Origin of the sequence: Embleya scabrispora DSM 41855, assembly GCF_000372745.1 — a bacterium.
Classification (GTDB): Bacteria; Actinomycetota; Actinomycetes; order Streptomycetales; family Streptomycetaceae; genus Embleya; species Embleya scabrispora.
This window is the reverse complement of sequence record NZ_KB889664.1, coordinates 171,282-285,941: the sequence shown is the minus strand read 5'-3', so window position 1 is coordinate 285,941 and position 114,660 is coordinate 171,282. Positions and strand designations below refer to the sequence as shown.

The following is a 114,660-nucleotide window of genomic DNA, read 5'->3' as shown; positions in this document are numbered from 1 at the left end:
CTGGCGCAGCTTCCGCATCGACCGCATGATCGACGTGGCCGCGCGCACCTGGCGCTACCACCCGCGCGCGGCCCCGGACGCGGCCGACTACGTCCAGGAGGGCGTGGCCTGCCGGGTCTACCCGCACCGGGCGCGCTTCCTCGTCCACGCCTCGGCGGACACGGTCCGCGCCCGGATCTCGGCCTCGGCGGCCGTGGTACGACCACGCGGGAGCGAGCTCTGCGAGGTGCTCAGCGGCGCCGGCTCGCTCGACGCCATCCTCATGCACGTACTCCTGCTCGGACACGACTTCGAGGTCCTCGACCCTCCCGAACTCGCGACGCGCGCTCACGCACTGGCGCAAAAACTGCTCTCGGTCGGCACCACGACCCCACCGGCACCACCGAACGCACAGGGGCCCTGAGCCGTGACCGCCCCCGGCACCCCGATGCGATCGCCACGCACACGACGCGCGGAGCGGCACCTCGTCGGCATCACGCGCACCCCGCCCGGTCGACGCGGACGCTCCCTCATTCAGCCCGATGCTACCGTTTCCCCAGGTCACGGCCATGTCGGTGGGCAGTGCTAGCGTCGATGCATGACCCCGGAAGAGCTCGCCAACCTCGCTCACCTGCGCCGCGCGCGGGATCTGATCGACCGCGAGTACGCACGGCCGCTCGACGTGCCGACGCTGGCCCGTCGCGCGCTCATGTCCCCGGGGCACTTCTCGCGCCGATTCCGCGCGGCCTACGGCGAGACGCCGTACACCTATCTCATGACCCGCCGTATCGAGCGGGCGATGGCCCTGCTGCGCGGAGGAATGAGCGTGACCGACGCCTGCATGGCGGTGGGTTGTACCTCACTCGGCTCGTTCAGCTCACGGTTCACCGAGATCACCGGAGAGACACCCAGCGCATACCGCAGTCGGGAGCACCGGGCCCAGACGGCGATGCCCGCATGCGTCGCAATGGTGCACACTCGCCCGATGCGAGATCCGAGCAGGATTCAAGAAGCAGGCCGCGGCAGCGCCGCCTAACGTGGGCGACATGAGCATCGCACTCCAGTACTGCCACATCACCGTCAACGACCCCGACGAGGCACTCCCCTTCTACCGCGACGGCCTCGGACTCGAAGTCCGCAACGACGTCGCCTCCGACGGATTCCGCTGGGTCACCCTCGGCAGCCCGACCCAGCCCGGCCTCGAAATCGTGCTTTCGGCACCCCATGCCGGCCGCTCCCAGGCCGACGGCGACACCTTGCAGGAACTCCTCACCAAGGGCGTGCTGCCGATGACGGTCTTCAGCACCGACGACGTCGACGCCACCTTCGAGCGGGTACGGGCGTCCGGCGCCGAAGTGCTGCAGGAACCCATCGACCAGGACTGGGGCCCGCGCGACTGCGCCTTCCGCGACCCCTCCGGCAACATGGTCCGGATCCAGCAAGGACCCAAGGCGTAGCACCCGGCACCCGCCGTTCGGTACCCCTCTGCGCGGAAGACCGTCGTGGGAGGGGCACGCGCCGCCGATCCACCCGACCCTGACCCAACCAGCGGGTCGGACGTTCACAGGTGGTCGGCGGCGCGCACGTGTACCCGGCCGACAGATGCGACAAGATCCCCGCATGTGCGAGACCGACGCCGAACCGACCCGGCCCCCGTCCGACCGCGCAACGCACCCGCAGGCATCCGTACGCGCGCAACTCCCCGCCCAGGAAAGGATTCAGGCCGATCGGAACCCGCCGGCCAGTTCGTCCCCGAGGGAGCTGCGTCGGTACAGGACCCGTCGCCCGTCGCGCGCCCGGGTGACGAGACCGGCGGCGTGCAGCACGCGCAGATGTTGCGACACCGCGCTCGGGGTGACCCTGAGGCGACGGGCCATCTCGACCGTGGGCAGCGGCTCTTCGAGGATGCCGAGCAGTTGCGCCTTGGGCGCACCCACCAAGGACACGAGGGCAGCCGTGTCGGCGACCGGCTCGCGCATCCACAAAGTCGCCACCCCACGGCTGGGATAGACCAGCATCGGCGGTTCCTCCGGGCTGACCGGCGGCGCGGGCTTGTGCGCGAACACCGAAGGCACCAACAGCAAGCCACGACCCGACGCGGCGACACGGTGCCGGCCGATCATCCGGTCGATCCGCAGAACGCCCTCGTGCCAGCGCACATTCGGATGCATGTCGGCGAACAGCAACCGCACGCCGCCCACGGCCAGTTGCCGCGCACGGTAGGTCATGTCCGCCTCCAGCAGCAGGCGCATCCGCGGCCATGCCGGCTTGATGGCCACCTCCCAATACCGCAACAGGAGCGCGCAGATGGCATCGCGGAGCGCGAGCACGCGGGCATCGTCGCCATCGGCGGCGTGCAGTAGCGCCGCGGGCAGCGGGTTCGGGGCGTGCGCCGCCGCCAGGTCACGACGGACCAGGTCGGGCGACGTGCGCCCGACGGCGGCTAGTTCCTCCTCGAAGGACGGAGCGAAACTCGCAGGCCGCGGGGTCAGAAAGTCGGGAAGCGTACGCCTTGCCGCGACCAATGACATCAGCAGCTCGGTATCGAGCGCCTCGATCCCCTCCAGGATGGACCTGCGCCACGGCAGGTGCAGCGCGCACAAGCCCGGCTCGCGCAGTACACGCAGGCTGACCACGGTCTCGTGCAGGGGCGAGAGGGCGAACCGCGTGTCCGCGAGGTCCTCGACACCGAGCTCGAAGCTGATCATTAAGCCATACGCTACATCCGTTGGCGGGACGGCGCGGGTGCCGTGAACTCCCACGTATGACACACGGCCGCACCCGGCACATACCAACCTCCCACAGCGGCAAGAACGCGGCGCACCGTCCCGCCCGCTCCCTCCGCGTCACCCGGACCACCCACACCGCCCACCTCACCCGTGATCCGGTGGCCTGACGTGAACCACCGCCTCGTCCTGATCCTGTCCCTCACCTGCGCCGTCGGCGTGGGCAACATCTACTTCCCCCAGGCGATCAGCCCGCTGATCGCCACCGGACTCCACCAATCACCCGACGCCGCGGCCTTCGTGGTCACAGCCACCCAACTCGGCTACACCGCCGGGATCTTCCTCCTGGTCCCCCTCGGCGACCGACTCCCCCACCGCCGCTACCTCGTCACGCTCCTCACCCTCACCGGCATCGCCCTACTGGCCGCAGGCTGCGCGCCGACCCTGCCAACGCTGGTCGCCGCGACCATCCTCGTCGGCCTCACCACGGTCGCCGCCCAGATCGTCGCCCCCATGGCCGCCGGACTGGTCGCCCCCGACCGCCGCGCGGCAGTGCTCGGCACCCTGCTCAGCGGCTCGATCGGCGGCATGCTGCTCGCCCGCACCTTCAGCGGCACACTCGGCGAATCCCTCGGGTGGCGCGCGCCCTACCTGGTGGCCGCACTCCTGGTCCTGCTCCTCGCCGCCACCCTGGCCCGCGTGCTGCCCACCACCGTCCCGCCCTCACGACGGCCCTACCCCGCGCTCCTGGCCGAGCCCCTACGCCTCCTGCGTACCGAACCCGACCTGCGCCGCTCCTGTCTCTACCAGGCCACGGTCTTCGCCGGGTTCTCCGCCGTCTGGACCTGCCTGACCCTCCTGATCACCGGCCCGACCTACGCGATGAGCGCCCACGCGGTGGGCATGCTCGCCCTGGTCGGCGCCGCGACCATGGTCTGCACCCCCCTCGCCGGACGCCTGGTCGACCGCCACGGACCCGACCTGGTCAACCTGGTGTGCATGCTCGGCGTCCTCGCCTCCGCCGCCGTCCTGGCCGCGGGCTCCCGGGGCGGCGCAGTCGGGACGGCCGCCCTGGTGCTCGGCACGCTGCTGCTCGACATCGCCATGCAGTCCGGCATGGTCGCCAACCAGGCCCGGGTCTTCGCCCTGCGCCCCGACGCCCGCAGCCGGCTCAACACCGCCTACATGACCTGTGCCTACCTGGGCGGCAGCGTCGGCTCCTGGATCGGGGTACACGTCTACGACCGAGCCGGCTGGCACGGCGTATGCGTCCTCGTGGCCGTCCTCGCCGCCGTCGCCCTGACCCGCCACCTCACCGCACCGCGCAGCCGAGGAGCCCGCCACGACGGGACGCCGGCCACCGCCCGGCACTGACCCCGACATTCGGCGCCCTCGCGGTGGCTGATCCCCTCGACCGAACCGCGCCTCCGAGCTCCCGGCCTCTTGGCCGGGCAAGCCGAACGCGCGTTCCGGACCGGGTCCTACGCCTGGTAGCCGCCGGCCTGGAGCGTGAACAGGTGAGCGTAGAGGCCCCCGCCGGCGACGAGTTCGTCGTGGGTGCCCTCCTCGCTGATCCGGCCGTCGGCCAGGACCACGATGCGGTCCGCGTCGCGAATCGTGCCGAGTCGGTGGGAGATCAGCAGGCTGGTGCGCTGCTCGCGGTGGCGCCGCAGCCTGACGTGGATGTCGTGCTCGGCCTCCGCGTCGAGACCGGAACTGGGTTCGTCCAGGATCAGCAGGTCGCGGTCGGTCCGAAGGAACGCCCGCGCCAGGGCCAGGCGTTGCCACTGCCCGCCGGAGAGCAGGGTGCCGGTGTCGGGGTCGTCCTCGTCGGACCTGTTCAGGAACGTGCGGCTGAGCAGGGTGTCGTAACCGCGCGGCAGCTTCGACAGAACCCGGTTCACACCGGCCTCCTCGGCGGCGGCCTCGATCCTGGGCCGGTCGCCGAGGGTGCGCAGATCACCCAGCGCGATGTTCTCGGCGGCCGTGAGGTCGTAGTGCATGTAGTCCTGAAAGACCGCTCCGAGCCGATCGCGCAACCTCTCGACGGGAACATCGCGGATGTCGACACCGTCCCACAGGATCGCCCCGCGGGTGGGGTCATAGAACCGGCAAAGGAGTTTGACCAGAGTGCTCTTGCCGGCGCCGTTGTGACCCACGAGCGCAACGGCCTCCCCAAAGGGGATGGTCAGGTTCACACCACGCAGTACCCAGGCGTGGTCTTCGGAGTAGCGAAACCACACGTCCCGGAACTCGATGGCGGTACGCAGCGCCGGCACGGCGGCGCGGGCGTCCTCGTCTTCCGACGGCGGCGGCCCCGGCAGGTCCGGACCTGCGCCGATCACCGCGAAATAGTGCTCGACCATGAGGAGTTCGTGGTGGGTGTCGGCCACGTTGCCGACCACGGCGGACAGCGCGCTCTGTACCCCGACCACACCGGCCACCAGCATCGACACGTCGCCCACGGACAGTTCCCCGCGTCTGGCCGTCAGCGCCGCCCAGACCAGGGCCGCGCCCGCGACGAGCGCGCTGAGCAGCGCGAGACCACCCTGGGTGAGCAGTTCGCGGCGGTCGAGGCTGCGGCGCTCGCGGTCCGCGTCGCGGCGTTCGGCGAGCATCCGGTTCTGCAGGAAGCCGCCGATTGCGAACAGCCTGATCTCCTTTGCCGCTTCCAGGCTGGAGAGCAGGATCTGATAGAAGATCTCGTGCCGTTGGGACGAACTGATCCGCCACGCGGCTTGGGCCCGGCGACGAGAGAGCAGCAGTTCGGCCAGGACCGCGGGAATCGCCGAGAGCGCGACGAGCACGGTCATCGTGGGACTGACCGCGCTCAACACGAGCACGAAGCCGATCGCGGTGACCGCGGCGCCCGCGATCCGCAGACCGCCCAGCACGATACGCCCGACCGACTGGGTACCCGCGCTCTGCGCCATGGGCAGTCGGTCGAGGAAGGCCGGGTTCTCGAACCGGGCGAGTCCCGCGATGGAGTTGACCGCGGTGAACAGGCGATCCACCGCTCGCATCCCGGTGATTCGGGTGAGTTCGTTGCCAAGGTACTGACTCAGATGCGGCAACAGCGCGGAACTCAGGCCGAGGCCGGCGAGACCCAGGGCCAAGCCGAGCAGTTCCGCGTCGCCCGCCGCCGCGAGGCGATCCAGGACCAGTCGGGTGAGCCAGGCCACCGCGATCGGCACCACAGCGGCGATCACCGCGATCACGGCGAGCGCGACCACGCACAGCGGGGCCGCTCGCCACGCCAGCGCGCAGGCACCACGAGCGGCGACATAGGCGGCTCGGGGCGGAAGCTTCCCTTCTGTTCGAGGTTTGGGGGCGATTCCGGCCTTGCGCATCCTTCGCTTCGCGGGCGCGCTCGATGTCCGGTTCGCGTTCGGGGCCTGGTTCTTGCCAGGTGTCTCGATCTCGTTCGGTCTCCGTGCGCTTCGGGCCCTGCGCGTGCTCACGCATCGACCTCGGCCGGGCGCGGGGTACGGGAGAGCACTATGTCGCTGTGCGCGACTCGCCCGTCCGGTCCGGTGACGACGTAGGCCGGCAGCCCCTTGATGCCGAAGGCGCGCGGGAGTTCGTCGTCGATACGAGTGACGACGACGCGTGCGGCCGGTGCCAGCGCGGCCACGAACGCGTCGGGGTCGGTGCCCTTGTCCTCGTCCAGGACGACGACCGCCAGGATCCGCCGGGGGCCCAGCTCCGCTGCTCGCGCGACCAGGCTGGGCAGGCTGTCCTCGCAGGTCGGACAGCCGGGGGAGACGAAGGCCACGAGGTGGTCCCGGGTCAGGTCCTGCCGGGTGACGGGCAGCCCGTCGACGTCGATCGCGGTGAAACGGGCCGCGACGGCTCCGGCCTCGATGTGCGACGGGTCGCTGGACGCTCGTCCCATGGCCGGTTCCGTACCCATTTCGCGCAACCGTCGGATGACACCGAAGGTGAGGACGAGGTCGAGTACGCAAAGCAGTCCGAAGAACACGACTGCGGCGGTCAGATACGCCATGGCGGAAGATCCCTTTCGGCGGTGGGCGTGGCGGTGCTCGTGGCGGTGGCCGGACGGCCGGAGCGCGGGTGCTGGTGGTAGGCGGTCCCGAGGGGTGCGGCGCCGGGCAGTCGGCCGACGACGACGCCGAGGATCTGGTCGTCACGGAAATAGCCGCAGTAGCGGGAATCCAGGCTCTGGGCCGGGTTGTCACCGAACAAGACGATTCGGTGCTCGGGGACCCGGTCGTCGGACAGATCGCGCAGCGCCGGCGCACCGCTGCGGGGTATCGCGTCCCCGGGCACCGCCGCCGCACGCTTGATCAGCCACGCGGGCAGCGCGAGCCGGGACCAGCGTCCGTCGTCGGGGGGCCGGGCCACCACGAGCCGGCCGACACCGATGGCGCGGAGGGGGGTTCGGCGCACGATCACCCGCTCGCCGTCGGTCAGGGTGGGCGTCATGCTGTGCCCCTGAACGGAGACGATCACGTAGCGACGACGAATCAGCGCCGCGGTGCCCAAGCCGGCCGCGACCGCGACCGTCACGGCGATCGACACGGGCACAACGACGGACGACACACGCTTGCTCACCGCGTTCGTTCCTCTCGCCGGGTGCTCGACAGGGCGAACAGGTCGGCGAGTTCGTCCAGTTTGACGGTCAGCAGAGCCAAAACCGCTCCGCATCCGACGGCCAGGAGCAGACTCGGCGAGTACGAGGTACCGGTGCCCGGCCCGGACACGGCGAGCGCGGTCCCCGCCACCACGAGCAGCAGCAGATTGCGGACGATGTGCCGCGGTGCGATCGGCGCGTCGCCGCCGAAGCACCGGCAGGTCGCCCGCAGTTTGCGGCGCAGCGCGGCGGCGAGGGCGGCGGTGAACGCGGTCAACAGCGCCGCAGCGAGCGCGAAGCCCGCGCTGGAGGTACCCGGCAGCGCGAGCAGCACGACCACCAGCGCCTCGGCGACGACGGTGGCGACGGCGACCCCGGTGAGCCCGACAAGCGGCCGGGCACGCCGGCGCAGCGACGGAACGAGTTGCCCCACCGACTCACGGAACGCGCGAAACGCGTCGCCGCCGCGCCCCTTTCCAGCCGCGGAGCACAGGAAGACCAGGCCGAGCAGTACTCGCCCGCCCATCGTCAGATGATTCACCGCATTCGCCTTTCCCACGGCCGGCCGCGGGCCGGCGCGCCGCCTGTTCGTCGGTGGGGCCGGACCCGACGCGAGGCCAACGCGTCGAATCCGGCCCCGGGTGGAGCGATCGATCAGATCCTGCAGCCGCAGCGAACGAACTGGTTGCCGCCGGTGCACGGATTGACCTTCATCAGACGACCCTTCTTGCCGTCGCAGATGTCGTTGGGCCAGCACTCGGGCTGCCAGCAACTGGCCGCCGATGCGGTCGCCTTCGGCGCCACCTTCTCCAACAGTCGGTCGGCGAGTGAATCGAATCGAGTACGCATGGTGTCTCTCCTTCTTCATGGGACGGACGCTCGATCTGCCCGATGGAGCAAAACGAGACTGCGTACGCACTCGGGCCGACGACAAGGGCGAACCGGCGTTCCGAACGGTTCCGTCGTGTCTTGGCTGGTCAACGGGCCGTCCGGGACACGTTCCGCCTGTGTTCCGGACGGCCCGACGGGGGTCGCCGGCGACGCGTTTCGCCGTGGCAGCAGCAAGGGTGGTGGTTCCACCTTCACTCCCCAGTCGGCGTCGGGGGTCTGCCCGACCGACCCGGTCGCCTACCTGCTGATCGCAAAGCACGACCCACGCGCCCGTACACGGAATCCGCACCGGTGCGGGCAACGACACGCTCCGACGGCGAGCGGGAGCAGGGGCGCCGGGCACAGCGCACACGAACCGTCCGGCCCTGGCGTCCCCTGCGCTGCCGTCGGAGCGCTTCCGCGGTCTCAGCCGGGAGAGGCGGCGATCCGCACCCGGTCGCTGTCGTGGTCGGAGAGGAACGAGGCCAGCTCCCGCCCCTGTTCGGCGACGGCGGCGCGGTCGGCTCGGGAGAGGCGGCCCAGTGGGGTGACGACCACGGTGTCGGTCTCGACGGTCCAGGTCGCGGCGACGCGGCCGTCGACCAGGACGACGCGCGCGCCGGCCACCGACAGGCCGCGGTGGGCGTCGTCGATGATCCGGGTGCGATCGTGGTAGCCGAGGATCGCGTTGTCGAACGCGGGTAGGAACCGTACCGGCGCGGGCGTGTCCGGGTCGGGGCGCGGCGCGTCGGGGAGGTCGAGCAGTTCGCGGCCCCGTTCGTCGCGGAAGGTGACCAGTTCCTCGCGCATGGCGCCGACCGCGGCCGGGAGACCGGAAAGGCCGCTCCAGGCGCGCAGGTCGGCCCCGGCGGCGGGGCCGAACGCGGCGAGGTAGCGCCGTACCAGCGCCTGGCCCACGGGGTCGGACCCGTCCGGGGAGGGCGGGTCGATCTCCCGGCCCAGCCAGGAGGAGAGTTGTGCGTTGCGTACGCCTGCCCTGGTGCGCCAGAGCCCGCGCGGTGGCAGCTGCACCATCGGCACGAGGGCGGCGATCAGCATCTCACCCAGTGCGCGCGGGTGTGCTGTGGGCCGGCCTTCGCTGAGGGCGCGGGCGAGTTCGGTCATCGTGCGGGGTTCGCCGTCGGCCATGATCGCCAGGCCCGCTGCGGCGAGTTCGTCGAGGTCGACGCCGTCGAAGTCGCTGCGGTAGGTGCCGAGGACGCGCTGACGCAGCATGGTGTCGTGGCGGGCGCGCCAGGCCAGGGCGTCGGCGGCGGTGACGAGGTGGACGGTGCGGCGCATGAGGTGGGTACGCACCACGCGCCGCCCGATGAGCAGGTCGGAGAGCGTCGCCGGGGCGAAGGCATGCAGCCGCGACCAGAGTCCGACGAACGGTTCCTGCGGTTCCTGGGCCTGCAGACCCGCGAGGTGGGCGACGGCGTCGAGGACGGGTAGGTCGGCGCGATCGAGAAGCAACTGCCGAGCGAGCGTGGCGCGGTTGAGCGCGCGGGTGTCGAGGACGGTCGTCGAAGTCATGTCGCGGCACGCTCGTCGGTCGCGGGGGTACGGGCGTCCGGGTGGTGGGTCCGACTGCGGTGGTCGTCAGTGCGGTACAGGTCGGTCCGGTGGGCGTCGTTCCACCGGTCGTCGGTCCGGGGCCGCGGCAGCCTCCCGGGCTGCCGCGGCTCGCGCTTGTTCACGATGGCGCCGCTTCCTTCGATGTCATGCGGGATTCGAGTCCCGATGTCGCGCGGCATCCAAGTGTCGTCGGCACATCGTGAGCCCGACGGTCCGCGGTCCGGCCGGCCTCCCCGACTGCATCGACGTCCGCCCGTCGAGCGTCTCGCGCAGGATGTCCGCGTGCCCGGCGTGCTGCGCGGTCTCGCGATGACGTGCATCAGCACCCGGCGCACGCTGCGTACCTCGCCCGGCTCGTGCCAGGGCGCCGCCGGCAGCGGGTGCGCGGCCGACAGGCCGGGTACGGCGGCGAGGACCTCCTCGGTCCGGGCCGCGACCTGTTCGTAGCGTGTGAGGATCCCGGCGAGCGTTTCACCGGGCAGCATCAGGAAGCCGTGGTGATGGTCGATCGCCCACTCCGGCACCTCGCGCGCGGTACCGGCCGCGAGGTCGGCCCAGGTGACACCGTCGGGCAGGTCGCACGGCATGGCCGACGGGCCCTCGAGCACGAAGCGCATCCATCCTTCCTCGACGGATGCGACGTGCTTGATCAGCCCGCCCAGGCACAGCGCGCTGACCGTCGGGTGTGCGCCGGCCTGTTCGTCGTCGAGCCCACGCGCCGGGGTGATCAGGTTCTGCCGCGCGGTCGCGAGCGCTGCGAGCAAGTCGACGCGCTCGCCGTCGAGGGTCGTGGGAGATGTGGTCGTGGGGGCAGTGAGCGCGGGGGACGTGGTCGTCGAGGTCACGGTGGTCGAGCCCTTCCGGTCGTTCTCGTTCTTCGGCACGGGACGACGATCCCACCGGAAGCGGCCAGGGAGTGTCCTCTACTCGGCAGAGGATGGACGCATGCCGAAGACCCGAAAGACCTCAGCACGGCTGCTCTCGCTGCTCTCGTTGCTCCAGGCACGCCGAGACTGGCCCGGCGCACTGCCGGCCGAGCGACTAGGAGGTCAGCCCGCGCACCGTGCGCCGTGACGTGGACCGCCTACGCGAACTCGGCTACCCCATCGTGGCCTTCAAGGGGCCCGACGGCGGATAATCGGCGGATTCGACACCGACGTCGAGGTCGTCGGCCCGCCCGAACTCAGGGATGCCTTCGCCCACTTGGCGCGCCGCTATGCCGACGCCGCCGCCGACCGACCGGCCGCGCCGCACCCGATCGTCCGGTGAACCGGGTCCGCGTCGACATCGACGTCGACCACGGACGGACGGCGGCACGACCGAAATGCACCGGTCCCGGCCGGGGCGCCCGTCCCGGGCGCCCAGCCCATGGTGATGACCACGTCCGATGCCCGGACCGCGTACGCGCCGAGGACCTCGGACGCCCGGTCGGCGACGTCGATGCCGACCTCCTGCATCGCCTCGACACCCGTCGCGACCGGCACGCCGCTCACGGATTCAGGTCGAGCACACCCGCGAGCGCGGCGACGACCGATGGCGCGACCTTGTAGTACACCCAGGTGCCGCGGCGCTCGGAGGTCACCAGGCCGGCGTCGCGAAGCTTCTTCAGGTGGTGGGAGACGGTCGGCTGGGAGACGCCGACGTCCGCGATGTCGCACACGCACGCCTCGCCGCCCTCGTGCGACGCGATCAGCGAGAACAGCCGCAGTCGCACCGGGTCCCCGAGCGCCTTGAACATCGCCGCGATCCGCTCGGAATCCTCGGCGCCGAGGGGTTGGCGCGACAGCGGCGCGCAGCACGGGACCGTCTCGGCACCGGTGTCGGCTTCCAGGATCGGCAGCATCTGCGGATTCGACATACGTCGATATTGACAGGTGTCGATATCGCCGGCAAGCTCTTCTGTATAGATGAACATCAATACAGAGTGGGAGATCGCCGCGCGAAGGTACCCACCCGCACAGCCACCGGCCACCGGCCACACAGGCTCACCACCACATCCCGTCCCGAATCCGCGAACCCTCGAATACCGGAACCTCGGGACCCCGAATCCACGGAGGCACCCACCATGTCCCGCATCCAGCTCGCCCTGCGCGTCGCCGACCTCGACGCCTCGATCGCCTTCTACACCAAGCTCTTCGGCACCCGACCCGCCAAGCTCCGCGCCGGCTACGCCAACTTCGCCATCGCCGAGCCGCCGCTCAAGCTCGTCCTCATCCAGGGCACCGACGGTGAACCGACCGTCATGGACCACCTCGGCGTCGAGGTCGAGACCACCGACCAGGTCACGGCCGCCACCACCCGCCTCGCCGACGCCGGCCTGGCGACCGTGGAGGAGAACGACACCTCGTGCTGCTACGCCGTCCAGGACAAGGTCTGGGTCCACGGCCCCGGCGCCGAGCCGTGGGAGGTCTACGTCGTCAAGGGCGATGCCGCCACGATGGCCAAGGACGCGGACTCGGCCTGCTGCCTGCCCTCCACCGACAGCGGCGTCCCCGTTTCCGCCCCGGCCCCCGTTTCCGTCTCCGACCCCGCCTCCGCGCGCGGCGAAGACCCCGTTCGTTCCGCCCCCGGCGGCTGCTGCGGCTGACGCGCCAGGAGTCCGAGTCGGCATCGGCGGCCCTGGTTCGGCCGGTGTCGATCCTTCGGGCCGCGACGGCCCCGGCGGGCCGGCCGCCCGTTCGACCTCCCTGCCGGGAGGCCGAACGGGCGGCCGGCCCACGCCTGTTCGCTACGCGGCGACGCCGCCGTCCTCCCACAGGGCGGCGTCATGAGCGTCCACGAGCGCGCGGACGCGGGTGAGGACCTCGCCGGCGGGTAGCGCGTCGAGGCGACGGCCGTCGCGCAGGCGTAGGGCGACGTGGTCGTTCGCGGCCTCCCTGGCGCCGATGACGGCCTGGTACGGGACAAGGCGCGCCTCGCGGATGCGGGCGCCCAGGGTGCCGCGCTCGGGCGCGGCGATGTCGGCTCGCAGTCCCAGGTCCGCGCATCGCGCCACGAGCCTTCGCGCGGTGGGCAGTTCGCTCGCCGAGATCGGCAGCACCACCACTTGTACGGGTGCGAGCCAGGCGGGGAAGGCGCCCCCGTGCTCTTCGATGAGGTGGGCCACGGCGCGCTCCACGCTGCCGATGATGCTGCGGTGGATCATCACCGGCCGGTGTTTCGCGCCGTCCGCGCCCATGTAGTGCAGGTCGAACCGCTCCGGCTGGTGGAAGTCGATCTGAACGGTGGACAGGGTGGACTCCCGGCCGGCCGCATCGACGACCTGGACGTCGATCTTGGGACCGTAGAAGGCCGCCTCGCCCTCGACCGCCTCGTAGACGAGACCGGAAGCGTCGAGCACCTCGGTCAGCAACGCGACCGACCGCCGCCACATCTCCGGAGCCGCCACATACTTGCCACCCGGACCCGGCAGCGAGAGCCGATGGCGCACCGCGGTGATGCCCATCGCCCGGTAGGCGCCGGCGATCATCCCCAGCGCGGCCCGCGCCTCCTCGGCAACCTGGTCCAGGGTGCAGAAGATGTGCGCGTCGTTGAGTTGGATGGCCCGCACACGGGTCAGCCCGCCGAGCACGCCCGAGAGCTCGGATCGGTACATCCCGCCCAACTCCGCCATGCGCAGCGGCAGATCCCGGTAACTGTGGGCGCGGGAACGGAAGATCACCGCGTGGTGGGGACACAGGCTCGGGCGCAGCACCACCTGCTCGCCGCCCAGGTCCATCGGCGGGAACATGTCGTCGCTGTAGTGCGACCAGTGGCCCGAGATCTCGTACAGTTCGCGCTTGCCGAGCACCGGCGAGTACACGTGGCGGTAGCCCGCCCGTCGCTCGGCGGCGCGGATGTACTCCTCCAGGGCGTGCCGTACGGTCGCGCCGTCGGGCAGCCAGTACGGCAGTCCGGCACCGATCAGCGGGTCGGTGTCGAACAGATCCAACTCGCGGCCCAGCCTGCGGTGGTCGTGCATGGCGGTCTCCTCGCGGTGTGTCGGTGTGACGGGCGAGTGACCACAAGACGAAGCCCCGGGGCACTCGCCCCGGGGCTTTGACCAGATCATCTGTCAGCGCGCCGGGACGTTCTCCGGCGTCGTCGTCATCGCAGCGCGCTTCATGGCGTCAACACTAGCGCACGGAGCGCGACATCCACGAATGCTTTTTCGGGAAGGAGTCGGGCCGACGCGGACTCGGGCGGCCGGCGACGAGGCAACCACTCCGGGTCTGCGGTACGAGGCCCCGCACCGTGGGGTCAGTCGCGCCACCAGTCGTCGAGCGGGGTGACCGGGACGGTGCGCTTGTGCCGGGTCGCGCGGTGGATGGACTCCAGCTTGTCCGCCACCTCCGGGGTGACGTCGAGACCTTCGAGGTAGTCGTCGATCTGGGTGTACGTCAGACCCAGTGCCACCTCGTCGGGCAGTGCGGGTCGGTCGTCCTCGAGGTCGGCGGTGGGCACCTTCTCCCAGACGCTCGGGGGTGCGCCCAACTCCTGCAGCAGCACCGCGCCCTGACGCTTGGTCAGCCCGGTCAACGGGGTGATGTCGACGCCGCCGTCGCCGTACTTGGTGAAGAAGCCGGTCACCGCCTCGGCCGCGTGGTCGGTGCCCACGACGAGCAGGCCCAGCTGGCCGGCGATCGAATACTGGATCACCATGCGTTCGCGGGCCTTGATGTTGCCGCGCACGAAGTCCCGCAGCCCGGGCGCGCCATCCGACGACTCCCTCAGGCCGAGTGCCACCTCGGCGGCGGCGGCGTCCACGCCGGGCTTGACGTTGACCGTGATCGCGCGATCGGGCCGGATGAACTCCAGCGCGATCTGCGCGTCGTGCTCGTCGGCCTGTACCCCGTAGGGCAGCCGCACCGCGACGAACGTGGCCTCGTGCCCCTCGGCGCGCAATTCCTCGGCCGCGAGTTGACACAACCTGCCGGCCAGTGTGCTGTCCTGGCCGCCGCTGATCCCGAGCACGTATCCCTTGGCCGGGGTCGACCTCAGGTATTGCTTGAGGAAGTCGACCCGTTGCCGAATCTCGACCTTGGGCACGATGGTCGCCTTGACGCCGAGCTCGGCAAGGATCTGCTCCCGTTGGTTCACCATCCACGTACTGTACTGGCCGCCCGGAATCAGCCTTCGGCGTGATCCGGCGGCGAAGACGTGGCCCTCCCGGGACGGTTCGCACGAGGGTTCGGACGGGGGGTTCGCACGGGATCTCGGGAGACGACCGGGGCCGGACCGGCGACGATCGCATGCGGGCGTCGTGGCCGCGGCGGCAGGGTTCGGGCGCACCGGCTCGGCTTCGCGGGTCGTGCGGGACCCGTCGCCGGTTCCCGCACGACCCGTCACGCCCGATGTGGTGGGCCTGCGATCAGCGCTGGGTGTTCGGCGTCGTCGCGATGCCGGCCACCTTCTGCGCGGGACCGTCCACGTTGTGACCCAGGCCGGAGGGGTCGAGGTGGGCGAGCCGGTCCAGGAGCGGCGGCTTGTGGGCATCGGCGTGGGCGACGGCCGATCCCAGCGTCAATACGGTCGCGGCCAACGCGGTCGCCGTACAGATTCGGCGCATGGGAATTCCTTCCAGGGAGCGGAACAAGCCTCATGACGCCAACGATCAACCGACCGCTGGGACACGCACCCGATGTCGCCGAGTCCTCACGGCCGTGTCGATGCCGGTCACGGCCCCCGCCCGGCCCCGGCATGCCGCTTCCCGACCCAACGCCCGGACCATGGGGCGATCGCCGCCGCACTGCGACTTCGCCGGCCGGGCCACGCCACGTGCGCGCACCACCAGAGAGGGAGCTTCATACCCATTACGGTATGTGATCCTTTGGTATTGGTATTTGATCGGCATGCCTTCATCGGCCAGGCTGCCTGAAGCTTGTCAGGCACTGCTGCGATCGGGAAGGAAGTACCGGACATGCCGACCGTGACCTGGGGCCCATGCGCGATCGACCACGACACCACCGCAGGACACGAGGGCTGTGGCCGAGCGCCGTGCCTGGCGCCGGACGGCGGTGGGTGTCGGCCGCCCGAGGCCGTCGTACGGCCGATGGCGGAGTTCGCGCGAGGTGCCTGCGCATGACGGACGCGGTGGTGGACGCGGAGCTCGATGTCGCGTTCGATGCGCGGGCGACGGTGGGGCCCGAGCGGTTCGCGCGGTTGATGGAGCGCTATCGCGCGGAGTCGGTCGCGGCGGTCGCCGATCTGCCGGGCGTGCCGGGTGTGGTCTACGACGTCGCGAGCGGAGAGCGGCTGGACGTATGGGGGCCCGGCTCGGCGGAGGCGCCGCGCCCGGTGTTCGTGTTCGTGCACGGCGGCTACTGGCGGGCGTTGTCGCGTGCGGATTCGGCGTTCGGGGCGCGGATGTCGGCCGAGCGCGGCGTGGCGACCGTCGTGCCGGACTACACGCTCGCTCCGGGCGCGACCCTGGAGGAGATAACCCGGCAGGTGCGCGCGGCGATCGCGTGGGTGTACCACGAGGGACCGCGGTATGGGCTGGATCGTTCGCGCGTGGTCGTGGGCGGCAGTTCCGCGGGGGGCCATCTCGCCGCGATGACGATGGTCGACGGTTGGCAGGCGGAGGTCGGCCTTCCCGAGGACGTGGTCGCGGCCGGATTTCCGATCAGCGGATTGTTCGACGTCCGGCCGCTGGTGCGTACGCGGGTGAACGACTGGTTGATGTTCGACGAGGAGCGTGCGGCCGCGCTGAGCCCGCTCGTGCTGGGGGCGCGGCCTCGGATGCCCGGCGTCACGGTGATGGCGCAGCACGAGGCGAGCGGTTTCACCGAGCAGTCGCGCGCGTTCGCGGCGCACTGGGGCACGGAGTTGCTGGTCGTGCCGGAGCGCAACCACTTCGACGTGGTCCTGGATCTCACGGACCCGGACACGGCGATATCGCGCGCGCTGCTGGGGCTCTTCGACCGGCTGTGACGGTGGGCCGGCCCGAGCGTCGGTGGTCGGCACCGCACGTCGCCGGCCCCGGCGGAGTCCGCGCCCGAGGATCCGAGCGGCGAGACGCACTCGACCGGTTCCCGGGCCGGGGGGCACCACCGGGCGGTTCGAGGTGTGTCGTTCATCCCCGCCCGGGCGGGGGAACGCGGACGGAGGCCATGCCCGCGGCGGTGGCGGCTTGGATCCCCAGGTCGGTGTCCTCGAAGACCAAACACTCCTGTGCCGGCACGCCCAGGTGCTCGGCGGCCTTCAGGAACCCCTCGGGGTCGGGCTTCGCCCTGGTGTAGTCGCCGGCGCACACCAGTACGTCGAACCTGTCGACCAGACCCAGTGCGGTCAGCGACGCGGTGACCGAATCGCGGGTGCTGCCGGAGACGACGGCCGTGGGTATGCGTCCGCACGCGTCGTCGATGTGCGGAAGCACCCCCGGCACCACCGTCACCTGCGGCAGCAGTTCGCGAAAAAGCACCTCTCTGCGCTGCGCGACGACCTCGACCGGCATGTCCAGCCCCTGGTCCTGGTTGAGCGAGGCGATGATGCCCGCCACCGTTCGGCCGCCCCAGGCGTAGAAGAGGTCCTCGGGAAAGGCACAACCCCACTCGTCCAGCGCTTGCTTCCAGGCCCGGTAGTGCAGCGGCATCGAGTCGGCGATGGTGCCGTCGCAGTCGAACAGGTACGCGCGGAAATCGCCGGGCGGCAGGGGGAGGATCATCGAATCACCGTATAGCGCGGCGACCGGGCAAGACCGCGTCGGGTCACCTTCGAGCCGCGACCGGGCGGGGACGATCACGGCCGCGGGTTCGGCGCCGGGGCGACCCGCCGCCCCGCCGACCCGGGAGAGGTGTCGGCGGCCACGGCGTCGGGACGTGGTCGGCTACCGCGCGGGTCGGGACGCGGAGCGTAGCGCGACGGCGTGGGTGTTGAAGGCACGGATGCGGGCGGTTTCGTGCGAGGCGCGCCAGACGAAGCCCCAGGCGATGGGTGGGGCATCGGAGAAGGGGATGTAGGTGACGTCGGGGCGGTTGTAGAAGCGGGTCACCTGACCGCCGACGGTGAAGGTGCCTTCGCCGGCGCCGACCATGGCCAGGGCCTCCTGGAACGAGGCCACGCGAGGGCCGTGCTCGATGGGCCTGCCCAGAGGAGTGACCGCCGGGATGCGGTCGGCGGCGATCGCGGCGGGTGCGTTGGCCGGCATGCGCAGCAGCGTGACGCGGGCCAGGTCCTCCAGGCTCACCCGGGATCGGGCGGCGAGTCGGTGGCGGGAGGAGACGGCCAGGTATCGCGGCTCGGTCCACAGGACGGGCCCGGCGACCGTGTCGGGTTCCTCGATGGGTCGGGTGTCGAGCACCATCTCGGTGCGGTGCTCGCGCAGTTCGGTGAAGGAGTTGTCCATCTGGCCTCGGGACCCGGCGCGTCCGGGCCCTCTGTCCGTCCCCGCCGGCGCTCTACCCGTCGTGGTCGCGGGTGCGGTTCATGACCAGGTCGCCGGCGCGGGCGAGGACCTCGGCGCGGGTACGGCCCCGGTGGTCGGCGGCGAGGCTGTGGTGTCCGATCGCCACGCAGAAGGCGATCAGGCTGCGGGCCTCGACCTCGTCGGGGTCGGAACAGAAGGTGCCGAACATTTCGCGGAGCAGGTCCATGCGTCGGTTGTCCACGCGTCGCAGGCGTTCGGCGACGGCCTCGTCGCGGCGGGCCCAGTCGCGGACCGCGAGGTCGATGGGGAGCAGTCGGTCGTCGGAGAAGGTGAGCCTGCCGGCGCGCTGGGCTTTGCTTCTGGGGTCTCCGCCTTCGCGTTCGACCTGTTCGATCACGTCGTCGGTGCTCTCGCGTTCCCAGGTGTCGAGCATGGCCTCCAGGAGCGAGTCGCGGTCGGCGAAGTAGCCGTAGAACCCGCCCTTGGTGACGCCGAGGCGCTTCGCCAGCGCCTCGATCCTGACGGCGTCCGGGCCACCGTCGGCCAGGGCCCGCAGACCTTCCTCCACCCATCTGTCGCGTGGTGTGCGAGCAGCGCCCACGGTGTCCCACCTCACTTTTCCACCCGGATATACGCAACCGAATATTCGATCTTGCCTTGTCTTATACGCAAGCGTATAACAGTTGGGGAGACACCATCCCAACCGCAGCAAAGGTGGCAGCAGCCATGAAGCTGGCTCGCACGGCGCACACCGATCGGCCTTGGCGGATCCACGAGTTCACCCGCGACTTCCGGGTCGAGGACGTGTGGTCCTACCGCACCCCCGGCGCCGGGCCGGGCGATTTCCCCGCCATGATCGCCGCGATACGCGACGGCGGCGGATTCGCCAAGCAGAACTCTCCGGTCCAATTCCTGTTCGCGGTGCGTTGGAAGCTCGGCGCCCTGCTCGGCTGGGACAAGTCCACGGCGAGCCTGGGCACACGGGTTCGGCCGCTGCGCGATCGCCTCCCGGACGACCTCGCCGAAACCGTGGACCCCTCGGAGACCGGCGGCACCCCGTTCACCCCGCTGTACGAACTGGCCGACGAATCCGCCCGCGAGTTGGCCAACTCGACTTGCCACGCCGTGATGCACCTGGGCTGGGTGCCCTCCGGCAATGGTGACCACGAACTGCGCATGGCCGTCCTGGTCAAGCCCAACGGCCGCTTCGGCCGCCTGTACATGGCCTTCATCGCGCCGTTCCGCTACCTGATCATCTACCCGGCGATGACCCGCCAGTGGGAACGCGCGTGGCGCGAGCGCACCGGCCCGCTCCCGAAGGCCGCCGACCCCCGGCCTTGACCGCCACGCGACCGCCGCACCCACAGCGGCACCGCCACCGCCTCGCCCGCGTGGCCGCAGGGGAGAATGCCACGCATGACGACTTGAAGAGCACCGGCCGGGCGACGAGGCTGGACCAAGGTCACGACCTGGGACACCGTCGAAGACGGGGATCGACGAGCCTGCGCCGCATGCGGAACGACCGTGCGCGCCTACCAGTTCCGGACTTACCCACCCGAGTCCACGATGTTCGAGCGGTGCATCGGCCTCGCGTGGTGTTCCGAGTGTCGGCTCTATGTCGGCGCGATGGTGTACATCCCCCGAACTCGCCCGCTCGTCGACGCCCTGGCATCGCTTCCCGCGGACGAACGCGCTCGGCTGCTCCGCAAGGAGATGGCACTGATCGACTACCTCGACCGTCAGGCCGGCGGGTGACCACCCGCCCGCCGGAACCGCCACCGCCGGTTCGTCGGGACCGGCCGCGGCCTCGACCCCATGGCTACTCGGCGGACAGTGCCTCGCGCATCGCCCTTGCGGTGGCGGCCGGGTCGTAGCCCTCGGGCACGCCGTCGATCAGAATGAGGTCGCCTTGGATGTGCCGCGAGCGCAGCGGTGCGATCTCCTGGTAGGCAGGTGAGTCCCACCAACTCCGCGCCTCGGCGATGCCGGGGAAGCCGATGATCACGACGCTCCCGGGCCAGGTGCCCTCCTTCACCTCGTGCTGCGTGACGTGCACGAGGAAGCGACCGCCGTACGGCTCGAAGGTGGCGGGAATCCGCTCGATGTAGTCGGCGATCTCCGGGTGCGGGGCGGCGTCCCGCAGCTTGGCAATGACGTAGGCGGTCATCGTTTTCTCCCCTGTTTCGTTCACTGTGGTCGCGCTCCGTCGTGACCACCAACCTACGCAGACGGGCACGACGGGGAATCAGTCATGCATAGGTACTTCCAATCGGTCGGCGGTGGAGGCGGACCGGGCGGCTGCGGTCGACGTGTCACCTGTCGCATCGCGCCGGCCGCTGGGCAGTAGCAGCGCCGGCAGCAGGGCGAGTGCGGCGAGTGCGGCCAGGGCCGGCAGGGCCGGGCCGATCGCCGAGGCGGGCATCGCGGTCGCGGCCCCGCTCCCGGACGACCCGGGCAGCATCAGGCCCGCGGCGACGGCGATCCCGAGGGTCGGACCGACGTTCATGGCGGTCTGCTTGAGCCCGCCGACGACCCCGGCGTATCCGGGCGGGGCGTCCCCGACGACCGTCCCGGTGGCGGTGACCATCACGGCGGCGAAGCCCGCGCCGAGTCCGACGAAGGCCGTCCCGGTGAGGACCCAGGTGCTGTTCGGATCGAGCCGGGACAGGGCGGCGATGCCGAGGACGACGAGCAGGATGCCGGCGATCGCGGTGCGGCGCGGTCCGTACCGGCGCAGCGCGGCGCTCGCGACGGGCGCGCCCAGAACCATGGGCGCGGTCAGCGGAAGCACCCGCAGTCCGGTGGCGAGCGGGCCGAGCCCGAGCACGTTCTGGAGGAAGAAGGAGGTCACGAACAGCGCACCGAACATGCCGCCGGTGGTGACCAGCAGGATCAGCATCGAGGCCGTCACGGGTACGGACCGGGCCACCGCCGGGGGCACGATCGGGTGCGTGGCGCGGCGTTCGTGGACGACGAGCACCAGCGCGATGCCGGCGGTCGCGGCGAGTCCGAGCCGCGTCGGCGCGGCGGTCCATCCGTGCGCCGGTACGTCGGCCAACGTGTGCACCAAGGCCGCGAGGGTGGCCGCGAGCAGGGCCGCGCCGACGAGGTCGAGCCGCTGCGATCCGGCGCGTGCGGGCGTCGGCCCCCGCAGGGCGAGGGTCGATACTGCGATTGCCAGTGCCACGGGGACGTTGATCCAGAACACCGCGCGCCAGCCGAAGTGGCCGACGAGGACGCCCCCGAGCAGGGGGCCGGCCGCCGCGGCGATCCCGATGGCGCTGGTACGAATGGCGACCGGCGTGCCGAGCCGGTCCGGCGCATAGGCCGAGCTCAGCAGCGCGAGGGTGGCGGGTTGGAGCAGTGCGCCGAACACCCCCTGTACGGCGCGCAGAACGATCACCCAACGGACGTCCGGGGCGAGTGCGATCCCGCCCGAGGCGGCTCCGAAGCCGAGGACGCCGACGCACATCAGCCGCGGGTGCCCGTAGCGGTCGCCGAGGCGCCCGGCGATGACGAGAAGCCCGGCCACCGCGAGCAGGTAGCTGGTACTGGTCCACTGCACCTGCGCCACACTCGCCCCGAGGCTGCGCTGCAGGCTGGGCTGCGCCACGAGCAGCACGGTGCCGTCCAGCGCGACGATCATCGCACCGGCCACGCTGACCGCCAGGGCGAGGTGCCGCCGGATGTTCTTCGTCATGCGCGCGCCGGGCCCAGGTGAGCGTCGAGGGCCGCGGTGACGAGCAGTTCGAGATGGTCGCCACCGGGTGCCGGGCCTGCCGACGGGGTGCCGAGGGCGAGTCGCAGGCTGTCCCAGGCCCACAACTGGGCGATGCCGTGCAGGTTCGACCAGAGCGCGGCGGCCGTCACCGCCGGCGGCGGCTCGGCACTGCTCCGCACGTCGTCCCGGCGCCGGCCCGCGGGCTCGGTCCGGCATTCGGCGATGAGCGCGACGATGGTCTCGAACAGCGGGAGGGTGGACTCCCGGAGCCGCGGCCCGTGCGCCGATGTGTGTGGTCCGCTGTCGAGCAGGTCGTGCCGGAACATCAACTCGAACATGCCGCGATGCTCGAGCGCGTACCGGACGTAGGTGTGCGCGAGGGCCGCCAGCCGGTCGCGTGGCGATGTGACGGCGGCGGTCGCGGCCTCGAACCGGGCTCTCAGGTCCGCGAACCCGCGCTGGGCGATCGCCGAGAGCAGCGCGTGATGGGTCGCGAAGTACCTGCGCGGAGCCCCGTGCGACACACCCGCCCGGCGGGCGATCTCACGCAGCCCCAGTGCGGCGATGCCGTCGGTCATCACGACGTCCACTCCGACGCCGATCAGTCGTTCCCGAAGAGAGTCTTCCTGTGCCATAGACACTGTCTACCACACCGGTAGACAGTGTCTACAGATCCGGCCGGCCGGGCTACCCCGCCGCTTCCTCCGCGCTCCGGCGGGGGACGCCCAGCGCCAGGATCGCGGCGTCGTCGTCCAGGCCCGCTCCGAAGGAGGCCAGGAGGTCGGTGACCGCGTCCACGGCGGCGCGGGCGCCCGCCGGAGCCAAGGCGGCGGCGAAGTCGAACAACGCCTCCTCGCCGAAGCGGTCGGCCATCGATCCCGGGACACGAGCCTCGGTGAGGCCGTCGGTGTACAGGAGCAGTGTCCCGCCGGGTTCCAGACGCACGGTCGAGGTCGTGAAGTGCGCGTCCGGGATGACTCCGACCAATTGCCCACCGGGCGTGGGCCGGAATTCGGCGCCGCCGTCGGCGCGCAGGAGCAGCGCGGGTGGGTGGCCGCCCGCGGCGAGCACGATGGTGCAGCCGAGGGCGTCGGGGGTGAGCGGACCGGAACCGGGACCGTCCGAACCGGGGTCGGGACTGATCAAGCCGAAGATCACCGTGCAGAAGCGCGGATCGTCGCCCTGGTACTCGTGGTTGAGCACGGTGTTGAGGTTGCGCAGCACCGCGACCGGGTCCGGGTCGTACACGGTCGCCGCCCGCAGGGTGTAGCGCACGAGCGAAGTCACGGCCGCGGCCGCGACGCCTTTGCCGCACACGTCGCCGAGGAAGAACGCCCATCGGCCGTCGGCGAGCGGGAACAGGTCGTAGAAGTCGCCACCGACCCGGTCGGCGGAGGCGATGTGGTAGTACGCGGCCACCTCCAGGCCCGGAACCCGGGACAACGTCGGGGGCAGCAGGGTGCGTTGCAGGGTGGTGGCCAGGCGTTGCAGACGTTCGCGTTCCGCGTCGACTTCGCGGTGTGCGCGCATCAGTTCGACCTCGTACGCGCGACGGTCGCGGGCGTCGGTGATCGTGGTGCGGATCAGCAGGGGTTGGCCGTCACCGCCCGTCTTGACCAGGGAGGTGACCAGGACCGGCAGACGGGTGCCGTCGGCGGCCTTCAGTTCGAGGGCGACGCCGCCGATCTCGCCCTGCATGGTCAGCAGGGGCGCGAAGTGGGTCTCGTGGTAGAGCCTGCCGCCGACGGTCAGCAGGTCGGCGAACCGGCGTCGGCCGACGAGTTCCTCGCGGCTGCGCCCGAGCCAGGTCGTCAATGTGGCATTGACCTTGACGATCGTGCCGTCCAAAAGCGTGGACAGGTAACCGCAGGGTGCGTTCTCGTACAGGTCCTCGGCGCTGTCCTCCAACAGGGCCGCGAAGACTGCGACGTCGCCGCCCGGGGGACCGTCCCCACCGCCCGTCCCGCCGCCGTCCGGATCCGCCCCGGACGCGCACATCATCGTCTGCTCGCGAAGTCGACGATGGCTTCGGCGGTCGCCTCGGGAGCGCTCAGCTGCGGGCAGTGGCCGGTGGCGTCCAGCGTGACCATGCGGCTGCCCGGGATCCGCTCGTGGACGAATCGGCCCACCTCCGGCGGCGCGATCGCGTCGTGCCGGCACTGGATCACCAGGGTGGGCGTGCCGACCTCGGCCAAGTCGGCGCGGTTGTCGGACAGGAACGTGGTGTGCGCGAAGACCCGGGCCATCTTCGGATCGGTACGGCAGAAGCTGTTCGTCAACTCCTCGCCGAGCTCGGGGCGTTCGGGGTTGCCCATGATGACCGGGGCCATCGCGGCCGACCAGCCCAGGTAGTTGCTGTCCAGCGAGTCCAGCAGTTCCTCGATGTCCGCCCGGCTGAACCCGCCTCGGTAGTCGCCGTCGTCGATGTAGCACGGTGAGGGGGTGAGCAGCACCAGACCGGCGAACCGCTCGGGCTCACGGATGGCCGCCAGGACGCCGATCATGGCGCTCACCGAGTGTCCGACGAACACCACGTCCCGCAGTTCCGCCTCCGCGCAGATGGCCAGGACGTCGTCCGCGTAGCCCGCCAGGGTCGCGTACCGCTCGGGGTCCCACGCGGCGGGATCCGACCGCCCGGCGCCGACGTGGTCGAATCGCACCACCTTGAATCGTTCCTCCAACACGGGCACCACAAGCCGCCACATGTTCAGGTCGCAACCGAACCCGTGCGCCAGCAACAGGACGGGGCCGTCCTCGCGACCGGACACCAGCACATGATTCCCACTCCGAACACGCATCCGACCATGGTCGCACTCCTCCCGCGACCAACCACGCCACCCGTGACCGGACACTCCGCGTGTGCTGCCCCGATCCGGCCGAAGGCATGCGCGTATCGCCCGGTCGGCGGCCGCATCGCGCAGCGCCGGTCCGTTCGTCGGCGACCGGATCGATCAGGATCCGAGAAGCGTCGGTCGCGGCCTCGCGCCTGGCGTGACGGGCATGGCAACCATCGCTTCCGTAACCCTCGACGTGGCCGATCCCTCGGCCGCTCACCGCTTCCACAGCGCCGCCTTCGGTCTGGACACACAGCTGCGCCTGCGGGCCTCGGACGCGCCCACGACCGGCTTCCGCGGGTTCGCCCTGGCACTCACCGTGTCCCAGCCCGCCGACGTCGACGTCCTGATCGGCGCGGCCCTCGACGCCGGCGCCACGTCGCTCAAGCCGGCGGCGAAGTCGCTCTGGGGCTACGGCGGCGTCGTGCGGGCACCGGACGGGACGATCTGGAAGGTCGCCAGACATCAGGCTGTCCGGATGGCGTGGCGCCTCCGCTCGTGAGCGACGGGGTGCTCGGTCCCGGCAGCCGGTTCGGGCGCGCAAGCGGGTGACACGGGATCGGCTCCGCGCGCCGGACCCGTCCCCGACCCGGGGCCGTCCTTGAATGACCCGAGGGCCCTGTGGCCACACCGGTGGTCGGCCCTCCAACAGGCGACAGGCGACAGGCAAGGAGCAAACTCATGCGCGGTGTCGTGATGCACGCCCCCGGCGAGGTGCGGGTGGAACAGCGTGAAGAGCCGACGATCGTCGCCCCGACGGATGCGGTGATCCGCCTGTCGGCGACGTGTGTGTGCGGGTCGGACCTGTGGCCGTACCGCGGGATCGAGGCCGTCGACGGCCCCTCCCCGATGGGGCACGAGTACGCGGGCGTCGTCGAAGAGGTCGGCGGCGCGGTCGGCTCGATCAAGCCGGGCCAGTTCGTGGTCGGGTCGTTCTTCGCCTCGGACAACACCTGCGAGATCTGCCGGGCCGGATATCAGTCCTCCTGCGTCCGGCGCGAACCGGTCGGCGCCCTCGGCGCGCAGGCGGAGCGGCTGCGCGTCCCGCTGGCCGACGGCACGCTGGTCGCCACCCCCGGCATGCCCGACGACGACCTGGTTCCCGGCCTGCTGGCCGCGTCCGACGTGCTGGGCACCGGCTGGTTCGGCGCGGTCGCGGCCCAGGCCGGACCGGGCAAGACCGTGGCGGTCGTCGGCGATGGCGCGGTCGGGCTGATGGCGGTGCTGGCCGCCGAGCGGCTCGGCGCGGAACGGATCATCGCGATGAGCCGCCACGAGCCGCGGCAGAAGCTCGCGATCGAGTACGGGGCGACCGACATCGTCACCGAACGCGGCGACGCGGGCGTGGCCAGGATCAAGGAGCTGACCGACGGACTGGGCGCGCACTCGGTGATCGAGGCGGTCGGCACCCAGGAGTCGATGATGCAGGCCGTCCGCTCCACCCGGCCGGGCGGTCACATCGGCTACGTCGGCGTCTCCCACGACGTCGCCCTCGACGGGCACGAGCTGTTCTTCTCGCACGTCCACCTGCACGGCGGGCCCGCGCCGGTACGCCAGTACCTGCCGAAGCTGATCGATCTGGTCTGGAACCGGACGATCGACCCGGGCCGGGTCTTCGACCTCGCCCTCCCCCTCGACCAGGCCGCCGACGCCTACCGAGCCATGGACGAACGCCGCGCCATCAAGGCCCTTCTCACCGTGTGACCCGTCCCCGGCCCGCCGTTGGCACTCGCACGCCCTCGGGCAGGTCCTGTACGTCACCGTCGGCGTCGGCCCGGTCGAAAGCCGTGACGGCACCGTCGTCCGCGGCCGCATCGTCGATTGTCGGTCGGGAGCGCTACCGTCCGGGCCGTCCCCCGGCGGATCCCGGCGGATCACCCACGGGTCACCGGCGGGACGAGGAGTCGAGAAGCGGGAGTTCGCGGTGTCGATGCACGAGATCGAGGATCTGGTGGAGGACTCGATCAGGATTCTGCACGCCCACCACGGGCCCGACGAGCCGCGCCTGCGCGAGTGGTTCGCCGTGCTGTACGGGTTCCAGGACCGGTTCGACTGCTCGTTCACGCATTTCCGGGTGATGGACATCCTGGTGCGCCGCCGCTTCACCTACGCGTTCCCGCTCGACCGGCACCCGGACTACGCGCAACGACGCGACCATTTCGACGCGTTGACCGAGTTCACCGCGCTGCGTACCTTCGACGACGACGCGGAGGAGGCCGACGACTTCGACGGCTACGCCTCCTGGCTCGAGGACGGCTACGTCGATCCGCCGTTGCTGTACTGCGACGCGGGCTCGCGATTGTGGCGGCGCATGGTCGACTCCGGCCGGCTCGGCGGCCCGGACGCGATCGCCCCGCAGCCCGTCCCGCTGATCGACGTGGTTCGCGAACTCGCGGTCGCCGCCGAGCAGCACGGCGACCGGGAACTGATCGCCACGTGGTACTCGCACGGCTGCCACACGCTCCTGGACGGCCCGGTCGGCTGCCCGTACGACATCGAGGAACTCGCCGAGATCCCCGCCGTCCGCGACCTGCGCGCCATCGTCCGCCGCACCCGGGCCCTCGCCGTCGACACACCCCCGGAACACCGCCCTCCGACCGAAGCCTCGGACGCCGACGACCTCGAAACCTGGTGGTGGACGAACGTATCCGCACCGGGAAGGCCATAGCCACCCGCCTTCGAGCCCCGACCTGCCGTGTCCGTCGGCCGGCCGGACACTCGGCCCCACGCCGGCACGCGGCGGGCTGCGGGCGGCGGTGTGCGACGCGGGCGCCGAAGCGGTCGCTGGGAGCCCGGCGACCTCGCGGCCGGGATCGGCCGCCTCGATCACCTGCCGGGCGGCGGCGTCCCTGCATCCGTGGGCCGGCGGTGTTTCCGGCCCACGCGTCCGGAACAATGGCTCAAAAGGTCGCGTGTCTTGGGGAGGGGTGGGACAAATGCCACGGACGCCTTCGGCCAACGAGGAGCTGCGTGAGCGCTCGCGCCGGTGCATCCTCGACGCCGCGCTCGTGGTCTTCGCCGAGCGGGGCTACGCCGGAGCGACCATCTCCCGGATCGCCTCCCGTGCCGAGGTCGCCAGGGGTCTGGTCACCTACTACTTCTCGACCAAGGACGAGCTGCTGGAGACGTTGCTGTCCGAGGCGTTGCAGGTCATGTACGGGGCGGTCGCACCCCTGGAGGGAGAGCGGACCGCCGACGAGCGACTGGCCGGGCTCATCGACCGGACGCTTCAGGGCGCGGCGGCGAGCGTCGATGTGCAGCGGCTCCTGTTGTCGCTCATGTTGCAGCCGACCACCCGGGCGACGTACGCCAAGGCCGAGCAAGCGAACCTGGCCGCGCTGGAGGCGGCCGAGGATGGCATCCGGGCGATCTTCGCCGAACGCGGCGCGGCCGACCCGGGCGCCGAGGAGGCCACGCTGCGCAGCGTCTTGGAAGGCGTGATCTTCAAGCTGGCCGTCTACCCCGACACGTACCCGCTGGCCGCGGTCCGCGCCCGCCTCTTCCGGATGTACGACCTCCCGGTGGCCGACCCGGCCCCGCCCCGCCCGGCGGAGCGCCTGCGCACGTCGAGTCCTTGAAGTCCTCGGCGTCGGAGACAGGGCCTCGGGGCCTTGGGACGCGGGCGGCCCCGGCGTCGTTTGGGCGCCCGGCCGTCGGGCACGCCGCAGGTGTACGGTCCGTCCGACCTTGGGAGGTGACCGGTATGGCCGCTGTGACGGAATCCGTCGATGTGGACGTCCCGCTGCACACGGCGTATCTCCAGTGGACCCGATTCGAGGACTTCCCGCAGTTCATGGACGGGGTCGAGGAGGTGGTTCGGCTCGACGCGCACCACCACTACTGGAGGACGTTCACCGGGGATATGACCCGCGAGTTCGGCACCGAGACCGTCGAGGAACTGCCGGACGAGCGGCTGTCGTGGCGCACGGTGTCGGACGAACCCCGGCAGCACGCCCTCGTGACCTTCCGGGCGGTCGACGCCGCGCACACCACGGTGAATGTCGTCACCGAAGTCGAACCCGAAGGACTCTGCGAAACCGACGCCGCACCGCCGTTCACCCAAGGGCGCGTCAAGGGCGACCTGCTGCGCTTCAAGGAGTTCGTCGAAACCCACGGCCGACACGACGACATCGAACGCAGCCGCATCGCCCCGGACTGACGCCGAACGTCAACGGTTCGCGGTCGGCGGCTCGGGCGACTCCGGGGGCTCCCCCGCGTCCCGGCGCAGGCCGGCCCGTCGGGACCCGGCGGTGGGCTCGGCCTCCCATTCGTGTTCCTGCGCGGCCTCGGGTCCGTGCGCGCCTTCGTGTTGATGCACAGCGGCGTATCGAGCCGCGCGCCCGCTCCTGTCGTACTCCGACACCTCGGATACGCGGGCCGAGGCATGGCGCCGCCGCGTCCGCATCCGCATTCCCATGGCAACCAGTGCCAGCGCCGCGCAGAACAGCAGGGCCAAGGCGAGGCCGGCCAGGAACGCCGACAACGTATCGAGGGTGACCATGTTCTGGTCGAACATGCTCACCGTGTACTCGGGGCCCCCGGAGGTGTTGTACGCGACGAGCAGGGCCGCGAATGCAACGCTCGCCGCCGCGATGAGGAGTCCGATGACGATCACGACACTCACATCCGTTCTGCCTCGTGCGACGCCCTCCCGGTCAACGCTACGCCCGTCCCCGGTGCGGGGCGGGCGGATCCGCGGTGTGCCGGCGGGGGCGCCGGACGCCGGCGCCCCCGGTCCTACACGGGCTGCGGCTCGGGCTCCGGCTCCGGATCGGGGTTGGGCGGTATCGGTGACGGGGGCGGCTCGGGCACCGGATCGGGCTCCAACGGTGACGGCCGCGGCGGGCGGGTGTCCGGGTCGACCGGCATGGGGATGGTCATCGGATTCTCTCCCTCGGGTCGCTCGCCCAACGGCCTACCCGGATCCGGCATCATGATTCATTCGCGTCGCGAAGTGGGACACCGACTGCGAGTGAGCCCGGCGCGTACCACCCGGCCCCGCCGACGGCCGTCGGAGCCGGCCCGCGCGTCAGCCTGTGCGTCCCGGCAGGCGGTCCAGGATGGGGGCCAGGTCCAGGCCGCCGGGCATGGTGCCGAAGGCCAGGCCGCGTTCGGGCGTCAGCCGGGAGGCGCAGAAGGCGTCGGCGACGGCGGTCGGCGCGTACCGCACGAGCAGGGAACCCTGGAGGACGAGGGCCATCCGTTCGACCAGACGGCGGGCCCGCAGTTCGATGTCCGGCGTCGGCACCAGTTCGTCCCGGAGCGCGCGCCAGGCGGTGTCGAGGCGGGCGTCGGCGCCGGACGCGGCGTCGATTTCGGCGGCGAACGCGTCCAGGGACTCGGGTTCGCGCCGGAGCGCGCGCAGGACGTCGAGCGCCTGCACGTTGCCGGAACCCTCCCAGATGCCGTTGAGCGGAGCATCGCGGTACAGCCGCGGCAGTCCCGAGGCTTCGTCGTATCCGTTCCCGCCCAGGCACTCCAGCGCCTCGGCGACGGCCACCGGCTGGCGCTTGCACACCCAGTACTTGGCCACCGCGGTGGCCAGCCGCAGGAAGGCTCGTTCGTGGGCGTCGCCACGCTGGGCCCGGTCGACGGCGCCGGCGACGCGCAGGGCGAGCGTGCTCGCGGCCTCCGATTCCACGCCGAGGTCGGCGATCACGTTGCGCATCAGCGGCTGGTCGATCAGCTTGCGGCCGAACACCGAGCGGTGCCGCACGTGGTGGGCGGCCTCCGCGAGGGCGGCGCGAATGCCGGACGCGGAGCCGAGGACGCAGTCGAGCCGGGTCATGGTGACCATGTCGATGATGGTGCGCACGCCGTGGCCCTCGGCGCCGACCAGCCAGGCGACGGTGTCGTCGAACTCGGGTTCGCTGCTGGCGTTGCTGCGGTTGCCGAGCTTGTCCTTGAGCCGCTGGATGCGGAAGGTGTTGCGGCTGCCGTCGGGGAGCACGCGGGGTACCAGGAAGCAGGACAGGCCGCCGGGTGTCTGGGCGAGGACCAGGAACAGGTCGTTCATCGGAGCGCTGGTGAACCACTTGTGGCCGCGCAACCGCCAGGTACCGTCGGCGTGTTCGGTGGCGCTGGTGGTGTTGGCGCGGACGTCGGTGCCGCCCTGCTTCTCGGTCATCCCCATGCCGGCGAGCAGGCCGCGCTTGGACGCGGGCACGCGCAGGCCGGGATCGTAGCTGCGGCTGGTGAGCAACGGCTCGTACACCGCGGCGAGTTCGGGGGCGACACGCAGCGCCGGGACGACGGCGTAGGTCATCGAGACGGGGCAACCGTGCCCGGCCTCGGCGGTGGTCCACACCATGAACCCGGCCGCGCGGGCCACGTGCGCACCCGGGCGGGGGTCGGCCCAGGGCGCCGCGGCCAGTCCCTCGCGTACCGCGACGTCCAGCAACTGGTGGTAGGCGGGGTGGAATTCGACCTCGTCGATGCGGTTGCCATAGCGGTCGTGGGTGTGCAGCACCGGCTCGCAGCGGTTGGCCTGCTCCGCCCGGAGCCGGACCTCCTCGCTGCCGGCGAGCCGCCCGAGGCGGTGCAGATCCGCCTCGTACCACTCGGCGCCCTCGCGCCGGATGCCCTCCAGCAGCACCGGGTCGTCGGCGACGTCGTGTCCGACGAGCGGTGGGGCCTGGTTGGTGACTTCGTGGGTGCGGGCGGTCGGGTTGCTGTGCTGCGGCGGAGTCGCCATCACGGTCATCGGGAACCTCCTCGGTGGACGGAAGGTGCGTTGACGCGGGTGCCCGCGCAGCGCAGGGACATCGCGATCAGTTCGGCGACGAGATCCTCGACGGCCTCTTGGGCCGGTGCGGCCGACGGGTCGACCAGGACCTCGCCGATCGCGCCGGTGAGGGCGGCGGCGGTGATCTCCGGGTCCTGGGCGGGCATGAGCCCGGCGGCCATGCCTTCGCGGACCACCCGCGCGAACAGCTCTCGGTAGCGGCGGCGGAACTCCAGCCGCTGCTCGCCCACGGCGGGTTCGGCGGGGGCGGCGAGCAGGGCGTACGCCAGGCCGCGCCGTTCCAGGGCGCGGCGGGCGAACACCGCGACGCCCTGCGCGAGCCGGTGCGCGGCATCGCCGTCCCCGCCGTCCAGGACCTGGCCCAGGACCTCCAGTTCGCGCCCGGATGCCCGGCGGAAGACCTCCACCGCCAGGGCGGCCTTGGACGGGAAGTGCTGGTAGACCGAGCCGGCCGACATGCCCGCCGCGGCCGCCACCGCCGTCACCGAGGCATTGGCCCAGCCCACGTCGGCGACCACCGTGGTGGCCTGCTCGATCAGGTGTTCGCGGGCCGCGTTCAGACGGTCGTGTTCGGCGGGAGTCTTGCGGTAGGCCATGTAAGCAGTGAACCACTATTCAGAGCTTCGGCTCAAGGTCGGCGCGGGCGTGTGGCGGTACGCGCCCTCGGGCTGTGGGAACGGCGTGCGGGTCGTCGTCCGTCGACCCGCACGACCGGCCGGTGATCGACCTCGCCTACCCGTTCACCCGGAGTGGGGTGATCGCCGACGGTCCGGATTCGCCGGTCACCGGCGAGGGCGAGCTCCACGTCGACAGCGAGAGCACCGCCCGGGGCCACCCCTTCGCCGTGATCAGGAGTGCCTGCCGGGTCGGCGAACTCCAGGGCCGCGAGTGGTGCGCCTGTCGTGGGTGGAGGACCGGGACGCGAGGTTCCTCGTCGACCGGATCCTCGGCCGGCATGCCCATGTGGCCGGCATCGGCGTCCCGCCGTCCCGAGGGCGGTCCCGCCGATCGGCGCGCTCGTCCGTTCACGCGCGGGGCGGGGGGTGGGACGGCGGGGGCGAAGTGCCACCGCACCGCAGGACCGCCGGGCGCCGGACGCCGAGCGCGGGGCCGGGCTTCGCGGCGCCGCCCGTCACGTTCCCGTGTTCGGCTCGCCCGAGGGTTGCCGCGCGCCGAGGCGGGCGCGGTAGGCGGCCACCGCGTTGCGATTGGCACACGCGGTGCTGCAGTAGCGACGCGAGCGGTTGCGGGTGAGGTCCAGGACGATGCCCTGGCAGCCCTGGTCCGCGCACACGGACAGGCGGGACAACTCGTCGACGCGCACGACGTCGGTCATGGCCATCGCGGCTTCCACGACGACGCGGGTGGCCAGGGGGGCGTCGGAGGACACGGCGTGCAGATGCCAGTCCTGGTCGTCGTGTCGGACGAGCTGTGGCAGGGCACGGGCGTCGGCGAGCATCGTGTTCACCAGGCTCGCGGCGCGCTCGCGGTCGGCGGTCAACAGATCGCGCAGCACGGGCCGCAACGCGCGAAGACTCGCGAGTTCGGCGGCATCGCCGTCCCGGCGCCCGGTGTAGCGATGCTCGGCGTACCACTCGTCCAACTCCCGGACGGTGGTGAGGGTGTCCGACCCCTCCGCACTGTTCGCCAGCGCCACCGCCGCCTGTAGGGCGGACTCGGTGTCATGACCAAAAATCATTTTGACATCTTACATCCCTACCTTTACCGTCATGGCCTATGACCCATGTTGCCAATGACGCGGCCGGTGACGCGCTGCGTGTACGCACCTCCTCCGGCGGCCTCGGCGGCGGCCTCTTCCTCGCCGTCGTCTCCGCGACGTCCTTCGGCATGTCCGGGTCGTTGGCGCGAGGGCTGCTCTCCTCCGGCTGGAGTCCGGGAGCGATCGTCCTGGCCCGGATCGGCATCGCCGCGCTCGTCGTCGCGCCGTTCGCCGCCGCGTCCCTGCGCGGCCGTTGGCATCGACTGCGCGCACAGGCCCGCACCGTGCTGGTGTACGGCGTACTGGGCCTGGCCGGCGCCCAGTTCTGCTTCTTCTCCGCGGTCACCACCATGGACGTCGCACCGGCGCTGCTCATCGAGTACACCGCTCCGGCGGCCGTCGTTGCGTGGTTGTGGGCGCGTCGGGGCCTGCGCCCGCGGCCCTATACCCTGGCCGGCGCCGGCATGGCGGCCGTGGGCCTGGTGCCGGCCGTCGACCTGATCTCCGGCGCCGACCTGGCCTGGTCGGGCGTGGCCTGGGCGCTCGCGGCGATGGTGGGCCTGACGGCGTACTTCCTCATCGCGGCGGACACCGACACCGGCCTGCCGCCGGTGGCCCTGACCGGTGCCGGTCTCATGATCGGCACGCTCACCCTCGCCGCCCTCGCGGCCGTCGGGCTGTTGCCGATGCACGCCACGGTCGAGCCGGCCTCCTACGCGACCGGTGCCGCGCCCTGGTGGTTGCCGGTGCTCCTGCTCGGCGTGGTCACCGCCGCCTTGGCCTACACGACGGGAACCGCGGCGAGCCGCCGACTCGGCGCACGCACGGCCTCGTTCGTCGCCTTGCTGGAAATCGTCGCCAGTGTGGGCTTCGCCTGGCTACTGATCGACGAGACACCAACCACCTCCCAGACGGCCGGCGGCCTCCTGATCATCGGCGGCGTAATCCTGGCTGAACTCGACGACCACCGACCCCGCCGCGAACGTCGCACAGGCGTCGATCGTGGCGATCATGTCGCCGGTGCCGTCCGGGACCCGGGCGCGCGAACGGGCGACGGACGTCGGGAGGGGCGACGCGCCGGAAGTGCGACCTTGGGGTAGGTCGGGAGCAGGGCCGAGCGGGGTCGCTATCGTTACTCCCCGTCCGCGCCGGTTCGAGTGCGCCCAGGGAAGGTCCGCCGTGTTCACGAGCGTCCTGATGGTCGAGCAACCGTTGTCCGTGACCGATGTCGACTTCGTCACCACCCTCCATGACGAGGAGATGTCGTTCGTCGTCCTGATGAACCCGCGGGGCTCGGAGGACCGACTGCTCCGTACCATCGACGATGTCGCCCTCGGCGAACTGGAAGAGGCGGTCCACGAAGGCGACGAGCCCGAGGGCGAGGAGGCCCGCCGACCCGCCGCTCTCGCGCTGGAGCACACACTCCGCCTGCTGCGCGAGGCCGGCTGCGAGGCCGTCGGCCAGATCGTCGAAGGCCACCCGCTGGACCTTCTGCGATCGGTCGTGGACGAGATCGGCGCCGACGAGGTGGTCGTATTGACCGCCCCGCACCTGGTCGAGGAGTTCTTCCACCGGGACTGGGCGAGCCGAGCCCGCCACAAGGTCGGCGTCCCGGTGCTCAAGCTCTACGCCCACAGCGAGGACGAGCAGGACGAGCACAACGAGTAGGAGTGGTCCCGGCCGGGACCGTCGGTACGAGCCGGCGACCCGTCGCCGCGCCGGCGCCGATCGGACGCGGCTGCCGAAGGCACCTGCGACGGACGGGCGTTCGACCCGTCCGTCGTGGCGCGTTCCGGACCGGGACCGTGTCCTACCCGGTCGCGGGACCGTTGACCCGACGTGGGGAGTTCGGGGCGAAACCGCATCGCGTCGCATCGCTTCACGCGGTGTACGGCATGTCGGGAGCCTGTTGTCGCCGTCGGTGAAGTCGACGTTTCGGTACGGATTCCGACCCCTACAGCCGCGGCGATCGATCGCCCGATCGAGGCTCGAACGGGGAGGGGCGGACATTGACCACGCGACGGAAGTTCCTCGGCGGCGTCACCACCACCGCCGCCGGTGCCATGACGTTCCTCGGCATCGGCGAGGCCGCGGGCGCGGCGGACGCGGGCCCGGCACCTGATCCCGCCCCGGACCCGGACCCGTTCGCGCAGCAGCTGCGGGCCCGCAACGCCGTCTTCGCGATCGACACCGACACCCGGACGCACTACGACGCGCTCCGAGCCGAACTGATCCGACACCTCAGCCCGGTCATCGTCGTCCAGAACGACTACCGGGGCGGCCGATACACCCTCATCCACAACGGAGCGCAGGAATCCCTGCACCCGGTGTCCGACATCTTCGAGTCGGCCAAGTCGATCGCCCATGCGCCCCTCGGCATCTACTCGATCATCGCGCCGTACCTGAGCCACCGGATCCCGGGCCCGCCCGGCTCGACGCGCCTCGACCGGCACGATGTGGACATGGTGGCCTTCAAAGGGCCCGGAACAACCGACTGGCTGGGTCCGCTTCAGTCGTTCGCCACCACCCTGAGCAACGCCCGCCGGCGGCTCGGCGACGCGCGCATGCCACAGGAACTCGAGGCGTCGAGCACGCGAATTCTCGACGCGTCGCTCGAATTCGTCGAGGCGTCCGTCGCGTCCGTCGCGTCCATGCGGCGGAGTTCCATCGACATCACGTCGTTCGAGAGCTACACGAGCGGGTTGACGGACGACATCGCCACCAACATCGAACATGCGGCGCGGGCTCAGATCGAAGGCGTGGAAGCCCTCATGACACGCTGGCGGGACAAGGTCGGCACGGTGGACTGGCCCGGGCTGTACATCGTCGTTCTGTCGATCTGGACGACGTCCGCCCTCAACCAGAACTCGATCATCGTCAAGCGTTTCCTGGACCCCGCCAAGGCCGACTCGCACCTGATCGACGTCCCGACGGCCGCACCACCCGCCGACCCCGTTTTCGTCGCCCTCGACAACCTGGCCCGAATCGTGCAGGACAACGTCGCGGCGGAGATGGTGTTCCCCCTCGACCGCGAACTGGCGGACGCGTTGAAGGGCCCCGAGGATTTGATGGCTCAGGCGATCCTGTCCCAACTCGCCTGCCCCTATCGAGGCAGGACCACGACAAAGCCGGCCGCAGACGCGGCCTCGTAGCGCCGCCCGCATCGCGGGCTCGGCGACCTCCGCGAGGGCGTACGGGGTACCAAAGCGCGCCTGCCGGATCGCCTCGCGTGTACGCGTGCACGCGAGGCGATCTCCTCCGCCGGCCGGCCGGCGCGGCGCGGCCCGGTCCCAATGGGCTATCACCTGGCGTTGACGAGGCGGCTGCCGCTCCAGTCCCTTCCTGCACTGACGGGCTTCGTCTGGGCCAAGCCGGCGGTGTGCGCGGCGTCGCTGACGTCGCCGGGTTCGACGTAGCCGTCCCGCCCCTCCTTCGGGGTGAGGATCCAGATCACGCCACCCTCGTCGAGCAGGCCGATCGCATCGATCAGTGCGTCCGTGAGGTCACCGTCCTCGCTGCGGAACCAGAGGAGTACGGCGTCGGCGACATCGTTGTAGTCCTCGTCGACAAGATCCTGACCGGTCAGCGACTCGATGCCCTCGCGGAGGTCCTGGTCGACGTCCTCGTCGTAGCCGACCTCCTGGACGATCTGACCGGGCACGAGATCCAGCCGCATCGCGGGGTTGGTGCGCTCTTCCGCCTGATTCGCCGTGGCGCTGCTCATCACTACCTGCCTCAGGTGTCGTGGACGCGCTCGCCGCGCCTCGATCGTAGCCAACCAGATACTCGGCGTGATGAGCGTGATTCACGTGGAGTGGACTCCCGAGTCGGGGCCGCCGAGGGAGCGGGGGCGGGGACGTTCGGCCGGCGGTGCGCCCGACCGGCGGGGGGCGCACACACTTGACGGGCCGTCAATAAACCGTCCGACGCGCTGCGCGCTGCCGGTGCACCGGCGCGCCTGGGACCACCCTCCGTGCGTGAACATCCTCACAACATCTCCTCGGACTGGCCGTCGGGCAAGGCCGTCGGCGCTCGGCACGCCGGGCATCATGCCGTCCGGCTCTCCTCCGACACGCCCGGGATTCGGCGGTCGTAATGGTCGCAATGCTCCGAATGACCCATGCATACAAGCCATTCCCCACCTCCGTCCGGCCGGGCTCCCGAATATCCACCCCCCACATCCGGCGCATCGAATTCGGTATCCATCGATCGATATAACGGACATATAACTCGATCCCGGGAATGGTCACCCGCGTGTAGTCGATGTGAAAGAAGAAGTGTCATGGCCTCCCGGAATGGGGAAGTCGACGCCACTACACTCGCAACGCCCCATCGACGAGAGAGCAGCGGAGAGTGACACGTGCAGCGGGCGGGTCGCGCCAACGGCGACGCGTCGGACGGAGACCGTGTCGCGTTCCTCGTGCACACGGTCGAGGCCGAAATCAACCCGCTGCGCGCGCCGTTGCCCGCCCGAATGCGCGACGAGGACCGTGGGAATGAATTTTGTACAGGACCCCGCACTCTGGTACGGGGTGGCCGGCACCTGCGCCGCGGCCGTTTACGTGGCCCGCAGCCGAACAACCGTCAGAAACCTGAGGGAGAGGAATCGCCTGCTGGCCGAGGACGTACGCATGCGCGACGACGAGATCGACAATGTCGTCCGGGTGCTGCTGCCGGCCCTGGTCGAGACCGGGGAACGACTCAAGGGATCGCTTCTCCTCCACGATGAGCTGCGCGCCACGCCGTACGCACAGAACATCGAGACGGTCGTGGAGATGTTCACCACCGCCGTCGAGGACGCCCGCGACCGGGCCGACCATTCGGCCAAGAACGCGTTGAAGGCCGCCATGCGCACCCTCCAGGCGCTGGCCGGCGAACAGCAGTTGGCGATCTCCGAAATGCAGAACAACTACGTCGACGCGCAACTGCTCCAGGATCTGCTGGCGATCGACCACATGAACTCGCAATTCGGCCGCCGCGCCCAGGTCATCGCCGCGCTCTGCGGCGGATGGACCGGACGCCAACGCGCGGCGGCGCCGCTGTACGACGTTATGCGCGGCGCGAAGGGCCGCATCCGCGACTACCTCCGCGTGGAGATCCGGATGCAATCCAACGTCGCCGTCATCGGCCGGGCGGTCGAGCCGGTCGCCCTGGCCGTCGCCGAACTGCTGGACAACGCCGCCAGTTACTCACCGCCGCACACCACCGTCGAGATCAACTTCCAGACCGTGCCCAACGGGGTGTGCGTCATGGTCGACGACGCGGGCGTGGGCATGCACGAGGAGGCGCGGCAAAGCGCGGCCCGCTACCTCGGCGCCACCGAGCCGGTCGGCATCACCCGCCTGGGCCACCCGCCCCAGTTCGGCTTCCCCGTCATCGGCATGCTCGCCGCCCAGTACGGCTTCACCGTCTCGGTGGACACCCGATCGCCCTACGGCGGCATGCGCGCGGTGCTGATGCTCCCCTCCGAACTGCTCACCACCGCAGTGGACACCGAGCCCGCCCCGGTCCCCGCACAACGCCGCGTCGCCCGCGTTCCCCGCGCCGCGGCCGGCGAGGTGCGGCCCGCCGCGCCCGCGACCACCACTCCCGTCGCCGACGAAGGAACCGCCGCCCTGGACGGAGAACTGCCGCAGCGCCGCCGCCGGGCCCCGCTGCCGGTCGACCGCACGCACCAACCCGCGCCGACGGACGCATCCGACCGATCGGATGCGGAGACGGCGGGGCTGATGGGCGCGTTCCTGCGCGGAACCCGCTCCGGCCGCGTTCCCGATACAGACGACAAAGGGCAAGAAAACCGATGAACAACGACCTGGCCTGGATTCTCAACGACGCCCTCAAGGTCCCGGAGGCGCGGCACGCCATCCTGTTGTCCGCGGACGGAATATTGCGCGCGCATTCCGACGGGATATCCCGGGACGAAGCCGACCGTCAGGCCGCGGCGCTGTCCGGGCTGCAATCGATCAGCCGGAGCACGGCGGAGTTCATCGGCGATTCCGAGACCCCGTGGCGTCAGACGCTCGTCGAGTTCGGCGACGGATTCATCTTCCTGGTGGCGGCCGGTCCCGGCGCCTATCTGGCTGTATCGGCCACGCAGAACGTGGACATGGAGATCATCACGTTCCGTATGCAACAGCTGGTACGCCAACTCGGAAAGGAAATGACCAGCCCGCCCCGACGGAATGCGGACCATTCGGTATGACCAACGATCCCACGGCGAAATCCGACGCCCCCGACTTAGTACGCCCCTACGTCATCACCCGCGGCCGCGGCCACCCGACCCGCGAGGGTCTGGATCTGGTCAGTCTGGTGATCGCGTTGCCCGGCGACGAGTCCCCGCACATCCTCGACCCCGAGAGCACGCGCCTGCTCGCCCTGTGTCGCGGCGGGATCCTCTCGGTCGCCGAGGTCGCCGCGCACCTGAAACTGCCCATCGGCGTGGTCAAGGTGCTGCTGTCCGACCTCATGGACACCGGCCTGGTGGCCACCCGCCGACCCATCCCCACCGCCGAGCTTCCCAAGACCCAACTGCTACAGGAGGTGCTGGATGGACTCGCCCGTCTCTAGCGGCGCCACCACCGACGTCTACCTGGCCGACTCCGTCAAGGTCGCGGCGAAGATCCTGGTGGTCGGGCACTTCGCCGTCGGCAAGACCACCTTCGTCGGCACCATGTCGGAAATTCGCCCCCTCAGTACCGAGGAGACGATGACGCAGGCCGGCGCACACGTCGACGACCTGACGGGCGCGGGCCGCAAGACCACCACCACGGTCGCCCTGGACTTCGGTCGACTCACCCTCAGCGACCGACTCGTGCTCTACCTCTTCGGCACGCCCGGGCAGCAGCGCTTCGCCCAGGTGTGGAAGGACATGACCCTGGGCGCACTCGGCGCCCTCGTCCTGATCGACCCCCAACGCTTCGACCAATCCTTCGACGTCATCGGCCTGTTGGAGGAGTACGACGTGCCGTACGCCGTCGCCATCAACCGGTTCGACGGCGCCGTCGAACATCCCCTGGAGAAGCTGCGCACCGCGCTCGACCTGCTGCCGGAGACGCCTCTGGTCACCTGCGACGCCCGCGACCGCGCCTCCTCGACCGAGGCCCTGATGGCCCTCGTCCGCTACCTCCAGCTCCGGGCATCCAAGGAACTCGCGTGAACACTGGCCCACTCGATCGTCCGGCACCCTCATCCGGCGATCACCCCACGCCGCCCCCGGGCTGCCCCGCACACCACGCCGGCGCAGCCGTCCCCCTGCACGACAAGGCGTTCTCCGCCGACCCCCGCGCCGTGTACGAACACCTACGCCGACAGGGCGTGGCCGGCCCGGTGGAACTGGCACCCGGGGTCGACGCGATGCTGGTCACCGACCACGCCGCCGCGCTGCGCGTGCTGCACTCCCCCGAGCTGTTCGCCAAGGACCCCCGACGCTGGCTCGCGCTGGCGGACGGCACGGTGCCCGCCGACAGCCCGGTCGTACCCATGATGATGTACCGGCCGAACTGCCTGTTCTCCGACGGCGCCGAGCACCTGCGGCTGCGCCAGGCCGTCACCGACAGCCTCGACCGGATCGACCCGTACCAGCTGCGTCGTTTCGTCGAGCGCAGCTCGGACTACCTGGTCGACCAGTGGGCGCAGACCGGCAGCGTCGACCTGCTGAACTCCTACGCCAAGACCCTGCCGCTTTTGGTGTTCAGCGAACTCTTCGGCAGCCCGCCCGAGTTGGGCGACCGCCTGGTCGCCGGCATCGCCGGCATCTTCGACGCGGTCGGGGACGCGGAGGCGGCCAACGCAATGCTGACCGGTGCCCTGGTCGAACTCGTCGCGCTCAAACGCGAACAACCCGGCTCCGACGTCACCTCGTGGCTGATGGCCCACCCCAACAGGCTCAACGACGAGGAGATGATCCATCAACTCGTCATGCTCATGAGCGCCGGCACCGAACCGCAACGCAACCTCATCGCCAACGGGTTGCGGTTGATCCTCTCCGACGAGCGGTTCTCGGTCAGCCTGTTCGGCGGTGGGGCGTCCGTCGAGGACGCGCTCGACGAAGTGTTGTGGACCGATCCGCCGATGGCCAACTACGCCGTGCACTATCCGGTGCGGGACGTCGACCTGGCGGGCGTCACGCTCCGCCGGGGCACCCCGGTGGTGATCAGCTTCGCCGCCACCAACAGCGACCCCGCCCTGTTCGCGAACGGCCGCAGACCGAGCAACCGCTCTCACCTGGCCTGGAGCGCGGGACCGCACGCCTGCCCGGCCAAGGACTCCGCCTGGCTGATCGCCACCGCCGCGATCGAAAAGCTGCTCAACCGGCTGCCCGACCTCGAACTCGCGGTGCCGGTCGCGGAGTTGGACTGGCGGCCCGGCCCCTTCAACCGGGCGCTCACCGCGCTGCCGGCCCGCTTCACGCCGAGCCTGCCGCGCACCGCGCCCCGGCCCGCGGATCAGGCGCCCGCACGCTCGGCCACCCCACCCGAGCGCCCGGATCCCGGCGCGCGCAAGGGCGGGGTGTGGAGCTCCTTCCTGAACTGGTGGCGAGGCCAATAGCCGAACCCTGACCGCCGCGCCAGGCGGGCCGCGACCACCACCGGTGCCGGCGCGGACCGCCCAGATGAGGCGGGCCGCGGCCCACCGAGGCCGGTGGCCCCGGCCCGGGGGAGTCGCTCTCTCCCGGGCCGGGCGTCGGCGCCCCCGAGCGGAGCGGGGATGACGCATGCCCCTAACACCCCGCGCGACGAACGCGGGGCAGCCGCGAACCAACCGCAGACACCCTTCACCGTCGGCCGCCCGCATCCGGGGCGGCCGGTCGATCAACGCTGTGCCGAGTCGTCAGCCGACCTCTTGTCGAGTCAGAAGGAGCCCGTCGTGCAGTCTCCAGCGCCCACCACCGTCATCGACAGCCGAAGTGTCGTCGCCCTGTTGTCCCGGCTGCGTTCCGTCGCCGGTCAGGCGGACCCCCTGCCGCTGTACGCGAGTCTACGGGAGATGGGCGACGTGGTGCCCGCGCCCTGGGGTGGGTTCCTGGTGACCGGCCACCACGCGTGCGACGAGGTCCTGCGCAGCCCTGATTGGCTCGCCCTGGACCGGGCGTGGCGCGCCCGACAGACCGACGGCTCGCGCTGGTCGACACCGTCGTCCCGCGAACTCGAACAGACCCTGGTGGCGCTCAATCCGCCGGAGCACACCCGGATCCGCAGGTCCGTGAACAACATCTTCGACCGCGGCACCCTCGAAGCGCTGCGCCCGACGGTGCAGCGGGTGGCGGACACACTGCTCGACACCCTGATCGAGCACGCCGGTGACGCGCACGCGGACTTCGCCGAACTCGTCGGCGAACAACTGCCGGTGGCCACCGTCGGGCACTGGCTGGGCCTGCCGCCCGAGGACTTCGACCTGCTCCGCGCACTCACCCACGCGCAGGCGTACGCCCAGGAGCTGCTCCCCACCAAACGGCAACTCCTGGCGGCGGACGACGCCATCCGGGGGTTGCGCGAGTACTTCACGGCCCTGGTCGCGCGGCGTCGGGCCGACCCCGGCGACGACGTGATCTCCGGGTGGCTGCGCGCGTGGGACGCGTTGGAGCCGGATCGGGAACTGGCCGACGAGAACGTCTACTCGCTCGCCATGTTCGTGGTCATCGCGTCCCTGGAGACCACCTCCACGCTGCTGTCCACGATGATCTGGACCTTCGACCGGCACCCGGCGCAGCGCGCGTGGCTGCGCGCGCACCCGGCGGCCCTGGCCAATGCCGTCGAGGAGGTCTTCCGCTACGACCCGCCGATCCACGTGACCACCCGATACGCGGGTAGGGACCTGCTCCTGGGCGGCATACCCATCACCCGCGGCGAGGTCGTGCACACGATGTTGGGCGCGGCCAATCACGACCCGACCCTGACGCCCGACGCGCACGCCTTCGATGTCACGCGTCGGGCCCGGCACATCTCCTTCGGCGGCGGCATCCACTACTGCATCGGGGCGGGCCTGGCCCGTCTGGAGGCCGGTGTGCTGCTGGAGGCGGTCCTGCGTCGCCTGCCCGCGCTGCGGGTGGTGGCACCGCCCACCTGGGAGCCTCGACTGGCCTTTCGCCGGATCACCCGGATGCCGGTGAGCGTGCGCTGAGCGTGCGCAAAGCGGGGTCCGGTCGCATCACACCGATGCGACCGGACCCCGCCGGCGTCAGCGCGCGATCCCGGCGCCCAGGAACGCGGACAGGAAGTGCCCGTCGAGCATGGAGAGATCACCGAGCCGGTCGCTCCGGCTGTAGGCGTTCATCAGCGTCTTGGACGCGTGCAGTGCCGCGACGGGCCTGCGTACGACGGGTTTGACCCAGCGGCTCACCGCCGCGTCGAGTTCGTCGGCCGGCACGACCTGGTGCAGGATCGACAGCCGGTGTGCGGTGTGGGCGTCGAACGCGTCCGCGGTCAACACGAGTTCGCGGATGCGGGCGGCGCCGACCTCGCCGATCAGTCGGGCCATCGCGCCGCCCCACGCGGTCGGCAGTCCCAGGGCCAACTCCGGCATCCGGAACCGTGTCTCGATGTCGCCCACCCGCAGGTCGCAAAAGACCGCCAGGGCCAGCCCCGCCCCGACCACCCGGCCGTGGACGCGCGCGATGGTGACCGGATCGGCCGCCGCCAACCCTTCGCATACCGACCGCGCCTTGTCGCCGATCCGGCGCACGGCCGGTCCGCCGGGATCCTCGGCCGCCAGGCGTAGGAACTCGCCGCGATCACCGCCGAGGCAGAAGGAATCTCCCTCCCCGGACAGGACGAGCACCCGCACGTCGGTTCGCGTACGCAGATGGGAGAGCACCGCCAAGAGGTCGTCCAACATCTGCTCGTCGAGCGCGTTGCCTGTCTCCGGGCGGGCCAGCCGCACGTGTAGAACCGCCTCTTCGAGGCTGGTGCGCACCGTCTTCAGATCCAGCGAGTCCACGAGGGTGATCCCTTTCGGTCGCGAGGGGAAACGCCGCCGCACCAGGCGGAAGCCTCCGTCGATCACCAGATCGTCGCATTGGTGATCACGCCTTGAGGAGCCGAATCCACGCCATTCGAGGGCTCGACCAGGGCATCCAAGCCACACCTCGACCGTCCGGCCGACGCGCGCCGGTGTGGACATCGAGCCGGGTGAGCGGATCACCCGGCCGCCGGCCGTCGGCTGCGAGCCGACGGCCGGCGGATCACATCCGGGTATCGGACTGTTGGATTCGACTACCGCAGGACGCCGCGCACGGCCTCGGGGTCGGTGGGTGAAAGGGGCGTGGCCGTACCGGCGGACTTGGCCGTCGGGTCCGGCGGCGGGCTCACGTAGACGGGCTCGGGGTCGGGCCCGGGGGCGCACGTCTTGGCGATGCGGCCGCCGCCCTTGGGGAGGCTGCCGTCGCGAAGGTACGCGGTGAACGTGTCGTCCAGGCAGGCGTTGCCGTGGAACAGGATCTCGTGGAAGCTGCCGCCGGTCTGCACGACCAACTTGGAACCGGGCAAGGCGTCACGCATGGCCAGGCCACCCTCGTACGGGGTGGCGGCGTCCTCGGTGGCCTGGAAGAGCAGGACGGGCGGCAGACCCTTGCCGGTGATCTTCAGGCGTCCGGCCGGATTGCCCTGTCCGGGCCAGAACATGCAGGCCGCGTTGTACCACATGTTGTTGTAGGTGTAGAAGGGCGCGGTGGCGTTGACCCTGGCCTGGTCCTTCTTCCAGAACTCCCAGTCGCGCGGCCACGCGTTCTCGTTGCACTGCGCCGCGTTGTACGCCGGGAAGGCGCCGTCGTCCGTGCCCGGCGCCGCGTAGCGGTTGTAGGCGATGTTCAGCGGCCGGGTGTCGTGACGGGTGACGTAGGCCGAGAGCACGGTGGCCATCCGGGGCCAGCGCAGGAAGTTGTAGCCGCCGCCGTAGAAGGTGTCCTCGAATTCCGCCGGGCCGATCCTGCCGGGGGCCGGGGCGGCGTCCACCGGGTCGGTCCGCAGGGCGGCCTCCACCTGGTCGTACGCCTTCCTCACCGCGGCGGCGTCCGTGCCCAGGTGGTAGACCGAGTCGGCCTTGGCCGTCCAGTCGGCGAACGCGTCGAAGCGGCGCTGGTGTTCCTGGTCCTGCAGGATGTTGTGGTCGTACCAGGGGATGGTCGGGCCGACGATGCTGTCCAGCACCATGCGCCGGACACGCGAGGGGAAGAGTTGGCCGTAGGTGGAGCCCAGCGAGGTGCCCCAGGAGCCGCCGTAGAAGTTGATCTTCGACGCGCCGAGCGCCCGCCGGATGCTGTCCATGTCGCGCGCGTTGTCGACGGTGGTCATGTGCGGCATCAGCCAGGACCAGTCGGCCGCGCAGTCGGCGGCGTACCCGGCCGCCTTCGTCAGCCACGCCTTCGAAGTGCCCTGGCTGATCTGGTAGTCGGGCCGCTCGCCGTGGAAGTATTCGGCGTCGCAGACGACATGGGGCTCGCTGCCGTTGGTGCCGCGCGGGTCGAAGCCGATCCAGTCGTAGGTCGAGGCGACGTCCTGGGGGATCTGCCCGGAGATGAACGCGGGCATCCAGAGCCCGGAACTCCCGGGGCCGCCGGGGTTGAGCAGAATCGGACCCTGTTGCCTGTTCCTGGGCGCGGTGGCGGGAAGCCGGTTCACCTTGATCTTGATCCTGGGGCCGTGCGGGGTCGCGTAGTCCACCGGCACGTCGAGCATCGCGCACTGCAGCGCGGGCGTGGTGGCGTCGTTACAGGAGCTCCAGACGAGTTTTCCCTGCCCGGTGTCCTCGACGCCGGTGGAGTCGGGTGCGGCGCCGACGGAGACTCCGCCGAGGGCCACGAGCGCCACGGCTGCGGAGAACAGGGCTATGACTTTTCTCATGCACGAATGATGTGACATGTGAAATTGCATAACCACCGAGATGACTGGACGTTACCAAGCTGTGACCGACGCGAAGTCGGCCAACCGCCGGGCGCAGCCGGGTCGGGCACGCGTAGAACCGGCGGGGCGGGCCGGTCGGGCGCGAGTGGTCCGCATGCTCGCGCATCGGTCCGCACCCGGGTCGCGATCTTCCCCACCGCAAGACTTTGCACTACTGTCATCTGGCAGTTGTGCCACTTCTCTGGGTCGATGCACGACCGCCGGATCCGCCGTCCGGCTCATCCACCACGAGGACTGATCCGCCATGCCCCGGACACTGCGCCACCACGACGGCACCCGCTTTCGCGACCTCAACCACAACGGGACCATGGAGCCCTACGAGGACCCCCGGCTCCCGATCGACGAACGCGTCACCGACCTGGTGGGCCGGATGACCCTGGAGGAGAAGGCCGGACTGATGTGCTGCGGCCGGATGATCCCCGGCGGCGGCGCCCGCGTACCCTCCGGCGCCGAACTGATCACCGAACGCGGCATCAACACCTTCGGCCTGACCGCCATGCCCTCACCGGTCGAGATGGCCCGGTGGAACAACCACGTTCAGGACCTGGCCGCCGCCACCCGGCTCGGCATCCCGGTCACCCTCGCCTCCGACCCCCGACACGGCTTCACCGAGAACCCGGCCACCGCGTTCACCGGCGGCGCCTTCAGCCGCGGCCCCGAACCGATCGGTCTCGCCGCCACCGACGACCCCGCACTCGTCGAGGCGTACGCCGCGGCCATGGCCGCCGAACTGCGCGCCGTCGGCGTCCGCGTCGCGATCCATCCGATGGCCGACCTGGCCACCGAACCCCGCAAACCGCGCACCAGCGGCACCTTCGGCGAGGACGCCGACCGCGCCGCACGCATCCTGGCCGCCTATATCCGGGGCATGCAGGGCGAGCGCCTGGGCACGGACAGCGTCGCCTGCATGACCAAGCACTTCCCCGGCGGCGGCCCCCAAGAGGGCGGCGAGGACCCGCACTTCGCCTACGGCACCCGCACCGTCTACCCCGGTGGGAACCTCGAATACCACCTGCGGCCCTTCGAGGCCGCTTTCGAGGTCGGCACCGCCCAGGTCATGACGTGCTACTCGATCCCCGTGGGCACCGCGCTCGCCGAGGTCGGCTCCTCGTTCAACCGCGACGTCCTCACCGGCCTGCTGCGCGACCGCTACGGCTTCGACGGCGTGGTGTGCAGCGACTTCAACGTGCTCACCGGCATGGAGATCCCCGGCGTCGTGACCCTGCCGCCACGCAACTGGGGCGTCGAACACCTCTCCCTCGCCGAGCAGGCGGCGATGATGGTGCACGCCGGCGTCGACCAGTTCGGCGGCGAGACCCGGGCCGACCTGATCGTCGACGCGGTACGCTCCGGCGCCGTCGAGGAGACCCGCATCGACGCGTCGGCACGACGCATCCTGCGCGACAAGTTCCGACTCGGCCTGTTCGACGACCCGTACGTCGACCCCGAGGTCGCCGAACAGGTCGTGGGGCACCCCACGCGCACCGGACTCGGCCGTCGCGTACAACAGCGCTCCCTGGTCCGCCTGACCGGAGAACCCTTCGCGGCGACCCCGCCGCGGTGCCGACTGTACGTGGAGAACATCGACCCCGAAGTCGCCGCCCGCTACGGCACGGTGGTCGAACGACCCGAGGACGCGGACCTTGCCGTGATCCGGATCGACGCCCCCTACGAACCCCGCGAAGGTCTCCTGGAACGCCACTTCCACGCCGGATCCCTCGACTTCCCCGCCGGCGAGGTCGAGCGACTGCGCAAGCTGTGCGCGACCGTACCCACGGCCGTCGACGTCTTCCTCGACCGTGCCGCGATCCTCACCGAACTCGCCGGCTGCGCCGCCACCCTCCTGGCCGACTTCGGCGCCGACGACGACCTGGTCCTGGACGCCGTCTTCGGCAACAACCCCACCCCCGGAACCCTGCCCTTCGACCTGCCCTCGTCCATGCGGGCCGTCGAGGACTCCCGCGAGGACGTGCCTTTCGACACCCGCGAACCGCTGTTTCGCTGCGGCCACCCACACGCGCCCCGGTAACGGAACCGTCGCGGGTGTGCCGGGCGCGGCCGCCTCGGTGTCCCCGGGCGTCGGCTTCCGGGTGGGGTGCGAACACCCACTCCGGGGGTCAGGAGGACGTTCGGGAGGCGTGGCGGAGAGGGTCGCGGGTCTCGGCCGCGGCGGGGGCGGCACGTGGGATCGCCGCCGCGGTGATCGCCGCGACGAGTGCCGCCGCGGCGGCGAGCGCGAAGACGAGGCGGTAGGCGTCGAGTGAGGCGTACGTGGCACCCCCCGCACCGGTCGGCAGCGTCGATGTCACGGTCGTCAACACGACGGTGACCACCGTGCTGCACAGTGCCTGGCCGATCGTGCGCATGAGCACGTTCAAGCCCGTCGCCGCCGCCGTCTGTTCCGCCGGCACGGCTTGGATCACCAGAGTCGGCAGCGCCGAATACACCAGCCCGGTCCCCACCGAACACAGCGTCGCCCCGGCCGCGATCGTCCACATCTGCTCACTGGTGAACACCCGCACCACGTACGCCCCCGCGATCACCGACGCCCCCGCCACAAGCGTCGAGCGCGCGCCGCGCGCGGCGGACAACCGTGCCGACACCGGCGACATCACCACCATCGTCAGCCCGCCGGGCAGCAGGCACAGGCTCGCCACCAACGCGGAGGCGCCCAGGCCGTATCCGGTCTCCTCGGGCGCCTGCACCAGTTGCACGGTCGCGAGCCAGTTGGCATAGAAGGCGAACCCGGTCACCAGGGCCGCCAGGTGCGGCAGCAGGACCGTGCGGCGGGCCGCCAGTCGCAGATCCACGAGGGGTTCGCGCACCCGCAACTGATGCCGACCCCAGATCACCGACACGAGCGCGCCGGCCGCGCCGACCGCCGGCACCACCGGGCTCGTCCACCCCCAGTCCCCGCCCTTGGACACCGCGAGCAGCACGCCCACCAGGCCGGTGGTGAGCAGCAGGGCACCCACGACGTCGAAACGACCCGGGGTACGCGTCGACGACCGCGGCACCACCCACCACGAGAGCACGACGCCGAACACACCCAGGCCGGTCGTCACCCGGAACAACACGTGCCAATCGGCGTGCTGCACCACGACCGACGCCAGCGGCAGCCCGGCCGCGGCCCCGATCCCCACCGTCGAACTCATCAGCGCGACCGCCGAGCCGACCCGGTGCGGCGGCAGCTCGTCCCGCAGGATGCCGGTGGCCAGCGGCACGACCGCGGCGGCCGTACCCTGCAAGGCGCGCGCGGCGATCAGGACGCCGATGTCGGACGTCATCGCGCACAGGGCCGATCCCACCGTCATCACCGCGAGCGCGCCGACGAGGATGCGACGCCTGCCGTACATGTCGCCGGCGCGCCCCAGCACCGGGTTGAGCACCGCACCGGACAACAGCGTCGCGGTCAGCATCCAGCTCACCGTTCCCGGCGACGACCCGGTATCGCCGGGCAGCGCGGGCAGCAGCGGCACGATCACCGTCTGCATGAGTGCCATGAGGGTGCCGCCGAAGGCCAGGGTCGGCACGATCAGACGGGAACGAAGACTGGACGAAGGTACGGCGGTTGCCACGAGACGGCTCCCGGATCCAGGGGCCGCCAACCGAACTGACGACCCGTCAGATCAGTTGTGTCACGATCTTCCGCAGAACGCCGGCACACGTGACGGACGTCGCACGCCCACGGTCCCGGCCCACGGTCCTGCGCCGTCACCGGCGGTCCGTCGCCCCGCGGCCCGGGACGCGGGTCACAGGCCGACGGCTCCGTCGATGCGTTCGCGCAGCAGGTCGGCGTGGCCGTTGTGGCGCGCGTACTCCTCGACCATGTGGATCAGCACCCAGCGCAGCGACACCGTTCCGCGCCACGCGTCCTCGCCCGCCACGTCGAGGTCGGGCGCCTCGATCGTGAAGCGCTCGGCGAAGGCGACCTCCGCGCGCCAGGCGTCCCATGCCTGCTCGACGGTCTCGGCGTCGGGCACCGCTCCGTCGAAGTCGCCGTCGGGGTCGGCGGGGGAGGAGAAGCGGGCCGGTGCGTCCTGTCCGGCCAGAACCTGCCGGAACCAGCGGCGCTCCACGTCGGCGAGGTGGCGCACGATACCGAGCAGCGAGAGTGTGGAGGGTTCCACGGATCGCCGGGCCAGCTCCGGGCCCAGCCCGGAGCACTTGAGTTCCAGCGTCGTGCGCTGGGCGGCCAGGACGTCGGCCAGGACGGCTCGCTCGTCCCCCGTGGTCGGGCCGTCGAAGCGGCGGTTGCCGGCGACGCCGACGAACAGGTCGCCCCTTCTGGTCGGATCGGTCGTGTCCGTCATGGTCGGTCCTCACGATCTGCCCGGTACGGGCTTGGGGATTGTCGGCGGGGTGTTCGGGCCGGCACCCGGGGTCTGTTCGCATCACATCGGGACGCGGGCCGTGGCCGTACCGGGGCCGCTGCGGGATCAGACCTTGACGGCGTGCAGAATCCGCGTCCCGCGCGGGCCCGTCGTGTCGTCGCGCTCCGGCGCGCGGCGCGCGGCGCGCCAGGGTCAGGGTCAGGGTCGGGTGCCGCGGACCCAGGCGGCCAGTTCGGCGAGGTGAACGTTCTCGCGGGCGGCGTGCAACTCCGCGCCGAGCGCGGCGCGGTAGGTGGCCGTCGCCTGCTCGTAGCGCAGGTGTCCGGCCGTACTGACGGTGGCTCGCACCCCTCGGCCGTCCTCCCCGCCGACGGAGGTTCGTTCGGCCATGCCCTGGGCCTCCAGTCGCCCGACGAGTCGGGTGACCGAACTGACCTTCAGGCCGATGCGCTCCGCCAACTCCCCCATGCGCAGGCTTCCCCCGCTGTCCTCCCGGCTCAGTGCGCACAGCGCGCGATACTCCGAGAGCTGCAACCCATGGGCCAATCGCAGAGCCTTGTCCAACCGCTGTTCGATCCGCCCCAACAGACGCACCGCCATGCACCAGCGGTCGTCCTCGTCATCACCGGCGGGCTCCGCCTCGGGCTCGCCGGTCGGTGTGAAGTCCGACATGACCTCAACCTACACACTGCTTGTACAAGCAAGCAATCTCTCGTGTGCGCGTGTTTAGGCCATTCGGGTTGTCACCGGTGAAAGCCCTCATCTTCGGCCATCGGGGATCGGATCGTGAAGCAGGGCGACCGGAGGGTCGTCCCGGGGCGGGAAGGAGTACGGATGTCTCCTGGAACGGTTGTGTTCGCGATATCCGAGGCGGCCGACGGCGCGGGAGTCGAGGCCGAACAACTGCGCCGAATCCGCACGGCACTGGAGGCCGACGGCTTCGACGTGCGGTGGGTGACCCGGGCACGCGACGCGGCGGGCGTGTTGCGGTCCGACCCGCGCGTGGTGGCGGCCGTGGTCGATTGGGAACTCGAAGCCGAGGACCGCGATTCGGACGCGGCCGCCGTGTTGCGCGGGGTGGGCGAGCGCTTTCGGGACCTGCCCGTGTTTCTGGTTCTCAGCCATCACGATCCGGCGGATCTGCCATTGTTCGTCGCGGAGACCGTGGTCGGCTACGTGTGGTTGTCGGAGGACACCCCCGGCTTCATCGCGGGCCGGATCGCCCACGCGGCACGCACCTATCTGGACGCTCTGCTGCCGCCGTTCTTCGCGGCGTTGCGCCGGTTCGACGACTCGTTCGAGTACTCGTGGCACACGCCGGCCCATGCGGGCGGGGTGGCGTTCCTGAAGTCCCCGGTCGGCAGCATGTTCCACGAGTACTTCGGGGAGCAGCTCTTTCGCAGCGATCTGTCGGTGTCGGTGGCCGAGTTGGGTTCGTTGTTCGAGCACACCGGGCCGATCGGCGCGGCGGAGCGCAACGCTGCGCGGGTGTTCGGCGCGGATCGCACCTACTTCATGCTCGGCGGCGACTCGACCGCCGACCGCCTCGTGGGGCACGCCTCGATCGGGCTCGACGAGATCGCGTTGATCGACCGCAACTGCCACAAGTCGGTCCTGCACGGCCTGGTGATGTCCGGGGCCCGGCCGGTGTATCTGGTACCCACCCGCAACGGATACGGACTCGCCGGCCCGGTCCCGGCGAGTGCCCTGGCCCCGGAGGCACTGCGGGCGCGGATCGCGGAGCACCCGCTGACGGCGGACGCGGTCTCGCCCGTGCCCGTGTACTCCGTGCTGACCAACTCGACGTACGACGGCCTGTGTTACGACGCGGTGCGCGCGGCGGGCACGCTCGGGGAGAGCGTCGCGCGCGTGCACTTCGACGAGGCGTGGTTCGCGTACGCGCGCTTTCACCCGCTGTACGCGCATCGCTTCGCGATGGCGGTGGGGCCGGACACGCTGCCCGGGCCGGAGCGGCCGACGGTGTTCTCGACCCAGTCCACGCACAAGCTGCTGGCCGCGCTCTCGCTGAGCGCGATGGTGCATGTGCGGGACACGCCTCGGGCGCCGGTGGCACACGACCGGTTCAACGAGGCGTACATGATGCACGGTTCGACCTCGCCGCTCTACCCGATGATCGCCTCGCTCGACGTGGCCACCGCGATGATGGACGGGCCGCAGGGTCGCTGTCTGATCGACGAGGCGGTGACCGAGGCGGTGCGCTTTCGCCGGGCGATGGTGCACCTGGGCCGCAGGATCGCCGCCGCCGGCGACCGCCCCGCATGGTTCTTCGGGGTGTGGCAGCCCGAGGAGGTGGTCGACCCGACCACCGGCGAGACGGTGCCGTTCGCGGACGCCCCACCGGATCTGCTGCGCACCGACCCCTCCTGCTGGCAACTCGCCCCCGGCGCCGCGTGGCACGGCTTCCCGGACCTGGACCAGGGCTGGTGCCTGCTGGATCCGGTGAAGGTGACCATCACCTGCCCGGGCACCACGGCCCGCGGCACGATGACCGACTGGGGTATCCCCGCTCGAATCCTGACCGCGTACCTGGAGACCCGGCGGGTCATGGTCGAGAAGACCGACGCCTACAGCACGCTGATCCTGTTCTCCCTGGGCATCACCAAGGGCAAATGGGGCACGCTGCTCGACGCGCTCACCGACTTCAAGGCTCGGTACGACGAAGGCGCGCCTCTGGCAGAGGCGTTGCCCGAGATCGTGGCCGCGCATCCGCATCGCTACCGGGACCTGACGCTGCGCGACCTGTGCACGTCGATGCACGAACACCTGCGGGACGTAGACCTGGTCGGGCTCCTCGACGATGCCTTCCGCACCCTGCCCCGCGCGGCCACCGCGCCACAGGTGTCCTTCCGCCGGCTCATGCGGGGCGACACCGAACGCGTCCCGCTCAGCGCCGCCGCCGACCGCGTCGCCGCGGCGATGGTGTGCGTCACCCCGCCAGGGATCCCGGTCCTGATGCCGGGCGAGGAAATCGGCGCGGCCGACGGCCCGTTGCTGCGCTATCTGAGCGCGCTGGAAGCCTTCGACCGACGCTTCCCCGCCTTCGGCAGCGAGACCCACGGCGTGACCATCGACGAAAACGGCACCTACCTGATCGAGGTCGCGGGCCGCACCCGAGGCTCGCCCGGCTGAACACACCCCGACCGGCGACGGAGTCGACGTCGGGTGCGACGTCGACTCCGAACGCCCGGTCCGACCGGTGACCGTCAGTGGCCGAGTGCCTGCTGCAGTTGCTTCTTGTTCATCGACGAACGGCCCTTGATGCCGCGACGTTTGGCGTCGGCATAGAGCTGGTCGTAGGTGGGCCCCTGCGCGCCGCTGTGCGAGCGCTGGCCTCCGCGTCGGGAGGAGGACATGTCCTGGAGCGAGGTGCGGCTCGCGGTCTGGGCCTCACCGGACCGGGCGCGCTCCTTGTTCACCGTGCGGGCCGCGATCTCCTCGGCACGCTTGGTGTTTTCGCCGCGCTTCTTCGCGCTCTCCTTGATGTGCTCGTACTGGCGTTCCCGCTTGGGACTCGATCCCCTCGGCATGGTCGCTCACCTCGTTTTTCGCGCGATCCGACGCTCGAACACCGAGCCGCTACCCGATGCCTGCGCAGACATGCGGGACGGGCGGGGAAGGCCCGGACCGACACCGAGCGGTGAACCGCGCTGCGTCGGCCCGCCTCCGAGACCCGCACGGCGTAGGCGCAGGAGCGCTGCTCAACCTCCGGAATCCATGCGATCGTGCCGTCCGAACTCCCGCTCACCCGCGTCGGCCGAAACCGCGTTCGCGTCCGCCCCGCTCGACAGCTCCTGTTCGGGCAGGTCGAGGGCGTCGGCGACGGCCCGGCCACGATCGGCCGGATGTCGAACCTCGGTTCCGGGCACGACCCGGTAGATGTTGCGCCGTCCGCTGCGCTGACGGGTCAGATACCCGCCGTCCTCCAAGTCCACCAGGATGGCCTGAACCGCGCGCTCGGTCAGTAGACACGCCGCGGCGATGTCACGCACCCGCACTTCCGGATCACGGGCGATCACCGAGAGCACACGGGCGTGATTGGTGAAGAACGTCCATGACGGCCGGGACTGCTCCGCATCGCTCATGCCGACCATCATAGGCTCGATCATTCCGGCAACTCGACACACGAATTGCAGTTCATGAATTTCTTGACGTATGTTCGGCGACAACCGATGCTGGAGACCACGAAGGCCAGAGCGACTCGACCATGAGACATCCGATGCCGCCGCCGAACGATCGAGGTCCCCGCCCGATACGCGAGGGAGGGAAGCCCGTCATGGCCCCACGACGCCCCGCCACCCGCCACCCGTCCCACCCCCCGGGTCGCCCCAGGACCCGCCGAACCGACCGCCCCGAAACCGCGCCGAAGCACCTGCGCATTCGGGTGAGCGTCGCCGGCGACCGGGTCCTGCTGCGGATCGGCGGTGAACTCGACATCGACACCGGACCACACCTGCGCCGCGCCCTCGACATCGCGCTGGACACCGGGGCGCACCGGGTGGATGTGGACATGCGCACCCTCACGTTCTGCGACAGTACGGGTCTTCACGCCCTGCTGTACGCGCGGGCCAGAGCCCAGGAAACCGGGACGCGCTTCGGTCTCGCGCCCGGCGACAGACTCGGCCGCCTGCTCGAAGTCACCGACACCGCACACCTGTTCATCCCGCTCGCCTTCCCGTGACCACGCCGCGGGACCGGCGGCGCAGCGATCTCTCAGGTCGCGTGCCGGTCCGGACTCGCCTCCCCCGCCTGCGACTCCGGTTCGCGCGGGCGAAGGACCAACGGCAGGACGAGCCACCAGCCGAGGAACCACGCCGCGGCCGACGCGGTGAGCACCGCCGCGGTCACGGTGCCGGTGGCCACCCGCAACAGCAGCAACAACGAGCAGCCGATCGTGCACGCCAACAGGCCCACCCCTGCCGTGACGAGGTGGTTCGCCACGCGGACCACGCCCATGCCCGGGCGGCGCCGCGGCGCAACTCCCCTCGGTGCCACCGGATGTGGGCGCGACGGGGAGGAGTCCCGGTACCCGCGTACCGGTCTGCGCCGGACACGACCGGTTTCTTCTCCTCCTGCGGTAGGCCCACTCGGCCGTCGGAGTGACGCTCCCCGTCAGACCGCAGGGCGACGCGCACCGGAGGCGATCCCTGTGACCATGGGATCAGCCACCCCACCGGGATACCCGGTGAACCACCCGACCCGCGTCCGGTCCGTACCGGACGTGTGCGATCGTCGCGAACCACCGGTTCTCCAGGTTCGCGACGACGACCCGTGCCGGTTCGGCCGACCCTCCCCCCGTGGGGCCGGCCGGACCGGCGCGGCGCTTTTCGACGCGGCACGAACGGGCCCGATCGACGTCGTGGGCAACACGCCACACGTCTCGTCACCCCGATCGGCCGACCGCTGCCCGGTCATCGACGAAGACACGCCCGCCACGAGGTGATCGCCCGGCCTGCGCCCAGGAGCGCGAAGGCGGCCCGGACGGGCGTCGGCGACACACCGGATCGGGTGGTCTTCAAGTTCGTCGGCAACGAGTCCGCCAGGACCAACCTGCTGCCGGGCGGGCAGCTCGACGTCGCGCGGGTCGTCGGTTCCGATCGCGCCCGCCTGACCGCGGCCGGCCTCGGGTTCGAGACCCGGCGGGACCCTCGGCCGGCTGTTGTTCAACGAGGCCCCGAACCGCGTCACCGCCGATGCCCGGGTGCGCTGGGCCCTGGTCGCCGCGCTCGACCTCAAGCAGCTCGGCGCGGTGGCCACCGGCGGCAAGGGTGTGGCCGCGACCCGACTCGGCACCACGATGACACCGCCCTGCCCCACCGACTCGATCACCGCCAACCTCCCGCCGCACGACGTGACCCGGGCCGCCGAGGCGCTGCGGGCGGCGGGATGGAAGAGGTCTCGGTGCCCACGCCCGATCAGAACCTCCCGTTCTTCTCCGGGCCCAAGCCGCCCGAGGGCCTCATCTTCAGTGCCGTCGACAACCCCGAGTACCAGCGCCTCGCGGGCCTGGCGATGACCAAGCCGGACACCGCCGGTTGCGCGGAATGGACCGCTGCCGAAGCGGAGTTGATCAAACGCCTTCGAGGTCGACGGCGGCGGCATCCTGCCGACCACGCTGCGCGGGCGATGACCTCGCGCGCGTGGGCGCAGCGGCCGTCGTCACCGGCGGCCCGCCCATCGCCCGTCCTCGGGGACGGCGGCGATGTCTCCGGGGTCGGCGAGATCGAACCCGGCGGACGAGAGATCAGATCGAGGCGAGCGCAACCTCGGTCGACTTGAGCAGGGCCGTCACCGAGGAACCCGACGCCAGGCCGAGGTCGTGCGCGGCTTCGGCGGTGACGACGGCCGTCAACTCGCCGTCATCGGTGGCGACTTTGACCCCGGCCATCGCGCCGCCGAGGGCGACCTCGGTCACCATGCCGGGGATTCGGTTGCGGATGCTCAAGCCGCCGACGGCGCCGGTGGCGAGCGATACCTCGGTGGCCTTGACCAGGACCAGCACCGCGCTGCCCTCGGCCAGGCCGAGGTCCGTGACCGCGTCGACGGTGATCGCGGCCGTGAGTTCGCGGCCGGAGTCGAGCCGGACCTTGACGGTGGCCATCACCTCGCCGGTGGTCACCGAGGTCGCGGTGCCGTTGAACCGGTTACGGATGCTGAGCGACATACGGACACACCTGGATCCCTCATCGCCGGAAGCCGACCTTCCGGACGCGCCGCCGCCACCCTAAACGCATGTGGCCCCGGGTCGACGCAGACACGAGGGCGGTTCCCGGATGCCACTCCAAGGGCTTTCGTCCCGCGCATCCGCCGTACACATGCCGTACGGATCGGCTGCGCCGTCGCCATGTTCGCGGCCGACCCCTGTTCCCGCCTGCGGCACACCCGAGATCCGGGTGAGCCCCGGAGTACTGTTTCGTTGCGGTCCGGTGCGGCGAACTCGCCGCGACTCCCACCGCGGCCGGACACCGACGAGGAGGACACATGTCGAAGCCGCCGCTGCCCGAAGAGGCGATCGCGATGTTGCGGCAGCCCAATCCCGCAGTCGTGACCACGCTTCGGGCCGACGGGCAGCCCGTTTCGACGGCGACCTGGTACCTGTGGGACGAGGGACGCATCCTGCTCAACATGGACGAGGGACGCAAGCGGCTCGACCACATCCGCAACGATCCCCGCGTCTCCCTCACCGTGCTCGAAACCGGGAACTGGTACACGCACCTCAGCATCGTCGGCCACATCGACGAGATCCGCGACGACAAGGACATGGTCGACATCGACCGGCTGGCCCGTCACTACACCGACCAGGAATACCCGCAGCGGAACCGGGGCCGAGTCAGCGCCTGGATCCGGATCGACCGCTGGCACGGCTGGGGCACGCTCAAGGACAACGACCAGGCGGGCGGCAGCCGGACCGTGGCGGACGCGGAGTAACCGACCCGGCCTCGGGCGACCGGGTCGACGAACAACGCCACGAGCGCGTCACGGTCAGGGCGAACGCGGGCGCGGCGCGGGTGATGTCCCGATACCCCGCCGCCCCGCCCACCCTCGCCGACCATGACGCGCTGGTCCGTGTCCACACGCCCCCACGTCGTCGTACGGACAGTGCAGGCCCGGACGCATCCCTGCCGAGCCCCGAGCCGGGTGTGCACCTGCCCGCCACCCGGCTTACTTGTGTGACCGATCAATTTCGTTCCCAAATACCCCGCTCATACGCTTCGACCCGTCGGTGACGGCTCGTCGGGCCGCCATCTCCCGATGGTTCGGAGATCCATGACTTTGCCACAGTCGTTGTCTGCGCCTTGGTCGCGTGCCCAGCCCCTGTACTGCCCGGCGGTGCCCGCACAGGACTTCGCCGAGCGGTACGCGGCGCCGACGGCACGGCCCGGTGTGATGGCGGTGCGGCCGGCCGGCGGGCTGCCCGCGTGGGCGGTCACGCCGAAGCCGTGGTGGAGGAACTGCTGCGCCTGGCCGCACCGTTCCACCACAGCGCCTGGCGCATGGCACCGCCCGCCCCGGCTCACACCGGCCGGCGACCCGGCCGAACCGTCCTGGCACCGGGGCGGTCTGCGGCACCCGCACAGCCTGCCCGTGCACACCACCGGCCCGGCCGGGCCGGGAGACGCCCGGTGAGGTCCGACGGGAAGCCGCACGTCACCGTTTCCTCCGGGTGTCCTCCCCGGTGAGACCCCGGGCACGGGCGCCCGACCGCCCGAGGATCACAGCCGTTACGCCTCCCCAGCGTGCCGACGACCGCTGGCCAAGGAGATCAGCCAGTGCCCGACAAGGTCCTCCCCGCCCGGCTTCCCTCGCTGACGGGCCTGCGCTTCGTCCTCGCGCTCTGCGTGGTGCTGTGTCATCTGTCCCTCATCTCGGGCATCTTCGACCTCGAACCGGACAGCCCACTGCGGGTGATGGAGCCGATCGCCACCAGTGCGGTGAGCGGCTTCTTCGTGCTGTCGGGATTCGTGCTCACCTGGGCCCACGTTCCGGGGGAGTCGCACCGGGCGTTCTGGCGCCGACGCTTTTGGAGGATTGTCCCCACCCACGTCATCGGCTGGGCCCTGGCCGTCGCCTTCTTCACCGTCATCGTCGCCACGCCGGCCACCGTGATGCCCGACGGCGACAGTGCCGGCGCCGCGGTGGCGAGCCTGTTCCTGGTGCAGAGCTGGATCCCGGACGCGGGCTTCTTCTTCAGCTTCAACGCCCCCGCCTGGTCGATCTCCTGCGAAGCCTTCTTCTACGCTCTCTTCCCCGTCCTCCTGGCCGCCGTGTCGAAGATCCCCACGCGGCGGTTGGGCAACCACTGGGCGGCGCTCGCCGCGGCGACCCTCCTGATGCCGCTGGTGTCCACCTTCGTGCCGGGGCCGCAGCTGTACGACTGGATGCCCACCAACGCGACCAGCATCTGGTTCGTCTACCTCTGCCCGCCGGTGCGGCTGTCGGAGTTCGTCCTGGGCATCCTCACCGCCCGCCTGGTGCAAACCGGCCGCCTGCCCCACCTGAACCGGACCCGGGTCGCCGCCCCCGCAGTGGTGGTGTTCGGGGCATTGCCGTTCCTGCCCACCCAGTACGCCTTCGGCATGGCCATGGCCGCCCCGCTCGCCCTGATCATCGCCGCCCTCACCCGGGCCGACATCCAGGGCCGCGCCCGCCTGATGCGCCACCCACGCCTCGTCGCACTGGGCGAGGCGTCCTTCGCGCTCTACCTGACCCACTACCCGCTCATGCTGACCATTCGCCACATGCTCGGAGCGGAGAAGACCTTCGCCGTCCTGCCCGGCGCCCTGTTCGTCGTGACCCTGACCGTGCTCTCCATCGCCCTGTCCCTGGCCGTATACCGGTACTACGAACTCCCGATCATGCGCCGATGGGCCCGCCCCCGCACCGGCGCATCCGCCGATCCCACACCGGTCGACGCCGGCGCAATGCGCGCCCCCGCACCCCGAAAGTCGACCGCACCCGAACACGAACCCCATCTCGGCTGATCACGACCGGCAGTCCGTGGACGGGTCGCCCTCGTGTGCGGTGTCCGGTGCGGACGACGCCGACTCCCGGTGTTCCTGGCGGTATTGGTCGGCTTGGATCCGGTACATCCGGGCGTACGGCCCGTCGGCGGCCACCAGTTCCTCGTGCGTGCCCGACTCCGCGACGCGGCCGTGGTCGAGCACGTGGATGTGGTCGGCCCGTCGTACGGAGGCGAGCCGGTGGGTGATCAGGATGACGGTGACGCCCTCGTGCACGAGTTCGCGCATGCGGGTGAACGCCTCGTGTTCGGCGTGCGCGTCCAAAGCGGCGGTCGGTTCGTCGAAGACGACCACGTGCGCGTTGCGAAATCGGGCCCGGGCCAGGGCCAGGCGTTGCCATTGGCCGCCGGAGAGTTCGACACCGCCGTCGTAGGTCTGGTCGAGAAGGGTGTCCCAGCCCCGGGGAAGCTCGTCGGTGACCTTGTGCGCCTGGGCGTAGTCGGACGCCTGTTGGAACAGGATCGGGTCCGGGGGTGCCGCGACGTCGGGGCGGCCCATGACGACGTTGGCTCGGGCGGTGAGGTCCCAACGGGCGAAGTCCTGCTGGACGAGGCCGATGTGCTCGAACCACGTGGTGCGGTCGGCTTCGCGGATGTCCACGCCGTCCCACAGGACGTGCCCCTCGGAGGGCAGGTACAGGCCGGCGAGGATCTTGGCGAGGGTGGACTTGCCCGAGCCGTTCTCCCCCGCGAGGGCGATGACCTTGCCGCGGGGCAGCGTCAGGGTCACGTCGTCCAGGGCGGGCCGGTCACGGCCGGGATAGGTGAACGACACGTTGCGTACCTCGATCGTCGTCGGCGGACCGAGCGAGGCTCCCGTGTCGGGGATCGCGTGGGTGTCGGCGATGGCGCAGACCTGTTCGAGGTCGTTGAGCCACAGGGCCTGGGCATACAGGCTGTTGATCGCCCGGACGAGCGCGCCGAGATTGGCGGTGCCGGTCCGAATGGCGAGCACCGCGGTGCCCGAGGTCGCGAGACCGGTGTGGCCGCCCAGGACGAGCCACGCGAGCGTCGCGTACGTGATGCCCGACGCGACGCCGGACAGTCCCGAGGTGAGCAGGTCGGTCGTGGCATCCGCGCGGGCGAGCCGAGTCTGCTCCGCCTCGGAACATCGCGCCATGACCCGATAGTGGTGCAGGAGGTAGGACCCGACTCCGTGGACCCGGATCTCCTGGCCGGTGCTGTGGTGCGACAGGGAGTAGGCGATCTCGCTCTGCTGGCGACTGTGGTTCGTCCAGGCCGACACGGAGCGATACCTCCGGCGCGCCGAGTGCACCGTCCCCCAGCCCTGCGGCACGATGATCAGCACGAGAAGCGGCAGCAGCAGCGGGTGCAGGACGGCCAGCACCGTGCCCACGGCGATCAGCGACACGAGGGCGTTCACGACCTGGACGCCATAGGTGATCATCAGGCGACTGGCATTGGTGCCGTAGCGGGCCGTGCTCATCAGCTTCTTGAACTCGGGGTCCTCGATCTTGGTCATCTCCACCCGGATGACCCGCTCCAGGAGTTCGACCTCGGCGGCGCGTTCGACTTTCGGCTCCAGTCGACCGGTGGCGGCCGTGGAGGCGGCCCGCAGCAGCGCCCCGAGACAGCCGAGGATCGCCACGGTCAGCAGGGCCGGCGCGGCGGAACGGACCCGATCGGGTGTGGGTCCGGCGGAGAACAGTTCCAGCAGGATCTGATTCGTGGCCAACAGGCCGAATGCGGCGGTCAACCCCTGGCCGATCTCGGCGATCACCACGATCACCAGCGCCCCCGGATCGGCCTGCCACCCCAGCCGCAAGGACCGCGCGACCAGCCGCGGCAGCCGACGCAGCGTGCCCGGAAAGGACAACTCCGTCGACTGGCGCCGGTGTTGGTATCCGCTCCAGGCGGGGGTGAGGCTGCCTCCGAACAGGGTGGCGGCGGTGGTGTCTCCCGCCGTACGCGCGGCGTCGTGTGCGGCGCGTCGCCTTTCGCCGCGGGCGCGTCGCCTTTCGCCGCGGGCACGGCGGCGCAACGGGCGGGCCGCCGGCGGCTGTCGGGTGTCCTGGGCCATGGGCATCCCTCGATCGTCTCGTTGCTCGGTCCGCCCCGGACAGGGTGCGGGTTGAACATGCTGTGCCGTGTTCGTCCGCGCCGGGAGAGCGTGCGGGGGGCGTATTCGCAAGGTGCGGCTCGACGCGCGCTCGGCGAACCCGCCCCCCACGCACGTCCGCACCCCCCGAGGTCGGCGAATCCGGGTCGCCGTCACCGCGACCCGACCAAGTCCGGCGACGTCTCGGACACCGTCCTCGCCTTCTGCATCGGTGCCGGCCTCATGCTCGCCGCGGGCATCGTCGCCGGGTTCCTCGCCATCGACGCCGAACGCCACTCCCTCGAGGACATCGCCCCACCGCTGTCCTCCGTCGACCGCGACGCGGCGAGCACGTGAGCTCCATACGCGGGCAGGATCGTGCGGACCGATGCGTTCCGGACACACGCGGGCCGTCGACGCGGTCGTCGCATCCACGGCCGGCGGCCGTCACCCGTCACCCGTTCGGCCCTGGCAACGTCACCCCTACGAGGCATCTTTGACCCATTCGCGTGACATGGCGAGTCGATAGCCGGTTGCCTCTACATGTGTTCGGGAACCGCGCCAACGCCGCGTCGTGGCAGCGGAGTTGCCCGGAGCCGGGTGGGACCCGCGCGGTCTCCGCCTTCGGCGGGTGCGCCCGACCCGCATCGATGTGCCCGCCGCACGGCGGATACCGTCACGTCCGGTTGAGGAGTCACATGCCCCGTCCCCGCTCCGTCTACCGCGCGGCCGCGATCGAGGACCCGCGGCTCGTCGAAGCCTATGAGGCTTGCCGCACCGAGGTCCGCAGGGCGGGCGGTACGGAGTATCGAACGGCCCGGCTGATGCCACCGGCGTTACGACCGGCCCTGTGGGCGATCTACGCGGCCGGCCGAGTGATGGACGACATCGCCGACGCCGGGGAACCCTCCGGCAGGGAGGCCCTGTTCGACGCCTGGACCACCGCGTTCCACGAGGACCTGCGGCGCGGCGACAGCACGGATCCGGTACGTCGCGCCCTGGTGCACACGATGCGGACGTGGGATCTGCCGACCGACGGTCTGACGGCGGCCTTCGCCGCGACCCGCGCGGACATCGACGGCCGTACCCATCCCACCTGGAAGGCGTGGAGCGCCTACTCCCAAGCCGTCAACACGTCCTTCTTCGCCCAGGGCGCGGCCCTGCTGGCCGCCGCCGGGCTGTATCTGCCCCTGCGGCTGCGCTACCTGGAGGCCGCCCGGCAGTGGGTGGACGCCCTCGGCATCATCGACAACCTCGAAGACCTCGCGGAGGACCTTGCCCAGGGCCGGATCACCATGCCCATGGAGGTCCTCGCCGACCACGCCCTCACGGCGGCGGACCTGGTGAGCGCCGCCCGAAGCGCGACCCGCGACGGCGCCCCGCACGACGCGCCGGGCGCCCCCGTCGAGGCCCTGATCGGCCGGTTGGCCGCACAGGCCCGGACCTGGCTCGCCCAGCCCGACCTGTTCCGGGAACTGCCCCCCGCACTGGCGGTGGTGGCGCGCGCGGTGACCGACGTCGGCCGGCTGCGCCTGGACCGCATCGAACGCACGGGGACCAAGCTGCTGCGCCGCAAACCCCGCCTGCCCCGCACGGCGACCTGGCGCATCCTGCTGCCCGCCCAGGTGAAGGCGCACGTCGCCTGGAAGTTCCTGACGCCGATCGCCCCCGCGCGGTCTCGACACGACGGCACGACACCGCGCGCACCGACCCTGGCCGGCCTGCTGCCGACCCCCCGCTCCGACACTCCCACCCCTCCCCGGCCGCATTCCTCCGGCACCGTCCCGCCGACCTGGCCCGCGCACCGACTCCCGCGCCATGTGGCCGTCGTGATGGACGGCAACGGCCGCTGGGCCACCGACCGGGGTCTCCCCCGCACCGAAGGCCACCGCGCGGGCGGGAAATCGATGCAGGACGTCGTCCACGGCGCCCTGGAAATCGGCCTGCGCCACCTGACGCTCTACGCCTTCTCCACGGAGAACTGGCGCCGCCGCCCCGAGGAGATCGACGGCCTGCTCGCACTCGTACGCGACGACATGGTCGAAGAGACCGTCCTCGACCACGACATCCGCGTGCGCTGGGCCGGCTCCGTCGAAGGACTGCCCCAGGACATCCTGGAAAAGCTGGTCCGCCTGGAACACGGCACCGGCGAACGCACCGGCCTGACCTTGACCCTGTGCATCAACTACGGCGGTCGGATCGAACTCGCCCAGGCCGCCGCCTCCTTGGCCCGGGCCGCCGCCGCGGGTGGAATCGACCCCGCGCACATCTCCGAGCGCGTGTTCGCCGCCCACCTGGCCCTACCCGACCTTCCGGACGTCGACCTCCTGTGGCGCACCGGCGGCGAACAGCGCACCTCCAATCTGTTGCCCTGGCACGCCGCGTACGCCGAACTGCACTTCAGCGACACTCGCTGGCCCGACGTCGACCGCCGCGACCTGTGGCAGGCCATCACCACCTACACCGAGCGCGCCCGCAACTTCGGCGCCGTACCCGGCCCCCCGGTGACCGCCGCCACCATCGCGCAACCGGCGGCGCCGTCCTCGGTCCACGAGCCCGCCACACCGCTCCCTGCCCCGCCCCGCCCCGCCGCGCGGCGACCCGCCTGCGACGCGGACGCGACGGACCGCTGACGGCCGTACCGTGCGCGGAGCACCCCTCGATGCGCCCGTCCCCGCACCGCCGGTGACACCAGCCGGCCCCGGCGGGCCCGGCTGAGCCCGAACGACGTCGGCGCCGGCGGGTTCGGCGGCCAACGCCGCGTTCCGAGTCTGCGCCGCGAGGAACCGGCCCAGCTCGCGGGCGTGAGCGTCGACTACCACACCCGCCTGGAACAGGGCCGGGCCCGCAACGCCTGGACGCCGGCCGCCACCCCGACGACCCGCGATTGGCCACCCTGGTATGCGAACTCTCCCAGGGCAGCGCCGACTTCCGCCGCCTGTGGGTCGGCCACGACGTCCGGGCCAAAACCCGCGGCCGCAAACGCTTCGCCCACCCGCGCCTCGGCGAACTCGCCCTGGACTACGTGGCGATGCGCGCCCCGGACGACGCCGACCTGACCATGACGATCTACACCGCCCCCGCCGGCTCCCCCGCCGCCCACGCCCTGCGTCATCTGACCGACCGCGCCACCACACCGGCCCCGGTCGGCCTCGGAACAACCGTCACCTCCCGACCCCCGCCCCCGGATCGCCGCTGACCACCGGGCGCGGCGCGGTCACGGTCGTCCGGGCCGGGGTGGGCGGTGCGCTGCCGGGGCGGCGGAGCCGGACGTCGAAGGGCGCCCCGCCGAGGGTGTGTCGGGGTCGTTCAGGCTGCGACGGTAGAGCGCGACGGCGACGGCCAGGTCCTCCCAGGACATGCCCACACTCTTGAACAGGCGCGGCCGGTCGTCGGGGACGGTGATCCGCCCCCGCACCAATTCCGCGAGGTTGCCCGGCCCGGATTCCCCGTCGAAGATCTCGTCCCACCCGGCGACCAGCAGGTCCCCGGCTTCCCGGGACGCGGCGGCGCGGGCCTCGACGTACACCGCGGAGCGACGTACCAGTGCCGTGTCCACCTCACGCGCGGTCGGTTCGTGGGAGCCGACCGCCGCGACGGCCGCGTGGGCGGGCACCAGGGTGCCGTCGAAGAGCGGAGTACGAGCCGTGGTGGCGCACACCACCAGGTCGGCGTCGGCCACGGCGTCCGGCTTGCCGACCGTCGCCGCGAGCCCGAGGGAGCGTGCGTGCTCGGCCAGTTCCCGGGCCGGGGCGGCACTGCGGGAGACCACGGTGAGTCGGGTCAGCGGACGGATGGCGGCCATCGCGTCCAGGTGCCCGTACGCCTGGGGGCCGGTGCCGAACAGCACCAGGTGCGAGGCGTCCGGAACCGCGAGGCGGCGCATGGCGACGGCGGTGACGGCGGGGGTGCGCACGGCGGTGAGCGCGGCACCGTCGAACAGGGCCAGCGGCCGGAGCGTGGGTCCGTCCAGCAGCAGGTAGCTGCCGGTGATGCGAGGCAGGCCCCTGGCCGGGTTTCCCGCGGCCACTCCGGCGATCTTGACGCCCACGTGCGAAGACCCGGCCGCAGGCATCAGCAGGAGCTCACCGGCGGGCACGGCGACGCTCGAACGCGGCGGGACACACTCGGGATCCAGCCCCGCCAGCAGCGTCTGCTCGATCGTCTCGACGGCCTCGATCGGCGTCAACCGGACCGGGATCGTGGGGAGTTGATCCGCCGTCACAGGAGGAATCCCGTTCCGAGGGTGTCGTCGGCATCGAGGATGAAGCGGTGTTCGCCGGTGCGCCGTGCCGTGCCGGTGACCTCGGTGATCACTCCGGCGGGATGCGATGCGACGACCTTGCCGGTGAACACCGTGCCGATGATGGATTCGTGGCGCAGTTCGTCGTTCGGTCCCAGCAGACCGCTGTCGGCCAGCAGGGCCAGCCGGGCGGAGGTCCCGGAGCCGCAGGGGGATCGGTCGATCTGCCCGTCCGCGAAAACGGTGACGTTGCGTTGGTTGGGTCCTGCCGCGGTGGCCGGGAGTTCCTCGTACAGGATGACACCGTAGACGCCGGAGAGTCGCGAATCGTCGGGGTGCCGGGTGGCGGGTTCGTCGGCGAGGGCGGCACGGATCTCCCGGCCGATCGCGGTGATTTCGGGAAGTCGGTCCGCGGAGACGGAGAGGCCGAGCGAGGTCGCGGAGACGGAGGCGTAGCACGCTCCGGAGTGGGCGAGGTCGACGTGCGCGAGTCCGCGGGAGGTGGCCACCGGGATCTTCCGGGCCGCGATGGCGGTGGGCACGTTGCGGAAGGTCACCGAGGTGGTGCGGCCGGCTCGGCGCCGGACGATGGCGGTGACTCGGCCGGAGGGGACGTCGATGTACACCCGTGCCGGACCGTCCGCGGGGGCCGTGACCAGCCCCGACTCGACGGCCCACGCGCCCAGCGCGATGGTGCCGTGGCCGCAGGCGGTGGAGTAGCCGTCCTTGTGCCAGAAGAGCACTCCCAGGTGTGCCTCGTCGTCGTCCGCCGGTACCACGAAGCCGCCGTACATGCCGCTGTGTCCGCGCGGTTCGTGGGTGAGCAGCCGTCGGATGTCGTCGAGCGGCCCCGGACGCGGCGCGGTGGCGGTACCGCCCGCGCCGAGGGCGATCGCACGGCGCTCGGCGACGGTGTCGCCGGCGATGACGGGCAGGCCACCGGAGACGATCCGGAAGGGTTCGCCGGCGGTGTGGTAGTCGACGGTCTCGATGTTCACGCGCTCGGCGCTCGACGCGGTGTTCAACGCGCCGCCTCGGCACGGAACGAGCGTGCCGGACGACACGCGATCGGCAGGTCGGTGGTGGTCATGCGAACGCCTTTCCTCGACGGTGAGCGGGCGCTCCTCCGGTGGACCGCCGGAACAACGCCGTCGCGGCCGGGCAACCCCTCAATAATGTGTGACATTGTATTGAAGCGCAAAGGAGCACCGCAAGGGTCTCCGGGGGTGCGTCACCGCGCGCGTCACCCGCGGCCCGGGGCATCGACCGCGGTCGCGTCCGTCATGGCGACCGCCGCGGTCTCCGGTCGGATCGTCGTGCACCCACGGGATGCGTCACGTGGGATCGGTCGGTGCTCAGTCGACGTCCAGGCCCAGCGTGCGAAGCTTCGGTTCGATTACCGCCCGGCAATACGGCTCGACACGATGCTTGTTGTAGAAGTCCTGCTGGTCGGATTCCGCCTCGAAGAACTGACCGTACGGCCGCAGGTCGGTCACGATATCCCGACCGAGTTGCCGCCGTACCGAATCCATGACCTTCTCGGACCGCACGCGTTGTTCCTCGTCGGCGTAGAAGATCGTCGAGTGGTAGATGGAGCCGTGGTCCGCGCCGCTCTGGTTCGGCGTGGTCGGGTCATGGCTCCGGAAGAAGAAGATCAGTACTTCTTCGAAGGAGATCTCCTCGGGCCGGAATGTCAGCCGTACCGCCTCGACGAATTTCTGCGGGTTGAGCCCGTGGCGTACGTAACCCTCGTAGTCCGGCGGCGGACCGTTGTCCCCGGCGTATCCCGCGACGCTCGAAGTGATCCCCGGAGTTCGGCGCGCCACCGCGTCAAAGGACCAGAAACAGCCGGGACCAAGCGTCACGGTCTCGACATTTTTGTCTTCGGACATTGCCTCGGCCATCGGAATCCTCCCCCGGAACCCACTTCCGCATTCTGCGCCGAACAGTAGCAGGATCGAAGCTTTCGGTTACCGGATGAAACCCTTTTCGTCCGCGTCGCGCCTCCCGCTCCCGCATGGCAACCATGGAGACACCCAATCGTTGTTTGGCGCCGACGGGATCGTGAGATCCTGATCCTGAACGGGCCGTGCGCCACCGCACCGGTCGCAGGCGCGCGGCTTTCAGGGCCGGGCCGCCCGCTCGACCGCGAACCCGGGAGTACGAATTGACCACGTCCGAGAAGGCCGTCATCGGGGCCGCAGCCAATCTGGCCTGGGTCGGAATAGACGAGATCACCGGGACAACGAACCTGGAGACCGACCTGGGGTTCGACTCGATCCAGAAGGCGGAACTGCTCCTCAATCTGGAACGGGAATACGGCGTCACCCTGACCACGAGGGACGGCCTGACCACGATCGAGGACATCACGGCAGCCATCGACACCGCCAAAGGCACCCCGTGACCGAACCCGCCCGCGGCTTCGGGGCGGCGCGGCGACTTTCCGGTCGTGGGTGACCTCTTCGGGGTGGAGGCTGCCGTCGGCGCCTCCCCCGGCGCGCTCCCCGATTGCTGCGGGAGACTCGTGTGCGCCGTAGGTGCGCCGGTACCGATCTTGGCGAAGCCGGTGCCAGGCTCTCACGTGGCCGATACCGGCGGCGCCCGGGTCCCTGGGCACGGGCCGTTCGTACAACTCGTCGCGACCGAGCGCGTCCCGGAACCCACGTATGCCCCTCGAACCGGCGCCCGGGCGGCGGTGATCGGGCGGCCGCGCGTGTTCCGACGAAGAAGAAGCGCCGCATGGGGCAACCGGGCGGACCCGGAATTCGTATTCAGGTAGGGGCCGACATGCCGGGCACCCACGCAGCCCCGCACCACGCACATCCCTCCGCCTCGGCCCGCACCGAGCGGCGATCGCTCCCCCGCGTGGTGCCGACAGGATCACACTCCTCGCCGGAATGGGCCTCGCCATCCCCCGTGTTGTCCCGGATCGGGTGCCGGTCGGCGGACGATCCGGCGCCGCCGCCCGCAGCGTTCATGAAACTCACACGCACTCCGCACACCCCGCCGAACCCGCGCCATCGTCAGTCGGATCCACCACCCACCCGCAGTCGACCACCGTCCGCCGGCCCCTTCCCCCAGGGCCGTCACCTCAGGAGAGTTCCGTGAACCCCGACGACAAGCACATCGATCAAATCCTCGGCGCCCAGGCCGCCGGGGCCCTCGTCAACGCCTGGATCGACGTCTTCATGACCGACGATCTTCTCGGCCGGGAGGCGGCCACCCGCGTGGCATGCGAGCGGCTCGCCGACGGTTCGCCCTGGCTGATCGCCGAGTCCGGCCAAACCTGGCGCCTACGCGCGGACTTCGCACCCACGGCCGACTTCTCCCCGGGGCTGGTCCGGGTGCTTGCCGTGCGCCATGCCGTCGACCTGCGCCCACACGAGGGAACCGCGGCCGTCCTGCTCGGCGACGCGGAGCATGATCCCGACCACCCCATCGGCTGGATGGACCTCTGCGACTTCGACATCCTCTACGCCCTCGACGCCTGGCCTCAGCCGCGCCCGGCAACCCCGGACGCCGGCCCCACCCCGGAGGGCGGTTCGGCGACCGAACCGCTGCCGCAACGCCTCCGGGAGTTCGAATGCGGCCTGCGCGACCAGGGAATCGACTGATCGAACGCCGCCACCGCCACACGAGTTGGCGCAAAAGCCACCTGCGATGCATTAGCTGACAGTGATTGGCCGACTTCCTTCGGTTATCGCGCCGAGGTGGGAAGTCACGCGTGATCATTCAGTTGTACGGCGAGTGGACCGGGCGTTCGGACCCGGTCGCCGGCTACGAACATCGACCCGGGACGCTCGCTCGCGCGCTGATCGAAACCCGCCGACCCCGCACCCGGTGGCCCGTTCCGGATATCGGACCGGGCCACCGGGGGTCGCACGGAAGTTCGTGGACGGTGCCCGGATCCCATTCCCTCACGGCGCGCCCTGGTCCGGTGGCCGGTCGCCGAGGCCGATGAGCAGTTTGCGCAGCAACTCGGCCAGCTGTTCCTGTTCGGTGAGGCTCAGCGGCCTCAGCCGTTCCTTCTCGAAGTCGACGTGGTCCAGCAGGATTTCGTCGACGAGTTCGCGGCCCCGATCGGTCAGGGTGACCAGGACGCAGCGCCGATTGGTGGGATCGGTTTCGCGCGTCACCAATCCTCTGGCGACCAGTCTGTCGATGCGGTTGGTGATCGCCCCGGAGGTGACCATGGACGCTTCGACCAGAGCGCCCGTGGTCAGCCGGTAGGGCGCCCCGGCCCGGCGCAGGGTGCCCAGCACGTCGAACTCCCACAGCTGCAGGCCGTGGGTGCCGAAGTTTTGATGCAGCTCGCGGTCCAGGAAGCGGGACGCGCGCTGGATCCGGCCGACCACGCCCATCGGCGAGGGGTCGATGTCGGGTCGCTCGACTCTCCACTGGTCCAGTCGCCAGTCGACGTTGTCCCGCACGGCACTCCTCAACGTTGAACTGTTTGACCTGATGCTAACAGCAGCGCTACCTTCGCCAACGTTGAACAGTTCAACGTTGAAAGGAAGCGCGATGGCCCAAACACGCGAAGTCGCCGGCCCCGCCATCACGAAGAGCCCCGCGCGAACCTGGGGGTACACCGGCCTCGCCGCCGTGGCGCCGATGACCTGGGGCACGACCTACCTGGTGACCACCGAATACCTGCCCCCGGGCGTTCCGCTGGGCGCCGGCGTGATCCGTGCGCTTCCGGCGGGCCTGCTCCTGCTCCTGATCTCCCGAACGCTGCCGCGTGGCGACTGGTGGTGGCGTTCGGCCGTACTCGGCGCGCTGAACATCGGGGCGCTGTTCGCGCTGCTGTTCGTCGCCGCCTACCGGTTGCCCGGCGGTGTCGCGGGCACGCTCAGCGCCGTACAACCGCTCCTGGTCGCCGGAATCGCCTTCGTGCTGCTGGGCGTGCGCCCGACGCGGTGGCAGCTCGGCTGGGGTGTGGCCGGCGTGGTCGGCGTCGGCCTGATCGTGCTCCGCGGGCAGATCTCCTTCGACCCGATCGGCATCCTCGCCGGCCTCGGCGGCGCCGCGTCGATGGCGGTCGGGGTCGTGTTGACCAAGCGCTGGGGGCGTCCGCCGGGCGTCGGGACACTGGCCTTCACCAGTTGGCAGCTCACCGCGGGCGGCCTGTTGCTCGCACCCGTCGCGCTCGCCGTCGAGGGGTTGCCGCCGGCGCCGGACGCCGCGGCGCTCGGCGGATACGCCTGGCTGGCCGTCGTCGCCACGGCGCTCGCCCACTCGTTGTGGTTCCAGGGCGTGGGCCGACTGCCGGTCACGGCAGTCTCGTTCCTGACCCTGCTGTCACCGGCGGTGGCCGCGGCGCTGGGTTGGCTGGTGCTGGACGAGTCCCTCACCCCGCTCCAGGGCGTGGGGTTCGTGCTCGCCCTGCTGTCGATCGCAGCCGCCCAGCTCACCCCCGACGCCGCCCGCTCCCTGATCCGCGGGAACCCCGGCGCACCTCGCTGACCAACGAGGTATCTCCCCCATGAAGGACGAGGAACATTGAATCGCACCCTGCTGATCACCGGAGCCACCGGGACCGTGTCCGGCGCCTTGATCGACGCACTGGAGGGCTCCGGTTTCCGGCTGCGGGCACTGGTCCGCGACCCGTCGAAGGCGGACACACTGCGGGCACGCGGCGTCGACGCGGTCACCGGCGATCTCGACGACCCGCGCTCCCTGCCGCCGGCCTTCGAAGGCGTGGACGACCTGTGGATGTTGACCCCCAACGGCCCGCGCGCGTCCGAGAACGGCATGAACGCCATCTGGGCGGCTCGCCGGGCGAACGTCGAGCGCGTGGTACGCCTGTCCGCGGTGCACGCGGCCCACGACGCCCCGACCCGCAGCGGGCGCCTGCACGCGCTGTCCGACCACGAGGTCGAACGGTCCGGGCTCGGCTGGACGATCCTGCGACCGCACTGGTTCATGCAGAACCTGCTCAACGAAGCCGACGACATCGCGACCGAGGGAACCATCCGACTCAATACGGCGGACGGTCGCCTCGGCATGGTCGACGCACGCGACATCGCCGAACTCGCCGCCAAGATACTCGCCGACGGCCCGAACCCGCACCACGGCAGGATCTACACCCCCACCGGGCCCCGATCGATCGGTTTCGCCGAGGTGGCGGAGGAATTCGAGCGGGTGATCGGGGCCCCGGTCCGCTACATCCCGACCACGGACGACGCACGCGAGGCCCGGCTGCTGGGGTTCGGCATGCCGCCCTGGATCGTCGAGATGCTGACCGAGTACGCGCAGGCATACGCCCTGGGCCGGGGAGACTTCACCACCACCGATGTCCAGGACGTCACCGGCCGCAGGCCCCGGAGCGTGGCGGACTTCGCCCGCGACCACGCGGACGCGTTCACCGCGAGGAGGCCGACGAGGGTCTGACATCGGGACGACGCCTGTGGGCCGCCGGTAGGGCGCCCGCCGGGCAGGGACGACGCCGACAGCCGCTCCGGTGGGTCAGCGTCGGTGGGCCGCGCTGATGTGGTGCAGATGGATGAGGATGTCGTAGCTCGGGCCCAGGCGAGTGTTCTCGTATTCGTTGCACGGCCAGTGTGCACCGAGGCCGCGGGTCGGGTGGGCGGCGGCGAGCCAGTCGCGTGCGGTGCCGGGGGGCACGGTGCGGGTGTCGAGGTACCAGTCGCGTCGGGAGACCTGTTCCAACACGTCCTCGCCGCCGTGTGCGATGGCCGGACCGATGTCGAAGCGACGCCAGGGCGTGCCTGGGGCGTTCGCGTCGATGGCGTTGAAGGATCCCTGGCCGAAGGTGAATCCGGCGTTGACGTAGCGGGTGCCCAGGTGTTCGCGCAGGAGTTGCCCGGGGGTCTCGGGCCGGTGGTCGGACACCTGCACCGGGGTCTCGCCGGCGACTTGGCTGTTGTGCGCGGAGAGGAAGACCTTGGTGCCGGTGTGGCGTTGCCACCACAGGGTGGTGTCGGCCATGACCCGGTCGCGGTGGCGCTTCGCGGCCGCGGCTTCGTCGGTGGTGTCGAACGGCGCGGGGTCGGCGTGGTCGACGCCGGCGCCGACCACGCGCACCGGGCTGTCGGGGTGGCGCACGTTCCAGGTCCGCATCCATCGGAACAGGTCGCGCGTCTCGGTGGTGTTCCAGTGGCTGCTGCCGGCTTGGAACTCCTCGTCCATGATCGTCCTCAGATGGCCCGTGCCGTGCAGTACCCACGCGTCCAAGCGGACCCCGGCTCCCCGACCGGCGGCGAAGACGAAGCTCCGGAAGCCCTGGTTTTCGACCAGGTGCCGGAACAGGCGGTGCTTGAGCGTGCAGAACTCGCTCGACCCGTGCGTGGCCGCGCCCACGCCGACCACCTCCGCACCGCGGACCATCGTGTCGAACGCCCGCAGATCCGCCGCGGAACCGCCCGGGACGATACTGCCCAACGTGTACGCGGAGCGCGCCAGGGCACCCGCCGGGTCACCGCGCGAGGCGGTGATGTCCGGGCGCATCGCCGACGGGGTGGCGGTGCGCACCGGTGCGGTGCTGACCGTGGCGGCCAGGCCCAGCAGCGGCAGGACCGGGATCAGGCCCCGGGCCGGGTTCGACGCCGGCCCGTGCCGGGGCTCGGCCGGCGCACTGTCGGTATCACAGGGTGGGTGAAAATCATCTGATTTCATGACTCCGACGCTAGGCAACCACCGCACCGTGCGCCTCGTCCGGGAGACCCAGGACTCCGGTACCCCTTCTGTCCGATACGACAAGTACCCGAGCCCCGGAATCCGCCGCCTTCGGTCCGGCCGCTCCCACCTGCACCGGTCCTCACCTGGGGAAACGACCGCAGCGACGGGGACGGGCGCGGCCGCACGACGTCAGCCGGCGGCGGTCTCGGCCGGGCCGTGGTAGCCGTCGCCCGCGAAGCGCACCCGCAGCGGCTTTCCGCCCAGGTCGGACGGTATGCGCAGGACCGCTTCGCCCTCCCCCGTGGTCCACGTGCGGGCGGTCGTCTTCCCGGTCTCGTCCATGAGCGTCACCTCGACTTCGAACAGCGGTGCCGCGCAGGCGTCCCGAAGCGAGACGGCGATCGTGTCCGGGGCCGGCTTCGAGACCGCCAGTCGGGGCTGTCGGTCGGCGCATACGGTCGCGGTGAAGTCGCCGACCTCGAAGAGTTCCGCGCCGGATCCACCGCCGAACCAACCGATCGCGCCGTTCCCGCGCACCACCGGCCGATAGTGGGCGCGGTCGCTCAGGACGGCGAGCAGCAGGTCGCGATCCGGGCCGCCGGTGGTCAGCAGTACGTACCGGGCGCCGGATGCGCGCAGTCGGCGGGTGAAGTCCGCGGCGTCGCGCGGTTCGCCCAGGCTGGTGACACGCCGCTGTCCGCGTTCGCCCATGATCAGTTGCACGAAGCGCTGGTGGGTGAATTCGGTGAAGGCCACCGTCCGGCCGTCGGGGACGCGGTTCATCGCCGCGTAGGCGGCCGTGGGCAGGATGTGTCGGTCGCGATTCGGGTCGCCCATCAGGTCCAGGGTCTCGCGGACGGTCGCGCGGTGGGCGAACGTTCGATCGCCGATCCAGGTGTTGGTCGGCTGCGTGGCCCACCACATGGAGATCGCCGTGGTCGCGACGAACGCGACCGCCGGCAGCCCGGCCGCACCGCGTCGAAGCAGCGGTGGCACGATCACACGGGGTGCTCCCGGGCGGTCTCTCGGCCGTGGCGCCAAGGCGGTCTGCACGGCGGCCAGGCACACGCAGCCGAACGCCGGCACGATCAATTGGTATCGCGCCCACCACGGCGCCGGAGACGCGGTCGCCGAGACGAGGACCGGAAGCAGCAGCCCCCACAGCAGGTCGAAGCGGCGCCTGAGCACGAACAGGGCGAGGGCGACCAGCACGATCGGGAGCAGGACGTAGATCCATTGCAGGCCGAAGCCTCCCGGCTGCTGGTCGTGGGTGTAGGCCACCCGTTCGCGGTCGTAGAGCCACGAGTGCCAGGTGGCGCGAAGCTTGCCCTCACCGGCGAGCTGCGGAACCGTGTTGTGGACGATGATCAGTTCGTCGACCGATCCCCTGCCGTGGAAGCCGAGCATGGTGAACGGGTGGAACGGGTTGCCGTACCTGATCCAGGTGCGGATGTACCAGTAGCCGCCCAACGCCGTCGCGAGCAGGCCCAGTACGGCCGCGTTCGGCAGCGCGATCCGGGCGGTCGCGGCGGCGTGGGCGCGCAACCGGCGTGCGCGCGCCACCGGTTGCCGCTCCGTGGGCGGTGAGGCGCGGCGCAGGGCGCCGACCACGCGCCAGGTCTGCACCAGCACGAGGGCGCCGACCACGACGGCGGTCAGCAGGTTCGAGGACTTGACGCCGATGGCCAGTCCCAGTGCGGTCCCGACGATCGGGACCCGGCGGCGCAGACAACCGATCGCGTCCCGACCGTGGTCGATGGCGTTTTGGACGGCGGGGAGAATGCCCAGGGTCAGGTGCAGGGCGGTCAGGGTGGTCGCGGTGGTGGCGAAGTCGACGTAGGTGGTGGAGGCTTCCAGGAATACCGCGGGGACGGCCAGGATGCCGAGGCCCGCCAGGGTGGCGTGTGCGCGACGGGCGCCGGCGGTTCGGGCGAGGCCGGCCGTGGCGACCGCGCCCAGGGCGAGGAAAGGCAGGCCGGATGCCCAGCCGAGTCGGGTGTCGCCGACGAACGCGCCGCTGAAGCCGGTGAGCAGTTCCTGGCCCTGCGGGTAGACGTCGGCCCACAACACCTGAGGGGTGTGCCCGACGTAGCCCTGTTGGAGCCAGATGGCAGGCCCGGGCAGGTGGTACCACAGTCCGTCGTAGTCCAATGGGCCCAGGAACACGGCGAGCGCGGCACGCCAGCAGTACTGGCCGGCCACCAGCAGCGTCAGGACGACGACCAGCGGATGCCGCCCGCAGCGCCGTACGCGCGGCCACAACCCGGCTGCGACGGCGACCCCGCGGCGTCGGGCCGCGTCGGCGCCCGCCCGTCGGGTGGCCACGATCTCCACCGCGGCGAGCGCGACCGCGGCGGCGAACAGGGCGCCCGCTTCGAGGCGCCGCAGCAGGCCGCCGACCAGCAGGGTCAGCGCGGACAGTTGGGCCGTGCTCAGCAGCAGCCACACCAGCACGATGTCCACCGCTCGACGCATCCCGCTCGCGCACGCGAGATGCAGGCAGCCGGCCGACGTGCACACCAGGGCGATCACGAGTGCGGCGGCGTTCACCGCGCGAGTCCGGATACGTCGTCGGCGTTCGACGCCGAGCAGGCCGCGTCGGGAGCCGGTGGCGTGGCGCGGAAGACCCAGGTGCGGTAGCCCCAGAAGCGGAACGCCGTCGCCAGGGCCATCCCGATCACGTTGCCGGAGATGTTGTCCGCGAGCAGGCTGTCGAAGCCCAGGACGTCCCGGGAGAGCGACAGACAGCCGAGTTGGATGGCCAGGCCACCGCAGCTCCAGCCGACGAACAGCAGGAATCGCCGTCGTGCGTCCGCGGCATCGTCGGACGTGGCCCGGTGGCCGTAGGTCCAACGGCGGTTGCCGAGGTAGGCGATCACGGTGGCGACACCGAGCGAGACGAACTTCGCAAGGAGGGACGGGGTTTCGAGGAGTGCCCGCAGGATGTTGAACAGGACGACATCGGTCGCGTAGCCGAGACCGCCCACCAGGGCGAACCTCGATACCTCCGGTGCCAGGCGGCTCAGGCGCTCGAATGGTGCAAGGAACATGGGTGCTTTCTCGTCGCTGTTGGCGGGCGGGTCCGATGCGCGCGGCTCGGCGTTTGCGGGCAGCGCGAAGCCTGTCCCGGTGCGGTGGGTTCGGGCCGGGACGGTGGGGGCCTCAGGGGATCGGGCGCCCGACGGGGGCGGGGGTCCGGGCGATCGGGGCCCGGGACGGGGAAATCAGCGGCCGGGAGTGCGCATTCGGCGGCCCGGGACCGGGAATCGAGGGCCCGGCGCGGGCAATCGGGCCCGGGCCGGGAAGTCCGGGGCCCGGAGCGGCAGTCGGGGCCGGAAGGGGAGAGCGGGGCCCGGCCCGGGCAATCGGGAGCCCAGGCCGGGGATCAGGCCCGCCGGCGCGTCAGGGGGCGTCCCAGCGCGGTGAGGCGGCGATCACCTTCACCTGGTCCTGAATCACGGAGGGTCCGGCAGATGATCTGTCGCCCGCGTCCGTCTTGGACGGCGGGTCCTGCTCGAAGCGGATCCGGAGTCCGCGGGCACGGAATGCGGTCAGCGCCCACGGTACGTACCTGCCGTTCTCGGTGCGCGCGCGGTCGATCCTCGCCGGGGTCCCGTCGGACAGTTTCACGATCTCGCAGGTACCGGCCTTGGCATCGTCCTTGGCGGCGGGTGGGCAGACCGGGCGCTCGCCGATCGGGCCGGCCTCGACGCGGACGTCCAGCCGGTGGGTCCCGGAGCCGGTGTCCACGACGAACTCGTCCGAGCCCCACGACCCGTCGGCCGAGAGCACGCGCGCCCCGGGGGGAAGCAGGGCGGGCACCAAGCCGACAACCTGCTGCGCGGGAGTGGGTACGGCCGCGCCGACCGATTCCCAGCCCGTGTTGCGGGCGATGGCGATGATCTGCTCCATACTCAGGCCCGAGACACCGGCGACGCCACCGGGCTCGCTGTACGTGCCCACGACCCGGACGTCGACGCGCGCGCCGTCGGGGCGGGTGTACAGGGCGCTCCACAACTGGTTGATGCCGTCCTTCTCCTTGGCGGTCCTGCGCACGGTGAGCGCGCCTCCGTCCGGCTCCGGCGACCGACTGCACGCGTTCTTCGAGAGGGTCTCGGCGCAGTACGCCTCGTTGTCCTCGCGGCCGCCGGGGACCGGGCGGGAGACCACCACGCTGATCTCGGAGGATCCGGACGTGGTCGTGTAGGTCGCCTGGACTTGTGCCTGGGAACGGAGCACTCTCGGCGAATCCGCCGCGAAGTAGGTATCTCCGTCGATCAGTTGGCGACCCGAAGGAACTGCGTTGACCAGGAGCGACACCAGGTCGCGCGGCGCGTTGGTCACCCAGAGGGCGCCGGTGCGGTCGGCGGGTCCGGGATCCGAGGTGTCGAACGCGCCCTCGACGGTGGCCCATCCGGCGACGCTCGCCGTCACCAGTGCGGCGGCGAGGGCGCTTCGACGCAGGGTTCGCAACCGCCGGCGTCGCCGGCCGCGGGCCAGACCTCGGGCGACCAGGTCGGAACTGGGCCCGGGAAACGTGTCGCCGGCGGTTCGCAGCGCCCCGGGCAACTCCCGCTCGTACCGCTCGAAGTCCTCGTCGCTGAACGGGTCCGCATCGGTGAACACGGCCTGCACGTCCTTCCGGTCGCGGTCACGGGGTCGGGGTCGGGGTCGATGGTGGCGTTCGGGCCCGGTCAGCATGCCGCCGCCGGGGCTCGCAGTTCGGTGCCCAGGAGGGTGCGCAGCCGGCCCAGGGCCCGTTTGGCGCGGACCGGTACGGTGCCGGGCGCGGTCCGCAGGATGTCCGCGGTCTCCTTGACCGAGTAGTCCTCCCAATAGCGAAGCACCAGGACCGCGCGGTCGGCCGGGGACAGTCGGGCCAGACCTTCCAGGAGGGTCAGGCGCAGCTCGATGTCGTCGTCGACGGGCGCGTGTGGCTCGGGGAGTTCCTCGGCGGGATGCTCCGACCACCGTTTGAGCCGGCGGGCGGACAAGAACGTGCGCACCAGTGTCGTATGCGCGTAGGCCATGGGGGCGTCCATCGTGCTCACCCGGTTCCAGCGGGGGAAGAGTTTGCCGAAGGTCTCCTGGACCAGGTCCTCGGCCAGGTGCCAGTCGCCGGTGAGCAGGCAGGCGGTGCGCAGCAGTTGACTGCTGCGCGCATGCGCGAACTCTTCGAAGTCCGCGGCCTTGCTTCCCGACATGGGGCCTCCACACGTTGGCGTCACACGAGTAACGCCTCGACCGCGCGGTTTCATAACACCCTGCGTCGGAGATTCTTCGGGCCCGGTTCCGAGGCGGACGCCCGTCGACGGAACGGACCAGGGCCCGGGTCGAGGCGTTCGGCCCGGGGCCGGCGGGGCCGGGCCGGTCGGCCGTCAGCGGTCCGTGTCCTCCGGTTCGCTCAGCCACTCCTCCACCGTCTTCCCGCGGCGCCAGTAGCCGGCGGCGTGCAGGGTGTGCCGGTTCATGCCACGCTCGTTGCGCAGGTAGCGGCGGATGGTGCGGACGGTGAGCGCCTCGCCGGCGACCCAGGCGTACACGGTGCCGTCGGGCCAGGGAAATTCACAGACCGCGTCGGCCAGTTGATCCTCCTCGGCGTCGGTCGTCGTGTCGCGGTGCAGCCAGCGCACTCGCACATCGGTGTCCGGGGCCGCGGCCAGGCACTGTTCCTCGTTTCGATCGGCGACCTCGACGAAGACGTGCGCGCGGGTGCCGGGGGCGAGGCGTTCGAGGATCGAGGCGACGGCCGGCAGTGCGGTCTCGTCGCCGGCGATCAGCAACTGGTCGGCGTCGGCCGGCGGATGCGAACCCGGTGCGGGGCCGGCGATGCCCAGTACGTCACCCGGTCGGGCGTCCCGTGCCCACTCGACGGCTCGGCCGTTGCCGTGGATCACGAAGTCGACGTCGAGTTCGAGCCCGACCGGGTCGAAGCGCCGCACGGTGTAGTTCCGCGCGTGCGGCGGTGTGGCGCCGTCGGGAAAGACCAGGCCCTCGGGGCCGAATTCGGGCAGTACCGGGATCGGCTCGCCCTTCGGTGGAAAGAACAGTTTGACGTGTTCGTCGGCCTGCCTGCCGCCGTCGAAGCCGCGCAACCCGTCGCCGCCGAAGGTGAGTCGCAACATTCTCGGCGTCACCTCGACCGAGCGCACGACCGTGGCCAGACAGGTGCGAATCGGCGAACGCCCGGGACTGCTGCGGCGGTTGGTGGTCTCGTCGTCTCGCGCCATGGGAACTCCTTCGTGGTTGCGGACTCGATTCTCGGGCCGGACCGTCGCGCGCCCCGCCATGGGTGCGGCATTCGGCGGGACGACGCCATGACACGCGCACTGGGCAAGCCATTCAGGTATGCCTTACCTTACTGGAGTGTCTCTACGGGTCGACTCCCCCGACGCTTCGTCCGCCGCCGTCGCCACACCCGACGCCCGGGCCGCGCCCGGGCGTTCGCGACGGCTCGGGCTGTTCGTGTTCCTGACCGTGCTGTTGCTCGGCGCGCTGTTCGCGTCCCTGGCCATCGGCACCCGCAACGTCGCGCCCGGCGAGGTGTTCGCCATGCTCGGCGGCGAACGCGCGGGCGACGCCGGGCTGATCCGCGATCTGCGGGTGCCCCGTACGCTCCTGGGGCTCCTGGTCGGCGTCGCCCTCGGCATGGCCGGTGCGGTCGCCCAGGACGTGACCCGCAACCCGCTGGCCGACCCGGGCCTGATCGGGGTCAGCGCCGGTGCGGCATTCGCGGTCGCGGCAAGCGTGGGGTTGCTCGGGCTGACCGGATCGCACGGCTACCTGTGGTTCGCCTTCCTGGGCGCGGCCGTCGCGGGCGCGATCGCATACCTCGTGGGCGGAGCCGGCGTGGGCGGCGCGACGCCCGCCAAGCTCGCGCTCGCGGGAGCCGCGGTCAGCGCCCTGCTGGAGGCCGGCACCGGAGCCCTCGTGCTGACCGACCCCGACTCGCTCGGCCGCTACCGCTCCTGGGCGGTCGGTTCGCTGGCCGGCCGGGACAGCGAAACCACGCTGTTCCTGCTGCCGTTCGTCGTGGTCGGTGGGTGCCTCGCGCTCGCCCTGACCGGCCGGCTCAACGCGTTGGCCCTGGGCGACGAACTCGCCACCACGCTCGGCACACGAGCGGGCACCACGCGGGCCCTGGGCGCGCTCGTGGTGGTCCTGCTGACCGGCACGGCGGTCGCCGCCGCCGGGCCGATCGTGTTCGTCGGCCTGGTGGTCCCGCACGTGCTGCGGGCCTTCACCGGGCCCGACGCCCGCTGGCTGGTGCCGTGTTCGGGGCTGGCCGGCGCGGTGTTGTTGCTGCTCGCCGACGTGATCGGGCGAGTGATCGCGCGGCCGACGGAGGTGGAGGTCGGCGTGGTCACCGCCTTCCTCGGGGCGCCGTTCCTCATATATCTGGTCAGGCGCGGAAGGATCGGGGAGCACTCCGGATGAAGACTGCCCTGATCAAGACCGGCCGGCCCACGCCGCGCGTCGTGCGGTGGGAACGCGGGCCGCTCGGGTTCGCCGTGCGCCCGCGCACGCTCGTCGCGGTCGTCGTCCTGGTCGCGGTGGTCTTCGCCGGGTTGATCGCGTCGTTGGCGTTGGGCGACTATCCGCTCGCGTGGCGCGACGTGGTCACCGGCCTGTTCGGGGCAGGACCGGCCGACGCGGAGTTGGTGGTGCACGAACTCCGGCTTCCGCGCGCCCTGGTGGGGATGCTGGCCGGACTCGCGCTCGGGATGTCCGGGGCGGTGTTCCAGGCCGTGACGCGCAATCCGCTCGCCGGGCCGGACCTGATCGGGATCACCGCCGGTGCGGGCGCGGGTGCCGTCCTGGCGATCCTGTTGGGCGGCGTGAGCACCACGCGGTCCACGACCTACGGCGCGGTCCCCCTCGGCGCCCTGATCGGCGCGCTGGCAACTGCCGCTGTCATCCACCTGTTGGCGTTTCGCGGCGGCACCATCTCCGGGTACGGCTTCGTGCTCGTGGGCATCGCGGTCAACGGCATGCTGGCCGCGTCCACCCGCTGGATGCTCGCGCGCGTGGACATCGGCGCCGCGACGCGGGCCACTTCGTGGCTGACCGGCAGTCTGGACGGACGCGAGTACGCCCACGTGCGCTGGCTCGGCTACGCGCTCGTCGTGCTGGTGCCCGCGACCGTCGCCCTCGCGCGGCCGTACCGCATGCTCCAGTTCGACGACGACACCGCCGCGAGCCTGGGCATGCCGGTCACCCGCTCGCGGATCGCCCTGCTCGTGCTCGCCACCGCGCTCACGGCGGCGGCGACCGCGTGCGCCGGGCCGGTGGTCTTCGTCGCCCTGGCCGCCCCGCAGATCGCCCGCAGACTGGCCGGTACCCCCGGGCTGCCCCTGGTCGTCAGCGGTCTGGTCGGCGCGGCCCTGGTGGTCCTGGCCGACCTGGTCGCCCGGACCGCGTTTCCCACCGAACTCCCCGTCGGCATCGTCACCGGCGCCGTCGGGGCGCCGTACCTGCTGTGGTTGCTCGCCCGGAACAACCGGGCCGGAAAGGGAGGCTGACGTGGGTATCGCGACAGAACGAACCAGGCCGACGGGGCGCCCGGACGGCACGGCGATCGCTCCCGGGATGAGCGCCGAAAGGCTCACCCTGGGCTACGGCGAGCGCGTGGTCGCCCGCGACCTGGACCTCGACATCCCCGCCGGCCGGGTGACCGCCCTGGTCGGACCCAACGCGTGCGGGAAGTCGACCGCGCTGCGTGCACTGGCCCGATTGCTGAAACCGCGTCAGGGCACCGTCCTGCTCGACGGCGAGAGCGTCGCCCGGCTGTCCGGACGGGACTTCGCACAGCGACTCGCACTGCTCCCACAGTCGCCGACCGCCCCCGAGGGCATCACCGTGCGCGATCTGGTCGCCCGCGGTCGCACGCCGTACCAGCGCTGGTGGCGACAGTGGTCCTCCTCCGACGACACCGTCGTCGACGCCGCGCTGTCGGCCACCGGCGTGGACGCCCTGGCCGGCCGAGCCATCGACGAACTCTCCGGCGGGCAACGCCAGCGCGTGTGGATCGCGATGGCACTGGCCCAGGACACCCCGGTGTTGCTGCTCGACGAACCCACCACCTACCTCGATCTGGCCTATCAGGTCGACGTCCTGGAACTGGTGGCCGAGCTGGGGCGAGCCGAGGGTCGCACGGTGGTGATGGTCATCCACGAGCTCAACCACGCGTGCCGGTACGCCGACCACCTCATCGCGATGTGCGACGGCCGGGTGGTCGCGGCCGGCCCGCCCGCCGAGGTCGTCACCCCCGACCTGGTGCGGGAGGTCTTCGACCTGCGCGCCGCAGTCATCACATGCCCCATCGCGGGCACCCCCCTGGTCATCCCACTCGGCGGCCGACGCTAGACACCGGGATGCAATTGGCCTTCTGCCAAAAGGAGTTGCCACTCGGCCGTGGACCGACGCGGCAGCCTCCGCCGTCGGCACACAGGCCGACGGACAGGGCCGGCCGTCCCGCTCCGACCCCTGGCCACATCGAACAAAGTTAGGTTAGCCTCGCCTATGGAAAGGCCGTAAGTGTTCTGTGCGCCCTTCGAGGCCACCAACCGGAAGGGACGCGTGCGTTGACCTCATCTCGGCACGACGGAAAGACCATTCACGACCTCGTCGGGGTCGGATTCGGGCCTTCGAACCTCGCGCTCGCCGTCGCGATCGAGGAACACAACACGCTCGCCGCCCCGGACCACCGGGTAAACGCCTTGTTCCTGGAGAAACAGCCGGCCTTCGGCTGGCATCGCGGCATGCTCGTCGACGGCGCGACGATGCAGGTCTCATTCCTCAAGGACCTTGCCACGCTGCGCAATCCGACCAGCGACTTCAGCTTCGTCGCCTATCTGCACTCGATCGACCGCCTCGTCGACTTCGTCAACCACAAGGTGTTCTTCCCGCTCCGGGCCGAGTTCCACGGCTACCTCGAATGGGCCGCGGCCCGCGTGGCCGACCAGGTTCGCTACGGCGCCGAGGTCCTCGCGATCGAACCCGTCGTCACCGACGGCAGGATCACCGCCTTCGACGTCGCCGTCGCGAACGACCCCGTCGTACACCGCGCCCGCAACGTGGTCCTCGCCCCGGGCCTGACCCCGCATCTGCCCGACGGAGTCGGCGTCACCACGCGGGTGTGGCACAATTCCCGCCTCGTGCCCAACGTCGCCGGCCTCGATCCGGCCGGCGTGCGCACCGCGGTGGTGGTCGGGGCCGGTCAAAGTGCCGCCGAGACCGCCGACTACCTCCACCGGCGCTTCCCCGACGCGCAGGTGCACGCCGTCTTCAGCCGCTACGGCTACTCCCCCGCCGACGACAGCCCGTTCGCCAACCGGATCTTCGACCCCGCCGCCGTCGATCACTACTTCGAGGCGCCCGAACAGGTCAAACGGCAACTGACGGACTACCACCGCAACACGAACTACTCGGTCGTGGACGGCGATCTGATCGAGGAACTGTACCGGCGCGTGTACGAGGAGCGCGTGCAGGGCCGACAGCGGCTGCACATCCGCCACGCCACCCGCGTCGTGGAAGTGCGCGAGGACCCCGAAGCCGCGCACGTGGACGTCGAGTTCCTGCCCACCGGCAAGACCGAGACGCTGCGCGCCGACGTGGTCGTGTACGCGACGGGCTACCGCCCCGGCGACGGACTCGCCCTCCTGGGCGACACCGCCGGCGCCTGTACCCGCGACGAGTTCGGACGCCCCCGGCTGGGCCGCGACTACCGCGTGGTCACCGAACCCCCGCTCGACGCCGGGATCTACCTCCAGGGCGGGACCGAGCACACCCACGGCCTCGGCTCCACGCTCCTGTCCAACATCGCCGTCCGCGCCGGCGAGATCCTCGCCTCGATCAACGACCACACGGGCCCGAGCCCCGCCGCCGAGGCCCGAACCGCGCCCCGGCCTCGGACCGACACCGCGCCCGGCCCGGTCACGTCCTCCCGACAGGGCTGATCCGTGCGCCTGGGCGACATCGCGGTGGACGTCACACCGCTCCGCGCCAACCGCGATTTCCGGCTGCTGTTCACCGCGACCGCGCTGTCCATGCTCGGCACCGCGTTGACCTCGGTCGCCGCGAGCATCCAGGTGTACGACCTGGGCAACTCGTCGCTGCACGTGGGGCTGGTCAACCTGGTGATCGGCGTCAGCCTGTGCGTGGGTCTGCTCGCCGGCGGCGTCCTGGCCGACCACACCGACCGACGCCGGCTGATCCTGGTCACCCGGGCCGGATCCGCCGTCGTGGTCCTGGCCCTGGCCGGCAACGCCCTCGCACCCGAGCCGCAATTGTGGTTCGTCTACCTCGCCGCCATCGCCGCGGGCCTCGCCGGCGGCCTGGGCGCACCCGCGCTGATGGCCGTCACCCCCGCCCTCGCCGGCCGCGAACACCTGGCCGCCGCAGGGGCGTTGCTTACCCTGACCACCCAGTTCGGCGCGATGGTGGGCCCCGGTCTGGCGGGGCTGATCGCCGCCGGCCCGGGCGTTGCCGTGTGCTATCTGATCGACGCGGCCGGATTCGTGCTGGGCGCGGTCCTGCTGTCGCGGTTGCCGCGCCTGCCGCCCGGCTCCGACGAGGACGCCGACACCGATCACGCCGCGGCGCGACACCCGGTGCAGGCCGTCCTGGACGGTCTGCGGCACGTACGCGCGAACCGGGTCATCCGCGCCCTCATGCTCGTGGACCTGGCCGCCGTCGTGCTGGCGATGCCGTACGCGCTGTTTCCCGAGATGGGCAACGAGGTCTTCGACGGCGGGCCCACCGCGGTCGGCCTGCTCTACACCGCGCCCGCCGTGGGTGCCTTCCTGGGCGCCCTGGCCGGCGGCTGGATCGGGCGAGTGCAACGCCCCGGGGTGACCCTGATCGTGGTGGCCGCCCTGTGGGGCGCGGCGATCGCCGCGTTCGGACTGAGCCGGCACCTGTGGCTCGGCCTGCTCCTGCTGGCCCTCGCGGGCGGCGCCGACACGGTCTCCGAGATCCTGCGCCGCGCCCTCCTCCAGCAGTACACCCCCGACCGGCTCCAGGGCCGGGTCGGCAGCCTGTGGCTGGCTCAGGCCACCGCGGGCCCGGCCGCGGGAAACGCGCTCTCCGGTGGCGTCGCCCGGCTGCTCGGCCCCGGCACCACCCTCGTGGCGGGCGGCGTGGCGTGTGTCGCCGCAGTCGTCGCGGTCGCCGGCGCCCTGCCCGCACTGCGAGCGGCCGGGCCGATCTCCGGGCCGATGACGGACGCGACACCGACGCCATCGACGCCCGCCCTGGCGCCGACACCGACCCCGACGACCGATTCGCCCTCCACCGACCCCGGACCCACCGCCGACTCCCCCACCGGCACGCCGACGACGAATACCACGACCACGAAAGGCTGATCCGCCGTGACGAACCCCTTCGACGACGATTCCGGGACGTTCCTGGCCCTGCTCAACGACGAGGGCCAGTACTCGCTGTGGCCCGCGTTCCTGGACCCGCCCGACGGCTGGCACACCGAGCACGGACCCGCGTCCCGAGCGCAATGCCTGGAACACATCGAAAACCATTGGACCGACATGCGGCCGCGCTCGCTCGTGGCCGCCACCGAGAACTGAGCGGAGAGCACCGGTGTTGCGCACGCTGCTGAGCGGCAAGATCCACCGGACCCGGGTGACCCGGGCCGACCTGCACTACGTCGGATCGCTGACGGTCGACGAGGACCTGCTGGACGCGGCCGGCATCACCGAGGGCGAGGTGGTCCAGGTCGTCGACATCGACACCGGGGCACGCCTGACCACGTATGCGATCCCCGGCCCGCGCGGCAGCGGCGTGATCGGCGCCAACGGGGCCGCCGCGCGGCTGATCCACCCGGGCGATCTGGTCATCGTGATGGCATTCGTGCTCTTGGACGAGACCGAGATCGCCGGGCACCGACCCCGCGTGGTGCACGTCGACGCGGACAACCGGATCGTCGCGCTGGGCAGCGACCCGGCGGAGCCGGTCCCCGGCATGCCGGGGCAGATCGCCGGTACCACGATCGCCGTACTCTGACGCCCACTCCCTGCGGCCGCGCCACGCTGCCGCCCGCTTACTCGACTCCGCTGCCCTGAGCGGAGGTTGGCATCCTCGCGGACGGAATTCGAGACCGAACGGCATTGATGCCGCGCGACGACGAGGAGGAGGACGGGGCGCCGCCGAGCCGCACGACCGTGGACCCCGGCCGCGGAACGGCCGTCATCCGCCTGCCGCACACCGGCCGACAGCGGCGCCCCCTCCTCCGGGTACGTCTGCGGCGCTCAGCCCTTCGCCGCCTGCGCCGCGACGTCCACGCGCGGCATGATCCTGTCGACCACGTACTCCACCGCCAGCGGGGTGGGCGCGCGCAGGGCCCAGAAGTCGTTGGAGTCGAGCGGCACATACGAGCCACGCTTGACCACGTTCAGCTTCGCGAACTGCGGATTGCCCTCGATCGCCTTGCGCAGCCCGTCGTCCCCGTTGTAGTTGCTCAGCAACACGCCCACTTCGAGCACGTCCAGCCGCTCCATGCTCAACTCGGCCGCGAACCCGGCACCCGGCAGGCCCGCGAGACTGTCCGGAAAGCTCATCCCGAACCCGGCGAGCAGCTTCACCGAGGTGTCGGACCTGTCCTTGAGCACCGCGACCGTGCCCGCGTTCTGCGCGTTGGTCAGCGCGAAGGACTTGCCGGCGATCGCCGGGTACCGCTTGGCGACACCGGCGACCTTGGCCTCCAGATCGGTCACCAACTTCTCGGCTTCGGTGGACTTGCCCAATGCCTTGCCCACCTGCCGGGTCACCTGCTGCCAACCGTCCTGCGAAGGGCCGGTCTCGAACGCCGTGGTCGGCGCGATCTTGCTGAGCTTCTCGTACTCCTGCTCGACCCAGTAGTCGGTGTTCGCCAGGATCAGATCGGGCTGGAGCGCGAGCACCTTCTCCAGCGGAGCACCGTTCTCGCCCATCGTGATGATCTGCGGCTTGTCCCCGCCCAGCTTGGGTTTGGCCCACGGGGCCACCCCGTCCGGCGGGGTCGTCTCGACCATGCCGGCCAGCTTGGTCGCAAGCGCGAGCGCGGCGTCCTGATCGCCCTCGCCCAGCGCCACGATGCGCTTCGGCGCCTTCTTGATCGTGGTCGTACCCAGCTTGTGCGTGATCGTGATCGGGTACGTCGCCGCCGCTCCGCCCGTCCCGGGAGAGGCCGGCGCCGGGGCGGGCCCGCTGCCGGAGGAGTCCTTCTTGTCGTCGCCATCGCCGCAGGCCGCGAGGCCCAATACGAGGGCCGCGGCTATCCCGGCCGCGGCGATCCGGCCGGGGCCGGAGCGACGGACGGTGGGCCGGCGAACGAAGGCCGGCGCTGCGAGTGTTCGCATGATGGATCAGAGCCTCTCTCGGTGTGGTGCGTCCAACCGTCGGCGTACGTGCGGGCCCCACTGGTCCACCGCGGCCGAGGTCAGCAGATCGTCGTGCGCGTGGTCGACGACGTGCTCGTCGACCACGCCGAGAACGTGGTCCGCCCAAGCCCGACGGCCGGTGCGCTCGGCGTTCCCGTGGGCGGCGACGCACAACACGTCACCGCGAAAGGCCGGGTAGGGGTCGGCTGGCGCGAGATGTTCGTACGCGACCCGCGTGCGCAACAGGGCCGCCACCAACTCCTCGCCCAGCGCGCCGGCCAGGTCCACCTCGGCCGGGGTGGCCCGCAGCAGCTGCGCCCGCGCGGCCTCCTCACCGAACCCGTTGCCCGCAGCGGTCGCGTCGGCGCACGATCGCGGGACGGGCGGCTCCGCGTCGACGAGCACCAGCAGGTCCACCCGCTCGCCCGCGCGCTGCAACTCGGCGGCCAGCGCGTACGCGAGTTCGCCGCCGAAGGACCAGCCCAGGAGCCGGTAGGGGCCGTGCGGCCGGACCGTACGCATGCTGCGCAGGTGCTCCGCGACCACGTCCTCGAACCGGGCCGGCGCCGCGGCACCGGACAACATCGCGGACTGGAGCCCGTAGACCGGGCGATCGGCCCCCACGTACGAGAGCAGGGTCGTGTAGGGCCAGGCGAACCCGAATCCGGCGTGCACGCAGAACAGCGGCGGGAGGTCGCCGCCGGCACGCAACACCGACACGGGCGCGGTCAGGTCGTCCGTGTCGCTGCCGGCACGCAGCCGCTCCGCGAGATCGGCCACCGTCGGTGCGGTCAACACCATCGCGACCGTGACGGAGTCGGCATCGCGCACGAGGTCGGCGGCCCGGATCGCACCGACCAGGCGGACCGCGAGCAGCGAATGCCCGCCCAGGGTGAAGAAGTTGTCGTCGATACCCACCCGGGGCAGGTCCAGGACCTCGGCGAAGACGCGACACAGCACGGCCTCGACCGTGTCCCGGGGCCCTCGGTCGGTGACCGCGGCGGCGAAGTCCGGCTCGGGCAGCGCGGCCCGATCCAGCTTTCCGTTGACGGTCAGCGGCAGCACCTCCAGCGGCACGAACGCGCTCGGCACCATGTAGTCCGGCAACCGGGCCGCCGCCCACGTGCGCAGCGCGTGCGGATCGGCTCCGCCGACCACGTAGGCGGTCAATCGGGTCCCGTCCGCGCTCGGCACGACGGCCGACCTCCGCACCTCGGGGTGTGTGTCCAACACGGTCTGGATTTCGGCGGGTTCGATGCGGTGGCCGCGGATCTTGATCTGGTCGTCGGTGCGGCCGAGGTAGTCGATGATGCCGTCCGGACGACGCCGGGCCAGGTCGCCGGTGCGGTAGAGCCGGGAGCCGGGCGGCCCGAACGGATTGGCGACGAAGCGGGCGGCGGTTTGCCCGGGGCCGTTGAGGTAGCCGCGGGCGAGGCCGATGCCGGTGACGTACAGCTCCCCGGGCACGCCGACGGGCACCGGTTGCAGGTTGGCGTCGAGGATGTGGGTGGCGGTGTTGAGGATCGGCCGACCGATCGCGGGCGTGGCGCTGTCCTGGGTGCCCGCCCCGAGCGTGTTGATGGTGTACTCGGTCGGCCCGTACAGGTTGTAGCCCAACACGCCGTCGGTGTCGCGCAGCGCGGCCCAGACGCCGTCGGGGACGGCCTCGCCGCCGAGCAGGACGAGGGCGGGTCGGTGGCGTCCGGCGGTGGGGTCCGAGTCGAGGAGGCCCTCCTCCAGCAGGTGTTGGGCGTAGGTGGGGGTGACGTTGACGACGTCGATCCGGTGTCGGTCCACATACCGGGTCAGCGCGTGTGCGTCACGGCGCAACTCCTCGTCGCACACGTGCACTTCGTGCCCCTCGACCAGCCACAGCAGCTCCTCCCAGGACATGTCGAACGCGAACGAGACGGTGTGCGCCACCCGCAACCGCCGACCCGTCGCCGCCACCACCGGATCGAAGATCTCCCGACGGTGATTGACCTGCATGTTCGTCAGACCGCGATACGGCGTCACCACACCCTTGGGCCGCCCCGTCGAACCCGACGTGTAGATCACATACGCCGGATGCGCCAACCGACGCNCNTCNCCNCGNACGAANTCAGNGCGTTCGGCATCNGTCAGATCCGCGCCCGACAGNCCCGCCAACTCCGCCCGCACCGACACGTCCCACAGGTCGACGGTGTTCTCGCCCACGGTGTCCCCCGCGGTCAGGACGCAGACCGGCCGGGTCTCGTCGACCATCCAGGCGATGCGCTCGTGCGGCAGGTCGCGCTCCAGCGGCAGGTAGGCCGCACCGGTCTTCAGNACNGCGAACAGTGCCGCCACCATGTCGGCGGTGCGCGGCAGCGCCAGACCCACCACCCGCTCGGGACCCGCACCACGANCCCGCAACAGACGTGCGATGCGGTTCGAGCGCTCGTTCAACTCCCGATACGTCCACGCCAACGGCGCCACACCGTCCGGATCCTGCACCACCGCGACCACATCCGGCACCAACACCGCCCGCTCCTCCAGCAGATCGGCCACAGTCGCGTCCGGTACCGGATGGGTGGTGGTGTTCCAGGTGTCGAGCAGACGGCGGCGTTCGACGGGGGCGAGTACGTCGATGCGGGCGCAGGCGCGGGTGGGGTCGTCGGCGAAGGCTTCCAGGATCCGCAGGTAGCGTTCGGTGAGTACTTCGACGTCGGCACGGGCGAAGGCGCCGTCGTGGTACATCGCGCGCAGCCGGGTCACCTCGCCGGGGGTGATCACCATGGACACCGGGTAGTGCGTGGCGTCCCGGACCGCGTGGCCCAGCACGCGCAGTTCGGCGTCGGGACCGAACCCGCGGTCTTTGTCCGGCAGGGGCAGGTTCTGGAACACGAAGAAGGTGTCGAAGAGTGGGCCCGCGCCCACCATGGCCTGCAGTTCGCCAAGTCCCAGATACGGATGGTCGTGCAGATCCGTCTTGTCGTCCTGGGTTCGCCGCCACAACTCGGCGATCGACTCGTGCGGTGCGAGCCGCACCCGCACCGGGACCGTGTTGAACAGAACGCCTACGGTCGTGTCGATGCCCTCGACGTCGGGGTGCCGGCCGGAGACGAGTGCGCCGAACACGGTGTCGTCGCGTCCGGTGAGCCGGCCCAGCAACAGCCCCCAGGCGCTTTCGTAGAGCGTGCCCACGGTGACGCCGGCCTCGCGGGCGCGGGCCGCCAGGCGGGCGGCGAGGGCGGCGGGCACCTCGCGGTGCGTCTCCCCGGCCGAGTCCGGGGTGGCGTCGTCGCCGGGCGGGCGCGGGCCGGCCAGGAGGGTGGGTTCGGTGACGTCGCCCAGGTAGGCGGACCACGCGGCGCGGGCCGCGTCCCGGTCGCGAGTGCCCAGCCAGCGCAGGAAGACTCGGAAGGGGGTGGTGGGCCGCGCCGCCTCGGCCTCGGCGTCGGTGTAGAACTCCAGGAGCGAGGTCAGTGCGAGGCCGCCGGACCAGCCGTCGAGCAGGGCCACCTGCGAGGTGAGCAGGAGTCGGTGGCCGCGGGCGGAGGTGCGGGCCAGGGCGAAGCGGAGCAGCGGCGGGCGGGCCGGGTCGAACGGGATCTCGCGTTGGCGGTCGGCGAACTCCTCGAACGCGGCCTCGACGTCGGCACCTTCACCGCCTCCGGCCTCGGTTTCGGCTCCGGCATCGGCACCGGTGAGGTCGGTGTAGGCGAACGGCACGGTGAACCGCTCGGGCACCACCTGCACGGGGCCGTCCTCGGTACCGACGAAACCGGCACGCAGGTTCGGGTACTTCTCCAGGACCCGTCGGGCCGCGTCCGCGAGCCGGGCCGTGTCCACGGGGCCGTCCAGGAACAGCACGGCCTGCTGTACGTAGATGTCGCGGGCCGCGCCGTCGAGCATGAGGTGGAAGAGCAGGCCCTCCTGCAGCGGGGACAGCGGCAGCACTTCGGCGACACCCGCGCCGCCGATCGCGTGGTCGAGCGCGGCTTCCTCGGGGTGGGCGCGCGCCTCGTTTCGGGCCGGGGCGGCGTCGAGCAGGGTGGGGCGCAGGGCGGTGCGCCAGGCATCGAGCAGGGCCGCGACGTCGAGTTCGGGCAGCGTCTTGGGGTCGGCGACCACGCGCAGTGCGATGCGTCGCCCGGCTCCGGTGGGCGAGTGGTCGACCCACAGGTCCAGGCGCAGCGCATAGCGCGAGAAGGAGTGACCGTCGCTGTCGCGGTCGTGGGCGAGCAACGGTTCGTCGCCGAGGTCGGTGTGTCCGTAGGCCAGGAGCACTCCGGCCTCGGGTGCGTCGGCGAGGGCGCCCGCGGTCTGTTCGGCGAGGTGGAGCGCGACGCCGAAGTCGGCTGCGGTGCGCGGGTCGGCGGGCAGCGCGTCGGTGTCGCCCGATCCGGGTTCCAGCAGGGCGGGGAAGACGCGTCGCAGGTCGCCGACGGTGTGCGCGAAGCGGTCGCCGTGCCGGTCGCGGTCGTCCTCGGCGACGTCCAGGAACAGCGGCCCGGGGGCCAGGTCGCCCAGGACCTTCGCCACGGTCGTGACGAGGATCGCGCGCAGTGCTGTACGCGGGATCAACGCGGCCGCCTCGGGCGGAAGTTCGAGGATACCGGCGGCGGCGACGGGGGCTGTGTCGGGGATGCCGGGTTCGCCGGTCGTCCACGGCGTGGGCGACTCCAGGTCGTCCACCCGGTCCATCAGGGTGAACCAGCGGGTGGCGCGGTCGAGCAGACCCGGGTCGGCGGCGTCCAGGGCGACGGCTGCGGCGTAGTCCGTGGTCGTCGCGGGCTCTGGCCCCATCGGATCACCGCGCAGGCCCGCGCGCAGTTCGTCGGCGAGGATGCGCCACGATGTTCCGTCGACGATGCCTCCGGGCAGGGCGACGACCAGCAGTCCCGGCAGGGTCGGGCCGCGATCCACCCACGCGGTCGCGGAAGTTCCGGCCACGCGGGCCACTCGGGCGGTGGAGCGCCGGGCGTCCGCGCCGACGGTGAAGGTGCCGCACCACGTGGTCGGCTCGTCGGTGTGCAGGCGTTGGTGTCGGGCCAGGACGGCGGTCGCGCGCAGGTGTGCGGTGTCGGCGGTGAGTTCGCGCGGGGCGACCATCGCGCGCACGGTGGGCGGGGCGTGCTTGAACGCCTCGCGCCGCCACAGCGCCACGGGGGTGTGGGTCGGGCGGTCGTTCGAAGGGTTGAGCTCGCTCACGTCGTCCGCCCCGTGTCCGTGTCCGTGTTCGGTCTGTTCGGTGTGGTCGTCTCGGTGCCGGCGGTGGTCGTGGCGCCCGGGATGCGGGCGGCCGTCTCCGCGACCCAGGTCGCGAGCAGGCGGCGTGCGTCGTCCGGGTCGACGGTCGGTCCGGCGCACACGGTGAGCCGGCATCGGGTGCCGTCCTCGTCCGCCGTCACGGCGACCGCCGCGTCCAGGGGCCAGCGCGTACTCACCGCCGAGGGCACGTCATCGGCCCAGCCGTGGGCGGGCGCGTCCCGCAGCACGATCTCCGCGCGGGCGATCCGACCCAGCACCCGGGCACCGGATCGGCTCCCGTAGCGCACCCGGGCATAGCCGGCACCCCGCAGGTCGGCGGCGTCCGGGTCCGGCCCGAGGCGCCCTCGGCTGATGGTGAGGGGGTAGACGTAGGCGAACGAGCCCATCGGAGCCGCCGATTCGGGCGCCCGGCGCCGGTGCGGGTCGACCAGCCGGTCGATCAGCAGCTTCTCGACGTCGGGGGTGCGTGCCCGCAGTGCGGTCAGGAATGCCTGGCAGGCGGCGGCTCGGACGGCCTCGGTCGGAGCGGCGGCGTTGGCGTTGGCGGCGCCAACGTCGTGGCCGGTGCCGGTGCAGGTGAGGACGGTCGCCAGGAACAACGTGCGGCGGCCCGAAGCCGCGCCTCGTAGGGCCCGCGCCGGCGTCGCGTCGCGCAGTTCCTCGACCCAGGTCGCCTCGTCCGCATCGACCCGAGCGACGCCGACCGGCACCACATCGGACGGCTCCGCATCCGACGACTCCGCATCCGACGACTCCGCATCGGACGGCTCGGCAGTGGGCGCCGCCCCCCATGGCCGCGTCCCCCCCAATACGGCGACCAGTTCGTCCGCTACCCGCTCGACCGCCGCCGCGTCCAGCACCAGCGCATGCGCCACCAGCAACAGGCGTTCCGGCATCAGGGTCACCGCCAGCGTCGGCCCGCGGGTCACGTCCAACGCGGCCATGGCCCGCCCGAGTTCCTCGGCCGTTCCGCCCGGCGGGCTCGCGACGACGCGCACTCTCGGGCTCGCCTCGGCAACCGAGGTGGTACGCCACAGCCGCTTGCCGACCGTCTCGATCCGCAACCGCAATGCCGGGTGTCGACGGACGAGTTCGGCGACGGCACCCTCCAGCAGGTGGCCCCGCTCGGCGGCGACCGGGCGCACGGCGCACACGTGATGCCCGTTGGGCCCGGTCCCGCCGTCGCGGAACACGTGCGACAGCGGCGGATCGGTGAGCACTGCGGGTGCGGGCGCCGCCGGCTCTGCGCGCTCGCGTCGGGCGACCCGGGCGAGCGCGCCTGCGCTCTGGTGCCGGAAGACGTCCTTGACCGTGAACCGCAACCCGATCGACCGGGCCTTGGCCGCCACGAGCGTGGCCCCGATGCTGTCGCCGCCCAGCGCGAAGAACCCGTCCCGCACGCCGACCCGGTCCACGCGCAGCACCTCGGCGAAGATCCGGGCGAGTTCGGCCTGCGCGCCGTCGCTCGGCGCGGGGTCCGGGGTGCGCGCTGCGACGGCCGGATCGGGCAGCGCGGCCCGATCGAGTTTGCCGTTGGGCATCAGCGGCAGTGCGGGCAGGACCACGATCGCGGCCGGAACCAGGTGTTCGGGCAGTCGATCGGCCAGTTCGCCGCGCAGCGCCTCGGGATCCACGGTGGCCGTCGCCGCGGGCACCACATGGGCGACCAGGATCGGCGCGCCGGTCGGCCCGGGCCGAGTACCGACCACGGCGGCCGCGAGGTCGGCCCGACGAGTCAGGTGCGCCTCGATCTCGCCCGACTCGATGCGCACGCCGCGCAGTTTGATCTGGTGGTCGGTCCGGCCGAGGTAGACCAGGGCGCCGTCGGCACGCCGGCGCCCCAGGTCTCCGGTGCGATACATCCGGGTGCCGGCGGGTCCGTACGGATCGGCGACGAAGCGTTCCGCGGTCTGACCGGGGCGGTGCAGGTATCCGTCGGCGAGTTGGGCACCGGTCAGGTACAACTCGCCCGGCAGTCCGATCGGCGTCGGGCGCAGCCGGGCGTCGAGGACGAGGGCGCCTGTGTTCCAGACCGGGCGTCCGATCGGCACGACGTCCGCGTCGAGGCCGGCCTCGGGGTTCCACGCGGTTGCGGTGATGGTGGCCTCGGTGGGCCCGTAGGTGTTGTGCGGCAGCAGGCCGAGCACGCGGGCACTGCGATCGGCGGTGGCCGGCGGCAGCGCCTCACCGCCGCACAGGAGCAGTCGCAACGGCGTTGTGCGCGTGGCGGACGCGGCTTCGACGGTGTCGAGGACCGCGTCCAGCATCGGCGGAACGAAGTGCGCCACGGTGACCGCGTGGGTGTCGACGAGTGCGACGAGGTGGGCGGGGTCGCGGTGTCCGTCGGGTGCGGCCAGGACGACGGTGGCGCCCTCGCACAGTGGCCAGAACAGCTCCCACAACGACACGTCGAACCCGATCGGCGCCTTGTGCAGCATCCGGTCGGCGCTGGTGAGCGCGTATTCGCCCTGGGCCCAGGCCAGTTGGTGGGCCAAGGCGCCGTGCGTGACGAGCACGCCCTTCGGTCGACCGGTCGAGCCGGAGGTGTAGAGCACGTAGGCGGCGTGCGCGGGGCGTGGCGGCCCTGTCGGGCCCGCGACCGTGGCGACGCGCTCCGCCGGGACACCGGCCTCCGACGGGTCGCCGGGCCCTGCCGGGACACCGGCCTCGGCCGCGTCGCCCGGCCCGTTCGCCTCGCCGGTGAGCACGATGACCGGCCGCCCCCAGGGCCGTTGTGCGTGCGCGGAGTCGGTGAGCACGAGCATGGGCCGAGCGTCGGCGATCGTCTCGGTCAGGCGCACCGGCGGGTCCTCGGGATCGAGCGGTACGTAGGCCGCGCCGCTCGCGAGTACCGCCATCAGGGCGACGACCAGGTCGGGCGAGCGCGGCAACGCGACGGCGACCAGCGTGCCCAGCCCGGCACCGGCGCCGATCAGCCGCCGGGCACCCGCCACGACCCGGGCGGACAGGTGCCCGTACGTGGTCACCGTGCCGTCGGCGGCGATCAGGGCGGGTGCGTGCGGGGTGCGGCGGGCCTGCGCGGCGAGGCGTTCCACCACGGTGGTGGTGGGCACCTCGTGTGCGGTGGCGTTGACCTCGTGGACGAGCAGCCGGCGTTCGGCGTCGGTGAGCAGGTCCAGGCTGCTCAGGCGCGTGTGCGGGTCGGCGAGGACATGCGCGAGCAATCGGTGCAGCCGCTCCAGGAGCGCGACGACCGTGGCGTGTTCGAACAGGTCGCACGCGTAGCCGGCGTGGATCCGGATGCCGTCGCCGGCCGATTCCACGAACCGCAGGTCGAGGTCGAACATCGCCGCGCCCGTGCCCGGCGCGAAGGGCTCGGCGGGTATCCCGGGCAGCGTGAGGTCGATCTCCTCGGCGCGGTGAAGGGTGAGGGTGGCCTGGATCAGCGGATGCCGGGACAGGGTTCGGGTGGGCCGCAGTCGGTCCACGACCCAGTCGAAGGGCACGTCGGCGTGCGCGAAGGCGGCCAGGTCGCCGTTCCCGGTGCGGTCGAGGAGTTCGGCGAAGGTCGGGTCGCCGCCGACGTGCGTGCGCAACACGACGGTGTTGACGAACAGGCCCACCACGCTGTCGAGATCCTCGTCGGTGCGGCCCGCGACGGGCGCGCCGAGGAGGATGTCCTCGCCCGCGCCGAGATGGTGCAGGAGGGCGACGACGGCCGCGTGCAGGGTGGTGAACACGCTTGCGCCGGTGGCGTGTGCGAGCTCGCGCAGGGTGTCGACGAGGTCGGCGGGCAGGGCGTGTTCGGCACTCGCGCCGCGATGGCTGCGCTCGGTGGGACGCGAGCGGTCGGCGGGCAGCGCCAGTTCCTCGGGAGCGCCGCTCAAGGCGGCCTCCCAGAAGTCGAGTTGGCGTCGCGTGAGGGCGGTGGGCGTGTCGCGACCGCCGAGGATCGTGCGCTGCCATGCCGCGTATGAGCCGTGTCCGGTGACCGGTTCGGGACGCAGCGGCGGCCGTGTTCCCGCGGTGCGCGCGGCGTAGGCGGCGCCGAGGTCGGCCAGCAGCGGTCCGAACGACCAGCGGTCGGCCGCGCTGTGGTGCAGCACCAGGAGCAGGACGCTCTCGTCGTCGGGGGCGCCGACGAACAGCGCGGCCCGAAGGGGTGGATCGACGCCGATGTCGAAGGGCCGCGCCGCGAGGGCGGCCACCTCGGCCCGGACCTGCTCGGGCGAGCGGACGAGCGCCGTCACGACGGCGCGGTGCAGCCGGGCGTGTGCGGCTTCGGGCGTGAGCACCTCACGCACGGGCGTGCCGTCGACACCCGGTACCAGAAGGGTGCGCAGGCTCTCGTGGCGTGCGACCACGTCGTGCAGCGCCGCGCGGATCGCCTCCGGGTCGAGTCGGCCGCGCAGCCGCAGGCCCAACGGCAGGTTGTAGGCCGCGGACGGCCCACGCACCTGTTCCTCGAACCACAGGCCGACCTGCGCGAACGATGCGGGGGCCGGCTGCGGTACGGCGATCTCGCGCACGCGTGGGCGCACCGGTTCGGCCGTGTCGACCAGGCGGGCGAGCGCGGCGGGTGTGGGTGCGTGGAAGACGTCGGGCACGCCGAGTTCGACCGCGAAGGTGCGGCGCAGCCGGTTCGCGAGCCGCGCCGCGAGCAGCGAGTGCCCGCCGAGCGCGAAGAAGTCGTCGTCCGGGCCCACGTCTTGCGGTGCCAGGTCGAGGAATTCGGCGAAGATCGCGCACAGGGCGCCTTCGCGCTCGTCGGCCGGCGCGCGGGTCGGCGCGGTGGTCGTCTGCGGGGTGGGCAGCGCGGTCCGGTCCAGCTTGCCGTTGGGGTTGAGCGGGAACGCGTCCAGGACGACGTACGCGTCGGGCAGCAGGGGCGTGGGCAGGGCGCGGGCGAGATCGGCACGCACCGCGTCGAGGTCGATGGAGGTGCCCGGAGTGGGGACGAGATAGGCGCACAGGGCGGTGGCGGAGCGGATCGCCACCACGAGCGCGCGGGCGATGCCTTCGTGGCGCAGGAGGCGGGCCTCGATCTCCCCGGGTTCGATCCGCACGCCGCGAATCTTGATCTGGTGGTCCGCTCGACCCAGGAACTCCAGTTCGCCGTCCGATCGGCGACGCGCCAGGTCGCCCGTGCGGTAGAGCCGGCTTCCCGGCGGCCCGTACGGGTCGGCGACGAATCGTTCGGCGGTGGCGGCGGGGCGGCCGAGGTAGCCGCGGGCGAGGCCGTCGCCGGCGAGGTAGAGCTCGCCCGGAACTCCGATGGGCGCCGGACGCAGCGCGGCGTCCAGTACGTGGGCCCGGGTGCGGGCGATCGGCCGGCCGATCGGCACGGTCGGCGACGCGCCGGCGGTGGTCGGCGTGTGCATGTGCGCGAGGCTGTCGCCGGCCGCTTCGGAGCAGCCGTACAGGTTGACCACGCCGGCGTGCGGCCACCGGGCGACGACGGCGTCGGCCAGGGCCTTGGGCAGGGTCTCGCCGGAGCAAATCCAAGTGTGCACGCTGTCCAGGGCGCCGGGCGGTGCGGTGTCGAGGAGGGTCTCCAGCAGGCTGGGGACGACGGTGAGCACGCCGGCGCGGCTGCGGTCGGCGAGTTCGGCCAGGCGCGCCACGTCGCGGCCGGTGGCGTCGTCGGCCAGGACGAGGGTGTCGCCGGCGACGAGGGCGCCCAGGAGTTCGGTGCTGCCGTCGATGAAGGCGAGCGCGCTCTTGGCGAGGCGTACGCCGGTGCCGGGCGCCGGCGACAGTGCGGTGCGGCCCCAGCGCAGTCGGTTGGTCAGGGCGCGTTGGGTGCCGACGACGGCCTTGGGGCGGCCGGTGGAGCCGGAGGTGAACACGACGTAGGCGGGGGTCTGCGGATGGATCGGCGGGCGGCCCCGGCCGGGGTCGACGGGTGGGGCCGGCAGGTCGTCGACGCGCAGGACGCGCACGCTGTCGGCGGGCGCGGTGTAGTCGGCGTCGCAGACGAGCAGGTCGGGTGCGGCGTCGGCGAGCATCGCGGCGACGCGCTCGGGTGGGTGGGTGCGATCGAGCGGCAGGTAGGCGGCGCCGATGCGCAGGGTGGCGAGCAGGGTCGCGACCAGGTCGGCGGTGCGCGGCAGGGCCAGGGCGACGACGGGTTCGGCGCGGGTGACGCCCGTGTGCAGGGCGGCGGTGAGGCCGGCGGCGATGCGGTCGGCACGGGCGTCCAGGTCGGCGTAGGTCCAGGTGGTGTCACCGGCGCGGACGGCGAGGGCCTGCGGACGCTCGCGGATGGCGGCCTGGACGAGTTCGGCGACGCCACCGGCGGGGAAGTCCTCTGCGGTTTCCCGGAGTTGCTCGGGTGTCTCGGCCTGCGGGGTCGGCGGGGTCGTGTCGAGCAGGGCGAGGGGCGTGTCGGGCCGGGCCAGTGCGGCGGTGAGCAGGCTTTCGAGGTGGGCGAGCAGGCGCTCGATCGTGTCGGGCTCGAACAGCGGTGTGCGGTAGGTCGCCTCCACGAGCAGGTCCTCGTCCCGGAGGAAACCCTCCAGAGCGAGGTCGAACTGGGTGGTGCCGTTGTGCACGTGGCGCCAGGAGGTGTCCAGGCCGGGCAGGTCGAGGTCGCCGAGTTCCCGGGTGAGCAGGCCGAACATCACGTCGAACAGCGGTGGTCGGCCGGGGCGGCGGGGCGGTCGGACCTCGTCCAGGACCCGATCGAAGGGCACGTTTTGGTGTTCGAAGGCGTCGGTGCATACGTCGCCGAGCCGAGCGGTGGCCTGACGGAAGGTCAGTTGTCGGTCGTCGTCGCGGAGATCGGCGCGCAGGACGACGGTGTTGCCGAAGTTGCCGATCAGGTCGGCGGCGTGCGGGTCGGTGCGGTCCATCACGAGCGTGCCGATCGGCAGGTCGGTGGCCCCGGTGTGGCGCCGGAGCACGGCGGCGAACGCGGTGAGCACGACGGTGAACGCGGTGACTCCCGCGCCGGCGGCGAACTGGCGGATCAGGGCTGGCAGTTCCGGGTGCAGTCGGCGTACGTACCGGCCGCCGCGTTCGTCCGGCGCCGGCGTTCTGGGGCCGTCGGCAGGCAGGTCGGGCGGGATGGGCCGCGGGGTCAGGCGTTCGCGCCAGAACTTCGTGCCGGCCTCGTCGAGGGGCCGGGTGTGCGCCCACGCGGCGATGTCGGCGTACTGCACGCGGGGCACGGTCGCGGTGAAGGCGCCGTCCGGCCCGGCGGCGCGTCGGTAGAACGCGGCGAGATCGCGTGAGAGTACGCCCCACGTTCCGCCGTCCCACGCGATGTGGTGCACGACCTGCACGAGTGCGTGGTCCGCGGGCCCGAGGACCAGGAGTTCGTAGCGCACGGACCGTTCCCGGGCCAGGTCGAACGGGCGCGCCGCCAGGCGCCGTGCGGACCGGTCGGCCTCGGCGTCCCGGCAGTCGACCGGCAGGTGGGTCAAGTCGCGGACCGGCAGCGGGTTTTCGGGCGGGTCGGCGATCGTCTGGTACGGCACGCCGGTGGGGTCGGCGTGGTAGGTGGTGCGCAGGATCTCGTGGGTGCGCAGGAGTTCGCGGCCGGCCACGCGCAGGGCGACGACGTCGAGCGGGCCGCGGATGCGGATGAGCAGGCAGCCGTTGTAGGACGTGCTGTCGGGGTTGGCCTGTTGGTGCAGCCACAGGCTGTGCTGCACGGCGGACAGCGGCGCGGGGGCGGTCCGGTCGCGGGGGCGGATGCCGTCGGCGGGCGTGTCCGGTCGCATGCCCGCTTCGGCCAGCAGCCGTCGGATCAGTTCTCGGCGGCGTTCGTCGGCCGGGTTCGCACTCGTCAAGGCGTGGCCCCTTCGGCGCCGGCTCCGTGGAGCGGCGAACGGTCTTGAACGGTCGAAAAGCCTTGCCTGACTTAGGTTTGCCTACCCTATATTTGTGACGCTCGAGGTGAGTGTCAAGAACGAGTCGCCGCGGCGACGCCCGCACTCGCGTCCTGCGGACCCATTCGCGAACGAAGGAGAACGGCGTGCGGCTGACCGTCGAGGACGTCCGACGCGACGTGGCGCAACTGCTGGAGGTGGCACCGGAGTCCCTGCGCGACGAGGACGATCTGATCGCTCTCGGGCTCGACTCGCTGCGGCTGATGCGCCTGGCCGGCGGCTGGCGCCGCAGCGGCGCCCGGGTCACCTTCGCGGACCTGGCGACCGTCCCGACCGTCGCGGCGTGGATCGCCCTCCTCGACGGCCCCACCGAACAGCCGCCGACCGCACCGCAATCCGAAGCCGGGGCCGGCCCGGGGAGCGAACCCGCGCCCGAACCGCGGACCGAACCCGGGGCCGGCCCAACAACCGAACCAACCTGCGACGACCGGCCGTTCCCGCTCGCCCTGATGCAACACGCCTACTGGATCGGCCGCTCGGAAGGTCAGACCCTGGGCGGCGTCGCCGCGCACCTGTACACCGAGTTCGACACCGCACCCGGCGACGCGGTGGACCCGGCCCGCCTGGCGGTCGCCGCTCGCGCCCTGATCGCCCGCCACCCCATGCTGCGCGTGCGCGTCACCGACGACGGCCGGCAGGAGATCCTGCCCACCGCACCCGGCGAGGTGCTGCGGGTGTTGGACCTGCGCGACGCGGACCCCGACACTCTCGCCGACCGCCTCGACCGCATCCGCGACGAATGCTCGCACCAGATGCTCGACATCGAATCCGGCCGCGTCCTCGACCTGCGCGTGACCCTGCTGCCCGACGACCGCAGCCGGCTGCACCTGGACGTGGACATGGTCGCCGCCGACGCGCTCAGCTACCGGGTGCTGCTCGCCGACCTCGCCCGCCTGTACGCACACCCCCGGCACGCGCCGGCCGAACTCGGCTACGACTACCGCAGCTACCTCGCGGCCCGTCCCCCGCTGCGCCGTGCCGCCGCCGAACGCGCCGCCGCGTACTGGCACGAGCGCCTTCACAGCCTGCCCGGTGCCCCCGAACTCCCGCTGCGCAGCCCGCGACCGGCCGACCTGACCCGGGTGACCCGGCGCCACCTGTGGCTGAACCCCGAGGAGCGCGGCCACTGGTCGGCCCGTGCGCACGCCCACGGGATCACTCCCGCGATGGCCTTCGCGACCGCCTTCGCCGGCGTCCTGGCCGGCTGGAGCGGCACACCCCGATTCCTGCTGAACGTACCGCTGTTCGACCGCGAGGACCTGCACCCGGACGTACCGCGCCTGGTCGGCGACTTCACCGGATCCGTGCTCCTGGACGTCGACATGTCCGAGCAGCGCTCCTTCCTCGACCACGCCCGCGCGCTGCAGACGCGCATGCACCGCGACGCGGCGCACGCCGACCACTCGGGCCTGCACGTGCTGCGCGACCTCGCCCGCGCCCGCGGTGAACAGGTGCTCGCGCCGATCGTGTACACCAGCGCGCTGGGCCTGGGCGAACTCTTCGACGCCGAGGTGCGCGGCCTGTTCGGCGAACCGACCTGGATCGTCTCGCAGGGACCGCAGGTGCTGCTCGACGCCCAGATCACCGAGGTGCGCGGCGGCCTGCTGGTCAACTGGGACGTGCGCGAGGACGCCTTCCCCGACAGGGTCGCGGACGCGATGTTCGCCGCCTACCGCGAGTTGCTCACCCGCCTGGGCTCGGCGCGGGCCGACTGGCGCGAGCCGATCGGCGAGTTGCTGCCCGCCGCGCAGCGGGCCGTCCTCGATCGCGTGAACGCCACCGACGCCCCGCGCTCCCACCGCGCCCTGCACGACGGCTTCTTCGCGCACGCCGCGACCCGCCCGCACGCACCCGCGCTCGTCTGGGGACCGTCGGACACCGACGGCGGCACCGTGTCGTACGGCGAACTCGCCGAGCGCGCCCTGCGCGTGGCCGCCGCCCTGCGCACCCGGGGCATCGGGCCCGGCGGCACCGTCGCGATCACCCTGCCCAAGGGGCCGGACCAGATCGTGGCGGCCCTGGGCGTGCTCGCCACCGGCGCCGCGTACGTGCCGATCGGCGTCGAACAGCCGCCCGCGCGCCGCGAACGCATCCATCGCACCGCGCGCGCCCACCTGGTCCTGGACGCCGACGGCACCACCGGCGGCTCGCCGCTCGCCCCCGCCCTCGCGCTCGCCGAGGCCCTCGCGCACCCCGCCGAAGGCCCTGTTCCGGTGGTCGTCGACGAGGAGGGCATCGCGTACGTACTCTTCACGTCCGGATCCACCGGCGAGCCGAAAGGTGTCGAGGTCCCGCACCGCGCCGCGATGAACACCATCGACGACCTCGTCGACCGCTTCGCGCTGGGCCGGGAGGATCGGGCCCTGGGCCTGTCCGCACTCGACTTCGACCTGTCGGTGTTCGACGTCTTCGGCCTGCTCTCGGTCGGCGGCGCGGTGGTCCTGCCCGCCGACGAGGACCGCCGCGAGGCCGGCCGCTGGGTCGATCTCGTACGCGAGCGGCACGTCACCGTCGTCAACTGCGTGCCGGCCCTGCTCGACATGCTGCTCACCGCCGGCGCCGCGGCCGGCCCGGCGGCCCTGGGCGCCGGCCTGCGCGTGGTGCTGCTCGGCGGCGACTGGGTCACCGTCGACCTCCCGGGACGACTGCACGCGCAGGCCCCCCACTGTCGCTTCGTCGCACTCGGCGGCACCACCGAGACGGCCATCCACTCCACCGTGTACGAGGTGCCCGCCGGCACCGAACTCCCGCCCCACTGGCGGGCTATCCCATACGGCACACCGCTGCGCAACGTGCGCTGCCGAGTCGTGGACGCGATCGGCCGGGACACCCCCGACCACGTGCCCGGCGAGTTGTGGATCGGCGGCGACGGCGTGGCGGCCGGCTACCGCGGCGACCCCGAACGCACCGCGGACCGCTTCCGCGAGGTCGCGGGGCGCCGCTGGTACCGCACCGGCGACCTGGCCCGGCGACTGCCCGACGGCACCCTGGAGTTCCTCGGCCGCGCCGATCACCAGGTCAAACTGCGCGGCTTCCGGATCGAACCCGGCGAGATCGAGGCCGCCCTCGCCGGTGTCGGGGGAGTCCGGCGCGCGGTGGCCGGCGTCCACGGGGGCGCCCTGGTCGCAGCCGTCGCCGCGGAACCGGACGTGAGCATCGACCGGCTGCGTGACGCGGCCGAGGCGTCGCTGCCGGCTCACATGATTCCCGAGCACATCGTCCTGGTCGACGAACTACCGTTGACCGCCAACGGCAAGGTCGACCGCCGCGCCCTGGCCCCGGTATGGGCACGCCGCCCCGCCGGTCCTCCGCCCGAGCCGCCGCGCACCGACCTCGAACGCCTGATCGCCTCGACCTGGCGGGAAGCCCTGCCCACCGGCACACGCCGACTCGGACGCGACGACGACTTCTTCGCGCTCGGCGGCGACTCGATCCTGGCCACGACCATCGTCGGCCGCCTCCGCGAATCCCTCGGCCCCGACACGGCGACCGTCCGCCAACTCTTCACCTCCCGCACCATCGCCTCCCTGGCCACCCACCTGCGCACCCACGAGCAGACCCCCGGCCGCCTGGAACACATCGCCCGAATCCACATCCAGGTCGCGGCTCTGTCCGACGAGGCCGTGGCCGCCGCCCTCGACGCACCCCACGACCCGCCCCCGGCCTGACCGCCGCCGACAACCCCGGCCGATCCGCCCCGGAGGCCGCATCGCCCTCCGTCTCACCACCCGCACCGCCCGGCTGTCGACGAAATTCGCGGCGCACGAGTCGCCGGACGTGCTCCTCCTCGGAACCCGGATCCGCAGCTCTTGCTCGAAAATGCGGTAATCCCGTGTCGCCGGCCCGGTCGGCCCCTACCGTGGTGTGGGTTCCGAGTGGGCTGCCGAAGCAGGGAGTGCGACATCCGGGTGAACGACCAGCCGGGAACGGACGCGATGCGGACGACCGACCTCCTGCGCGCCCCGGCCCATGCCCGAGGCCGGGGCCTGCCGTCCCGGATGTGGGCGGAACCGGCGGGCGGCATCAACACCGGCCGCCGGGCCGACGCGGACACCACCCGGCTGCGCGAAAGCGCCGGGACCCACATCGTCGAGGCCGACCATCGCGCCCACCGCCTGCGCCCAAACATCGGCGGAACACCGTCCGGTCGGCCCCCCACCGGCCACACCCGTAGGGTGACGGCAGCCACGTCCACCGTGCCGAACGGTGGGCCCGTCGCGGTCACAGGCTCCGAAGACCGCCCCGTGCGGGTCCGAGACCTCGCAAACGGGACACGGTCGGCCGCACTCGATCCGCCGGCCACCTGCTCGGTACCGGCGGTATCGGGCTCACCACACCTCGTCTGCGCCTTCGGTGGCGACATCGCCGTCTTCGAACGGCGGGCCCAGGGGGTGCTCGCGACCCACCGATGGCCGCGGTTCTCCCGCCCTGAACGGGCCGGCCGGCGCCGACCGCGCCGCCCGGCGCCCGTTGGTCAGACCCGGCCGAGCGGGGTAGAACGATAGACATGGCCGACACTTTCGGCCGGTTCCGGGGCGCATCGGTTCAGCCGCCGTCCGACAGGCGCCCGAGAAGCGTCGCGGGGCAGGTCTTCGTACTGCAGGTGGCCGTCGTGGTCCTGCTCGTGGCCGGCGCGGTGCTCGCGCTCGTGCTGCAGTCCCGGTACGACAACAACCAGGAGGCCCGGCAGCGGGCGATTTCCGTCGCGCAGACGTTCGCCCACTCCCCCGGCGTGGTGGCCGCGCTCGAATCGCCCGACCCCAGCAGCGTGCTGCAACCGCTGACCGAGGAAGCCCGCAGGGCCGCCGACGTCGACTTCATCGTGGTCACCGACACCCAGGGGATCCGCTACACGCACCCCAGACCGGAACTGATCGGGCAGCGCGTGGTCGCCACCATCGAACCGGCACTGGCCGGCCACACCGTCGTGGAGAGCGTCTACGGTCCGCTCGGCCACGAGGAACAGGCCGTCGTGCCCGTCATGGATGCCTCCGGCACGGTCCGGGGCGTGGTCGTCGCCGGCCTCAGGGTCGAGAACGTACACGGCGTGGTCGACCGGCAGATGCCGGTCATCCTGGGCACCGCCGCGGCCGGCCTCGCGGTGGCCACCGGCGGAACCGCGCTGGTGACTCGGCGGCTGCGCCGCCAGACCCACGGCCTGGACCCGGCCGAGATGACCCGCATGTACGAGCACCACGACTCGGTGCTGCACGCCGTCCGCGAAGGCGTGCTCATCGTCGACGACGACACCCGACTGCTGCTGGCCAACGACGAGGCCATCCGGCTGCTCGACCTGCCGCCCGACGCCGAGGGCCGACGAATCACCGACCTGCCGGGCCTCGACCCGGAAATGGCCCAGCTGTTGGCTTCCGGCCGGCCGATCAGCGACGAGGTCCACCTCGCACAGGGCCGGTTGCTGGCGGTCAACCAGCGGCTTACGAATCGTCACGGCGGCCCCAGGAGCACGGTCGCCACCATCCGCGACTCCACCGAGCTGATGGCGCTCGCCGGAAAGGTCGAGGTGGCGGGCGGGCGGCTCAGGCTGCTGTACGACGCGGGCGGCGCCCTCGGCACCACCCTCGACGTGGTGCGTACGGTCGAGGAACTCGCCGAGATCGCGGTCCCCCGGTTCGCCGACTTCGCCACCATCGACGTGGCCGACCCGGTCCTGGAGGGAGGCGAGCCGACGGGCAACGACGCGAAGATGCGCCGGATCGCCGTCCGCGGCATCCGCGACGACCACCCTCTGTACCCACGCGGCATGCTCATCGACTTCGTCCCCTCGACCCCGCAGGCACGCGGATTCGGCAGCGGCCGACCCGAGATCGTGGCCGATCTGTCCACCGCGACCGGCTGGCACGCCCAGGACCCGGAACGGGCGGCTGAGATCGTCGCGTACGGCATCCATTCGCTGATCACCGTCCCCGTCCAGGCTCGGGGCGCCGTGCTCGGCGTGGCCAACTTCTGGCGCCTGGAACGGCCGGAGCCGTTCGACGAGGAGGACCTGTCCCTGGCCGAGGAACTGGTCGCCCGCGCCGGGGTGAGCATCGACAACGCCCGCCGCTACACCCGTGAACACACCCTCGCGGTGGCCCTGCAACGCAGTCTGCTGCCGCGCGCCCTGCCCGAGCAGAGCGCCCTGGAGGTCGCCCACCGCTACCTGCCGGCGCAATCGGGGGTCAGCGGCGACTGGTTCGACGTGATCCCGCTCTCCGGCTGCCGGGTGGCGCTGGTCGTCGGCGATGTCGTCGGCCACGGCCTGCACGCCGCCGCCACGATGGGGCGGCTGCGCACCGCCGTGCACAACTTCGCCACGCTCGACCTGCCCCCGGACGAACTCCTGGACCACCTGGACGACCTGGTCGCCCGGATCGACCAGGACGAGACCGATGCCGCGGTCGGGACCGGCATCATCGGCGCCACCTGCCTGTACGCGATCTACGACCCGGTGTCCCGGCTCTGCACGATGGCCCGGGCCGGACACCCGCTGCCCGCGCTGGTCGACCCCGACGGCCACGTGCGGTTTCCCGACCTCCCGGCCGGGCCGCCGCTCGGATTGGGCGGCATGCCGTTCGAGACCGCCGAATTCGAGGTGGCCGAGGGCAGTTCGCTCGTGCTCTACACCGACGGCCTGATCGAGGACCGCGCCCGGGACTTCGACTTCGGCATGGAACTGCTGCGCCGGGCCCTGGCGCACGCGGGCCGGTCGCCGGAGGAGAGTTGTCGGGCCGTGCTGGAGGCGCTCCTGCCCGCTCGCCCCAAGGACGACGTGGCGTTGCTGATCGCCCGCACCCGCGTTTTGGGCGCCGACCGGGTGGCGGAATGGGACGTGCCCGCCGATCCGGCCGCCGTCGCCAAGATGCGCGGGGCGGTCTCCACGAAGCTGGACGAATGGCGGCTGGAGGATCTGTCGTTCGGCACCGAACTGATCCTCAGCGAATTGGTCACCAACGCCATTCGCTACGGCTCCGAGCCGATCAGGGTACGCCTGTTGCGCGACCGCACCCTGATCTGCGAGGTCACCGACGGCGGCAGTACCGCACCGCACATGCGCTACGCGGCCACCATGGACGAAGGAGGCCGCGGGTTGTTCCTGGTCGCCCAGGTGGCCGCGCGCTGGGGCACGCGTTACATCCCGGACGGCAAGGTCATCTGGGCGGAGCAGGCGCTGCCACCGCCGGCCGGCGGCGCCGAGACCTGAGCCGGCCCGGGGCGGGTTTCGAGGTCGGCGGCGGCGTGGGCGTAGCCGCCCCGCCGTCACCGGCTCCGGTCACTCGCCCGCGTCGGTCGGATACGCGATCTCGACGTGCCACTGCGCGCGGACGAGCGCGTTCAGGTGTTGTTCGGCCATCCGACGGGTGATGTGCTCGGGCACCAGGCAGGTCGGGCACGCGGTGGGGCCGGCCGTGATGGTCAGCGTGACGCCGTGGGCATCGGTATGGCTCACCTCCAGGCGGAAGTCGTCGGCGGCGAGCACCGTCGACAAGGGCGCCAGTGCACGGGTGATGTCCTCGCGGGACGGCGGCATCATGCTCTCCTTCTCGTGCTGCGCGGCATTGGCGGCGGCGGGCCTCACCATAATCGTGTTCGAAATGACGATCAATAGCGTCCGAGTATCCGAACACCAGGGCCTCCCGTAAGCGGTGCCGCGTTGTCCCCGACACACCCGGACTTCTAGAATTCGACTATGCGACCCGCCGATCTGACTATTCGGACTCTGCTCGTCGACGCCCACGTGCACGTGGCGTCGGCGGACCGTGAGCGCTTTCCGCTCGCGCCCTCCGGGGTCGGCAGCCCCTGGTTCCGCGCGGACGACGTCGGGGCCCGCGAGTTGGCGGCCGCGATGCGCGCGGGCGGGGTGCACCGCGCGGTGGTGGTGCAGGCGGTGGGCGCCTACGGATACGACTGCTCGTACGCGATCGACGCCGTGCGGGCCGACCGCGACCGGTTCGCCCTGGTCGGCGCGGTGGACATGGATTGCGCCGACCCCGCCGGCGCACTCGCGACCCTGGCCCGCGACGCCGGCGGACTCCTGCGCGGGGTGCGGGCGTTCGGCGCATACGGACACCGGCCACGCTGGCTGGAGGACGGGCGCGCCGATGAGGTGTGGGCCCTGGCGGGCGAAATCGGGCTGACCGTGGTCCCGGTGCTGTTCCCCGACGCGCTGCCCCGGCTGGGCGCGGTGGTCGCCGGGCACCCGGACGTCCCGGTCGCGCTGGACCACTGCGGCTTCGTGGACCTGACCGGCGGCACACCGTTCACGGCGGCGGCTCCGCTGTTCGACCTCGCCGTCCTCCCGGCGGTGCGGGTCAAGGTGTCCACGCACGTGTTGAACCTCGCGGCGGCCGAGGGCGATCCGGCCGATGTGGTGGACCGGCTCGCGCAGTCGTTCGGCGCGGATCGGATGGCGTGGGGGTCGGACCACCCGCAGACCGCCGGTTCGACGTATCCGGCTATGGTCGCCCTGGGCCGGCAGGCCGCACGCCGACTCTCCCCCGCGGACCGCGACGACTTCCTCGGCCGCACCGCACTCAGCCTCTGGTGGAGCGCCACATGACCATGCCCCAGCCGCCCCACGCGCCCGCGCAACCGGCCGCCGAACCGGGCGACCGGTCCGCCTCCCCGCCCACCGACCGGGTGATCGCCGTACTCGACCTGCTCTCGGCCCACCCCGGCCGCGAGTTCACGCTCACCGAGATCATCCGGCACAGCGGGATCAGCAAGGCGACCTGCCACGCGGTGGTACGCCGACTGGCCGACGCGCACTACCTGCTGCACACGCCGACCGGGTACTCCCTGGGACCGGCCCTGATCGCGGTCGGCCACGCGGCCGAGCGCTCGTTCCCGGCCGCGCGCGCCGCTCAGCACCATCTGGTGTCCCTGGCCGAGGAGTTCGGCGTACCATGCACCGCCGCGGTGCACGACAGCAAGACGATCACGGTCGTGGACGCGGCCGGGCCGCGCTCCCCCGGCGACACGTCCGGGGTCGGTCTGCGCATCCCCTTGGTGCCGCCGTACGGCGCGGTCCAGATCGCCTGGTCGGGCGAGGAGGAGATCCGAGCCTGGCTCGATCGTGCGCCGCGCGCCGACGACGACTTCCGGCATCGGCTGATCGGCGTACTGGAGACCATCCGCCGGCGCGGCTACGACGTGCACCGCGAGAGCACGGCGTCGATGCGGCTGCGCGAGGCACTGTACGGGCTGATGCGCGAGGACCTCTCCGCATCCCAGCAGGAGGCGGTCGCCCTGCTCTACACCGAGCTCAGCCACATCGATTCGCTGCCGGAACGCCTGGACGACCGCGCCCGCTACAACGTGAACACGATCTCCGCCCCCGCGTTCGACGCCGACGGGCGCACCTCGGTCGTGCTCTCCCTGCTGATGGCCAAGCCGCTGCGCGGCGCCGAGATCTCCCGCGCCGGCAAGCACCTGCTGGCGGCCGCCACCGACATCACCAGATCCACGGGCGGCCGGCCGGCCGAGCGCGACAACGAACCTCGGTACACCCACGGGCCGAAGCAGCGCCCCCGGCGAGGGATTGAAGACACGCCCTAACGAGGGGCCTCCTGCTTGGCGGCCTCGTCGAGCCACTGCAGGATCTCGGGGGTAACCGGGTCGGTGATGTCCGCGAACTCTTCGTGCTTGCCCAGGAATTGCTTGACGTACGGGCAGACGGGAACGATGCGCTTTCCGGCGGCGCGCACGTCGTTCAGCGCCTCCCGCACGAGCACGGAGGCCAGACCGCGTCCGGAGAAGGCGTCGTCGATCCTGGTGTGGTAGAAGACGCGCTGCTCGCCCCGGTCGCGGTACATGGTGAGACCGGCGAACGCGCCGTCGATCCGGATTTCGTAGCGGTGCCTGTCGGCGACCTGCCGAACGATGGGTGTCACGGCCTGATCCGTCATCCGCTTTTCCTTCCTCGCCAGAAAGTTCTACTTTCAACAATCACCGGATTGATGATAGGACGAGCGACGAGAGATCGCGCGATGAGGGAGTGCACGTGACGGAAGCGGCAGTGGCGACCACCGGTGGACGGGTGTTCGTCGACAAGCGAAGCCCGCGGGCGTACAAGGCGTTGATCGGGACCGCCGAGGCCGTGCGGGAGGTCGCCGCCGAGGCCGGCCTGGACCGGACGCTCGTCGAACTGATCAACATACGCGTGTCCCAGCTCAATACCTGCGCGTTCTGCCTCGACCTGCACACCCGGACGGCCCTGCGCGCGGGCGAGACGGCGCAACGGCTCGCGGTGCTGCCCGCCTGGCGCGACACCGCCTTGTTCAGCACCCGCGAGCGGGCCGCACTGGCCCTGGCCGAGGCCACCACGCACCCGGCGGACGCCGCCGCCCAGGAGAGCGCCTACACCGCAGCCCGGGCCGCCCTGTCCGACGACGAGATCTCCGCGGTGATCTGGGTCGCGATCACCATGAACGCCTTCAACCGGGTGTCCGTCATGAGCAAACACCCCGTACGCCCCGCTGCCCCGACACCCTAGCCGGACCCGAGCTCGCGAACTCGGCGGCGGGGCCTGGTGTCGCCGGTGGTCCGTCGGTGGAACGCGGGTCGATCCACGGTGAGTTCGGGGCGGTTGCGGGACAGGAACGCGCCCTTGTCGGACAGCACGAACCGGCCCGTGGTGTGGGCCGCGAAGTCGGAGACCAGCAGCAGCACGAGCCGGGCCATGTCCTGCGGATCGGACAGCCCGCCGAGCGGGATCGACGCCTCCGGCGCGCAGCGATACTCCCGGCTCAGCGCCGCCTCGACATCACGGGTCAACGTCGTGCCGGGCGCGACGGCGTCGACCCGGATACCGCGCGGGGCCCGGTCACGGCGCGGTGGGCGTGGTCGTGGCCAGGAGCAGCGCGTCGTCGACGGCCTCGGCCGCCATCGCGTCGAGTTCGGCGTCGGTCGACCCGCCGAGCGGGCCGCGCACGGTGAGGATCCGCGCCTGGGGCAGCCCGTACAGCGTGCATACCTGGCGGGCGATCTCGGTGAAGCCGGCGGTGGCCAGGAGCAGGGTGGGGATGCCGAGTTGTTCGAGTTCGACGGTGTCGTGGCTGCTCCAGGAGGTGCACGAGCCGCAGTCGGCGGACCCGGTGATCACCACGTCGGCGCTCTCGCGGATACGTTGCATCACCTCCGGTTCGGCGGGCAGCGCGGCACTGGTCTTGGCGATCTCCAGGGTGAGGCCGGCGCCGGTGCGTTCGGCGAGCAGGCGGGCGATGCCGCCCTGGATGTGGCCGGCGTGCGGCTTGAGGTTGTCCAGCACGGCGATGCGTTTGCCGGCGAGGACGTCGAGGCCGGGTGCCAGGTGCTTGGCGAGTTCGCCCACGCGGCCGGTGGGATCGATGATCGTGACGCTCATGGGTTGCGCTCCGTGGCGGGGAAGGCTCGGATGGTCAGGCCGTCGGGACGGTGACGCTGCGGGTCAGGCCCCAACTCGGGACCACGAGTGAGTGTTTGCCGGGCCCGCCGGCGACCAGGACGCGGATGTTGTCGGGGTTGTCGGTCATCGGCTGGAGGTCGTCGTCGCCGAGTGCGCGCATCCACGGCCGCCACAACACCGCGCCGAAGTGCGCGCGGAAGTCACCGGCACGGCGGCGGGCCTTCTCGAACAGGTATGCCTGCACGTCCTGGCGCGCCCAGCCCGCGGCCGCGAGCGTGGCGGCGTGTTCGGGGCCGAGCACGACGAAGTACTCGGCGCCGGAGACGACGGCGTTGTTGGTGCCGAACGTCGCCATGACGGTGGCGGCCTTGTCCAGGATGGGTGCCGGGTTCTCCCGGGTCTCCATGTCGTGCAGGTTGTGCGGGTTCTCCATCCCCGCCACCGTCACCGCGCTCGGCGCGTCCAGACCCAGCGAGCGCGGGTACGTCGGCCACGGGCTTGCGTCGGCGTTCTCCGCGAAGCAGAAGGTGTACTTCGACGGCTGGCCGTGGGTGGCCGCGTCGCCCATGCCCTGGTCGCCGACGCCGCGGGCGGTGCCGCCGCCGATGTGCAGGAGGGCCAGGCGCACCGCGCGGCCCAGGGTGGCGTTGGCCCGGTTGCCCGGACCCAGGGTGCCGGTACCGGCGTTGAAGCCGCAGCGGCGCACCGCGTCCCCGTGCACGAGGACCATCACCGACACGGGGTGGGTCGTGGAGTTGACGCCCCGCAGGTTGAACTCCGGTGCGCACATCCCGCGTACGGCGGCGACCAGCAGCGGGAGCAACTGCGGTGGGCATCCGGCCATGACCGCGTTCGCGGCCAGCACTCGCGGGGTGGCCTCGCCCAGGCGCGGCGGCAGGACACCGACCACCTCGTCGGGATCGCCGTCGTACCCGCTGAGCATCGCGTCCACCCGTGCCGGGGTGGGCGCGACGACGGGGAACCCGTCACCCCAGCCGCGTTCGGCGAGCAGCGCGTACAGCGCTTCGGGGCTCTCGTCGGCCAGCGGGATCGTCGCGGGGCCCGGCTCGCGGAGGGGCGTTTCGGCGTGTGCTGCCATCGGTTTCCTTCGGTCGTGCGGGGAGATCGGCTTGCGGGTGCCCGAAACGCGTGCGGCCGGGTCGGCCGCGAGGGCGCCCGCCGGGTCGCCGGCGAGCGCGACGGTCGGCTCGTTCCGCCGGGCGGGCAACGAGCACCTCCGCGGGTTCGGGTGGGGCCGCGAGTGGTCTCGGCCAGTGCCGAAGGTAGGCCGACGGGCCGTCACGCACAAGAGAAAGTTTCGAAAATTCGATGTAATCGTTCCGACTCTCGAACAGCGAGGTCAGTCGAGGTCCCATACGTCCGTGGCCGGCGAGGTCTCCTGCTCGGCCCAGATCGTCTTGCCGCTCTGCTGGTAGCGGCTCCCCCAGCGGCGGGTGAGCTGTGCCACCAGGAACAGGCCGCGCCCGCCCTCGTCGGTGGAGCGCGCGCGGCGCAGCCGCGGTTGGGTGTTGCTGGGGTCGGAGACCTCGCAGATCAACACGTCCCGGCCGCGGACGAGCCGCACGGCGACCGGGCCGTGTTCGCCGTAGCGGATGGCGTTGGTGACCAGTTCGCTGACGACCAGTTCGGTGGTGAACACGAGGTGATCCAGGTCCCAGGCGGCGAGTTGCGCGGCGGTCAGCTCGCGGGCCCGGGCCACCTGCTCCGGGTCGGCGGGCAACTCCCAGAGCACGCTGTCCCGGTCGGGCAGCGGGCGCACCCGGGCCAGCAGCAGGGTGGTGTCGTCGTCACGTGCTCCGGCCTCGGCGTCGAGCAGTTCGCGCCCGACCTTGCCCAGGTCCCGCCGGCCGAGGTCGCAGTGTTCGAGGCGGTCGAGGAGGCGTCGCATGCCCGCGGCGAGATCGTGGTCCGACCCGGAGATCAGGCCGTCGCTGTAGAGGACCAGGACACTGCCCGGCGCCAGGTCGATCT

General features: G+C 71.6%; 99 protein-coding genes and 6 pseudogenes (2 of these 105 running past the window's edge). 49 read left to right on the top strand and 56 right to left on the bottom strand.

The genetic code is table 11. The features are described 5' to 3' along the window. The 3 genes from A3IC_RS0118635 to A3IC_RS0118625 all read left to right on the top strand — a co-directional run. Window positions 1-403, top strand: the 3' portion of a protein-coding gene (locus A3IC_RS0118635) for a helix-turn-helix transcriptional regulator (protein WP_040876785.1). The gene continues 602 nt to the left of window position 1, outside the view; the window shows 403 of its 1,005 coding nt (coding positions 603-1,005); the start codon falls outside the window, past its left edge; the stop codon is at window positions 401-403. Window positions 404-577: 174 nt separating this feature from the next. Then, the gene (locus tag A3IC_RS0118630) at window positions 578-1,015 is read left to right on the top strand and encodes a helix-turn-helix transcriptional regulator (RefSeq protein ID WP_020551563.1); all 438 of its coding nucleotides are present in this window, start codon (window positions 578-580) and stop codon (window positions 1,013-1,015) included. Between the two features lie 10 nt (window positions 1,016-1,025). Beyond that, window positions 1,026-1,436, top strand: a complete 411-nt coding sequence (locus A3IC_RS0118625; protein WP_020551562.1) for a VOC family protein — start codon at window positions 1,026-1,028, stop codon at window positions 1,434-1,436. A gap of 261 nt (window positions 1,437-1,697) precedes the next feature. Here the strand turns inward: A3IC_RS0118625 and A3IC_RS0118620 are convergent, their stop codons facing one another. Continuing rightward, window positions 1,698-2,687 (bottom strand): ArsR/SmtB family transcription factor, encoded by a 990-nt coding sequence (locus A3IC_RS0118620; RefSeq protein ID WP_020551561.1) that lies wholly within the window; start codon window positions 2,685-2,687, stop codon window positions 1,698-1,700. A gap of 189 nt (window positions 2,688-2,876) precedes the next feature. On the opposite strand from A3IC_RS0118620, the gene A3IC_RS0118615 reads away from it, so the two are divergent. Further along, a complete protein-coding gene (locus A3IC_RS0118615; protein WP_020551560.1) occupies window positions 2,877-4,079 on the top strand; it encodes an MFS transporter in 1,203 nt (400 codons plus the stop codon). A 107-nt stretch (window positions 4,080-4,186) separates the two neighbouring features. On the opposite strand, the gene A3IC_RS0118610 is transcribed toward A3IC_RS0118615, so the two are convergent. The 7 genes and pseudogenes from A3IC_RS0118610 to A3IC_RS55210 form a co-directional block, all read right to left on the bottom strand. Beyond that, on the bottom strand, window positions 4,187-6,055 hold the full coding sequence (locus A3IC_RS0118610; RefSeq protein WP_079026523.1) for an ABC transporter ATP-binding protein: 1,869 nt from the start codon (window positions 6,053-6,055) through the stop codon (window positions 4,187-4,189). 107 nt (window positions 6,056-6,162) lie between these two features. After that, window positions 6,163-6,711 carry a TlpA family protein disulfide reductase gene (locus tag A3IC_RS0118605; RefSeq protein WP_020551558.1) on the bottom strand — a complete coding sequence of 183 codons (549 nt, stop codon included), beginning with the start codon at window positions 6,709-6,711 and terminating at the stop codon, window positions 6,163-6,165. Beyond that, the gene (locus A3IC_RS62400; RefSeq protein ID WP_052173587.1) at window positions 6,699-7,280 is read right to left on the bottom strand and encodes a S26 family signal peptidase; all 582 of its coding nucleotides are present in this window, start codon (window positions 7,278-7,280) and stop codon (window positions 6,699-6,701) included. The genes A3IC_RS0118605 and A3IC_RS62400 overlap by 13 nt, the downstream gene beginning before the upstream one ends. After that, window positions 7,277-7,840 (bottom strand): MauE/DoxX family redox-associated membrane protein, encoded by a 564-nt coding sequence (locus tag A3IC_RS0118595; protein WP_026218423.1) that lies wholly within the window; start codon window positions 7,838-7,840, stop codon window positions 7,277-7,279. The genes A3IC_RS62400 and A3IC_RS0118595 overlap by 4 nt, the downstream gene beginning before the upstream one ends. A 113-nt stretch (window positions 7,841-7,953) precedes the next feature. Continuing rightward, complete coding sequence (locus A3IC_RS0118590; protein ID WP_020551555.1) at window positions 7,954-8,148, bottom strand: hypothetical protein; 195 nt, start codon at window positions 8,146-8,148, stop codon at window positions 7,954-7,956. A 447-nt stretch (window positions 8,149-8,595) separates the two neighbouring features. Next, window positions 8,596-9,705 carry a winged helix DNA-binding domain-containing protein gene (locus tag A3IC_RS0118585; protein ID WP_020551554.1) on the bottom strand — a complete coding sequence of 370 codons (1,110 nt, stop codon included), beginning with the start codon at window positions 9,703-9,705 and terminating at the stop codon, window positions 8,596-8,598. Between the two features lie 285 nt (window positions 9,706-9,990). Next, a pseudogene (locus A3IC_RS55210) lies at window positions 9,991-10,592 on the bottom strand (DinB family protein); the annotation flags it as partial. Between the two features lie 100 nt (window positions 10,593-10,692). Here A3IC_RS55210 and A3IC_RS64970 point away from each other — a divergent pair. Further along, window positions 10,693-10,882 (top strand): annotated as a pseudogene (locus tag A3IC_RS64970) (HTH domain-containing protein); the annotation flags it as partial. Then, window positions 10,882-11,016, top strand: coding sequence for a WCX domain-containing protein (locus A3IC_RS74030; RefSeq protein ID WP_483782876.1), 135 nt, complete (start codon window positions 10,882-10,884; stop codon window positions 11,014-11,016). The pseudogene A3IC_RS64970 and the gene A3IC_RS74030, both read left to right, overlap by 1 nt. Window positions 11,017-11,236: 220 nt before the next feature. Here the strand turns inward: A3IC_RS74030 and A3IC_RS0118565 are convergent, their stop codons facing one another. Further along, the gene (locus A3IC_RS0118565) at window positions 11,237-11,605 is read right to left on the bottom strand and encodes an ArsR/SmtB family transcription factor (protein WP_020551551.1); all 369 of its coding nucleotides are present in this window, start codon (window positions 11,603-11,605) and stop codon (window positions 11,237-11,239) included. 207 nt (window positions 11,606-11,812) lie between these two features. On the opposite strand from A3IC_RS0118565, the gene A3IC_RS0118560 reads away from it, so the two are divergent. Further along, window positions 11,813-12,334 carry an ArsI/CadI family heavy metal resistance metalloenzyme gene (locus tag A3IC_RS0118560; RefSeq protein WP_020551550.1) on the top strand — a complete coding sequence of 174 codons (522 nt, stop codon included), beginning with the start codon at window positions 11,813-11,815 and terminating at the stop codon, window positions 12,332-12,334. Between the two features lie 141 nt (window positions 12,335-12,475). Here the strand turns inward: A3IC_RS0118560 and thrS are convergent. The 3 genes and pseudogenes from thrS to A3IC_RS0118545 form a co-directional block, all read right to left on the bottom strand. Beyond that, window positions 12,476-13,714, bottom strand: a pseudogene (thrS, locus tag A3IC_RS0118555) (threonine--tRNA ligase); the annotation flags it as partial. A gap of 272 nt (window positions 13,715-13,986) precedes the next feature. Continuing rightward, entirely contained in the window at window positions 13,987-14,829 is an 843-nt protein-coding gene (gene nadE, locus A3IC_RS0118550; RefSeq protein WP_020551548.1) for an ammonia-dependent NAD(+) synthetase, read from the bottom strand. 268 nt (window positions 14,830-15,097) lie between these two features. Next, entirely contained in the window at window positions 15,098-15,295 is a 198-nt protein-coding gene (locus A3IC_RS0118545; RefSeq protein ID WP_020551547.1) for a hypothetical protein, read from the bottom strand. A gap of 512 nt (window positions 15,296-15,807) precedes the next feature. Here A3IC_RS0118545 and A3IC_RS0118540 point away from each other — a divergent pair. Then, window positions 15,808-16,659: an alpha/beta hydrolase gene (locus tag A3IC_RS0118540; RefSeq protein WP_020551546.1), complete on the top strand. Its 852-nt coding sequence runs from the start codon at window positions 15,808-15,810 to the stop codon at window positions 16,657-16,659. 142 nt (window positions 16,660-16,801) lie between these two features. On the opposite strand, the gene A3IC_RS0118535 is transcribed toward A3IC_RS0118540, so the two are convergent. The 3 genes from A3IC_RS0118535 to A3IC_RS0118525 form a co-directional block, all read right to left on the bottom strand. Next, on the bottom strand, window positions 16,802-17,392 hold the full coding sequence (locus A3IC_RS0118535) for an HAD family hydrolase (RefSeq protein WP_020551545.1): 591 nt from the start codon (window positions 17,390-17,392) through the stop codon (window positions 16,802-16,804). 162 nt (window positions 17,393-17,554) lie between these two features. Next, complete coding sequence (locus A3IC_RS55200; protein ID WP_020551544.1) at window positions 17,555-18,073, bottom strand: LysR substrate-binding domain-containing protein; 519 nt, start codon at window positions 18,071-18,073, stop codon at window positions 17,555-17,557. 52 nt (window positions 18,074-18,125) lie between these two features. Then, entirely contained in the window at window positions 18,126-18,695 is a 570-nt protein-coding gene (locus tag A3IC_RS0118525; protein ID WP_026218421.1) for a TetR/AcrR family transcriptional regulator, read from the bottom strand. A 125-nt stretch (window positions 18,696-18,820) separates the two neighbouring features. Between A3IC_RS0118525 and A3IC_RS0118520 the strand changes: the two genes are divergently transcribed. Together A3IC_RS0118520 and A3IC_RS55195 are read left to right on the top strand one after the other, a co-directional pair. Continuing rightward, a complete protein-coding gene (locus A3IC_RS0118520) occupies window positions 18,821-19,435 on the top strand; it encodes a DUF2867 domain-containing protein (RefSeq protein ID WP_020551542.1) in 615 nt (204 codons plus the stop codon). A gap of 183 nt (window positions 19,436-19,618) precedes the next feature. Next, the gene (locus A3IC_RS55195; protein WP_020551541.1) at window positions 19,619-19,849 is read left to right on the top strand and encodes a hypothetical protein; all 231 of its coding nucleotides are present in this window, start codon (window positions 19,619-19,621) and stop codon (window positions 19,847-19,849) included. A 64-nt stretch (window positions 19,850-19,913) separates the two neighbouring features. On the opposite strand, the gene A3IC_RS0118510 is transcribed toward A3IC_RS55195, so the two are convergent. The 5 genes from A3IC_RS0118510 to A3IC_RS0118490 form a co-directional block, all read right to left on the bottom strand. Beyond that, a complete protein-coding gene (locus tag A3IC_RS0118510) occupies window positions 19,914-20,261 on the bottom strand; it encodes a DUF1330 domain-containing protein (RefSeq protein ID WP_020551540.1) in 348 nt (115 codons plus the stop codon). A gap of 78 nt (window positions 20,262-20,339) precedes the next feature. Then, window positions 20,340-21,794, bottom strand: coding sequence for an MFS transporter (locus A3IC_RS0118505; RefSeq protein ID WP_020551539.1), 1,455 nt, complete (start codon window positions 21,792-21,794; stop codon window positions 20,340-20,342). Further along, complete coding sequence (locus A3IC_RS0118500) at window positions 21,791-22,450, bottom strand: TetR/AcrR family transcriptional regulator (RefSeq protein WP_026218420.1); 660 nt, start codon at window positions 22,448-22,450, stop codon at window positions 21,791-21,793. Before A3IC_RS0118500 ends, A3IC_RS0118505 begins: the two co-directional genes overlap by 4 nt. A 52-nt stretch (window positions 22,451-22,502) precedes the next feature. Then, window positions 22,503-23,813 (bottom strand): PP2C family protein-serine/threonine phosphatase, encoded by a 1,311-nt coding sequence (locus A3IC_RS0118495; protein ID WP_020551537.1) that lies wholly within the window; start codon window positions 23,811-23,813, stop codon window positions 22,503-22,505. Beyond that, entirely contained in the window at window positions 23,813-24,613 is an 801-nt protein-coding gene (locus tag A3IC_RS0118490; protein WP_026218419.1) for an alpha/beta fold hydrolase, read from the bottom strand. The genes A3IC_RS0118495 and A3IC_RS0118490 overlap by 1 nt, the downstream gene beginning before the upstream one ends. Before the next feature lie 202 nt (window positions 24,614-24,815). Between A3IC_RS0118490 and A3IC_RS55190 the strand changes: the two are divergent. The 5 genes and pseudogenes from A3IC_RS55190 to A3IC_RS0118465 form a co-directional block, all read left to right on the top strand. Then, window positions 24,816-25,109: pseudogene (locus A3IC_RS55190) on the top strand (VOC family protein); the annotation flags it as partial. Between the two features lie 221 nt (window positions 25,110-25,330). After that, on the top strand, window positions 25,331-26,353 hold the full coding sequence (locus A3IC_RS0118480) for a zinc-dependent alcohol dehydrogenase family protein (RefSeq protein ID WP_020551534.1): 1,023 nt from the start codon (window positions 25,331-25,333) through the stop codon (window positions 26,351-26,353). A 226-nt stretch (window positions 26,354-26,579) separates the two neighbouring features. Continuing rightward, window positions 26,580-27,317, top strand: coding sequence for a hypothetical protein (locus A3IC_RS0118475; RefSeq protein WP_020551533.1), 738 nt, complete (start codon window positions 26,580-26,582; stop codon window positions 27,315-27,317). A gap of 268 nt (window positions 27,318-27,585) precedes the next feature. Next, on the top strand, window positions 27,586-28,227 hold the full coding sequence (locus tag A3IC_RS0118470; RefSeq protein ID WP_020551532.1) for a TetR/AcrR family transcriptional regulator: 642 nt from the start codon (window positions 27,586-27,588) through the stop codon (window positions 28,225-28,227). 125 nt (window positions 28,228-28,352) lie between these two features. Beyond that, complete coding sequence (locus A3IC_RS0118465) at window positions 28,353-28,808, top strand: SRPBCC family protein (protein ID WP_020551531.1); 456 nt, start codon at window positions 28,353-28,355, stop codon at window positions 28,806-28,808. A gap of 9 nt (window positions 28,809-28,817) precedes the next feature. Here the strand turns inward: A3IC_RS0118465 and A3IC_RS55185 are convergent, their stop codons facing one another. The 5 genes from A3IC_RS55185 to A3IC_RS0118435 form a co-directional block, all read right to left on the bottom strand. Further along, window positions 28,818-29,264 (bottom strand): hypothetical protein, encoded by a 447-nt coding sequence (locus A3IC_RS55185; protein ID WP_158696000.1) that lies wholly within the window; start codon window positions 29,262-29,264, stop codon window positions 28,818-28,820. A 122-nt stretch (window positions 29,265-29,386) separates the two neighbouring features. Next, the gene (locus A3IC_RS68740) at window positions 29,387-29,530 is read right to left on the bottom strand and encodes a hypothetical protein (RefSeq protein ID WP_158695999.1); all 144 of its coding nucleotides are present in this window, start codon (window positions 29,528-29,530) and stop codon (window positions 29,387-29,389) included. A gap of 148 nt (window positions 29,531-29,678) precedes the next feature. Continuing rightward, window positions 29,679-31,352: an acyl-CoA dehydrogenase family protein gene (locus A3IC_RS0118450; RefSeq protein WP_020551528.1), complete on the bottom strand. Its 1,674-nt coding sequence runs from the start codon at window positions 31,350-31,352 to the stop codon at window positions 29,679-29,681. After that, on the bottom strand, window positions 31,349-31,990 hold the full coding sequence (locus tag A3IC_RS0118445; RefSeq protein ID WP_020551527.1) for a TetR family transcriptional regulator: 642 nt from the start codon (window positions 31,988-31,990) through the stop codon (window positions 31,349-31,351). The genes A3IC_RS0118450 and A3IC_RS0118445 overlap by 4 nt, the downstream gene beginning before the upstream one ends. 536 nt (window positions 31,991-32,526) lie before the next feature. After that, window positions 32,527-33,093, bottom strand: a complete 567-nt coding sequence (locus A3IC_RS0118435; RefSeq protein ID WP_026218418.1) for a CGNR zinc finger domain-containing protein — start codon at window positions 33,091-33,093, stop codon at window positions 32,527-32,529. Window positions 33,094-33,131: 38 nt separating this feature from the next. On the opposite strand from A3IC_RS0118435, the gene A3IC_RS0118430 reads away from it, so the two are divergent. From A3IC_RS0118430 to A3IC_RS0118420, 3 genes are all read left to right on the top strand, one after another. Next, complete coding sequence (locus tag A3IC_RS0118430) at window positions 33,132-34,214, top strand: EamA family transporter (RefSeq protein ID WP_020551524.1); 1,083 nt, start codon at window positions 33,132-33,134, stop codon at window positions 34,212-34,214. 79 nt (window positions 34,215-34,293) lie between these two features. Next, a complete protein-coding gene (locus A3IC_RS0118425) occupies window positions 34,294-34,782 on the top strand; it encodes a hypothetical protein (protein WP_020551523.1) in 489 nt (162 codons plus the stop codon). Window positions 34,783-35,123: 341 nt separating this feature from the next. Then, window positions 35,124-36,266: a hypothetical protein gene (locus tag A3IC_RS0118420; protein ID WP_020551522.1), complete on the top strand. Its 1,143-nt coding sequence runs from the start codon at window positions 35,124-35,126 to the stop codon at window positions 36,264-36,266. A gap of 149 nt (window positions 36,267-36,415) precedes the next feature. On the opposite strand, the gene A3IC_RS0118415 is transcribed toward A3IC_RS0118420, so the two are convergent. Next, entirely contained in the window at window positions 36,416-36,838 is a 423-nt protein-coding gene (locus A3IC_RS0118415; protein WP_020551521.1) for a DUF3052 domain-containing protein, read from the bottom strand. Window positions 36,839-37,610: 772 nt separating this feature from the next. On the opposite strand from A3IC_RS0118415, the gene A3IC_RS55180 reads away from it, so the two are divergent. From A3IC_RS55180 to A3IC_RS0118385, 6 genes are all read left to right on the top strand, one after another. Further along, entirely contained in the window at window positions 37,611-38,918 is a 1,308-nt protein-coding gene (locus tag A3IC_RS55180) for an ATP-binding protein (RefSeq protein WP_245599346.1), read from the top strand. After that, on the top strand, window positions 38,915-39,316 hold the full coding sequence (locus tag A3IC_RS0118405; protein ID WP_020551519.1) for a roadblock/LC7 domain-containing protein: 402 nt from the start codon (window positions 38,915-38,917) through the stop codon (window positions 39,314-39,316). The genes A3IC_RS55180 and A3IC_RS0118405 overlap by 4 nt, the downstream gene beginning before the upstream one ends. After that, window positions 39,313-39,681: a DUF742 domain-containing protein gene (locus tag A3IC_RS0118400; RefSeq protein WP_020551518.1), complete on the top strand. Its 369-nt coding sequence runs from the start codon at window positions 39,313-39,315 to the stop codon at window positions 39,679-39,681. The genes A3IC_RS0118405 and A3IC_RS0118400 overlap by 4 nt, the downstream gene beginning before the upstream one ends. Next, window positions 39,662-40,270 carry a GTP-binding protein gene (locus A3IC_RS0118395; protein ID WP_020551517.1) on the top strand — a complete coding sequence of 203 codons (609 nt, stop codon included), beginning with the start codon at window positions 39,662-39,664 and terminating at the stop codon, window positions 40,268-40,270. The genes A3IC_RS0118400 and A3IC_RS0118395 overlap by 20 nt, the downstream gene beginning before the upstream one ends. Before the next feature lie 158 nt (window positions 40,271-40,428). After that, window positions 40,429-41,661, top strand: coding sequence for a cytochrome P450 (locus A3IC_RS0118390; protein WP_020551516.1), 1,233 nt, complete (start codon window positions 40,429-40,431; stop codon window positions 41,659-41,661). Between the two features lie 294 nt (window positions 41,662-41,955). Continuing rightward, the gene (locus A3IC_RS0118385; protein WP_020551515.1) at window positions 41,956-43,233 is read left to right on the top strand and encodes a cytochrome P450; all 1,278 of its coding nucleotides are present in this window, start codon (window positions 41,956-41,958) and stop codon (window positions 43,231-43,233) included. 57 nt (window positions 43,234-43,290) lie between these two features. Here the strand turns inward: A3IC_RS0118385 and A3IC_RS0118380 are convergent, their stop codons facing one another. Then, on the bottom strand, window positions 43,291-44,058 hold the full coding sequence (locus A3IC_RS0118380; protein ID WP_026218413.1) for an enoyl-CoA hydratase/isomerase family protein: 768 nt from the start codon (window positions 44,056-44,058) through the stop codon (window positions 43,291-43,293). 266 nt (window positions 44,059-44,324) lie between these two features. Further along, window positions 44,325-45,950, bottom strand: a complete 1,626-nt coding sequence (locus A3IC_RS55175; RefSeq protein WP_040876783.1) for an alpha/beta hydrolase — start codon at window positions 45,948-45,950, stop codon at window positions 44,325-44,327. A gap of 304 nt (window positions 45,951-46,254) precedes the next feature. Between A3IC_RS55175 and A3IC_RS0118370 the strand changes: the two genes are divergently transcribed. Next, entirely contained in the window at window positions 46,255-48,039 is a 1,785-nt protein-coding gene (locus A3IC_RS0118370) for a glycoside hydrolase family 3 protein (RefSeq protein WP_020551512.1), read from the top strand. 88 nt (window positions 48,040-48,127) lie between these two features. Here A3IC_RS0118370 and A3IC_RS0118365 read toward each other — a convergent pair whose 3' ends face one another. From A3IC_RS0118365 to A3IC_RS0118355, 3 genes are all read right to left on the bottom strand, one after another. Continuing rightward, on the bottom strand, window positions 48,128-49,543 hold the full coding sequence (locus tag A3IC_RS0118365) for an MFS transporter (RefSeq protein WP_020551511.1): 1,416 nt from the start codon (window positions 49,541-49,543) through the stop codon (window positions 48,128-48,130). Between the two features lie 219 nt (window positions 49,544-49,762). Next, complete coding sequence (locus tag A3IC_RS0118360; RefSeq protein ID WP_020551510.1) at window positions 49,763-50,323, bottom strand: DinB family protein; 561 nt, start codon at window positions 50,321-50,323, stop codon at window positions 49,763-49,765. A 219-nt stretch (window positions 50,324-50,542) separates the two neighbouring features. Next, window positions 50,543-51,016 carry a MarR family winged helix-turn-helix transcriptional regulator gene (locus tag A3IC_RS0118355; protein WP_020551509.1) on the bottom strand — a complete coding sequence of 158 codons (474 nt, stop codon included), beginning with the start codon at window positions 51,014-51,016 and terminating at the stop codon, window positions 50,543-50,545. Between the two features lie 162 nt (window positions 51,017-51,178). On the opposite strand from A3IC_RS0118355, the gene A3IC_RS55170 reads away from it, so the two are divergent. Beyond that, entirely contained in the window at window positions 51,179-53,494 is a 2,316-nt protein-coding gene (locus tag A3IC_RS55170) for an Orn/Lys/Arg family decarboxylase (RefSeq protein WP_052173585.1), read from the top strand. Window positions 53,495-53,568: 74 nt separating this feature from the next. On the opposite strand, the gene A3IC_RS0118345 is transcribed toward A3IC_RS55170, so the two are convergent. Together A3IC_RS0118345 and A3IC_RS55165 are read right to left on the bottom strand one after the other, a co-directional pair. After that, on the bottom strand, window positions 53,569-53,892 hold the full coding sequence (locus A3IC_RS0118345) for a plasmid stabilization protein (RefSeq protein ID WP_020551507.1): 324 nt from the start codon (window positions 53,890-53,892) through the stop codon (window positions 53,569-53,571). A 171-nt stretch (window positions 53,893-54,063) separates the two neighbouring features. Next, window positions 54,064-54,447: a helix-turn-helix transcriptional regulator gene (locus tag A3IC_RS55165; RefSeq protein WP_079026532.1), complete on the bottom strand. Its 384-nt coding sequence runs from the start codon at window positions 54,445-54,447 to the stop codon at window positions 54,064-54,066. A gap of 191 nt (window positions 54,448-54,638) precedes the next feature. Between A3IC_RS55165 and A3IC_RS55160 the strand changes: the two genes are divergently transcribed. Next, complete coding sequence (locus A3IC_RS55160) at window positions 54,639-55,043, top strand: STAS domain-containing protein (RefSeq protein WP_086018450.1); 405 nt, start codon at window positions 54,639-54,641, stop codon at window positions 55,041-55,043. 32 nt (window positions 55,044-55,075) lie between these two features. On the opposite strand, the gene A3IC_RS66765 is transcribed toward A3IC_RS55160, so the two are convergent. Then, window positions 55,076-55,357: a DUF6328 family protein gene (locus tag A3IC_RS66765; protein ID WP_281174493.1), complete on the bottom strand. Its 282-nt coding sequence runs from the start codon at window positions 55,355-55,357 to the stop codon at window positions 55,076-55,078. Window positions 55,358-56,021: 664 nt separating this feature from the next. On the opposite strand from A3IC_RS66765, the gene A3IC_RS71110 reads away from it, so the two are divergent. Then, window positions 56,022-56,378 (top strand): hypothetical protein, encoded by a 357-nt coding sequence (locus A3IC_RS71110; protein WP_245599344.1) that lies wholly within the window; start codon window positions 56,022-56,024, stop codon window positions 56,376-56,378. Window positions 56,379-56,606: 228 nt separating this feature from the next. On the opposite strand, the gene A3IC_RS0118320 is transcribed toward A3IC_RS71110, so the two are convergent. Then, the gene (locus A3IC_RS0118320; RefSeq protein ID WP_020551501.1) at window positions 56,607-57,026 is read right to left on the bottom strand and encodes a TOBE domain-containing protein; all 420 of its coding nucleotides are present in this window, start codon (window positions 57,024-57,026) and stop codon (window positions 56,607-56,609) included. A 317-nt stretch (window positions 57,027-57,343) separates the two neighbouring features. Here A3IC_RS0118320 and A3IC_RS0118315 point away from each other — a divergent pair, with 317 nt between their 5' ends. From A3IC_RS0118315 to A3IC_RS0118310, 3 genes are all read left to right on the top strand, one after another. After that, window positions 57,344-57,790 (top strand): PPOX class F420-dependent oxidoreductase, encoded by a 447-nt coding sequence (locus A3IC_RS0118315; RefSeq protein ID WP_020551500.1) that lies wholly within the window; start codon window positions 57,344-57,346, stop codon window positions 57,788-57,790. 402 nt (window positions 57,791-58,192) lie between these two features. Next, a complete protein-coding gene (locus tag A3IC_RS68735; RefSeq protein WP_158695997.1) occupies window positions 58,193-58,489 on the top strand; it encodes a hypothetical protein in 297 nt (98 codons plus the stop codon). 143 nt (window positions 58,490-58,632) lie between these two features. Continuing rightward, window positions 58,633-59,844 carry an acyltransferase family protein gene (locus A3IC_RS0118310; RefSeq protein WP_020551499.1) on the top strand — a complete coding sequence of 404 codons (1,212 nt, stop codon included), beginning with the start codon at window positions 58,633-58,635 and terminating at the stop codon, window positions 59,842-59,844. On the opposite strand, the gene A3IC_RS55150 is transcribed toward A3IC_RS0118310, so the two are convergent. Then, window positions 59,845-61,929 (bottom strand): ABC transporter ATP-binding protein, encoded by a 2,085-nt coding sequence (locus tag A3IC_RS55150; protein WP_086018449.1) that lies wholly within the window; start codon window positions 61,927-61,929, stop codon window positions 59,845-59,847. 710 nt (window positions 61,930-62,639) lie between these two features. On the opposite strand from A3IC_RS55150, the gene uppS reads away from it, so the two are divergent. Continuing rightward, window positions 62,640-64,574, top strand: coding sequence for a polyprenyl diphosphate synthase (uppS, locus tag A3IC_RS55145; protein ID WP_020551496.1), 1,935 nt, complete (start codon window positions 62,640-62,642; stop codon window positions 64,572-64,574). Between the two features lie 254 nt (window positions 64,575-64,828). Further along, the gene (locus tag A3IC_RS73545) at window positions 64,829-65,140 is read left to right on the top strand and encodes an MmyB family transcriptional regulator (protein WP_020551495.1); all 312 of its coding nucleotides are present in this window, start codon (window positions 64,829-64,831) and stop codon (window positions 65,138-65,140) included. A gap of 18 nt (window positions 65,141-65,158) precedes the next feature. Here the strand turns inward: A3IC_RS73545 and A3IC_RS55135 are convergent, their stop codons facing one another. The 3 genes from A3IC_RS55135 to msrA form a co-directional block, all read right to left on the bottom strand. Next, on the bottom strand, window positions 65,159-66,166 hold the full coding sequence (locus tag A3IC_RS55135; RefSeq protein ID WP_020551494.1) for an ornithine cyclodeaminase family protein: 1,008 nt from the start codon (window positions 66,164-66,166) through the stop codon (window positions 65,159-65,161). After that, window positions 66,163-67,209 carry a proline racemase family protein gene (locus tag A3IC_RS0118280; protein ID WP_052173606.1) on the bottom strand — a complete coding sequence of 349 codons (1,047 nt, stop codon included), beginning with the start codon at window positions 67,207-67,209 and terminating at the stop codon, window positions 66,163-66,165. Before A3IC_RS0118280 ends, A3IC_RS55135 begins: the two co-directional genes overlap by 4 nt. Before the next feature lie 330 nt (window positions 67,210-67,539). Then, window positions 67,540-68,088, bottom strand: a complete 549-nt coding sequence (gene msrA / locus A3IC_RS0118275; RefSeq protein WP_040876782.1) for a peptide-methionine (S)-S-oxide reductase MsrA — start codon at window positions 68,086-68,088, stop codon at window positions 67,540-67,542. 263 nt (window positions 68,089-68,351) lie between these two features. Here msrA and A3IC_RS0118270 point away from each other — a divergent pair, with 263 nt between their 5' ends. Then, on the top strand, window positions 68,352-68,588 hold the full coding sequence (locus tag A3IC_RS0118270; protein ID WP_020551491.1) for an acyl carrier protein: 237 nt from the start codon (window positions 68,352-68,354) through the stop codon (window positions 68,586-68,588). A gap of 700 nt (window positions 68,589-69,288) precedes the next feature. Then, window positions 69,289-69,798 carry a hypothetical protein gene (locus A3IC_RS0118265; RefSeq protein WP_020551490.1) on the top strand — a complete coding sequence of 170 codons (510 nt, stop codon included), beginning with the start codon at window positions 69,289-69,291 and terminating at the stop codon, window positions 69,796-69,798. Between the two features lie 303 nt (window positions 69,799-70,101). Here the strand turns inward: A3IC_RS0118265 and A3IC_RS0118260 are convergent, their stop codons facing one another. Beyond that, a complete protein-coding gene (locus tag A3IC_RS0118260; RefSeq protein ID WP_020551489.1) occupies window positions 70,102-70,614 on the bottom strand; it encodes a MarR family winged helix-turn-helix transcriptional regulator in 513 nt (170 codons plus the stop codon). A 91-nt stretch (window positions 70,615-70,705) separates the two neighbouring features. Between A3IC_RS0118260 and A3IC_RS0118255 the strand changes: the two genes are divergently transcribed. Then, on the top strand, window positions 70,706-71,647 hold the full coding sequence (locus tag A3IC_RS0118255; protein ID WP_020551488.1) for an EamA family transporter: 942 nt from the start codon (window positions 70,706-70,708) through the stop codon (window positions 71,645-71,647). 36 nt (window positions 71,648-71,683) lie between these two features. After that, on the top strand, window positions 71,684-72,574 hold the full coding sequence (locus A3IC_RS0118250) for an SDR family oxidoreductase (RefSeq protein WP_020551487.1): 891 nt from the start codon (window positions 71,684-71,686) through the stop codon (window positions 72,572-72,574). 75 nt (window positions 72,575-72,649) lie between these two features. Here the strand turns inward: A3IC_RS0118250 and A3IC_RS0118245 are convergent, their stop codons facing one another. The 6 genes from A3IC_RS0118245 to A3IC_RS0118220 all read right to left on the bottom strand — a co-directional run bounded on the left by A3IC_RS0118245 (window position 72,650) and on the right by A3IC_RS0118220 (window position 80,052). Then, window positions 72,650-73,819, bottom strand: a complete 1,170-nt coding sequence (locus A3IC_RS0118245) for an erythromycin esterase family protein (RefSeq protein WP_020551486.1) — start codon at window positions 73,817-73,819, stop codon at window positions 72,650-72,652. A gap of 192 nt (window positions 73,820-74,011) precedes the next feature. Next, on the bottom strand, window positions 74,012-76,372 hold the full coding sequence (locus tag A3IC_RS0118240) for a hypothetical protein (protein ID WP_020551485.1): 2,361 nt from the start codon (window positions 76,370-76,372) through the stop codon (window positions 74,012-74,014). After that, window positions 76,369-76,872, bottom strand: coding sequence for a GtrA family protein (locus tag A3IC_RS0118235; RefSeq protein ID WP_020551484.1), 504 nt, complete (start codon window positions 76,870-76,872; stop codon window positions 76,369-76,371). Before A3IC_RS0118235 ends, A3IC_RS0118240 begins: the two co-directional genes overlap by 4 nt. 352 nt (window positions 76,873-77,224) lie before the next feature. Beyond that, a complete protein-coding gene (locus A3IC_RS0118230) occupies window positions 77,225-78,448 on the bottom strand; it encodes a hypothetical protein (protein ID WP_158695996.1) in 1,224 nt (407 codons plus the stop codon). Between the two features lie 68 nt (window positions 78,449-78,516). Beyond that, entirely contained in the window at window positions 78,517-79,026 is a 510-nt protein-coding gene (locus A3IC_RS0118225) for a SigE family RNA polymerase sigma factor (protein WP_020551482.1), read from the bottom strand. 174 nt (window positions 79,027-79,200) lie between these two features. Then, a complete protein-coding gene (locus tag A3IC_RS0118220) occupies window positions 79,201-80,052 on the bottom strand; it encodes a siderophore-interacting protein (RefSeq protein WP_020551481.1) in 852 nt (283 codons plus the stop codon). Window positions 80,053-80,170: 118 nt separating this feature from the next. Between A3IC_RS0118220 and A3IC_RS0118215 the strand changes: the two genes are divergently transcribed. The 7 genes from A3IC_RS0118215 (at window position 80,171) to panD (ending at window position 86,839) form a co-directional block, all read left to right on the top strand. Further along, window positions 80,171-81,259 (top strand): FecCD family ABC transporter permease, encoded by a 1,089-nt coding sequence (locus A3IC_RS0118215; RefSeq protein ID WP_106668931.1) that lies wholly within the window; start codon window positions 80,171-80,173, stop codon window positions 81,257-81,259. Beyond that, window positions 81,256-82,344: a FecCD family ABC transporter permease gene (locus tag A3IC_RS0118210; RefSeq protein WP_020551479.1), complete on the top strand. Its 1,089-nt coding sequence runs from the start codon at window positions 81,256-81,258 to the stop codon at window positions 82,342-82,344. Before A3IC_RS0118215 ends, A3IC_RS0118210 begins: the two co-directional genes overlap by 4 nt. A gap of 67 nt (window positions 82,345-82,411) precedes the next feature. Then, on the top strand, window positions 82,412-83,188 hold the full coding sequence (locus tag A3IC_RS0118205) for an ABC transporter ATP-binding protein (RefSeq protein WP_020551478.1): 777 nt from the start codon (window positions 82,412-82,414) through the stop codon (window positions 83,186-83,188). A gap of 218 nt (window positions 83,189-83,406) precedes the next feature. After that, window positions 83,407-84,780 (top strand): lysine N(6)-hydroxylase/L-ornithine N(5)-oxygenase family protein, encoded by a 1,374-nt coding sequence (locus A3IC_RS0118200; RefSeq protein WP_020551477.1) that lies wholly within the window; start codon window positions 83,407-83,409, stop codon window positions 84,778-84,780. Between the two features lie 3 nt (window positions 84,781-84,783). Beyond that, on the top strand, window positions 84,784-86,187 hold the full coding sequence (gene entS / locus A3IC_RS55130) for an enterobactin transporter EntS (RefSeq protein WP_020551476.1): 1,404 nt from the start codon (window positions 84,784-84,786) through the stop codon (window positions 86,185-86,187). A gap of 6 nt (window positions 86,188-86,193) precedes the next feature. Further along, complete coding sequence (locus tag A3IC_RS0118190) at window positions 86,194-86,403, top strand: MbtH family protein (protein WP_020551475.1); 210 nt, start codon at window positions 86,194-86,196, stop codon at window positions 86,401-86,403. Between the two features lie 13 nt (window positions 86,404-86,416). Beyond that, on the top strand, window positions 86,417-86,839 hold the full coding sequence (gene panD / locus A3IC_RS0118185) for an aspartate 1-decarboxylase (RefSeq protein ID WP_020551474.1): 423 nt from the start codon (window positions 86,417-86,419) through the stop codon (window positions 86,837-86,839). A 245-nt stretch (window positions 86,840-87,084) separates the two neighbouring features. On the opposite strand, the gene A3IC_RS0118180 is transcribed toward panD, so the two are convergent. The 4 genes and pseudogenes from A3IC_RS0118180 to A3IC_RS55120 form a co-directional block, all read right to left on the bottom strand. Then, a complete protein-coding gene (locus A3IC_RS0118180) occupies window positions 87,085-88,173 on the bottom strand; it encodes an ABC transporter substrate-binding protein (RefSeq protein WP_020551473.1) in 1,089 nt (362 codons plus the stop codon). Window positions 88,174-88,179: 6 nt separating this feature from the next. Continuing rightward, window positions 88,180-88,908 (bottom strand): thioesterase domain-containing protein, encoded by a 729-nt coding sequence (locus A3IC_RS73540; RefSeq protein WP_425387343.1) that lies wholly within the window; start codon window positions 88,906-88,908, stop codon window positions 88,180-88,182. Window positions 88,909-88,953: 45 nt separating this feature from the next. Then, a pseudogene (locus tag A3IC_RS64935) lies at window positions 88,954-92,862 on the bottom strand (amino acid adenylation domain-containing protein); the annotation flags it as partial. Window positions 92,863-93,365: 503 nt separating this feature from the next. Continuing rightward, a complete protein-coding gene (locus A3IC_RS55120; protein ID WP_020551471.1) occupies window positions 93,366-101,186 on the bottom strand; it encodes a non-ribosomal peptide synthetase in 7,821 nt (2,606 codons plus the stop codon). A gap of 185 nt (window positions 101,187-101,371) precedes the next feature. On the opposite strand from A3IC_RS55120, the gene A3IC_RS0118165 reads away from it, so the two are divergent. After that, complete coding sequence (locus A3IC_RS0118165) at window positions 101,372-104,953, top strand: non-ribosomal peptide synthetase (RefSeq protein ID WP_020551470.1); 3,582 nt, start codon at window positions 101,372-101,374, stop codon at window positions 104,951-104,953. Window positions 104,954-105,792: 839 nt separating this feature from the next. Beyond that, window positions 105,793-108,486, top strand: coding sequence for a SpoIIE family protein phosphatase (locus A3IC_RS0118155; protein WP_020551468.1), 2,694 nt, complete (start codon window positions 105,793-105,795; stop codon window positions 108,484-108,486). A gap of 69 nt (window positions 108,487-108,555) precedes the next feature. Here the strand turns inward: A3IC_RS0118155 and A3IC_RS0118150 are convergent, their stop codons facing one another. Continuing rightward, the gene (locus A3IC_RS0118150) at window positions 108,556-108,864 is read right to left on the bottom strand and encodes a hypothetical protein (RefSeq protein ID WP_020551467.1); all 309 of its coding nucleotides are present in this window, start codon (window positions 108,862-108,864) and stop codon (window positions 108,556-108,558) included. Between the two features lie 108 nt (window positions 108,865-108,972). Between A3IC_RS0118150 and A3IC_RS0118145 the strand changes: the two genes are divergently transcribed. Together A3IC_RS0118145 and A3IC_RS0118140 are read left to right on the top strand one after the other, a co-directional pair. Then, the gene (locus tag A3IC_RS0118145; protein WP_020551466.1) at window positions 108,973-109,842 is read left to right on the top strand and encodes an amidohydrolase family protein; all 870 of its coding nucleotides are present in this window, start codon (window positions 108,973-108,975) and stop codon (window positions 109,840-109,842) included. Continuing rightward, entirely contained in the window at window positions 109,839-110,840 is a 1,002-nt protein-coding gene (locus A3IC_RS0118140; protein ID WP_040876781.1) for an IclR family transcriptional regulator, read from the top strand. The genes A3IC_RS0118145 and A3IC_RS0118140 overlap by 4 nt, the downstream gene beginning before the upstream one ends. On the opposite strand, the gene A3IC_RS0118135 is transcribed toward A3IC_RS0118140, so the two are convergent. Beyond that, on the bottom strand, window positions 110,837-111,190 hold the full coding sequence (locus tag A3IC_RS0118135) for a GNAT family N-acetyltransferase (RefSeq protein ID WP_020551464.1): 354 nt from the start codon (window positions 111,188-111,190) through the stop codon (window positions 110,837-110,839). The genes A3IC_RS0118140 and A3IC_RS0118135 overlap by 4 nt on opposite strands. A 95-nt stretch (window positions 111,191-111,285) precedes the next feature. On the opposite strand from A3IC_RS0118135, the gene A3IC_RS0118130 reads away from it, so the two are divergent. Then, on the top strand, window positions 111,286-111,777 hold the full coding sequence (locus A3IC_RS0118130) for a carboxymuconolactone decarboxylase family protein (protein WP_026218406.1): 492 nt from the start codon (window positions 111,286-111,288) through the stop codon (window positions 111,775-111,777). Here the strand turns inward: A3IC_RS0118130 and A3IC_RS0118125 are convergent. The 4 genes and pseudogenes from A3IC_RS0118125 to A3IC_RS0118110 form a co-directional block, all read right to left on the bottom strand. After that, window positions 111,774-112,094, bottom strand: a pseudogene (locus A3IC_RS0118125) (SDR family oxidoreductase); the annotation flags it as partial. The gene A3IC_RS0118130 and the pseudogene A3IC_RS0118125 sit on opposite strands and share 4 nt — an antisense overlap. Before the next feature lie 13 nt (window positions 112,095-112,107). Beyond that, entirely contained in the window at window positions 112,108-112,647 is a 540-nt protein-coding gene (locus A3IC_RS0118120; RefSeq protein ID WP_020551461.1) for a UGSC family (seleno)protein, read from the bottom strand. 34 nt (window positions 112,648-112,681) lie between these two features. Then, window positions 112,682-113,767, bottom strand: a complete 1,086-nt coding sequence (locus A3IC_RS0118115) for a hypothetical protein (RefSeq protein ID WP_158695994.1) — start codon at window positions 113,765-113,767, stop codon at window positions 112,682-112,684. Between the two features lie 261 nt (window positions 113,768-114,028). Next, a protein-coding gene (locus A3IC_RS0118110) for an ATP-binding SpoIIE family protein phosphatase (RefSeq protein WP_020551459.1) crosses the window boundary here: on the bottom strand, window positions 114,029-114,660 show its 3' portion. The gene runs 1,450 nt beyond the window's last position; only the last 632 of its 2,082 coding nucleotides appear in the window; its start codon lies off the right edge, out of view; the stop codon is at window positions 114,029-114,031.

Bases quoted from the DNA above. Each gene is read 5' to 3' on its own strand.
- A3IC_RS0118630 (WP_020551563.1), top strand. From the start codon at position 578: ATGACCCCGGAAGAGCTCGCCAACCTCGCTCACCTGCGCCGCGCGCGG.
- A3IC_RS0118625 (WP_020551562.1), top strand. From the start codon at position 1,026: ATGAGCATCGCACTCCAGTACTGCCACATCACCGTCAACGACCCCGAC.
- A3IC_RS0118620 (WP_020551561.1), bottom strand. From the start codon at position 2,687: ATGATCAGCTTCGAGCTCGGTGTCGAGGACCTCGCGGACACGCGGTTC.
- A3IC_RS0118610 (WP_079026523.1), bottom strand. From the start codon at position 6,055: ATGCGCAAGGCCGGAATCGCCCCCAAACCTCGAACAGAAGGGAAGCTT.
- A3IC_RS0118605 (WP_020551558.1), bottom strand. From the start codon at position 6,711: ATGGCGTATCTGACCGCCGCAGTCGTGTTCTTCGGACTGCTTTGCGTA.
- A3IC_RS0118590 (WP_020551555.1), bottom strand. From the start codon at position 8,148: ATGCGTACTCGATTCGATTCACTCGCCGACCGACTGTTGGAGAAGGTG.
- A3IC_RS0118585 (WP_020551554.1), bottom strand. From the start codon at position 9,705: ATGACTTCGACGACCGTCCTCGACACCCGCGCGCTCAACCGCGCCACG.
- A3IC_RS0118565 (WP_020551551.1), bottom strand. From the start codon at position 11,605: ATGTCGAATCCGCAGATGCTGCCGATCCTGGAAGCCGACACCGGTGCC.
- A3IC_RS0118560 (WP_020551550.1), top strand. From the start codon at position 11,813: ATGTCCCGCATCCAGCTCGCCCTGCGCGTCGCCGACCTCGACGCCTCG.
- nadE (WP_020551548.1), bottom strand. From the start codon at position 14,829: ATGGTGAACCAACGGGAGCAGATCCTTGCCGAGCTCGGCGTCAAGGCG.
- A3IC_RS0118545 (WP_020551547.1), bottom strand. From the start codon at position 15,295: ATGCGCCGAATCTGTACGGCGACCGCGTTGGCCGCGACCGTATTGACG.
- A3IC_RS0118540 (WP_020551546.1), top strand. From the start codon at position 15,808: ATGACGGACGCGGTGGTGGACGCGGAGCTCGATGTCGCGTTCGATGCG.
- A3IC_RS0118535 (WP_020551545.1), bottom strand. From the start codon at position 17,392: ATGATCCTCCCCCTGCCGCCCGGCGATTTCCGCGCGTACCTGTTCGAC.
- A3IC_RS55200 (WP_020551544.1), bottom strand. From the start codon at position 18,073: ATGGACAACTCCTTCACCGAACTGCGCGAGCACCGCACCGAGATGGTG.
- A3IC_RS0118520 (WP_020551542.1), top strand. From the start codon at position 18,821: ATGAAGCTGGCTCGCACGGCGCACACCGATCGGCCTTGGCGGATCCAC.
- A3IC_RS0118510 (WP_020551540.1), bottom strand. From the start codon at position 20,261: ATGACCGCCTACGTCATTGCCAAGCTGCGGGACGCCGCCCCGCACCCG.
- A3IC_RS0118505 (WP_020551539.1), bottom strand. From the start codon at position 21,794: ATGACGAAGAACATCCGGCGGCACCTCGCCCTGGCGGTCAGCGTGGCC.
- A3IC_RS0118500 (WP_026218420.1), bottom strand. From the start codon at position 22,450: ATGGCACAGGAAGACTCTCTTCGGGAACGACTGATCGGCGTCGGAGTG.
- A3IC_RS0118495 (WP_020551537.1), bottom strand. From the start codon at position 23,813: ATGTGCGCGTCCGGGGCGGATCCGGACGGCGGCGGGACGGGCGGTGGG.
- A3IC_RS0118490 (WP_026218419.1), bottom strand. From the start codon at position 24,613: ATGCGTGTTCGGAGTGGGAATCATGTGCTGGTGTCCGGTCGCGAGGAC.
- A3IC_RS0118480 (WP_020551534.1), top strand. From the start codon at position 25,331: ATGCGCGGTGTCGTGATGCACGCCCCCGGCGAGGTGCGGGTGGAACAG.
- A3IC_RS0118475 (WP_020551533.1), top strand. From the start codon at position 26,580: ATGCACGAGATCGAGGATCTGGTGGAGGACTCGATCAGGATTCTGCAC.
- A3IC_RS0118470 (WP_020551532.1), top strand. From the start codon at position 27,586: ATGCCACGGACGCCTTCGGCCAACGAGGAGCTGCGTGAGCGCTCGCGC.
- A3IC_RS0118465 (WP_020551531.1), top strand. From the start codon at position 28,353: ATGGCCGCTGTGACGGAATCCGTCGATGTGGACGTCCCGCTGCACACG.
- A3IC_RS68740 (WP_158695999.1), bottom strand. From the start codon at position 29,530: ATGACCATCCCCATGCCGGTCGACCCGGACACCCGCCCGCCGCGGCCG.
- A3IC_RS0118450 (WP_020551528.1), bottom strand. From the start codon at position 31,352: ATGACCGTGATGGCGACTCCGCCGCAGCACAGCAACCCGACCGCCCGC.
- A3IC_RS0118445 (WP_020551527.1), bottom strand. From the start codon at position 31,990: ATGGCCTACCGCAAGACTCCCGCCGAACACGACCGTCTGAACGCGGCC.
- A3IC_RS0118435 (WP_026218418.1), bottom strand. From the start codon at position 33,093: ATGATTTTTGGTCATGACACCGAGTCCGCCCTACAGGCGGCGGTGGCG.
- A3IC_RS0118430 (WP_020551524.1), top strand. From the start codon at position 33,132: ATGACCCATGTTGCCAATGACGCGGCCGGTGACGCGCTGCGTGTACGC.
- A3IC_RS0118415 (WP_020551521.1), bottom strand. From the start codon at position 36,838: ATGAGCAGCGCCACGGCGAATCAGGCGGAAGAGCGCACCAACCCCGCG.
- A3IC_RS55180 (WP_245599346.1), top strand. From the start codon at position 37,611: ATGAATTTTGTACAGGACCCCGCACTCTGGTACGGGGTGGCCGGCACC.
- A3IC_RS0118405 (WP_020551519.1), top strand. From the start codon at position 38,915: ATGAACAACGACCTGGCCTGGATTCTCAACGACGCCCTCAAGGTCCCG.
- A3IC_RS0118400 (WP_020551518.1), top strand. From the start codon at position 39,313: ATGACCAACGATCCCACGGCGAAATCCGACGCCCCCGACTTAGTACGC.
- A3IC_RS0118395 (WP_020551517.1), top strand. From the start codon at position 39,662: ATGGACTCGCCCGTCTCTAGCGGCGCCACCACCGACGTCTACCTGGCC.
- A3IC_RS55175 (WP_040876783.1), bottom strand. From the start codon at position 45,950: ATGAGAAAAGTCATAGCCCTGTTCTCCGCAGCCGTGGCGCTCGTGGCC.
- A3IC_RS0118370 (WP_020551512.1), top strand. From the start codon at position 46,255: ATGCCCCGGACACTGCGCCACCACGACGGCACCCGCTTTCGCGACCTC.
- A3IC_RS0118360 (WP_020551510.1), bottom strand. From the start codon at position 50,323: ATGACGGACACGACCGATCCGACCAGAAGGGGCGACCTGTTCGTCGGC.
- A3IC_RS0118355 (WP_020551509.1), bottom strand. From the start codon at position 51,016: ATGTCGGACTTCACACCGACCGGCGAGCCCGAGGCGGAGCCCGCCGGT.
- A3IC_RS55170 (WP_052173585.1), top strand. From the start codon at position 51,179: ATGTCTCCTGGAACGGTTGTGTTCGCGATATCCGAGGCGGCCGACGGC.
- A3IC_RS0118345 (WP_020551507.1), bottom strand. From the start codon at position 53,892: ATGCCGAGGGGATCGAGTCCCAAGCGGGAACGCCAGTACGAGCACATC.
- A3IC_RS55165 (WP_079026532.1), bottom strand. From the start codon at position 54,447: ATGAGCGATGCGGAGCAGTCCCGGCCGTCATGGACGTTCTTCACCAAT.
- A3IC_RS55160 (WP_086018450.1), top strand. From the start codon at position 54,639: ATGGCCCCACGACGCCCCGCCACCCGCCACCCGTCCCACCCCCCGGGT.
- A3IC_RS0118320 (WP_020551501.1), bottom strand. From the start codon at position 57,026: ATGTCGCTCAGCATCCGTAACCGGTTCAACGGCACCGCGACCTCGGTG.
- A3IC_RS0118315 (WP_020551500.1), top strand. From the start codon at position 57,344: ATGTCGAAGCCGCCGCTGCCCGAAGAGGCGATCGCGATGTTGCGGCAG.
- A3IC_RS55150 (WP_086018449.1), bottom strand. From the start codon at position 61,929: ATGCCCATGGCCCAGGACACCCGACAGCCGCCGGCGGCCCGCCCGTTG.
- uppS (WP_020551496.1), top strand. From the start codon at position 62,640: ATGCCCCGTCCCCGCTCCGTCTACCGCGCGGCCGCGATCGAGGACCCG.
- msrA (WP_040876782.1), bottom strand. From the start codon at position 68,088: ATGGCCGAGGCAATGTCCGAAGACAAAAATGTCGAGACCGTGACGCTT.
- A3IC_RS0118255 (WP_020551488.1), top strand. From the start codon at position 70,706: ATGGCCCAAACACGCGAAGTCGCCGGCCCCGCCATCACGAAGAGCCCC.
- A3IC_RS0118245 (WP_020551486.1), bottom strand. From the start codon at position 73,819: ATGAAATCAGATGATTTTCACCCACCCTGTGATACCGACAGTGCGCCG.
- A3IC_RS0118235 (WP_020551484.1), bottom strand. From the start codon at position 76,872: ATGTTCCTTGCACCATTCGAGCGCCTGAGCCGCCTGGCACCGGAGGTA.
- A3IC_RS0118225 (WP_020551482.1), bottom strand. From the start codon at position 79,026: ATGTCGGGAAGCAAGGCCGCGGACTTCGAAGAGTTCGCGCATGCGCGC.
- A3IC_RS0118220 (WP_020551481.1), bottom strand. From the start codon at position 80,052: ATGGCGCGAGACGACGAGACCACCAACCGCCGCAGCAGTCCCGGGCGT.
- A3IC_RS0118215 (WP_106668931.1), top strand. From the start codon at position 80,171: ATGCCTTACCTTACTGGAGTGTCTCTACGGGTCGACTCCCCCGACGCT.
- A3IC_RS0118210 (WP_020551479.1), top strand. From the start codon at position 81,256: ATGAAGACTGCCCTGATCAAGACCGGCCGGCCCACGCCGCGCGTCGTG.
- A3IC_RS0118205 (WP_020551478.1), top strand. From the start codon at position 82,412: ATGAGCGCCGAAAGGCTCACCCTGGGCTACGGCGAGCGCGTGGTCGCC.
- A3IC_RS0118180 (WP_020551473.1), bottom strand. From the start codon at position 88,173: ATGCGAACACTCGCAGCGCCGGCCTTCGTTCGCCGGCCCACCGTCCGT.
- A3IC_RS0118155 (WP_020551468.1), top strand. From the start codon at position 105,793: ATGGCCGACACTTTCGGCCGGTTCCGGGGCGCATCGGTTCAGCCGCCG.
- A3IC_RS0118150 (WP_020551467.1), bottom strand. From the start codon at position 108,864: ATGGTGAGGCCCGCCGCCGCCAATGCCGCGCAGCACGAGAAGGAGAGC.
- A3IC_RS0118145 (WP_020551466.1), top strand. From the start codon at position 108,973: ATGCGACCCGCCGATCTGACTATTCGGACTCTGCTCGTCGACGCCCAC.
- A3IC_RS0118140 (WP_040876781.1), top strand. From the start codon at position 109,839: ATGACCATGCCCCAGCCGCCCCACGCGCCCGCGCAACCGGCCGCCGAA.
- A3IC_RS0118135 (WP_020551464.1), bottom strand. From the start codon at position 111,190: ATGACGGATCAGGCCGTGACACCCATCGTTCGGCAGGTCGCCGACAGG.
- A3IC_RS0118120 (WP_020551461.1), bottom strand. From the start codon at position 112,647: ATGAGCGTCACGATCATCGATCCCACCGGCCGCGTGGGCGAACTCGCC.
- A3IC_RS0118115 (WP_158695994.1), bottom strand. From the start codon at position 113,767: ATGGCAGCACACGCCGAAACGCCCCTCCGCGAGCCGGGCCCCGCGACG.